This is a genomic window from Amycolatopsis sp. cmx-8-4 (assembly GCF_046548675.1).
Lineage (GTDB): Bacteria > Actinomycetota > Actinomycetes > Mycobacteriales > Pseudonocardiaceae > Amycolatopsis.
In genome coordinates this window covers 1-111075 of record NZ_JAEBDZ010000021.1, presented here as the reverse complement: position 1 = coordinate 111075, position 111075 = coordinate 1, and the positions used below count along the sequence as shown (strand labels likewise).

Annotated in this window: 109 protein-coding genes, 1 tRNA gene, 1 pseudogene and 1 riboswitch (1 of these 112 only partly in view); of the genes and pseudogenes, 34 read left to right on the top strand and 77 right to left on the bottom strand. The window is 71.3% G+C overall.

Translation table 11 applies throughout. The features are described 5' to 3' along the window. A protein-coding gene (gene kdpA, locus ACLJQZ_RS34870) for a potassium-transporting ATPase subunit KdpA (RefSeq protein ID WP_410624255.1) crosses the window boundary here: on the bottom strand, positions 1 to 885 show its 5' portion. 777 nt of this gene lie to the left of the window's left edge; 885 of the gene's 1662 nt are visible here — the first part of the coding sequence; the start codon lies at positions 883 to 885; the stop codon falls past the left edge of the window. Continuing rightward, a complete protein-coding gene (kdpF, locus tag ACLJQZ_RS34865; RefSeq protein WP_247062298.1) occupies positions 885 to 986 on the bottom strand; it encodes a K(+)-transporting ATPase subunit F in 102 nt (33 codons plus the stop codon). Before kdpF ends, kdpA begins: the two co-directional genes overlap by 1 nt. 404 nt (positions 987 to 1390) lie before the next feature. On the opposite strand from kdpF, the gene asnB reads away from it, so the two are divergent. Both asnB and ACLJQZ_RS34855 read left to right on the top strand, forming a co-directional pair. Continuing rightward, on the top strand, positions 1391 to 3232 hold the full coding sequence (asnB, locus tag ACLJQZ_RS34860; RefSeq protein ID WP_410624254.1) for an asparagine synthase (glutamine-hydrolyzing): 1842 nt from the start codon (positions 1391 to 1393) through the stop codon (positions 3230 to 3232). Between the two features lie 42 nt (positions 3233 to 3274). Beyond that, positions 3275 to 3577, top strand: coding sequence for a hypothetical protein (locus ACLJQZ_RS34855; RefSeq protein ID WP_410624252.1), 303 nt, complete (start codon positions 3275 to 3277; stop codon positions 3575 to 3577). Here ACLJQZ_RS34855 and ACLJQZ_RS34850 read toward each other — a convergent pair. Together ACLJQZ_RS34850 and ACLJQZ_RS34845 are read right to left on the bottom strand one after the other, a co-directional pair. Continuing rightward, on the bottom strand, positions 3563 to 4033 hold the full coding sequence (locus ACLJQZ_RS34850; RefSeq protein ID WP_410624250.1) for a GNAT family N-acetyltransferase: 471 nt from the start codon (positions 4031 to 4033) through the stop codon (positions 3563 to 3565). The genes ACLJQZ_RS34855 and ACLJQZ_RS34850 overlap by 15 nt on opposite strands. Then, positions 4030 to 4527: an SRPBCC family protein gene (locus ACLJQZ_RS34845; protein ID WP_410624248.1), complete on the bottom strand. Its 498-nt coding sequence runs from the start codon at positions 4525 to 4527 to the stop codon at positions 4030 to 4032. Before ACLJQZ_RS34845 ends, ACLJQZ_RS34850 begins: the two co-directional genes overlap by 4 nt. Before the next feature lie 62 nt (positions 4528 to 4589). Between ACLJQZ_RS34845 and ACLJQZ_RS34840 the strand changes: the two genes are divergently transcribed. After that, a complete protein-coding gene (locus ACLJQZ_RS34840; protein WP_410624246.1) occupies positions 4590 to 5171 on the top strand; it encodes a TetR/AcrR family transcriptional regulator in 582 nt (193 codons plus the stop codon). Positions 5172 to 5286: 115 nt separating this feature from the next. On the opposite strand, the gene ACLJQZ_RS34835 is transcribed toward ACLJQZ_RS34840, so the two are convergent. From ACLJQZ_RS34835 to ACLJQZ_RS34825, 3 genes are read right to left on the bottom strand one after another with little or no spacing between them, the layout of a single operon-like run. After that, complete coding sequence (locus ACLJQZ_RS34835; RefSeq protein WP_410624244.1) at positions 5287 to 6288, bottom strand: Gfo/Idh/MocA family oxidoreductase; 1002 nt, start codon at positions 6286 to 6288, stop codon at positions 5287 to 5289. Positions 6289 to 6323: 35 nt separating this feature from the next. Next, positions 6324 to 7811, bottom strand: coding sequence for a CoA-acylating methylmalonate-semialdehyde dehydrogenase (locus ACLJQZ_RS34830; protein WP_410624242.1), 1488 nt, complete (start codon positions 7809 to 7811; stop codon positions 6324 to 6326). A gap of 8 nt (positions 7812 to 7819) precedes the next feature. Next, positions 7820 to 8818, bottom strand: coding sequence for a LacI family DNA-binding transcriptional regulator (locus ACLJQZ_RS34825; RefSeq protein ID WP_410624240.1), 999 nt, complete (start codon positions 8816 to 8818; stop codon positions 7820 to 7822). A 124-nt stretch (positions 8819 to 8942) separates the two neighbouring features. Between ACLJQZ_RS34825 and ACLJQZ_RS34820 the strand changes: the two genes are divergently transcribed. The 8 genes from ACLJQZ_RS34820 to iolD are packed head-to-tail and all read left to right on the top strand — an operon-like array spanning position 8943 to position 17217. Further along, positions 8943 to 9821 carry a TIM barrel protein gene (locus ACLJQZ_RS34820; protein WP_410624239.1) on the top strand — a complete coding sequence of 293 codons (879 nt, stop codon included), beginning with the start codon at positions 8943 to 8945 and terminating at the stop codon, positions 9819 to 9821. Positions 9822 to 9841: 20 nt separating this feature from the next. Continuing rightward, a complete protein-coding gene (locus ACLJQZ_RS34815; RefSeq protein ID WP_410624237.1) occupies positions 9842 to 10846 on the top strand; it encodes a sugar ABC transporter substrate-binding protein in 1005 nt (334 codons plus the stop codon). Positions 10847 to 10856: 10 nt separating this feature from the next. Next, positions 10857 to 11900 (top strand): ABC transporter permease, encoded by a 1044-nt coding sequence (locus tag ACLJQZ_RS34810; RefSeq protein ID WP_247062287.1) that lies wholly within the window; start codon positions 10857 to 10859, stop codon positions 11898 to 11900. Beyond that, positions 11897 to 12679 carry an ATP-binding cassette domain-containing protein gene (locus tag ACLJQZ_RS34805; protein ID WP_326947106.1) on the top strand — a complete coding sequence of 261 codons (783 nt, stop codon included), beginning with the start codon at positions 11897 to 11899 and terminating at the stop codon, positions 12677 to 12679. Before ACLJQZ_RS34810 ends, ACLJQZ_RS34805 begins: the two co-directional genes overlap by 4 nt. Continuing rightward, entirely contained in the window at positions 12676 to 13605 is a 930-nt protein-coding gene (gene iolC / locus ACLJQZ_RS34800) for a 5-dehydro-2-deoxygluconokinase (protein WP_410624235.1), read from the top strand. The genes ACLJQZ_RS34805 and iolC overlap by 4 nt, the downstream gene beginning before the upstream one ends. Further along, positions 13602 to 14498 carry an aldolase gene (locus tag ACLJQZ_RS34795; protein ID WP_328646599.1) on the top strand — a complete coding sequence of 299 codons (897 nt, stop codon included), beginning with the start codon at positions 13602 to 13604 and terminating at the stop codon, positions 14496 to 14498. The genes iolC and ACLJQZ_RS34795 overlap by 4 nt, the downstream gene beginning before the upstream one ends. Beyond that, positions 14495 to 15385 carry a 5-deoxy-glucuronate isomerase gene (gene iolB / locus ACLJQZ_RS34790; protein ID WP_410624233.1) on the top strand — a complete coding sequence of 297 codons (891 nt, stop codon included), beginning with the start codon at positions 14495 to 14497 and terminating at the stop codon, positions 15383 to 15385. The genes ACLJQZ_RS34795 and iolB overlap by 4 nt, the downstream gene beginning before the upstream one ends. Continuing rightward, a complete protein-coding gene (gene iolD, locus ACLJQZ_RS34785; RefSeq protein WP_410624231.1) occupies positions 15382 to 17217 on the top strand; it encodes a 3D-(3,5/4)-trihydroxycyclohexane-1,2-dione acylhydrolase (decyclizing) in 1836 nt (611 codons plus the stop codon). Before iolB ends, iolD begins: the two co-directional genes overlap by 4 nt. Here iolD and ACLJQZ_RS34780 read toward each other — a convergent pair. Next, positions 17214 to 18596: a cytochrome P450 gene (locus ACLJQZ_RS34780; RefSeq protein ID WP_410624228.1), complete on the bottom strand. Its 1383-nt coding sequence runs from the start codon at positions 18594 to 18596 to the stop codon at positions 17214 to 17216. The two genes, iolD and ACLJQZ_RS34780, sit on opposite strands and share 4 nt — an antisense overlap. 77 nt (positions 18597 to 18673) lie before the next feature. Between ACLJQZ_RS34780 and ACLJQZ_RS34775 the strand changes: the two genes are divergently transcribed. After that, positions 18674 to 19246: a TetR/AcrR family transcriptional regulator gene (locus tag ACLJQZ_RS34775; protein WP_410624226.1), complete on the top strand. Its 573-nt coding sequence runs from the start codon at positions 18674 to 18676 to the stop codon at positions 19244 to 19246. Here ACLJQZ_RS34775 and ACLJQZ_RS34770 read toward each other — a convergent pair. The 12 genes from ACLJQZ_RS34770 to ACLJQZ_RS34715 form a co-directional block, all read right to left on the bottom strand. Further along, on the bottom strand, positions 19236 to 20177 hold the full coding sequence (locus ACLJQZ_RS34770; protein ID WP_410624224.1) for a TolB family protein: 942 nt from the start codon (positions 20175 to 20177) through the stop codon (positions 19236 to 19238). The two genes, ACLJQZ_RS34775 and ACLJQZ_RS34770, sit on opposite strands and share 11 nt — an antisense overlap. Beyond that, a complete protein-coding gene (locus tag ACLJQZ_RS34765) occupies positions 20174 to 21403 on the bottom strand; it encodes an MFS transporter (protein WP_410624222.1) in 1230 nt (409 codons plus the stop codon). Before ACLJQZ_RS34765 ends, ACLJQZ_RS34770 begins: the two co-directional genes overlap by 4 nt. A 15-nt stretch (positions 21404 to 21418) precedes the next feature. After that, positions 21419 to 23020, bottom strand: coding sequence for a discoidin domain-containing protein (locus tag ACLJQZ_RS34760; RefSeq protein ID WP_410624220.1), 1602 nt, complete (start codon positions 23018 to 23020; stop codon positions 21419 to 21421). Positions 23021 to 23788: 768 nt separating this feature from the next. After that, entirely contained in the window at positions 23789 to 24856 is a 1068-nt protein-coding gene (locus ACLJQZ_RS34755) for an NAD(P)-binding domain-containing protein (RefSeq protein WP_410624218.1), read from the bottom strand. Between the two features lie 107 nt (positions 24857 to 24963). Next, the gene (locus tag ACLJQZ_RS34750; RefSeq protein ID WP_410624216.1) at positions 24964 to 26187 is read right to left on the bottom strand and encodes a diguanylate cyclase; all 1224 of its coding nucleotides are present in this window, start codon (positions 26185 to 26187) and stop codon (positions 24964 to 24966) included. A 517-nt stretch (positions 26188 to 26704) separates the two neighbouring features. Beyond that, entirely contained in the window at positions 26705 to 27682 is a 978-nt protein-coding gene (locus ACLJQZ_RS34745; RefSeq protein ID WP_410624214.1) for an SRPBCC domain-containing protein, read from the bottom strand. Between the two features lie 106 nt (positions 27683 to 27788). Next, positions 27789 to 28643 carry an FAD binding domain-containing protein gene (locus tag ACLJQZ_RS34740; RefSeq protein ID WP_410624212.1) on the bottom strand — a complete coding sequence of 285 codons (855 nt, stop codon included), beginning with the start codon at positions 28641 to 28643 and terminating at the stop codon, positions 27789 to 27791. Continuing rightward, complete coding sequence (locus ACLJQZ_RS34735) at positions 28640 to 31078, bottom strand: xanthine dehydrogenase family protein molybdopterin-binding subunit (RefSeq protein WP_326947092.1); 2439 nt, start codon at positions 31076 to 31078, stop codon at positions 28640 to 28642. Before ACLJQZ_RS34735 ends, ACLJQZ_RS34740 begins: the two co-directional genes overlap by 4 nt. Beyond that, positions 31078 to 31602, bottom strand: coding sequence for a (2Fe-2S)-binding protein (locus ACLJQZ_RS34730; RefSeq protein ID WP_247062268.1), 525 nt, complete (start codon positions 31600 to 31602; stop codon positions 31078 to 31080). Before ACLJQZ_RS34730 ends, ACLJQZ_RS34735 begins: the two co-directional genes overlap by 1 nt. Before the next feature lie 188 nt (positions 31603 to 31790). Further along, positions 31791 to 32903 (bottom strand): XdhC family protein, encoded by a 1113-nt coding sequence (locus ACLJQZ_RS34725; protein WP_410624209.1) that lies wholly within the window; start codon positions 32901 to 32903, stop codon positions 31791 to 31793. Next, on the bottom strand, positions 32896 to 34008 hold the full coding sequence (locus tag ACLJQZ_RS34720) for a vWA domain-containing protein (protein ID WP_410624207.1): 1113 nt from the start codon (positions 34006 to 34008) through the stop codon (positions 32896 to 32898). Before ACLJQZ_RS34720 ends, ACLJQZ_RS34725 begins: the two co-directional genes overlap by 8 nt. Before the next feature lie 21 nt (positions 34009 to 34029). Continuing rightward, positions 34030 to 34103: transfer RNA gene (locus ACLJQZ_RS34715), tRNA-Arg, on the bottom strand. Positions 34104 to 34356: 253 nt separating this feature from the next. Between ACLJQZ_RS34715 and ACLJQZ_RS34710 the strand changes: the two genes are divergently transcribed. Next, positions 34357 to 34716, top strand: coding sequence for a hypothetical protein (locus ACLJQZ_RS34710; protein WP_410624205.1), 360 nt, complete (start codon positions 34357 to 34359; stop codon positions 34714 to 34716). Positions 34717 to 34801: 85 nt separating this feature from the next. On the opposite strand, the gene ACLJQZ_RS34705 is transcribed toward ACLJQZ_RS34710, so the two are convergent. The 14 genes from ACLJQZ_RS34705 to ACLJQZ_RS34640 all read right to left on the bottom strand — a co-directional run bounded on the left by ACLJQZ_RS34705 (position 34802) and on the right by ACLJQZ_RS34640 (position 47232). Next, complete coding sequence (locus ACLJQZ_RS34705; protein WP_410624203.1) at positions 34802 to 36568, bottom strand: hypothetical protein; 1767 nt, start codon at positions 36566 to 36568, stop codon at positions 34802 to 34804. Between the two features lie 44 nt (positions 36569 to 36612). Continuing rightward, the gene (locus ACLJQZ_RS34700) at positions 36613 to 37485 is read right to left on the bottom strand and encodes an AAA family ATPase (protein ID WP_247062263.1); all 873 of its coding nucleotides are present in this window, start codon (positions 37483 to 37485) and stop codon (positions 36613 to 36615) included. 668 nt (positions 37486 to 38153) lie between these two features. Then, positions 38154 to 38744, bottom strand: coding sequence for an NTP transferase domain-containing protein (locus ACLJQZ_RS34695; RefSeq protein WP_410624201.1), 591 nt, complete (start codon positions 38742 to 38744; stop codon positions 38154 to 38156). Next, entirely contained in the window at positions 38737 to 39570 is an 834-nt protein-coding gene (locus ACLJQZ_RS34690) for an IclR family transcriptional regulator C-terminal domain-containing protein (protein ID WP_410624199.1), read from the bottom strand. The genes ACLJQZ_RS34695 and ACLJQZ_RS34690 overlap by 8 nt, the downstream gene beginning before the upstream one ends. A 9-nt stretch (positions 39571 to 39579) precedes the next feature. Continuing rightward, positions 39580 to 39984: a 4-carboxymuconolactone decarboxylase gene (gene pcaC, locus ACLJQZ_RS34685; protein ID WP_328649975.1), complete on the bottom strand. Its 405-nt coding sequence runs from the start codon at positions 39982 to 39984 to the stop codon at positions 39580 to 39582. Between the two features lie 26 nt (positions 39985 to 40010). Further along, a complete protein-coding gene (pcaD, locus tag ACLJQZ_RS34680; RefSeq protein ID WP_410624198.1) occupies positions 40011 to 40787 on the bottom strand; it encodes a 3-oxoadipate enol-lactonase in 777 nt (258 codons plus the stop codon). Positions 40788 to 40801: 14 nt separating this feature from the next. After that, a complete protein-coding gene (gene pcaG / locus ACLJQZ_RS34675; protein ID WP_410624196.1) occupies positions 40802 to 41356 on the bottom strand; it encodes a protocatechuate 3,4-dioxygenase subunit alpha in 555 nt (184 codons plus the stop codon). Further along, on the bottom strand, positions 41356 to 42093 hold the full coding sequence (gene pcaH / locus ACLJQZ_RS34670; protein ID WP_410624194.1) for a protocatechuate 3,4-dioxygenase subunit beta: 738 nt from the start codon (positions 42091 to 42093) through the stop codon (positions 41356 to 41358). Before pcaH ends, pcaG begins: the two co-directional genes overlap by 1 nt. 10 nt (positions 42094 to 42103) lie before the next feature. Continuing rightward, positions 42104 to 43285 (bottom strand): thiolase family protein, encoded by a 1182-nt coding sequence (locus ACLJQZ_RS34665; protein ID WP_410624193.1) that lies wholly within the window; start codon positions 43283 to 43285, stop codon positions 42104 to 42106. A gap of 16 nt (positions 43286 to 43301) precedes the next feature. After that, positions 43302 to 44060 carry a CoA-transferase subunit beta gene (locus tag ACLJQZ_RS34660; protein WP_410624191.1) on the bottom strand — a complete coding sequence of 253 codons (759 nt, stop codon included), beginning with the start codon at positions 44058 to 44060 and terminating at the stop codon, positions 43302 to 43304. Continuing rightward, positions 44057 to 44323 (bottom strand): hypothetical protein, encoded by a 267-nt coding sequence (locus ACLJQZ_RS34655; protein ID WP_410624189.1) that lies wholly within the window; start codon positions 44321 to 44323, stop codon positions 44057 to 44059. Before ACLJQZ_RS34655 ends, ACLJQZ_RS34660 begins: the two co-directional genes overlap by 4 nt. Then, positions 44320 to 45129 carry a CoA transferase subunit A gene (locus tag ACLJQZ_RS34650; RefSeq protein WP_410624187.1) on the bottom strand — a complete coding sequence of 270 codons (810 nt, stop codon included), beginning with the start codon at positions 45127 to 45129 and terminating at the stop codon, positions 44320 to 44322. Before ACLJQZ_RS34650 ends, ACLJQZ_RS34655 begins: the two co-directional genes overlap by 4 nt. Positions 45130 to 45557: 428 nt before the next feature. Next, positions 45558 to 46031, bottom strand: coding sequence for an ABC transporter substrate-binding protein (locus ACLJQZ_RS34645; protein WP_410624185.1), 474 nt, complete (start codon positions 46029 to 46031; stop codon positions 45558 to 45560). Between the two features lie 10 nt (positions 46032 to 46041). Then, on the bottom strand, positions 46042 to 47232 hold the full coding sequence (locus ACLJQZ_RS34640; RefSeq protein ID WP_410624183.1) for an ROK family protein: 1191 nt from the start codon (positions 47230 to 47232) through the stop codon (positions 46042 to 46044). Between the two features lie 76 nt (positions 47233 to 47308). On the opposite strand from ACLJQZ_RS34640, the gene ACLJQZ_RS34635 reads away from it, so the two are divergent. The 4 genes from ACLJQZ_RS34635 to ACLJQZ_RS34620 all read left to right on the top strand — a co-directional run bounded on the left by ACLJQZ_RS34635 (position 47309) and on the right by ACLJQZ_RS34620 (position 52619). Next, entirely contained in the window at positions 47309 to 49396 is a 2088-nt protein-coding gene (locus ACLJQZ_RS34635) for an alpha-galactosidase (RefSeq protein WP_410624181.1), read from the top strand. 108 nt (positions 49397 to 49504) lie between these two features. Next, complete coding sequence (locus tag ACLJQZ_RS34630) at positions 49505 to 50392, top strand: SGNH/GDSL hydrolase family protein (RefSeq protein ID WP_410624179.1); 888 nt, start codon at positions 49505 to 49507, stop codon at positions 50390 to 50392. A gap of 173 nt (positions 50393 to 50565) precedes the next feature. Further along, a complete protein-coding gene (locus ACLJQZ_RS34625) occupies positions 50566 to 51498 on the top strand; it encodes a 2-hydroxyacid dehydrogenase (protein WP_410624177.1) in 933 nt (310 codons plus the stop codon). Then, complete coding sequence (locus ACLJQZ_RS34620) at positions 51495 to 52619, top strand: glycerate kinase (protein WP_410624175.1); 1125 nt, start codon at positions 51495 to 51497, stop codon at positions 52617 to 52619. The genes ACLJQZ_RS34625 and ACLJQZ_RS34620 overlap by 4 nt, the downstream gene beginning before the upstream one ends. A 51-nt stretch (positions 52620 to 52670) precedes the next feature. Here ACLJQZ_RS34620 and ACLJQZ_RS34615 read toward each other — a convergent pair whose 3' ends face one another. Beyond that, positions 52671 to 52964: an iron-sulfur cluster biosynthesis family protein gene (locus ACLJQZ_RS34615; protein WP_410624173.1), complete on the bottom strand. Its 294-nt coding sequence runs from the start codon at positions 52962 to 52964 to the stop codon at positions 52671 to 52673. Between the two features lie 81 nt (positions 52965 to 53045). Next, entirely contained in the window at positions 53046 to 53456 is a 411-nt protein-coding gene (locus ACLJQZ_RS34610; RefSeq protein ID WP_410624171.1) for a hypothetical protein, read from the bottom strand. 163 nt (positions 53457 to 53619) lie between these two features. On the opposite strand from ACLJQZ_RS34610, the gene ACLJQZ_RS34605 reads away from it, so the two are divergent. The 4 genes from ACLJQZ_RS34605 to shbA all read left to right on the top strand — a co-directional run bounded on the left by ACLJQZ_RS34605 (position 53620) and on the right by shbA (position 55823). After that, on the top strand, positions 53620 to 54099 hold the full coding sequence (locus tag ACLJQZ_RS34605) for a GtrA family protein (RefSeq protein ID WP_410624169.1): 480 nt from the start codon (positions 53620 to 53622) through the stop codon (positions 54097 to 54099). Between the two features lie 9 nt (positions 54100 to 54108). Then, positions 54109 to 54465, top strand: a complete 357-nt coding sequence (locus ACLJQZ_RS34600; RefSeq protein ID WP_410624167.1) for a YidH family protein — start codon at positions 54109 to 54111, stop codon at positions 54463 to 54465. Between the two features lie 154 nt (positions 54466 to 54619). After that, positions 54620 to 54916: a hypothetical protein gene (locus tag ACLJQZ_RS34595; RefSeq protein WP_410624165.1), complete on the top strand. Its 297-nt coding sequence runs from the start codon at positions 54620 to 54622 to the stop codon at positions 54914 to 54916. Between the two features lie 253 nt (positions 54917 to 55169). After that, a complete protein-coding gene (gene shbA / locus ACLJQZ_RS34590) occupies positions 55170 to 55823 on the top strand; it encodes an RNA polymerase sigma factor ShbA (RefSeq protein WP_410624164.1) in 654 nt (217 codons plus the stop codon). A gap of 73 nt (positions 55824 to 55896) precedes the next feature. Here the strand turns inward: shbA and ACLJQZ_RS34585 are convergent, their stop codons facing one another. The 3 genes from ACLJQZ_RS34585 to ACLJQZ_RS34575 are packed head-to-tail and all read right to left on the bottom strand — an operon-like array spanning position 55897 to position 58032. Next, entirely contained in the window at positions 55897 to 56724 is an 828-nt protein-coding gene (locus ACLJQZ_RS34585) for an amidohydrolase family protein (protein WP_410624162.1), read from the bottom strand. Next, positions 56721 to 57689: an aldo/keto reductase gene (locus ACLJQZ_RS34580; protein ID WP_410624160.1), complete on the bottom strand. Its 969-nt coding sequence runs from the start codon at positions 57687 to 57689 to the stop codon at positions 56721 to 56723. Before ACLJQZ_RS34580 ends, ACLJQZ_RS34585 begins: the two co-directional genes overlap by 4 nt. 4 nt (positions 57690 to 57693) lie before the next feature. Beyond that, a complete protein-coding gene (locus ACLJQZ_RS34575; protein ID WP_410624158.1) occupies positions 57694 to 58032 on the bottom strand; it encodes an L-rhamnose mutarotase in 339 nt (112 codons plus the stop codon). A gap of 81 nt (positions 58033 to 58113) precedes the next feature. Between ACLJQZ_RS34575 and ACLJQZ_RS34570 the strand changes: the two genes are divergently transcribed. After that, positions 58114 to 58845 (top strand): FadR/GntR family transcriptional regulator, encoded by a 732-nt coding sequence (locus ACLJQZ_RS34570; RefSeq protein ID WP_326947062.1) that lies wholly within the window; start codon positions 58114 to 58116, stop codon positions 58843 to 58845. Positions 58846 to 58965: 120 nt separating this feature from the next. On the opposite strand, the gene ACLJQZ_RS34565 is transcribed toward ACLJQZ_RS34570, so the two are convergent. From ACLJQZ_RS34565 to ACLJQZ_RS34540, 6 genes are read right to left on the bottom strand one after another with little or no spacing between them, the layout of a single operon-like run. Further along, positions 58966 to 59979 carry an ABC transporter permease gene (locus ACLJQZ_RS34565; protein ID WP_410624156.1) on the bottom strand — a complete coding sequence of 338 codons (1014 nt, stop codon included), beginning with the start codon at positions 59977 to 59979 and terminating at the stop codon, positions 58966 to 58968. After that, positions 59976 to 61487, bottom strand: a complete 1512-nt coding sequence (locus tag ACLJQZ_RS34560; protein ID WP_410624154.1) for a sugar ABC transporter ATP-binding protein — start codon at positions 61485 to 61487, stop codon at positions 59976 to 59978. The genes ACLJQZ_RS34565 and ACLJQZ_RS34560 overlap by 4 nt, the downstream gene beginning before the upstream one ends. Continuing rightward, positions 61484 to 62518 carry a sugar ABC transporter substrate-binding protein gene (locus tag ACLJQZ_RS34555; protein ID WP_410624311.1) on the bottom strand — a complete coding sequence of 345 codons (1035 nt, stop codon included), beginning with the start codon at positions 62516 to 62518 and terminating at the stop codon, positions 61484 to 61486. The genes ACLJQZ_RS34560 and ACLJQZ_RS34555 overlap by 4 nt, the downstream gene beginning before the upstream one ends. A 46-nt stretch (positions 62519 to 62564) precedes the next feature. Then, positions 62565 to 63320 (bottom strand): SDR family NAD(P)-dependent oxidoreductase, encoded by a 756-nt coding sequence (locus tag ACLJQZ_RS34550; RefSeq protein ID WP_410624152.1) that lies wholly within the window; start codon positions 63318 to 63320, stop codon positions 62565 to 62567. Beyond that, entirely contained in the window at positions 63313 to 64617 is a 1305-nt protein-coding gene (locus ACLJQZ_RS34545; protein WP_410624150.1) for an enolase C-terminal domain-like protein, read from the bottom strand. Before ACLJQZ_RS34545 ends, ACLJQZ_RS34550 begins: the two co-directional genes overlap by 8 nt. Before the next feature lie 2 nt (positions 64618 to 64619). Next, on the bottom strand, positions 64620 to 65471 hold the full coding sequence (locus tag ACLJQZ_RS34540) for a fumarylacetoacetate hydrolase family protein (protein ID WP_410624148.1): 852 nt from the start codon (positions 65469 to 65471) through the stop codon (positions 64620 to 64622). Between the two features lie 202 nt (positions 65472 to 65673). Between ACLJQZ_RS34540 and ACLJQZ_RS34535 the strand changes: the two genes are divergently transcribed. Further along, the gene (locus ACLJQZ_RS34535; protein ID WP_410624146.1) at positions 65674 to 66909 is read left to right on the top strand and encodes a multidrug effflux MFS transporter; all 1236 of its coding nucleotides are present in this window, start codon (positions 65674 to 65676) and stop codon (positions 66907 to 66909) included. Here ACLJQZ_RS34535 and ACLJQZ_RS34530 read toward each other — a convergent pair. Next, positions 66878 to 68101, bottom strand: coding sequence for an NAD(P)/FAD-dependent oxidoreductase (locus ACLJQZ_RS34530; RefSeq protein WP_410624144.1), 1224 nt, complete (start codon positions 68099 to 68101; stop codon positions 66878 to 66880). The genes ACLJQZ_RS34535 and ACLJQZ_RS34530 overlap by 32 nt on opposite strands. A gap of 202 nt (positions 68102 to 68303) precedes the next feature. On the opposite strand from ACLJQZ_RS34530, the gene ACLJQZ_RS34525 reads away from it, so the two are divergent. From ACLJQZ_RS34525 to ACLJQZ_RS34515, 3 genes are all read left to right on the top strand, one after another. Beyond that, complete coding sequence (locus tag ACLJQZ_RS34525) at positions 68304 to 68507, top strand: hypothetical protein (protein ID WP_392763426.1); 204 nt, start codon at positions 68304 to 68306, stop codon at positions 68505 to 68507. 67 nt (positions 68508 to 68574) lie between these two features. Then, a complete protein-coding gene (locus ACLJQZ_RS34520) occupies positions 68575 to 70554 on the top strand; it encodes an SDR family oxidoreductase (protein ID WP_410624143.1) in 1980 nt (659 codons plus the stop codon). A 325-nt stretch (positions 70555 to 70879) separates the two neighbouring features. Further along, a complete protein-coding gene (locus ACLJQZ_RS34515) occupies positions 70880 to 72676 on the top strand; it encodes a hypothetical protein (protein WP_410624141.1) in 1797 nt (598 codons plus the stop codon). Position 72677: 1 nt separating this feature from the next. On the opposite strand, the gene ACLJQZ_RS34510 is transcribed toward ACLJQZ_RS34515, so the two are convergent. Both ACLJQZ_RS34510 and ACLJQZ_RS34505 read right to left on the bottom strand, forming a co-directional pair. Beyond that, positions 72678 to 73550, bottom strand: a complete 873-nt coding sequence (locus ACLJQZ_RS34510) for a S1 family peptidase (protein WP_410624140.1) — start codon at positions 73548 to 73550, stop codon at positions 72678 to 72680. Positions 73551 to 73590: 40 nt separating this feature from the next. Further along, on the bottom strand, positions 73591 to 74919 hold the full coding sequence (locus ACLJQZ_RS34505; RefSeq protein ID WP_410624138.1) for a PLP-dependent aminotransferase family protein: 1329 nt from the start codon (positions 74917 to 74919) through the stop codon (positions 73591 to 73593). A 67-nt stretch (positions 74920 to 74986) separates the two neighbouring features. Between ACLJQZ_RS34505 and ACLJQZ_RS34500 the strand changes: the two genes are divergently transcribed. Next, the gene (locus tag ACLJQZ_RS34500) at positions 74987 to 75643 is read left to right on the top strand and encodes an O-methyltransferase (protein ID WP_410624136.1); all 657 of its coding nucleotides are present in this window, start codon (positions 74987 to 74989) and stop codon (positions 75641 to 75643) included. 4 nt (positions 75644 to 75647) lie between these two features. On the opposite strand, the gene ACLJQZ_RS34495 is transcribed toward ACLJQZ_RS34500, so the two are convergent. After that, complete coding sequence (locus ACLJQZ_RS34495) at positions 75648 to 77603, bottom strand: transglycosylase domain-containing protein (RefSeq protein ID WP_410624133.1); 1956 nt, start codon at positions 77601 to 77603, stop codon at positions 75648 to 75650. A 158-nt stretch (positions 77604 to 77761) separates the two neighbouring features. Then, positions 77762 to 78490, bottom strand: a complete 729-nt coding sequence (locus ACLJQZ_RS34490; RefSeq protein WP_410624132.1) for a FadR/GntR family transcriptional regulator — start codon at positions 78488 to 78490, stop codon at positions 77762 to 77764. Between the two features lie 201 nt (positions 78491 to 78691). Here ACLJQZ_RS34490 and ACLJQZ_RS34485 point away from each other — a divergent pair, with 201 nt between their 5' ends. Next, positions 78692 to 78907: a hypothetical protein gene (locus ACLJQZ_RS34485; protein WP_410624130.1), complete on the top strand. Its 216-nt coding sequence runs from the start codon at positions 78692 to 78694 to the stop codon at positions 78905 to 78907. Positions 78908 to 78979: 72 nt separating this feature from the next. On the opposite strand, the pseudogene ACLJQZ_RS34480 reads toward ACLJQZ_RS34485, so the two are convergent. Continuing rightward, positions 78980 to 79111: pseudogene (locus tag ACLJQZ_RS34480) on the bottom strand (L-serine ammonia-lyase, iron-sulfur-dependent, subunit alpha); the annotation flags it as partial. A 60-nt stretch (positions 79112 to 79171) separates the two neighbouring features. On the opposite strand from ACLJQZ_RS34480, the gene ACLJQZ_RS34475 reads away from it, so the two are divergent. Together ACLJQZ_RS34475 and ACLJQZ_RS34470 are read left to right on the top strand one after the other, a co-directional pair. Then, positions 79172 to 79840 carry a DUF433 domain-containing protein gene (locus ACLJQZ_RS34475; RefSeq protein ID WP_410624128.1) on the top strand — a complete coding sequence of 223 codons (669 nt, stop codon included), beginning with the start codon at positions 79172 to 79174 and terminating at the stop codon, positions 79838 to 79840. Then, positions 79749 to 80237: a hypothetical protein gene (locus ACLJQZ_RS34470; protein ID WP_410624126.1), complete on the top strand. Its 489-nt coding sequence runs from the start codon at positions 79749 to 79751 to the stop codon at positions 80235 to 80237. The genes ACLJQZ_RS34475 and ACLJQZ_RS34470 overlap by 92 nt, the downstream gene beginning before the upstream one ends. On the opposite strand, the gene ACLJQZ_RS34465 is transcribed toward ACLJQZ_RS34470, so the two are convergent. From ACLJQZ_RS34465 to ACLJQZ_RS34435, 7 genes are all read right to left on the bottom strand, one after another. Further along, positions 80238 to 81605 (bottom strand): L-serine ammonia-lyase, encoded by a 1368-nt coding sequence (locus ACLJQZ_RS34465; RefSeq protein WP_410624124.1) that lies wholly within the window; start codon positions 81603 to 81605, stop codon positions 80238 to 80240. Positions 81606 to 81618: 13 nt separating this feature from the next. Next, positions 81619 to 82620 (bottom strand): lipoyl synthase, encoded by a 1002-nt coding sequence (gene lipA, locus ACLJQZ_RS34460; protein ID WP_410624122.1) that lies wholly within the window; start codon positions 82618 to 82620, stop codon positions 81619 to 81621. Further along, a complete protein-coding gene (gene glyA / locus ACLJQZ_RS34455; RefSeq protein ID WP_328646559.1) occupies positions 82617 to 83891 on the bottom strand; it encodes a serine hydroxymethyltransferase in 1275 nt (424 codons plus the stop codon). The genes lipA and glyA overlap by 4 nt, the downstream gene beginning before the upstream one ends. After that, on the bottom strand, positions 83891 to 84268 hold the full coding sequence (gene gcvH / locus ACLJQZ_RS34450; protein WP_410624120.1) for a glycine cleavage system protein GcvH: 378 nt from the start codon (positions 84266 to 84268) through the stop codon (positions 83891 to 83893). The genes glyA and gcvH overlap by 1 nt, the downstream gene beginning before the upstream one ends. Before the next feature lie 14 nt (positions 84269 to 84282). Continuing rightward, positions 84283 to 85386, bottom strand: a complete 1104-nt coding sequence (gcvT, locus tag ACLJQZ_RS34445; RefSeq protein WP_410624118.1) for a glycine cleavage system aminomethyltransferase GcvT — start codon at positions 85384 to 85386, stop codon at positions 84283 to 84285. A gap of 8 nt (positions 85387 to 85394) precedes the next feature. Next, a complete protein-coding gene (gene gcvP / locus ACLJQZ_RS34440) occupies positions 85395 to 88226 on the bottom strand; it encodes an aminomethyl-transferring glycine dehydrogenase (RefSeq protein WP_410624309.1) in 2832 nt (943 codons plus the stop codon). Between the two features lie 44 nt (positions 88227 to 88270). After that, positions 88271 to 88369, bottom strand: a riboswitch (glycine riboswitch). A gap of 145 nt (positions 88370 to 88514) precedes the next feature. Next, the gene (locus ACLJQZ_RS34435; protein WP_410624116.1) at positions 88515 to 89855 is read right to left on the bottom strand and encodes a helix-turn-helix domain-containing protein; all 1341 of its coding nucleotides are present in this window, start codon (positions 89853 to 89855) and stop codon (positions 88515 to 88517) included. A gap of 72 nt (positions 89856 to 89927) precedes the next feature. Between ACLJQZ_RS34435 and ACLJQZ_RS34430 the strand changes: the two genes are divergently transcribed. Then, positions 89928 to 90125 (top strand): hypothetical protein, encoded by a 198-nt coding sequence (locus tag ACLJQZ_RS34430; RefSeq protein ID WP_410624115.1) that lies wholly within the window; start codon positions 89928 to 89930, stop codon positions 90123 to 90125. Here the strand turns inward: ACLJQZ_RS34430 and ACLJQZ_RS34425 are convergent. From ACLJQZ_RS34425 to ACLJQZ_RS34410, 4 genes are read right to left on the bottom strand one after another with little or no spacing between them, the layout of a single operon-like run. After that, the gene (locus ACLJQZ_RS34425; RefSeq protein WP_410624113.1) at positions 90122 to 90889 is read right to left on the bottom strand and encodes a 3-oxoacyl-ACP reductase; all 768 of its coding nucleotides are present in this window, start codon (positions 90887 to 90889) and stop codon (positions 90122 to 90124) included. The two genes, ACLJQZ_RS34430 and ACLJQZ_RS34425, sit on opposite strands and share 4 nt — an antisense overlap. After that, positions 90889 to 92253 (bottom strand): aldehyde dehydrogenase family protein, encoded by a 1365-nt coding sequence (locus ACLJQZ_RS34420; protein ID WP_410624111.1) that lies wholly within the window; start codon positions 92251 to 92253, stop codon positions 90889 to 90891. The genes ACLJQZ_RS34425 and ACLJQZ_RS34420 overlap by 1 nt, the downstream gene beginning before the upstream one ends. After that, positions 92250 to 92963, bottom strand: a complete 714-nt coding sequence (locus tag ACLJQZ_RS34415) for a gamma-glutamyl-gamma-aminobutyrate hydrolase family protein (protein WP_410624109.1) — start codon at positions 92961 to 92963, stop codon at positions 92250 to 92252. Before ACLJQZ_RS34415 ends, ACLJQZ_RS34420 begins: the two co-directional genes overlap by 4 nt. Continuing rightward, entirely contained in the window at positions 92944 to 94308 is a 1365-nt protein-coding gene (locus tag ACLJQZ_RS34410; RefSeq protein ID WP_410624107.1) for a glutamine synthetase family protein, read from the bottom strand. Before ACLJQZ_RS34410 ends, ACLJQZ_RS34415 begins: the two co-directional genes overlap by 20 nt. A gap of 225 nt (positions 94309 to 94533) precedes the next feature. Here ACLJQZ_RS34410 and ACLJQZ_RS34405 point away from each other — a divergent pair, with 225 nt between their 5' ends. Next, positions 94534 to 95058, top strand: coding sequence for a general stress protein (locus tag ACLJQZ_RS34405; RefSeq protein ID WP_326947039.1), 525 nt, complete (start codon positions 94534 to 94536; stop codon positions 95056 to 95058). A 515-nt stretch (positions 95059 to 95573) separates the two neighbouring features. Here ACLJQZ_RS34405 and ACLJQZ_RS34400 read toward each other — a convergent pair. The 4 genes from ACLJQZ_RS34400 to ACLJQZ_RS34385 all read right to left on the bottom strand — a co-directional run bounded on the left by ACLJQZ_RS34400 (position 95574) and on the right by ACLJQZ_RS34385 (position 98751). Next, positions 95574 to 96479, bottom strand: a complete 906-nt coding sequence (locus tag ACLJQZ_RS34400; protein WP_410624308.1) for an alpha/beta fold hydrolase — start codon at positions 96477 to 96479, stop codon at positions 95574 to 95576. A 184-nt stretch (positions 96480 to 96663) separates the two neighbouring features. Then, positions 96664 to 97920, bottom strand: coding sequence for a DUF1700 domain-containing protein (locus tag ACLJQZ_RS34395; protein ID WP_410624105.1), 1257 nt, complete (start codon positions 97918 to 97920; stop codon positions 96664 to 96666). Next, the gene (locus tag ACLJQZ_RS34390) at positions 97917 to 98240 is read right to left on the bottom strand and encodes a PadR family transcriptional regulator (protein ID WP_323331770.1); all 324 of its coding nucleotides are present in this window, start codon (positions 98238 to 98240) and stop codon (positions 97917 to 97919) included. Before ACLJQZ_RS34390 ends, ACLJQZ_RS34395 begins: the two co-directional genes overlap by 4 nt. Positions 98241 to 98316: 76 nt before the next feature. Further along, a complete protein-coding gene (locus tag ACLJQZ_RS34385) occupies positions 98317 to 98751 on the bottom strand; it encodes an Lrp/AsnC family transcriptional regulator (RefSeq protein ID WP_410624103.1) in 435 nt (144 codons plus the stop codon). Positions 98752 to 98829: 78 nt separating this feature from the next. Here ACLJQZ_RS34385 and ACLJQZ_RS34380 point away from each other — a divergent pair, with 78 nt between their 5' ends. Next, positions 98830 to 99732, top strand: a complete 903-nt coding sequence (locus ACLJQZ_RS34380; protein ID WP_410624101.1) for an SMP-30/gluconolactonase/LRE family protein — start codon at positions 98830 to 98832, stop codon at positions 99730 to 99732. An 850-nt stretch (positions 99733 to 100582) separates the two neighbouring features. Here ACLJQZ_RS34380 and ACLJQZ_RS34375 read toward each other — a convergent pair. From ACLJQZ_RS34375 to rsmD, 11 genes are all read right to left on the bottom strand, one after another. Continuing rightward, complete coding sequence (locus ACLJQZ_RS34375; RefSeq protein WP_410624100.1) at positions 100583 to 101758, bottom strand: MAB_1171c family putative transporter; 1176 nt, start codon at positions 101756 to 101758, stop codon at positions 100583 to 100585. Then, positions 101755 to 102276: a hypothetical protein gene (locus ACLJQZ_RS34370; RefSeq protein ID WP_410624307.1), complete on the bottom strand. Its 522-nt coding sequence runs from the start codon at positions 102274 to 102276 to the stop codon at positions 101755 to 101757. The genes ACLJQZ_RS34375 and ACLJQZ_RS34370 overlap by 4 nt, the downstream gene beginning before the upstream one ends. A gap of 391 nt (positions 102277 to 102667) precedes the next feature. After that, the gene (locus ACLJQZ_RS34365; RefSeq protein WP_410624098.1) at positions 102668 to 103099 is read right to left on the bottom strand and encodes a helix-turn-helix domain-containing protein; all 432 of its coding nucleotides are present in this window, start codon (positions 103097 to 103099) and stop codon (positions 102668 to 102670) included. A gap of 58 nt (positions 103100 to 103157) precedes the next feature. Then, complete coding sequence (gene mutM / locus ACLJQZ_RS34360; RefSeq protein WP_410624096.1) at positions 103158 to 104027, bottom strand: bifunctional DNA-formamidopyrimidine glycosylase/DNA-(apurinic or apyrimidinic site) lyase; 870 nt, start codon at positions 104025 to 104027, stop codon at positions 103158 to 103160. A gap of 146 nt (positions 104028 to 104173) precedes the next feature. Then, positions 104174 to 104926, bottom strand: a complete 753-nt coding sequence (gene rnc, locus ACLJQZ_RS34355) for a ribonuclease III (protein ID WP_410624094.1) — start codon at positions 104924 to 104926, stop codon at positions 104174 to 104176. Positions 104927 to 104939: 13 nt separating this feature from the next. Next, positions 104940 to 105122 carry a 50S ribosomal protein L32 gene (rpmF, locus tag ACLJQZ_RS34350; protein WP_247062158.1) on the bottom strand — a complete coding sequence of 61 codons (183 nt, stop codon included), beginning with the start codon at positions 105120 to 105122 and terminating at the stop codon, positions 104940 to 104942. A gap of 70 nt (positions 105123 to 105192) precedes the next feature. Continuing rightward, positions 105193 to 105801, bottom strand: coding sequence for a YceD family protein (locus ACLJQZ_RS34345; protein WP_410624092.1), 609 nt, complete (start codon positions 105799 to 105801; stop codon positions 105193 to 105195). A 77-nt stretch (positions 105802 to 105878) separates the two neighbouring features. After that, positions 105879 to 106607: a DivIVA domain-containing protein gene (locus ACLJQZ_RS34340; protein ID WP_410624090.1), complete on the bottom strand. Its 729-nt coding sequence runs from the start codon at positions 106605 to 106607 to the stop codon at positions 105879 to 105881. Positions 106608 to 106807: 200 nt separating this feature from the next. Further along, entirely contained in the window at positions 106808 to 107509 is a 702-nt protein-coding gene (locus tag ACLJQZ_RS34335; protein ID WP_410624089.1) for a ribonuclease domain-containing protein, read from the bottom strand. 133 nt (positions 107510 to 107642) lie between these two features. After that, the gene (gene coaD / locus ACLJQZ_RS34330) at positions 107643 to 108128 is read right to left on the bottom strand and encodes a pantetheine-phosphate adenylyltransferase (protein WP_247062151.1); all 486 of its coding nucleotides are present in this window, start codon (positions 108126 to 108128) and stop codon (positions 107643 to 107645) included. Between the two features lie 42 nt (positions 108129 to 108170). Further along, complete coding sequence (gene rsmD, locus ACLJQZ_RS34325) at positions 108171 to 108731, bottom strand: 16S rRNA (guanine(966)-N(2))-methyltransferase RsmD (RefSeq protein WP_326947031.1); 561 nt, start codon at positions 108729 to 108731, stop codon at positions 108171 to 108173. 123 nt (positions 108732 to 108854) lie between these two features. Here rsmD and ACLJQZ_RS34320 point away from each other — a divergent pair, with 123 nt between their 5' ends. Further along, positions 108855 to 110972 carry a HelD family protein gene (locus tag ACLJQZ_RS34320; RefSeq protein ID WP_410624086.1) on the top strand — a complete coding sequence of 706 codons (2118 nt, stop codon included), beginning with the start codon at positions 108855 to 108857 and terminating at the stop codon, positions 110970 to 110972. Positions 110973 to 111075 lie beyond the last annotated feature (103 nt).

The window sequence follows — 111075 nt, the reverse complement described above, 5'->3', positions numbered from 1 at the left end:
CGCCAGCGAAGCGGCCCAGAGCAGGCTCATCACGCCGAGCAGGACGTACCCCTGCTTGGGCTTGCCGACGAGCTTGCCGAACGTGCGGGTCAGGCTGACCGGGATCACCAGGATCAGGAACAGCTCGATCAGGTTCGTCCAGACGCTGGGGTTCTCGAACGGGTGCGCCGAGTTGGCGTTGAGGATGCCGCCGCCGTTGGTGCCGAGCTCCTTGATCGCCTCCTGGCTCGCCGCCGGGGCCAGCGCGATGGTGCTCTGGCTGCCGTCGGGGTTGGTGACGGCGACGCCCGCCTTGAGGCTCTGCACCACGCCGAGGGCGATGAGCACGAGCGCGAACACGAAGGCCATCGGCAGCAGGACGCGGACGGTGCCGCGCGTGAGGTCCACCCAGAAGTTGCCGAGCCGGTCGGTCCGCGAGCGGATGAACCCGCGGGTCAGCGCGATGGCGACGGCCAGCCCGACGCCCGCGGACAGGAAGTTCTGCACGGTGAGCCCGGCCATCTGCACGAAGTGGCCCATCGTCGTCTCGGGGACGTAGGACTGCCAGTTCGTGTTGGTGACGAAGGAGATCGCCGTGTTGAACGCGACGCCGGGGCTCACCGAGCCGCGGCCCAGGCTCCACGGCAGGATCGGCTGCAGCCGTTGCAGCAGGTAGAGCAGGACGACCGAAACGAACGAGAAGCCGAGCACGCCGGCGGCGTAGGTCGGCCACCGCTGCTCGGAGTCCGGGTTGACGCGGAAGAGCCGGTAGAGGCCCTTCTCGAGCTTCAGGTGCTTCTCGGTGGAGAAGACGCGCGCCATGTAGTCGCCGAGTGGTTTGTAAACCACGGCGAGGGCGACGAGGAGGAGACCGAGCTGGATGAGCCCGGCCGCGGTGTCGGACATCAGAATTTCTCCGGCCTGATCAGCGCGACGAACAGGTAGACGAGGAGGCCCAGCGCCAGCAGTCCGCCGACGACGTTGGCCACGGTGCCCGCGCCGCTCACAGCTTCTCCAAGCCACGCAGCGCCAGCGCGATAACCACGAAGATGCCGATCATCAGAACGGCGTAGAGCAAGTCGGCCACTAGGCACCTCTCAGGACAGGTCACCGCTTTCGGTGACCAGGGACGAGGCCAACTGTGCGGCCGTTCCGTCCCTCCGCGGAGGTGGGCTGACGGCGCGTTAACGCCGTCCTGATGCGCATTTACGCCGTCTTTATGGCGGGTGGCGCCGGTCACGCAAGCGTTTGCCTTCACCTCGGCGCGGCCGTGGTTGGTGAGTGACTCACGGCACACTGTGTGATCGAATGAGCGCGGAACGTGCAATTCGGGCAGACAAGATGTTCCCGCCGTGTTACACCTGTGTTACCGATAGTTGTACTAGCTAAGTAAAAGCTTGGAGGGGTCCGTATGTGCGGTATCGCCGGCTGGGTTTCCTACGACGCCGACCTCACGCGCCGGCAGGACGTCGTGGACGCCATGACGGAGACCATGGCCTGCCGTGGTCCGGACGGCGTCGGTACCTGGGTGCGCAAGCACGTCGCGCTCGGCCACCGGCGCCTCGCCATCATCGACCTGCCCGGCGGCCGGCAGCCGATGTCCGTGCACACGCCGAACGGCGACGTCGCGATGGTCTACAGCGGTGAGGCCTACAACTTCACCGAGCTGAAGGACGAGCTGACGAAGCTCGGCCACAAGTGGGAGACCGACAGCGACACCGAAGTGGTGCTGCACGGCTACCTGCAGTGGGGCGACGAGGTCGTCGACCACCTCAACGGCATGTACGCCTTCGCGATCTGGGACGAGCGCGACGACCGGCTCGTGATGATCCGCGACCGGATGGGCATCAAGCCGTTCTACTACTACCCGACGGCCGACGGCGTGCTGTTCGGCTCCGAGCCGAAGGCGATCCTCGCGAACCCGCTCGCCCGCAAGGTGGTCGACACCGACGGCCTGCGCGAGCTGATGGCGTTCACCAAGCGCCCCGGCTGGTCGCTGTGGAAGGACATGGAGGAGGTCCAGCCCGGCACGATCGTCACCGTGTCGCGCGAAGGCATCCGCACCCGCACGTACTGGAAGCTCGACGCCAAGCAGCACACGGACGACCAGGAGACCACGGTCGAGCGCGTCCGCGAGCTGATGACCGACATCGTGCACCGCCAGCTCGTCGCCGACGTCCCGCGTTGCGTGCTGCTGTCCGGCGGCCTGGACTCCAGCGCCGTCACCGGCCTCGCCGCGCCCCACCTCGCCGAGCAGGGCGAGCAGCTGCGGACGTTCTCCGTCGACTTCTTCGGCCAGGAAGAGAACTTCAAGCCGGACGAGATGCGCGACACCGCGGACTCGCCCTACATCCGCGACGTCGCGGACCTGGTCGGGTCCGCGCACCAGAACGTCATGCTGAACCCGGCGGAGCTGAGCGACCCCGCGGTGCGGCGCGCGGTGCTGAAGGCCCGCGACATCCCGGCCGGCCTCGGTGACATGGACACGTCGCTGTACCTGCTGTTCAAGGCGATCCGCGGCGAGTCGACGGTGGCCCTGTCGGGCGAGTCGGCCGACGAGGTGTTCGGCGGCTACCGCTGGTTCCACGACGAGAAGGCCGTCAACGCCGACACGTTCCCGTGGCTGGCGTTCCGGAACTCGATGATGGAGGACCGGGCGTCGCTCTACACGCCCGAGCTGGTCCGCAAGCTCAACCTCGAGACCTACATCGCGGACCAGTACGCGACGGCGGTCTCTTCGGTGGACCACCTCGACGGCGAGTCCGCGAAGGAAGCGCGGATGCGGACGATCTGCAACCTGCACCTGACGCGGTTCGTGCGGATGCTGCTCGACCGCAAGGACCGCGCGTCGATGGCGGTGGGCCTGGAGGTCCGCGTGCCGTTCTGCGACCACCGGCTGGTCGAGTACGTCTACAACACGCCGTGGTCGCTCAAGACGTTCGACGGCCGCGAGAAGAGCCTCCTGCGGCACGCGACCAAGCACGTCCTCCCGGAGTCGGTGGCCCAGCGGGTGAAGAGCCCGTACCCCTCGACGCAGGACCCGGGCTACGCGGCGGCGCTGCAGCAGCAGGTCAAGGAGGTCCTCGCGGAGCCGAACCACGCGGTGTTCGGCCTGGTCGACAAGGCCTGGGCGCACCGGGTGTCCGAAGTGGACTCGGCCACCATGGACCCGGGTGCCCGCATCGGCCTGGACCGGCTGCTCGACCTGTACCACTGGATCGAGATGTACTCCCCGGAGCTGCAGCTCGACTGAGGTCTTGACCTCAAGCGCCCTTGAGGTTGGACGCTGGGCGGCATGAACGTGCTGCTGTTCGGCCGCAACCCGGCCACGGTCTCGAGGGTGACGGCGGCGCTGTCCGCGGCGGGTTTCGCCGCGGACGGCGTCGCTTCGGAGGAAGCGGCGCTGTCCCGCCTGGGCGTCGTGGACGCGCTGGTGCTGGGCGCCGGAGTGGTGGGCCCGCTGCGGGAGCGGCTCACGGCCGCGGCGGTCCGGCACGGGGTGCGGTGGGTGCAGGGGCCGCACATCGAGCCTTCGCGAGATGCGCTCGAGTACGTCCGCACGGAGATCCTGCCCCGGCTGAAGTCAGACCAGCGGTAGTTCCGCCGTCACGTCGTCGCCTTCCGTGGCCAGGTTCGCGCCGATCGCGCTCAGCAGGGTCCGGGCTCCGCCGTTGTGCGCGGTGGTCGAGGCGACGAACCTCGTCGCGTCGCTGTCCTTCGCGAGGTCCAGCAGCGACGCCGTCACCTGCTTGCCGATCCCCCGGCCGCGGACGTCGCGGCTCAGCCAGATGCCCGCCTCCACCGCGTCGCCGTGACGTTCCAGGCGGGCCGCGCCGATCGCCGTCCCCGCGACGTCGACCACCCAGGTGCGCTCCACCGCCGTCTCCGGGCGCAGCGACCTGGCCCGGTGGAACTCCAGGAACGCCGCGCGGCGTCCGGGCGTCCAGCCGGGTGGGCCGTCGACCGGGGGCATCACCTCCAGGGGATCCGCGCCGGCGACGGCGGCCTCCAGCAGCCGCTCCAGTGCGGGCTCGTCCAGTGGTGTCAGGATCACGCCCGGAGTGTGGCGGACGGCCGTGGCGACCGCGACCGGTTTCGGGCCAGTGCGCGCAGGAAACGGACGTAGCGCGACCACTTCACCGGCCGGGACACCCGGCCGGTCACCGCCAGTTCGGCGCGGTCCAGCAGCTGTTCCAACAGCGCGTCGTGCAGCGGGCGGAATACCAACGGCCAGCTCAGGCGGGCCCAGCCGTGCAGGGTTCCTTCCAGGACGTGCGTCAGTGCGTCACCCGCAATCGTGAACTCGTGGTAGCCGTGCAGGCCCGTCGGCGCCGTGAAGCGGAACCGCAGGCGGTCGGACGAGACCTCTTCGAGGACGTACCGGACCGGGCCGTGACCGGCGGTCGTGCCCGGGACGAGCGGGCCGTCGAGGCGGGTGGGCGGCCAGTCGGCGACCGGCCAGAGGCGGTCGTCCTCGGTGCCGAGCGTGGCCAGCAGCTCCGGCGGCACCGGCCGCGGGAACCTCCGGGTGTGGACGTTGCGGATCATGGCACAACCCTCCGTTCTGGAGACTGTCCTCCAGAACGTATCAGAGGATAGTCTCCAGAACCATGGGCCGGCCCGCGACGCACACCACAGCGCAGTTCCTCGACGCCGCGACGACGTTGTTCGCCGAAGGCGGCGCCCGCGCGGTCACGATGGCCGCGACGGCCAAGGCCGCGGGCGCGCCGAACGGCTCGATCTACCACCGGTTCCCGGACCGCCCGGCCTTGCTGGCCGCGCTCTGGCTCCGCACCCTGCGGGACTTCCAGGACCTGTTCGTCGAGACCCTCGGCGACGCGGCCTCGGTGGACGCGGCGGTCGAGGCCGCGACGAGCGTCGTCCGCTGGTGCCGCAAGCACCCCGACGGTGCCCGGGTCCTCGACGCGGGCAAGCAGGCCTTCGGCCCCGCCGACTGGACCCCCGAAGCCGCCACGGCCCTGACCACCGCGGAGGAGGAACTCCGCACGGCCCTGAAACGGGCGACGCTCTCGCTGCCCCCGCTCACCGGCTGCACCGACGAGGACGTCGTGCTGGCCCTGGTCGAGATCCCGCGCGCGATCGTCCACCGCTACCTCTCGACCGGCCGCACTCCCCCGCCGAAGGCCGCCGACCTGGTGGAACGCACAGTCCGCAAGCTCCTCCGCCCGTGATCAGAGGGTCGACACGCGTGATTGGCGGGTCGACTCGCGTGATCGAAGGGACGACACGACCAGCTCGCGGCGTGTCGTCCCCCCAATCACGCGTGTCGGCTTCGCAATCACAACGTCAGCGGCGGACCTCTGTCAGCTTCACCGGACGGCGCTCGCGGCGCGAGACTTCGCACGCTTCGGCGATGTAGAACGCTTCGAGCGCGTCGGCCGCGACGCACGGCGAAGGGGCGCGGCCGGCTACGACGTCGAGGAACGCGCGCAGTTCCGTCGTGTACGCGGGGCGGAAGCGTTCCATGAAGCCCGGGTACGCCGGACCGGGCAGCGGCGGAACCCCCGGCTCGACCGAGCGCAGCGGCGCCCGGTCGTCCAGGCCGACGACCACGCCGGAGACCGAACCCAGCGCCTCCAGGCGGACGTCGTAGCCCGCGCCGTTGTAGCGGGTCAGGGACACCGTCGCCAAGGAGCCGTCGTCCAGGGTCAGGGTCGCCGCCGCCGTGTCGACGTCGCCCGCGTCGGCGAAGAACCGCTCGCCGCGGTTGGCGCCGATCGCGTAGACCTCCTCGATCTCGCGGCCGCTCACCCAGCGGATGATGTCGAAGTCGTGGACGCCGCAGTCGCGGAACAGCCCGCCCGAATGCGCCACGTACTCCGCCGGCGGGGGCGCCGGGTCGAACGTCGTCGCGCGCAGCGTGTGCAGCCAGCCCAGCTCACCCGACGCGACGGCTGCCCGCGCCGCCGCGTAGCCCGCGTCGAACCGGCGCTGGAAGCCGATCTGGACCGGGACGTCGGACGCACTGATCCGGTCGATCACCGCCAGGGTGCCCGGGATGTCGGCCGCGACCGGCTTCTCGCAGAACACCGGCAGGCCCGCGTCGACGGCCGCGATGATCAGCCCCGGGTGGGCGTCGGTGGCCGCGGTGACGACCAGCCCGTCGAGCCCCGCGGCGAACAGCCCCTCGATGCTCGCCGCGACCTCCACACCCAGCTTCGCCCCCGCGGCCTGAGCGCGCGCGGTGTCGACGTCGGCCACCACGACCGACTCCACCTCGTCGAACCCCTTGAGCGTCTCCGCGTGCGCGGTGCCGATCCGCCCGGTGCCCGCCAGTCCCAGCCTCATCGTCGTAAACCCTCCTGTGTGCGAAAGTCGGAAACTCAGCGGTGCGTCGGAAAGCCCAGGTCGACGCCCTGCGCTTGACGCGGCCAGCGCGACGTCACGGCCTTCGCCCGCGTGTAGAACCGGACGCCCTCGGCGCCGTGGACGTGGGTGTCGCCGAACAGCGAGTCCTTCCATCCGCCGAAGGAGTAGTAGGCCATCGGGACCGGGATCGGGACGTTGATGCCGACCATGCCCACCTGCACCCGGCGCTCGAACTCGCGCGCGGCCAGGCCGTCGGTGGTGAAGATCGCCGTGCCGTTGCCGTACGGGTTGGCGTTCACCAGCGCGAGCGCCTCCTCGAAGGTGCCCGCGCGCACGACCACCAGCACCGGGCCGAAGATCTCGTCGGTGTAGACCGACATGTCGGTGGTGACGTGGTCGAACAGCGTCGGCCCGACCCAGAACCCGGCGCCGGGCCCCTCGAAGGTCCGGCCGTCGACGACCAGGGACGCGCCGGCCTGCTCCCCCGCGTCCACATAGGACACGATCCGGTCGCGCGCGGCGCCGGTGACCACGGGCCCCATCTGCGACGTCTCTTCGGTGCCCGGACCGGTCTTCAGCTCGCGGGTCCGGGACGCGATCGCGGAGACCAGGTCGTCACCGCGGTCGCCGACCGCCACCACGACCGAGATCGCCATGCACCGCTCCCCCGCGCTGCCGTAGCCCGCGGACACCGCGGCGTCGGCCGCGCCGTCGAGATCCGCGTCCGGCAGCACGATCATGTGGTTCTTCGCGCCGCCGAGCGCCTGGACGCGCTTGCCCGCGGCCGTCCCGGTCTCGTAGACGTGCCGCGCGATCGGCGTCGAGCCGACGAACGACACCCCGGCGATGTCGGGGTGCACGAGCAGCGCGTTGACCGCCTCGGCGCCACCCTGGACGACGTTGAGCACGCCCGGCGGCAACCCCGCCTCGGCGAACAGCTCGGCGAGGCGGACCGACGCCGACGGGTCGCGGTCGGACGGCTTGAGCACGAACGTGTTGCCGCAGGCGATGGCGATCGGGAACATCCACATCGGCACCATCACCGGGAAGTTGAACGGCGTGATGCCGGCGACGACGCCGAGCGGCTGGCGCAGCGAGTACGCGTCGATGCCGCGGGAGACCTGGTCGGAGTGCTCGCCCTTGAGCACCTGGGCGATGCCGCAGGCGAACTCGACGACCTCCAGGCCGCGCTGCACCTCGCCCGCGGCGTCCGACAGGACCTTGCCGTGCTCGGCGGTGATCAGCGCGGCCAGTTCGTCGCGGTGCGCGTCGACCAGCTCGCGGAACTTGAACAGGATGCGGGTGCGGGCGGACAGCGAGCTGTCGGCCCAGTCGAGCGACGCCTTGACCGCCGACGCCACCGCGGTGTCCACATCGGCCGGCCCGGCCAGGACGACCTGCCGGGCCACCTCCCCGGTCGCGGGCTGGTAGACGTCGCCGCGGCGGGACGACACCCCGGCCGTGCGGGCGCCGTCGATCCAGTGCTGGACGAGTTCGGACACGGAGTCTCCTATGCGTGTGCGGTGGTCGACCGGACCACCAGGGACGGGTGCAGCAAGTGCCGGACCGGCTCGGTGCGCTCCCCGCGCACGCGTTCGAGCAGGGCCTCGAAGGCCAGCCGCGCCATGTCCTTGCGCGGCTGGTCCACCGTGGTCAGGGAGAGGTGGCGCAACGCGGCGAGCGACGTGTTGTCGTAGCCGACGACCGACACGTCCTCCGGCACGCGCAGCCCGGCTTCCTCGAGGGCCGAAATCGCCCCCACGGCGTTGAAGTCGTTTCCGGCGACCAGCCCCGTCGGCAGGTCCGGGCGCGCGTACGCGGCGAGCAGCTCCCGCACGGCGTTCTCGCCGCCGATGTCGGTGTGTTCGCTGCGCACGACGATCGGCTCGAGACCGTGCCCGCGCATGGCGACCTCGAAACCGCGCCGCCGCTGCGCCGCCCCGGCCGCGCCACCGCCGTCGAGGTGGGCGATGCGCCGGTGCCCGAGGCCGACCAGGTGGTCGACGGCCAGCGCGGAGCCCGCCTCGCCGTCGTCGTTCACCGTGTCCACTGTGGACGCGCGGGCGGTGCGCGAGACCAGCACGACCGGGCACTGCTTGGCCGCGACCTGGATCGCCGAGGCCGGCACGACCGGCGACAGCAGGACGATGCCCGCCGGCCGGAAGGAAAGCAGGTTGTGCAGGGCGTTCCACTCGCGCGTGGGGCTCCGGCCGCCCGTGTTGAGGATGAGGTCGAAGCCCGCCGCCTGCGCGGCGCTGTCCAGCTCTTCGACGATGTCGGCGAAGAACGCGTTGCGCAGGTCGTTGACCATCACGCCGAGCACCGTCGAGGTCCGGCTGGCCAGCGACCGCGCCATGATGTGCGGCTGGTACCCGAGTTCCTCGGCCGCGCGCAGGACGGCGGTGCGCCGCGCGTCGGAGACCTTCGGTGAATTCCTCATCACCAGGGAGACCAGTGCGCGGGAAACCCCCGCTCGCGCGGCCACGTCCTCCATGGTCGGACGCACCATCGCCGCACCTCCCCGCCTGTGGGTTACGGGCCGGAAACAAGCCCTTGACTTTGCTGTGACGGACGCTACAAGATTAGAGCGCTCTAATCAATAGAGCGCTCCAACGGACCAACGGAGGCCCTCTGTGTCAGCGACGATCCGCGTCGCCGCCGCCCCGATCTCCTGGGGCGTCTGCGAAGTCCCGGGCTGGGGCCGCGTGCTGGACGCGCCGACCGTGCTGCGCGAGATGGCGGAACTCGGCGTCCAGGCGACGGAGCTGGGCCCGCCCGGGTACCTCCCCCGCGACCCGGCCGAGCTGCGCGCGCTGCTCGGGGAGTACGACCTGACGCTCGTGGGCGGGTTCCTCGCCGTCGTGCTGCACGCCGACCGGGAAAAGGCGCTCGCCGAGGCCGAGGAGTCGGCCGCGCTGTTCGCCGCGTGCGGGGGCGACGTCCTCGTGCTCGCCGCCGCGACCGGGCTCGACGGCTACGACGAACGCCCGCGGCTCACCGACGCCGAATGGGCGACGCTCGTCGAGACCGCGGGCCGGATCCGTGACATCGCCACTGGTCACGGCCTGCGCACGGTGCTGCACCCGCACGTCGGGACGCACGTGGAGCAGCAGGCCGAGGTCGAGCGCTTCCTCCGCGACTCCGATCTGGGGTTGTGCCTCGACACCGGACACCTGATGATCGGCGGGACCGATCCGGTCGAGCTGGCGAAGCGGTTTCCCGAGCGGGTGGCGCACGTGCATCTGAAGGACGTCAAGGGGGACCTGGCCGCCGAGGTCCGCGCGGGGCGGCTCGGCTACACCGAGGCGGTCGGGCGGGGCCTCTACGTGCCGCTCGGCGAGGGGGACGTGGACGTGGCGTCGATGGTGCGCTCCGTCCAGGCGGCGGGCTACGACGGCTGGTACGTCCTCGAACAGGACACCGCCTTGGGCGAGGCGAGCCCCGACGACGTGCCTCGCCGCGACACCGAGCGCAGCCTCACGGAACTCGCGAAGATCGTGCAAGCCCTCTAACTGGTCCCAAAGGAGTGACTGTGTTTTCGTTCAAGAGAAGCTTCGCCGTGGTGGCGGCCGTCGCCGCCACCGGCCTGGTGCTCGCCGCCTGCAGCGGACCCAGCGCCGACAACTCGACCAGCAGCTCCGGTGCCAATTCGTCCGCCGCGGCGCCGCCGGGTTCGAGCGGCCCGCTCAAGGTCGCCGTGGTCACCCACGGCAGCGCCGGTGACGCGTTCTGGAACGTCGTCAAGAACGGCGCCGAGCAGGCCGGCAAGGACCTCGACGTCGGCGTCGACTACTACTCCGACGGCGACCCCGGCAACCAGGCCAAGCTGATCGACAACGCCGTCGCGCAGAAGGTCGGCGGCCTGGTCGTGTCGATGGCGAACCCGCAGGCACTGCAGACGTCGATCCAGAACGCCGTCAAGGCCGGGATCCCGGTCGTCACGATCAACTCGGGCGAGGACCAGAGCGCCGCGTTCGGCGCGATCGCGCACGTCGGGCAGAGCGAAGGCCTCGCCGGCCAGGGCGCCGGGCAGCGGCTCAAGGCGGCCGGCAAGACCAAGCTGCTCTGCGTGATCCACGAGGCCGGCAACATCGGCCAGAACCAGCGCTGTGACGGCGCCAAGCAGACCTTCGGCACCGTCACCACGCTGCAGGTCGACATCTCCAATCCGACCGACGCGCAGGCGCGGATCCGCGGCGCGCTGCAGGCCGACCCGTCGATCGACGCGGTCCTGGCGCTGAACTCGCAGGTCGCGGCCCGCGCGGTGGACGCGGCGAAGGAAGCGAGCTCGAAGGCGCAGGTGGCGACGTTCGACCTGAACGCCGACGTCGCGGCCGCCATCAAGGCGGGCACCATCCTCTTCGCCGTCGACCAGCAGCAGTACGAGCAGGGCTACCTGCCCATCGTGTTCCTCAAGCTCTACAAGGAGAACGGCAACACCATCGGTGGTGGCCACCCGGTGCAGACCGGTCCGGGCTTCGTCGACAAGACCAACATCGACACCGTGGCCCCGTACGCGCAGCGCGGCACCCGCTAAGGGGAGTGACATGACCGCAGCGATCCAGGCAGAACCCGACGAACGAATAGCCAAGAAGAGCCTGACCGACCGGCTGGTCGTCCGGCCGGAGATCGGGGCGCTGCTGGGCGCCGTCCTGGTGTTCGTCTTCTTCTCGGTCGTCACCGGCCAGTTCCTCAGCCCGCTCGGCGTGGCGACCTGGCTCGACGACTCGTCGACGCTGGGCATCATGGCCGTGGTGGTCGCGCTGCTCATGGTCGGCGGCGAGTTCGACCTGTCGGCGGGTGTGATGACGGCGTCGACGTCGCTGGTCACCGCGATCCTGGCGACGCAGGCGGGCTGGAACGTCTGGCTCGCGCTGCTGGTCTCGCTGGTGTTCGCGCTCGGCGTCGGCGCGTTCAACGGGTGGCTGGTCATGAAGACCGGCCTGCCCAGCTTCATCGTCACGCTGGGGTCGTTCCTGGCCCTGCAGGGGCTGAACCTCGGCGTGACGCGGCTGGTCACCGACACCGTCCAGGTGTCGGGGATGCGCTCGGCCAGTGGCTACGAGTCGGCCGGCGGGTTGTTCGCGTCGACGTTCGACATCGGCGGCACGGAGTTCCAGTCGTCGATCGTGTGGTGGATCGTGGTGACGGCGATCGCCGCGTGGCTGCTGCTGCGGACCCGGTTCGGCAACTGGATCTTCGCGGTCGGCGGGTCGCAGGTGTCGGCCCGCTCGGTCGGCGTGCCGGTGGTGCGCACGAAGATCCTGCTGTTCATGGGCACCGCCGCCGGCGCGTGGCTGGTCGGCTCGATCAACATCCTGCGCTTCGCCAGCGTGCAGGCCAACCAGGGCATCGGGCTGGAGTTCCAGTTCATCATCGCCGCGGTGATCGGCGGCTGCCTGCTCACCGGCGGCTTCGGCTCGGCCGTGGGCGCGGCGATCGGCGCGCTGATCTTCGGCATGGCCCGCCAGGGCATCGTGTTCGCCCAGTGGAACAGCGACTGGTTCATGCTGTTCCTCGGGGTCATGCTGCTGGCCGCGGTCCTGGTCAACAACGCCTTCCGGCGGCGCGCGGAAAGGGTGCGGCGATGAGTCCTCTGCTGGAAGTACGGGACATCGGCAAGACCTACGGCAGCGTCATCGCGCTGCGCGACGTGTCCACTGTGGTCAACGCGGGCGAGGTGACCTGCGTGCTCGGCGACAACGGCGCCGGGAAGTCCACGCTGATCAAGATCCTGGCCGGGGTGCACCAGCACGACCGCGGCGAGTTCCTGGTCGAGGACACACCGGTGAAGTTCGCTTCGCCGCGCGAGGCGCTGGATCACGGCATCGCGACCGTGTACCAGGACCTCGCGGTGGTGCCGCTGATGAGCGTCTGGCGGAACTTCTTCCTCGGCTCGGAGCCGACGGTGGGGTTCGGCCCGTTCAAGGCGCTGGACCGCAAGAAGGGCCGCGAGACGACCAAGCAGGCGCTGTCCGACATGGGCATCGACCTGCGGGACGTCGAGCAGCCGGTCGGCACGCTCTCCGGTGGTGAGCGCCAGTGCGTCGCGATCGCGCGGGCGGTCTACTTCGGCGCGAAGGTGCTGATCCTCGACGAGCCGACGGCGGCCCTGGGCGTCAAGCAGGCCGGCGTGGTGCTCAAGTACGTCGCGCAGGCCCGCGACCGCGGGCTCGGCGTCGTGCTGATCACGCACAACCCGCACCACGCGTTCCCGGTCGCCGACCGTTTCCTGCTGCTCAAGCGAGGTGCGCCGCTCGGCTCGTACGAGAAGAAGGACATCGACATCAACGAGCTGACCCGGCAGATGGCGGGCGGTGCGGAGCTGGAAGCGCTCGAACACGAACTGCGGCAGGTGGAGAAGGCGTGACACTCGAAGCGCTGACGATCGGCCGGGTGGGCGTCGACCTCTACCCCGAGCAGAGCGGCGTCCCCCTGGCCGACGTCAGCACCTTCGCCAAGTCGCTCGGCGGGACCGCGACCAACGTCGCGGTCGCCGCCGCGCGGCTCGGGCGGTCGGCGGCGGTGCTGACCAAGGTCGGCCCGGACGGCTTCGGCGACTACGTCCGGCAGGCCCTGAGCGGCTTCGGCGTCTCACCGTCCTATGTGGGCACTTCGCCGGATCTGCTGACGCCGGTGGTGTTCTGCGAGCTGAACCCGCCCGCGGACCCGCCGTTGCTGTTCTACCGCTCCCCCGTCGCGCCCGACCTCACGCTCACCGAGGCGGACGTGCCGTGGGACGTCGTGGAGTCGGTACCGCTGCTGTGGGTCACCGGCACGGGCGTCTCGATCGAACCGGCCCGGGCGACGCAGCGGAAGATCCTCGAAGTCCGGGGCCGCCGCGAGCACACCGTGCTGGACCTGGACTACCGGCCGATGTTCTGGACGTCGGTGGAGCAGGCACGCGAGGAAATCGGCTCGATGCTGGACCACGTCACGGTCGCGGTCGGCAACCGGACCGAGGTGGAGGTCGCCGTCGGCACCGCGGACCCGGACGAGGCGGCGGACCGGATGCTGGAGCGCGGGCTGCGGCTCGCGGTGATCAAGAAGGGCGCGGACGGCGTGCTGGTGGCCACCCCGGACGGCCGCTGGACCGTGCCGCCGCAGCGCATCGACGTCGTCTGCGGCCTCGGCGCGGGTGACGGCTTCGGCGGCGCCCTGATCCACGGGCTGCTGTCCGGCTGGGACCCGGTGCGGATCGCCGAGTACGCCAACGCGGCGGGCGCGCTGGTCGCGTCCCGGCTGGCGTGCGCCGACGCGATGCCGACCGCCGCCGAGATCGAGGAGCTGCTGTGACGACCTTGCTGACCGACGACCGCTGGCGCGAGCTGCTGCACACCCGGGCCACGAACCCCGGCGCGGTCCGCCAGGCGTACGCGACGCGCAAACGGCGTTCGAAGCTGCTGTCCGACACCGGGACGCTGTTCCTGGTCGCGGCCGACCACCCGGCCCGCGGCGCGCTGGGCGTCGGCGAGGACCCCCTCGCCATGGCCGACCGGCGGACGCTGCTGGACCGGCTGCTCGTCGCGCTGGCGAACCCGGCGGTCGACGGGCTGCTCGGCACCCCGGACGTCGTCGAGGAGCTGCTGCTGCTCGGCGCGCTGCACGACAAGGTCGTGATCGGGTCGATGAACCGCGGCGGGCTGGCCGGCGCCGACTGGGAGATCGACGACCGGTTCACCGGTTACGACGCCGCGAGCCTGATCGACTGCGGGCTCGACGGCGGCAAGATGCTGCTGCGGCTGGTCGACTCCGACCCGGGCACCATCCCGACGCTGCAGGCGTGCGCGACCGCCGTCACCGAGCTGGCCGCGTACGGGCTGATGGCGATGGTCGAGCCGCTGCCCTACACCCGCGAAGGCGGGAAACTGGTGCTGCAGAAGGATCCCGCGTCGCTGGCCCGGGCGGTCACGGTCGCGTCCGGCATCGGCACGACGTCGGCGCACACCTGGCTGAAGCTGCCGTCCACCGACTCGCCCGAGGTCCTCGGCGCGACGACGCTCCCGGTCGTCATCCTCGGCGGCGTGCCGTCCGGTGATCCGGCCGGTGACCTGGCGTCGTGGGGCCGGACGCTGCGCCACGACGTCGTGCGCGGCCTGGTCGTCGGCCGCACCCTGCTCTACCCGCCCGGCGGCGACGTCGGCTCGGCCGTCGATGCCGCCGCGAAGGTCCTGGAGGCCGCGAAGTGAGCACGCTGCACCGTCCACACGGGACCCTGTCCGAGGACTCCGACCCGATCGTGCTGACGCCGGAAGCGGCGGGCTGGGCGTACACCGGGTTGCAGGTGCTCAAGATCGGCCGGCGGCTCCCGCGCACGATCGAGACCGGCGAGTTCGAGGCGTTCGTGCTGCCGCTGTCCGGCTCGCTCACGGTCCGCGTCGACGACGAGGAGTTCGAGCTGGAAGGCCGTGACTCGGTGTTCACCCGCGTCACGGACTTCGCCTACGTCCCCCGCGACGCCGAGGTCGAGCTGACGTCGGCCACCGGCGCGGTGGTGGCCCTGCCGATGGCCCGCTGCACCCGCCGTCTCGAACCGAAGTACGGGCCGGCGGAAGACGTCCCGGTCGAGGTCCGCGGCAGCGGGCAGGCGACGCGGCAGGTGACCAACTTCGGCGTGCCCGGGGTGTGGGACCACGCGGACAAGCTCAACGCGTGTGAGCTGATCACGCCGAGCGGCAACTGGTCGTCGTACCCGCCGCACAAGCACGACGAGGCGTCCGAGTGCGAGGTCGTCAACGAGGAGATCTACTACTTCCGGATCGCGGGGCGGGACGGCGTGACGCCGTCACGCGAGGGCTTCGGCCTGCACCGGACGTACACCGCGGACGGTGAGCTGGACGAGGACGTCGCGGTCCGCGACGGCGACGTCTTCCTGATCCCGCGGGGTTTCCACGGCCCGTGCGTCGCGGCGCCCGGTTACCCGATGTACTACCTGAACGTCCTCGCCGGACCGGCGGACGAGCGGTCGATGGCGTTCTGCGACGACCCGGCGCACAGCTGGATCCGCGACACCTGGAAGCCCGAGGACCTCGACCCGCGCTGCCCGGTGACCGACCACGAAGGGCGGGTCCGGTGAAGCTGACGACGGCTCAGGCGCTGGTCAAGTGGATCCTCGCGCAGCGTTCGGAAACCCTCGACGGCCGTGAGGTGCCGCTGTTCCCGGGGGTGTTCGCGATCTTCGGGCACGGCAACGTCCTCGGGCTCGGCACCGCGCTGGAGGAGCACCGCGGCGAGATCCCGGTCTGGCGCGGGCACACCGAGCAGGGCATGGCCCTGGCCGCGGTCAGCTACGCGAAGGCGACGCACCGGCGGCAGGTCGGCGTCGTGACGTCGTCGATCGGGCCGGGCGCGCTGAACATGGTCACCGCCGCCGGGGTCGCGCACGCGAACCGGCTGCCGGTGCTGCTGCTGCCGGGTGACACGTTCACCAGCCGCGCGCCGGACCCGGTGCTGCAGCAGATCGAGCCCTTCGGCGACGGCACCGCGACGGTCAACGACGCCTTCCGCGCGGTCAGCCGCTACTTCGACCGCATCACCCGGCCCGAGCAGCTGCTCTCGGCGTTGCCGCAGGTCGCGCGGGTGCTGACGGACCCGGCCGACGCCGGCCCGGTCGTCCTGGCGCTGCCGCAGGACGTCCAGGCCGAGACGTACGACTTCCCGGAGGCGCTGTTCGAGCCGGTCACGCACCGGCCGCTGCGCCCGCGCCCGGACCGCCGGGCCGTCACCGAGGCCGCGGGGGTGCTGCGCGCGTCCAAGCGGCCGCTGCTGGTGCTCGGCGGTGGCGTCCGGTACTCCGGCGCCGGGCGGCGCGCGCTGGACTTCGCCGAGCAGCACGGCATTCCCGTCACCGAGACCACCGCGGGCCGCACGCTGGTGCCGCACACGCACGCCCTCAACGCCGGCCCGCTGGGCGTCACCGGCTCGACGTCGGCGAACGTCGTCGCGGCCGAGGCGGACGTCGTCCTGGCCGTCGGCACCCGGCTGCAGGACTTCACGACGGCGTCCTGGACGGTCTTCTCCCCCGACGTCCGGCTGGTCACGCTGAACGCGGCCCGCTTCGACGCGGTCAAGCACGGTGCCCTGTCCGTGGTCGGCGACGCGGACGCGGGCCTGGCCGATCTCGGTGCGCAGCTGGAGAGCTGGCGGGTGGACCCGGCGTGGACGTCGCGAGCGGCGACCGAGCGCGCGAAGTGGGACGCGCACGTCGACTCGCTGCGGTCGGCGGCGTCGGAAATCCCGTCGTACGCCCAGGTCGTCGGCGTGGTGAACGACCTGTCCGCGGCGGACGACTACGTCATGACGGCGTCGGGCGGGATGCCGGGCGAGCTGATCGGCGGCTGGCGTGGGTCCGGCTCGGTGTCGATGGACGTCGAGTACGGCTTCTCGTGCATGGGCTACGAGCTGTCCGGCGCGTGGGGCGCGGCGATCGCCCACGACGGTCTGGTCACGACGTTGCTGGGCGACGGCTCCTACCTGATGCTGAACTCGGAGCTGTTTTCGGCCGCGTTCGCCGGGCACCCGTTCGTCGCAGTGGTGTGCGACAACGACGGCTACGCGGTGATCGCGCGGCTCCAGCAGGGGCAGGGCGGGAAGCCGTTCAACAACTTCTACGCCGACTGCACGACTTCACACGCGTCACCGCCGCGCGTCGACTTCGCTCGCCATGCGGAGTCGTTGGGCTGCTTGGTGTTCACAGCGTCCACAGTGGACGACGTCCGCTCGGCGTACGCCCAGGCCCGCGAGGCCGCGGTGGCCGAGAAGCGCCCGGCAGTCGTGGTCGTCAAGACGCAGCCGTCGGCGTGGACCGAAGCCGGGGCCTGGTGGGAGGTCGGCGTGCCCGAGCACCTCGCCGGGCGCGACGAGTTCGAGCGGTCCAAGGGCACGCAGGTGCGCTACCTGCGGTCCTAAGCCCTCGCAGTCGCCCGCTCCCGCACCCGGGGGCGCAAGGTGAAGCCGCTCGGCTTGAGCGTCAAGGACTCGGCGATCTTGAGTTCGTACGACGGGTCGGCCTCGAAGTCGTAGCGCTGCAGCACCATGCCGAGCGCCAGCACGGCTTCGTGCAGCGCGAACTGGCGGCCGATGCAGGCGCGCTCGCCCGTCCCGAACGGCTTGTACGCCTGCGCCGGCCGCTTCTTCACGGCCGCGGGCTCGAAGCGGTCCGGGTCGAACGCCTCGGGGTCCGGGCCCCAGGCCGCCGGGTCACGGTGGACCAGGGGCAGCGGCACGATCACCCAGTCGCCCTTGCGCAGCCGGTACTTCCCGCCGAGGACGACGTCTTCGCGGGCTTCGCGCGAGTAGCCCGGCGCGGTCGGCCAGAGCCGCATCGCCTCGTCGAGCGCGCGGCGCACGTAACGCAGCTTCGCGACGTCTCCGAAGGCGGGCTCGCGGTCACCCCACACAGCGTCGACTTCGGCACAGGCCTTGTCCAGGAGTTCGGGGTGGCGCGTCAGGTAGTACAACGCGAACGAGAGCGCGCCCGACGTCGTTTCGTGGCCGGCGACGACGAACGTGATCGCCTGGTTGCGGATGTTGATCGGGTCCAGGCGTTCCCCGGTCGCCGGGTGGCCCTCGGTGAGCATCAGGCCGAGCAGGTCGCGGCTCTCCTCGCCGCTGGTGCGGCGTCCCTCGATGACCTCGTCGACGAGGTCGGTCATGACGGCGATGTCGGCCTTGTTCTGCTCGGCCGTCCCGGCGAACGCGCGCCGGACGAACGGCAGCTTGACGTTCTGCAGCTGCGCGAACCGCAGCGAACGCAGCATCGCCGTGACGAACGGATGCGGTTCGGCGCGCTCGAACGAGCCGAAGCGGTAGCCGAACCCGGCGAGGCCGATCGTCTCCAGCGTCAGCCGGGTCATGTCGGCGGCGACGTCGACCGGCCCGGTCGCGGCGTCCCAGCGCGCGACGAGCTCACGGGCGACGTCCAGCATGACGGGGTGGTAGCGGCGCATCGCCTCGGCGGAGAAGGCCGGCTGCAGGATGTCGTGCGCCAGCCGCCAGTTCGGCTCGTGGGTGTGGGCGGTGAACAGGCCGTCGCCGGCGACCGCGCGCAGGTTCTCGATGCCCATGCCGACGTGCTTGCCGAACTTCGTCTCGTCGTTCAGCTCGGTGACCAGGTCGACGCCGCCGACGAAGACGATCTCGAAGCCGAAGACCTTGCGGGTGAAGACCGGCCCGATCTTCCGGCCGATGCGCAGGGTGTCCTGCAGCGGCGTGCGCGGGTTGGCCCCGATCAGGTCGCCGATCACCGGCAGGCGGCCCGGCCGGTGCGGAATGCCGGTGGTGTCCACGACGTCCCCCTATTGAATCCGAATCCAATAACGTCACGATCCCCCGCTACTGAACCCGTGTCAAGTAAGATCGGGGGATGCGGACGAGGCTGAGCACCGAACTGCGGCGCGAGCAGCTCCTGACGATCGGGGCCGGGTTGTTCGCGAAGCGGCCGTACGACGAGGTCTGGATCGAGGAGGTCGCCGAGATCGCGCAGGTCTCCCGCGGCCTGCTGTACCACTACTTCCCGACCAAGAAGGACTTCTTCGCCGAGATCGTCCGCGGCCAGCGCGACCAGCTGCTGGAGATGAGCGAGCCCGACCCGGCGCTGCCGGTGACCGAGCAGCTGCGGGCCGGGCTCGACGTCTACCTCGAATTCGCGCGCACGCACCCGGACGGCTACCGGATCGTGCACCGCGCCACCGGCGGCGCCGACGGCGAGATCCGGGAGATCCGCGAAGCCGGGATGGCCGCGAACGCGTCACGCATCCTCGACGCGCTCAGCCTGCTGACGCCGATCACCGAGACCACCCGCCTGGCCGTCCGCGGCTGGCTGACGTTCGTCGCGACGGTCATCCTCGACTGGCTCGACCAGCCGAAGGTCACCCAGGAGGAACTGCGCGACCTCTGCGTGCGGACGCTGTTCGCGGCGGTGGGCGTCACCCCGTGACGGCGGGCGAAGCGGCGTCCCCGACCAGCTTTTCCGGGTGCCCCGAGCCGTCCGCCGGGACCGCCCAGACGGCGTCGTCCAGCCCGTAGAGGACCCGGTCACCCTGCCAGAGCGCCTGGTCGTCGACGCTGCGCGGCTCCGCGAGTTCGGTCTCCTCCAGCGTCTTGAGGTCGAGCACGGACAACCGCCAGACACCGTCGCCGACCTTCTTCTTGAACGCGACCCGGGTGCCGTCCGGGGACAGCGACGGGCACTCGACGTTCTCGCGCAGGGTTTTGCCGCGGTAGCGCGCGTAGTCGGCTTCGACGAGGTAGGTCTTCCCCTTGCTGCCGAGCGTCGCGTAGAAGCGGTTGCCGTCCGGGGCGAAGGTGATGCCCCAGTAGTTGACGTCGGCGGCGAAGTAGCGCTGCCCGTCGGCGAAGACCGGCAGTTCCTCGATCGTCTTGACCAGCCGCCCGGTGTCGACCTCGTAGACGCCGGCACGGGTCGAAAAGCCGGTGGCCGCGTAGGAGTCGCCGGTGACGAAGACCGTCCAGTCGACGCGCTTGCCGTCCGGCGACACCCGTGCGCGGCTCGGCGTGCCGGCCACGGCTTCGGAGTGCCGGACGGCGAGGTGGCCGTCGAGGACCAGGACGTCGGTCACCGGCGGGAGCGTCCCGGGCCGCACGGCCAGGCACACGGCGGTGGGCCCGGCCACCGCGAACCGGTCACACTTCAGGCTACCGACCTGCGGTTTCGCTCCCGGCTCGGCCAGCGGGACGGCGGCGACGCGGCCGGTCGACACCTGCCGAAACAGCAGCTGACCGGGGCCGAGCGTGAGCTGCGCGGCCGGTCCCGCCTCGGCGGCGCCGGGGCGGGCGTTGACGGTGTAGGCGACGGCCGCGGTGATCAGGAGCGCGGTGCCGATCAGGGCGAGGACGAGTTTCTTCACGGCCGCACCGGCTTCACGAACGCGGCCGCGAGGACGACGGCCACCAGGCAGCCCGCCGCGACGAGCACCGCCGGCCGCAGGTCCCAGAACGTCCAGGCGAGTCCGAAGAGGACGGACGAGAGCATCCGCGCCCCGGCCTGCCCGGTCTGCACGACGGCCAGCCCGGTCGCCCGGAGGTCCCGCGGGATGAGCGGGCCGGCCGCGGCCATCAGGACGCCGTCGGTGGCCGCGTAGAACACACCGTGCAGGCCGAGCGCGACCACGGCGAAGAGCATCGCGGACGGCCCGCAGAGCAGGACCAGCGCCAGACCCAGCGCGACGTGCCCGCCGAGGAACACCGGCCACCGCCCGATGCGGTCGGCCAGCTTGCCGAGCGGAACGGCCAGGAGCAGGTAGACGCCCGCGGTGCCCAGCGGCAGGAGCGGGAAGTACGTCGCCGCGATGTCCCAGCGCCGTTGGAGCACGAGGTAGACGAACGAGTCGCCGATGGTCACCAGGCCCAGCAGCGCGGCCCAGAGCGTGACGCGGCGGAAGTCCGCGTCACGCAGCAGGCCGGCCGCGGCCCGCATCGACACGGCGGCGCGATCCACCGTGCCGGGCCGGTCGCGGACGAACAAAGCCAGCACCAGCACGGCGATCGCAGCGATGCAGAAGCTGGTGAAGAACACCGATGTGTAGCTGCCGAGGCTCAGCGCGAGCACGGCCATCGCCACGAGCGGGCCGAGGAACGCGCCGACGGTGTCGAGCGCGCGGTGCACCCCGAACGACCGGCCGAGCGTGCCGGGTTCGCTGCTCAGCGAGATGAGCGCGTCGCGCGGGGCGGTGCGCACGCCCTTGCCGGTGCGGTCCGCGGCGAGGACGACGCCGATCGCGGGGACCGAGGAACCGGCCGCCACCAGGCCGAGCTTGCACACCGCGGACAAGCCGTACCCGAACCCGGCGACCGCCTTGAGCCGCCGCCACCGGTCCGCGAGGTGCCCGCCGAGGACCCGTACGAGGGCGGTGGCGCCCGCGTAGAGGCCGTCGAGCAGCCCGAACTGCAGCGGGTTCAGGCCGAGGCCGAGCACCAGGTAGAGCGGGAGGACGGCGGTGACCATCTCCGAGGAGACGTCGGTGACCAGGCTGACCACACCCAAAGCCACGACGTTGGCGGACACCCGTTTGAGGGCGGGTTTCCGGTCGGTCCCGGCCGCGAGGTCCGAGGTACGGCTTGCCGCGATGTACATGCCCGGGTTCCCCTTCTAGTGGCAGGTGTAGGTCGGGCTGCTGTCCTGGACCTTGCCGTCGACGCCGATCAGCTGCGTCTGGAACGACGTGTCCGTCATGGACAGCTTCAGGACGCCGAAGGTCTTCAGCAGCTTCGCGGTCGTCGCGTGCGCCGGGCTCAGGTCGTAGAGGTCGGCGCCGCCCGAGCCGCCGACGATCTCGACGGGACCGTTCGCGTCGGCCTTGCCGTCGGCGTTCTGCGGCACGAATCGTTCGTAGTCGTGGTCATGACCGTTGAGGACGAGGTCGACCTTGTTCGCCGTCATGATGTTCCACAGCTCGATGCTGTCCTTGTTGTCACCGTGGTCACCGGAGCTCCACCGCGGGTGGTGGTAGTACGCGGCGACGCAGCCCTTCTTGTTCTTGGCGAGGTCCTGCTTCAGCCAGGTGATCTGCGGCGGCTCGGCGAGGTCGTCGTGGGTGACGAAGTCGTTGGAGTCCAGGGCGATGAAGTGCCAGTTGCCCATTTCCCAGCTGTAGTAGCGCTGGCCCTGGGGCTTCGCGATGGCGCCGAAGTAGTCCTCGTAACCCTTGAACTTCGGCTCGTCGTAGGACTCGTGGTTGCCCGGGATCGGGTGGGTGATGTTCTTGAACTTGCCCCAGGTCTTGTCGTAGTAGGCCTTGAAGTCGGCGAGGTGGGCGTCGTCGTACTGGTTGTCCCCCATCGTGATCACCGCGGCCGGGCCCATCTGCTCGACGAGTTTCGCGGTCTTGACGTGCGCGCAACCGGAGTCGCTCGCGGTACAGCGTTCGGCGATGTCCCCGGCGGCGGCGAGGACGAACCCGTTGGCACTGCCCGCTTTGGTCTTGACGGTGACGGGTGCGCTCGCCGGCGAGACGTTGCCCGCGGCGTCCCGGGCGCGGACGGTGTAGGTGTAGCCGGTGTCGGGCGCGAGCCCGGTGTCGGTGTAGGACGGCGTCGCGCTGGTGGCGACGGCCTGGCCGTCGCGCAGGACGTCGTACCCGGCGACCCCGACGTTGTCGGTCGCGGCGTTCCAGGTCAGTCCCACGCTGGTGGCCGTCGTGGTCGTGGGCGCGAGCCCGGCCGGGGTGCTCGGCGCCTGGGTGTCGCCGGCGGAGTCGGGCGTGCCGTAGGCTTGGAGTTCCCAGAGCGAGTAGCCGTACTTCGTGGCGCGCGTGACGCCGACGAAGCGCAGGAAACGGCCGTGGGCCTGGAGTCCGGTGAGGTCGTCGGTCTTGCCGTCGCCGTTGTCGACGCTCGCGACGGTGGTGAACTGCGTACCGTCGTCGGAGACCTCGATCCGGTACTTCTTGGCGTAGGCGGCTTCCCAGGTGAGCTTGACCTGGTGGACGGTGGCGGGCTGACCGAGATCGACCCGCAGCCACTGCGGATCGGCACTGACGGCGCTGGCCCACCGGGTCTGCGTGCTCCCGTCGACGGCCTTGTCGCCGGTGAGCGACGAGCTTTCCGTCGTGGACGTGGCGACGGGCTTCCCTTGGGAGAGAAGGACATCGGCCTGGGTGGTAGTGGCGGCGGCGATCGCGGAAGGCAGCAGGACGACGATGGCGATCGGCGGCGCCAGCCGTGCGAATGGACGAAGGCGGAAGGGGGACACGTCGCGCTCCTAGGGGCCGGACGGTGGCGGGTCTGGGCTGGGCTGCGGCGTAAGTGACTTTATTCGAACAGTTAGGAAACTTTCCTAACTAAGAAGACTGTAGCGAGCCGCGGTTTCGGCTGACAAGACTTGTCCCGTCCTTGAATCGGTCAAGAGGGTGAGATTGAAGTTGTTCCCGCAGGTCAGATGATGTTTCGCTGAGCGGCACAATGCTCCGGCGCCTGGGACTGCCCGAGTTCCACCGCCCGCCACCCAGCACTCCGCCCGGACTCGCGCACCCCGAGCGCCGTTCCCTCTGCGCCGAATCGTGCGCCGACCGGGCGCGCCGCGACACCAACTCCTCCGGCGACCATCAGCGCGGTGCCACCAATTTCTACTCGACTCGTCCGGCTCACGCACACTGGCGCCGATTCCCTTGCGCTCAGCGAATTCTCCCGGCCACCAACGAACCCCACCGCCGATCCACCACATCCCGCAAGGGACACGACCTCGCGCGCCACGGCTTCCTCGCACACCACCGCCCCAACGGAAACGCTCCCCAGCCGTTCCCGTACCGATTCTGTCGGTCCCCACCGGTAGCCTGGAATTCGGGGGCTTCTCGCGCCTGCTGACGGCGATTTCCCTTACGTGGTAACAGAAATCACGCGCCGACCCCGTGCCCGAGTTTCACCCGATTCAGCGATGATCTTCGCCCGCGTGTTCGGTAACGTGAGGGCCATGACCTCGACCGACGAGTTTCCCGTTACCCCGCACCGAAGACCCATGGCCTCAAGAATCCGCGCGCAGCTGCTTCCGGATCTCCGCCACGGCGGCCCGCCCGGCGCGGTTCGCCCCGACCGTGCTGGCCGAAGGCCCATACCCCACCAGCTGCAACCGCGGCTCGAGCACGACCCGCGTCCCGTCCACCCGGATCCCGCCACCCGCCTCGCGGATGTGCAGCGGCGCGAGGTGGTCGATCGCCGCGCGGAAGCCCGTCGCCCAGAGGATGACGTCCGCGTCGAAGCGCGACCCGTCCGCCCACTCGACTCCCGAAGGCACGATCCGGGCGAACATCGGCCGGCGCTCGAGGATGCCCGCCGCCCGCGCGGCCCGCACCTCCGGCGTCACGGCCAGGTCCGTCACGCTGACCACGCTCTCCGGCGGCAACCCGGCGCGCACGCGTTCGTCGACCTTCGCGACGGCGTTGCGTCCCCAGTCCTCGCTGAAGGGCTCATCCCGCCACACGGGCGGCCGCCGCGTCACCCAGGCCGTCGCGCGGGCGAGCGGGGCGAACTCCATCAGCAGCTGTACCGCCGACGCCCCACCGCCGACGACCACGACCCGCTTGCCCCGGAACGCTTCCGGCCCGGTGTAGTCCGCCGTGTGTACCTGCTGGCCCGCGAAGGTCTCCTGGCCCGGGTAGTGCGGCCAGAACGGCCGGTCCCAGGTGCCGGTGGCGCTGATCACCGCGCGCGCCGCCCACGACTCGGCCGGACTCGACACCACGAGCCGGTCCCCGTCGCGCGTCACGGACTGGACGTCGACCGGGCGCATGACAGGCAGGTCGTACAGGCGCTCGAAGCGCGCGAAGTAGTCGGAGACGACTTCGGAGGCCGGCCGTGTGACGTCCGGGGTGCCGAAGGCCATGCCGGGCAGGTCGTGGATGCCGTGCACCTTCCCGAGCACCAGCGACGGCCACCGGTACTGCCAGGCGCCCCCGGCCCGCTTGCCGTGGTCGAGCACCACGAACCCGGAACCGTTCGCGAACCCGGCGCGGCGCAGGTGGTAGGCCGCCGACAGTCCCGCTTGGCCGGCCCCGACCACCACCACGTCCGTTTCGTGGTCCGCGCTGCTCATGTCGTGTTCAACGGCTGGCCGCGCCGGATATTTCGCGCCTTACATCACACGGAGACCCGATTGTGGCGCGCCTTCTCGGCCCGGTACAACGCCGTCGTAGCCGCCCTTCACACGGCGACGCGGTTGCGCCCCGCGTCCTTGGCCCGGTACAACGCCGCGTCCGCCGAGCGCAGCACGTCATCCAGCGCCGGCCCCGTGTCCGGGAACCGCGCGACCCCGATCGACACCGAAAGGCCACTCACCCGGACCGTCCCGCCCCCCGTCGAGATCACGACGTTCAGCTCCCCCACCGCCACCCGCACCCGCTCGGCGATGCCCAGCACGTCGGCGCGGCCGAGGCCGGGCAGCAGCACGACGAACTCTTCACCACCGAACCGGCCGACCGTGTCGCCCTGACGCACCGAGCCGGAGATCGCCACCGCGACCGCGGCCAGCACGTCGTCGCCGGTGAGGTGGCCGTAGGTGTCGTTGATCCGCTTGAAGTGGTCGAGGTCGATCATCAGCACCGCGAACTCGCCGACGGCCCCGCGCCGCAACGCGCGGACGTGCTCGCGGACGGCCGACTCGTGCCAGCCCGCGGTGTTGAGCAGCCCGGTCTTCTCGTCGGTGACGGCGGTGACCTGCAACTGCTGCTTGAGCAACAGGTAGCGGTGCAGCAACAGCAGCGGCGCGATGACGAACAGGACCAGCACCGGCTGCTCGACCAGGGCCAGCGCGGCGAGCCCGCCGAGGCAGAGCGTCGCCACCTCGAACGCGTTGTCCTCCCAGGTGCCGACGAGGTCCGCGGCCGATCGCTGGCTCGTGTAGAGGTAGATCCCGGCGGCGACCAGCCCGACGTTCACCAGCTCGAACACCACAGCGGCCAGGCAGAGCGCGACCAGCCCCCGCGGCGTCTGCACCGGCGTCCCGTGCAACCCCGACCACGTGAGGACGGACGACGCGGCGAAGCAGGAGAGCATCGCCCACGCGGTGCTCGCGACGAACCGGTGCGCGGGCCGGGTGCGCACATGGCGCCAGACCCGCACCCACAAGTGCGCGTAGAGCACGACGGCCAGCAGCGCCACCCAGGCAGGAGGGAGCAGAACAACACCGGCGAGGTACCAGACGGAGGTCACGTTGATGTGCGTCTGCCCGCTCATCCACCGGCGCAGCCGTTCGATCCGGCGGGACATCTCGGCCTGCGCGACGCCGAGCGCGACCAGCACGGCGAACCAGACCGGCCGCACGGGTCCCCCGAAGCCGGTGGCCAGCGCGGCCCCGGTGGTCGCGACGGCGGCCAGCTCACAGCAGAGGGCGTAGGTGATCCAGCGGCGCTTCGCCCCGGTCCACATGACCCACCGCGAGGGCCACCCCGTCCAGGTGGAAAGAGCTTCCCGTCGCACGGCGGCCTGGGCTCTCAAGCGCCGTGACCACGGAGGTGACGGACCGGCATCGTGACGTACCCCTTGCGCGAGTTCGGCCGACCAGGTAGCCCAGCGTAGTCGTTCCGGCGAGCCGCGTCGCCGGTCCGGGCGAATTACGGCGAAGCCACCGGTCCGCGGGCCCGCTCTGGGTGGGTCTGCCCTGCTCGCGGTCTCCCCTGGTGATCACCGATGCAGGAATCCCCCGACGAAAACAGCAGGCCGGACTCTCGCCCGCGCCTCCCAAAGCCGGAAACGGCCACTGGGATACCACCAGCGCGGGAACCCGCCCCGGCGCTCTCAGCGCGCAGGCTGTTCGGCGCTGACCAGGACGAGCTTCCTCGAGCGGAGACCCATGACTCAGTCTGCTCAGGGCGCAGCCAGCCCGTGATGAGCGACGGGGTTCGAACCCGCGACGTCCACCGGGCGCTCTACCGGCCGGGCAAGCTCACTTACGCCGCGCGCGGATGATCGCCACCAAGCCGACGACCGCCGCGATGCCGAGCACCACCGGGGCCAGCCGCTTCAGCACGGAGGCTCCCGCGTAGTCGAGGAGGTCGATCGCCTCGGTCTCCGGGACGGCCGGGACGCTGCGCAGCGCGGGCCGTTCGGCAGCCGGCTTGGGTTCGGTGTTGATCTCCGCCGTGGTCGGCGCCGGCTTGACCGCCGGCTCCGGCTTCGCGACCGGCGCAGCCTTGACGGCCGGCTCGGCCTTGGCCGCCGATCCGGACTGCGCCGCCGGTCCCGACTGAGCTGCCGATCCGGACTGGGCAGCCGATCCGGACTGGGCAACCGGCGCCGGCTGAGCAGCCGATCCGGACTGGACTGCCGCCCCAGACTGGGCAGCCTCTCCCGGCGCCTTCTCCCCCGCCGGTGCGGGCTTCGCGGCCGCGGCTGCGGCCGGGGCGGACTTCGCCGCCGGCTCCGCCGACTTCCCGGCCACCGGCGCGGCGGCCTTCTCCGCTACCGGCTCAGCCGTCTTCTCCGGGGCCAGCTTGCCCGACAGGCAGCCCGCGAAGGTGTCGAGGATCTTGCCGCCCACCTCGGTGATCAGGCCGCGGCCGAACTGGGCGGGCTTGCCCGTGATGGACAGGTCCGTCGCGACGGTTCCGTGGGTTCCGCCGTCGGCCTCGGTCAAGGTCAGGGTCACCGTCGCGGCGGCCGTGCCCGCTCCACGAGAATCCTTGCCCGAGGCCTTGATGGTGACCTTGTGCGCGGCGTCGTCCTTCTCCAGGAACTCGCCGTTTCCCTTGTACAGCAACGAGATCGGGCCCAGCTTGACCTTCACCGTCCCACTGAACTTGTCGCCTTCGACCTTGGTCAGCGCGGCACCGGGCATGCACGGGGCGACGCGCTCGGGGTCGACGACCGCCTGCCAGACCTCGCCGATCGGAGCCGGGACGGTGAATTCGTGGTCGAGCCGCACGGGCCGACCTCCTCTCTGCCAGACCTGGGTGCCTGGTTCCCCACCCTAGTCGCACCCGGGAGCCGTGACCCGGCGCGAAAACGCCGGGTCACGGACAGCCACGGATTCAGGCGCCGGCCGCTGCCGCGATCGCGCGACCCGTCAGGACCGTCGCCAGGTGACGGCGGTATTCGACGTCGGCGTTGCCGTCGACCGGCGGGTTCGTGCCCTCCGCCGCGTGCGAAGCCGCCTCGCGGATCGCGTCCGCCGAGGCTCGCGCCCCGACCAGGGCCGCTTCGACGCCCGCCGCGCGGACCGGTGTCGAGCCCATGTTCGTCAGCGCGACCCTGGCCTCCTCGATGACGCCGGCCTCGGTGCGGACGGTGACCGCGACGGCGACCATCGACCACGCCTGGGCGACCCGGTTGAACTTCTCGTAGTGCCCCCGCCAGCCCGTGTGCTTGGGCACGCGGACCTCGACCAGCAGTTCGTCCGGGGCCAGCGCGGTGGTGAACAGGTCCTGGAAGAAGTCCGCGGCCGGCACCGTCCGGCGCCCCGAAGGGCCGGCCAGCACCAGCTCGGCCTCCAGCGCCACCACCGGCGCGAGCAGGTCGCCCGCCGGGTCGGCGTGCGCGATCGCGCCGCCCAGTGTGCCGCGGTGGCGGATCTGCGGGTCGGCGACCGTGTCCGTCGCCGCTTTCAGCAACGCCGCGTGCTCGGCGACCAGCGAGTCGCGCTGGACGTCGTAGTGCGTGGTCATGGCGCCGATCGCCAGGACGTCACCGTCCTCGCGCACGCCGCGCAGCTCCGGGACGCGCCCGAGGTCGATCAGCGTGGTCGGGGTGGCCAGGCGCATCCGCAGCACCGGCAGCAGGCTCTGCCCGCCGGCCAGTACCTTGGCGTCCTCACCCGCCGCCGCCAGCGCCTGCACCGCTTCGTCCACTGTGGACGGGCGGACGTAGTCGAACGAGGACGGGATCACTGGGCACCTCCGGTGGCGTCGATCGAGCCGAGCCCGCCGCCGGCTTCGTTGCCGGGGCCGCCGGCGTCGGTGGTGCCGTACCGGATGGCGTGCCACACCCGCATCGGCGTCAACGGCATCTCGATGTCGTTCACCCCGAAGTGGCGCACGGCGTCGATCACCGCGTTGACCACGGCCGGGGTGGACGCGATCGTGCCCGCTTCGCCCACGCCCTTGGCGCCCAGCGGGTTGGTCGTCGACGGCGTCTCCGTGCGGTCCGTGGTGAACGACGGCAGGTCGGCCGCCGACGGCAGCAGGTAGTCGGCGAACGTGCCCGTGGTCAGCGTGCCGCTCTCGTCGTGCACAGTGCCCTCGAACAGGGCCTGCGCGATGCCCTGCGCGAGCCCGCCGTGCACCTGGCCCTCGACGATCAGCGGGTTCACCGCGACGCCGACGTCGTCGACGCAGACGTAGGAGCGCAGCGTGACCCGGCCCGTCTCGGTGTCCACTTCGGCCGCGCAGAGGTGCGTGCCGTGCGGGTACGAGAAGTTCTCCGGGTCGAACGTCGCGTCCGAATCGAGCGAAGGCTCGACGCCGTCGGGCAGGTTGTGCGCCGCGAACACCGCGAGCGCGATGTCGCCGATCGACGTCGACGTGTCGGTGCCCTTCACGGTGAACTTGCCGCCCGCGAACTCCAGGTCGTCCTCGGCGCATTCGAGCAGGTGCGCCGCGATCGGCTTGGCCTTCGCGACCACCTTCTCCGCGGCCTTGACGACGGCGATCCCGCCGACCACCAGCGACCGCGAGCCGTAGGTGTCCATGCCCTTGTGCGACGACTGGGTGTCGCCGTGGATGATCTCGATGTCCTCGAACGCGACGCCCAGCTGGTCCGCGACGATCTGGCTCCACGCCGTCTCGTGGCCCTGTCCGTGCGCGGACGCGCCGGTGATGACCTCGACCTTGCCGGTGGGCAGCATCCGGATCGCCGCGTGCTCCCAGCCGCCGGCGCCGTAGTCCAGCGAACCGAGCACCCGCGACGGCGCGAGCCCGCACATCTCGGTGAACGTCGAGATGCCGATGCCGAGCTGCACCTTGTCCTTCGACGCCCGGCGCTTCTCCTGCTCGGCGCGCAGGCCGTCGTAGTCGAAGAGCTGCTTGGCCTTCTCCGTCGCGGCCTCGTAGTTGCCGGAGTCGTACGTCAGCCCGCACACCGTGGTGAACGGGAACTCCTCGTGCTTGATCCAGTTCTTTTCGCGCAGCTCCAGCGGATCCATGCCGAGCTCGTCGGCGAGCTCGTCCATGATCCGCTCGATCGCGAACGTCGCTTCCGGCCGCCCGGCGCCGCGGTAGGCGTCGGTCAGCGTCGTCGTGGTGTACACGTTGGTGCACGCGAAGTGGTACGCCGGGAACTTGTAGATCGCGTTGAACATGAACGCGCCGAGGATCGGCACGCCGGTGCCGACCAGGCCGTTGTACGCGCCGAGGTTGGCGAGCAGCTCGACCTTGAGCCCGGTGACCGTGCCGTCGGCGTTCGCCGAGATGGTGATGTCCTGGATCTGGTCGCGGCCGTGGTGGGCGGCGAGCATGGTCTCGGACCGGGATTCGTTCCACTTCACCGGTTTGCCGAGTTTCCGCGCCACCAGCAGCGACATCATCTCTTCCGGCAGCACGCCGATCTTGCCGCCGAACCCGCCGCCGACGTCCGGGGCGATCACGCGCAGCTTGTGCTCCGGGATGCCGAGCGTCAGCGCCGACATCACCCGCAGGATGTGCGGGACCTGGGTGGCCGACCACATGGTGATCTGGGCACCGGTCGGGTCGACGACGCAGGCGCGCGGCTCCATGAAGGCCGGGATCAGGCGTTGCTGGCGGAAGCGGCGCTTGACGACGATCTCCGACGACTTGAGCGCGTCCTCGACGTCGCTGCCGGTGCCGGCCTCGGCGGAGTCGAACTTCCAGACCGCGCTCGTGTTGCTGCCCTGGTCCTCGTGGACCAGCGGCGCGCCGTCGGCGATGGCGGCTTCCATGTCGAGGATGACCGGGAGCTCGTCGTACTCGACGTCGATCTCCTCGAGCGCGTCGTGCGCTTCGGCCGACGACCGCGCGACGACGACCGCCACGCCCTCACCGGCGAAGTTGACTTGATCGGCGGCGAGCACCGGCCGCCGCGGCGTCTTCATGTCCGGGGTGATCGGCCACGCGCAGGGCATGCCGATCGAGCTGTCCGGGTCGAGGTCCGTCGCGGTGTAGACGGCGACGACGCCGGAGGCGCTCTTGGCCGCCGACGTGTCGATCGAAACGATCTTGGCGTGCGCGAACGGGCTGCGCAGGATCGCCATGTGCAGCATCCCGGGCAGCGTGATGTTGTCGGTCCAGCGAGTGCGGCCGGTGATCAGCCGCTCGTCTTCCTTGCGGCGCCGTGACTTTCCGACTTCCGGTTCGATCGTCGCGGTCATCAGTCACCACCCACGCCGACGTGCTTGGTCTCGGTGATCCGCTCGGCGTCGGGGCCGGCGCCGGGGCTCATGTGCTGAGCGGCGTCGCGGACCGCGCGGACGATGTTCTGGTAGCCGGTGCAGCGGCAGAGGTTGCCCTCGAGGCCTTCGCGGACGGCCTGTTCGTCCGGGTCCGGGTTGTCGGCCAGCAGGTCGATCGACTGCATGATCATGCCGGGGGTGCAGAACCCGCACTGCAGCGCGTGGTTTTCGTGGAAGGCTTTCTGCACCGGGTGCAGCTGCCCGTCGCGGCTGAGGCCCTCGACGGTGGTGACCTCGCTGCCGTCGGCCTGCACGGCCAGCACGGAACAGGACTTCACGCTGTGCCCGTCCAGGTGAACGGTGCACGCACCGCAGTTGCTGGTGTCGCAGCCGACGACCGTGCCGACCTTGCCGATCCGCTCTCGCAGGTAGTGCACGAGCAGGGTGCGCGGTTCGACCTCGTCGGTGTACTTCGTCCCGTCGACAGTGACGGTAATGCGCATCAGGCCTCCAAAGCCGGTTCGGGAACGGCCAGGCCCGACCGTGATCGGGCTCACAAGACCCGAGCGTGCTACGCCTTCCTGGCGCGGACAAGTCCTGATGTCGCACGTTCGGCCGCCGTTCCCGCAGCTGCGGGAGAATCCACAGTGGAATCACCGCATCCGCGGAAACGCCGCCCGGGTGAACTTTTTCAGCCGTGGATGCGGCCGGTCAGTTCCGCGAGCCGCCGCCCGCCGCCACCCCAGCGCAACGCGATGATCTCCGCGGCGATCGACACCGCCGTCTCCTCCGGGGTGCGGGCGCCGAGGTCGAGACCGATCGGCGAGGACAGCCGTTCCAGCTCGGGCTCGGTGATGCCGGCCTCACGCAGCCGCGAGAACCGGTCGTCGTGCGTCTTGCGGGACCCCATCGCGCCCACGTACCCGACGTCGAGGCGCAGCGCGACCTCCAGCAGCGGGACGTCGAACTTCGGGTCGTGGGTCAGCACCGCGATCGCGGTGCGCCGGTCGATGCGGCCCGCGTCCGCCTCCGCCGTGAGGTACCGGTGCGGCCAGTCGACGACGACCTCGTGCGCGTCCGGGAACCGGCTGCTGGTGGCGAACACCGGCCGCGCGTCGCACACCGTGACCTGGTAACCGAGGTAAGCGCCCATGCGCGCCATCGCGGCGGCGAAGTCGATCGCGCCGAAGACCAGGAGCCGGGGCGGCGGCTCGAAGGAGTTGACGAACACCGCCATCCCCTCGCCGCGGCGCTGCCCGTCCGGGCCGTAGTGCAGGGTGGCGGTGCGGCCGCTGGCCAGCAGGCCGCGGGCGTCGTCGGCCACCGCGTCGTCCATCCGCGAAGAGCCCAGCGACCCTTCGGTGCGGTCCGCCCAGACGATCATGTGCTCGCCGACCAGGCCTTCGCGCTCGTGCTCGATGACCGTCACGACCGCGACCGGCTCGCCGCCGCGGACCGACGCGACGACGTCGCCCAGCTCGGGCATCGACTCGCGGTCGACGTGCTCGACGTAGATGTCGATGATCCCGCCGCAGGTCAGGCCCACCGCGAAGGCGTCGTCGTCGGTGACGCCGTAGCGCTGCAGCACCGGTTTGCGCTCGGTGACGACCTCCTGCGCCAGCTCGTAGACGGCGCCTTCGACGCAGCCGCCGGACACGCTGCCGGCGACGGTGCCGTCCGGGGCCACGACCATCGCCGCGCCGGGGGCGCGGGGGGCCGACGAGAAGGTGGCGACGACGGTGCCCAGCCCGACCGTCTCCCCCGCCGACCAGCGGCGGAACACGTCATCCAGTACGTCACGCATCGGAAATCTCCCCGAGCAGTCGTTCCAAGGTGGCCAGGGTGTGCCCGGCCAGCAGCCGGTCGATGTGGGGCAGTGCGGCCACGATGCCCGACTGGACCGGAGCGTACCCCGCACGGCCGACGTGCGGATTAACCCAGAGTACGGCGTGCGCGAGGCGGTGCAGCCGCGCGAGCTGCTCGCCGAGCATGGTGGTGTCGCCGCGCTCCCAGCCGTCGGAGAAGATCGTGACGACCGCGCGCCGGGCCACGCCGCGCTGTCCCCACCGGTCGAGGAAGGCCCGCAGCGTCTCGCCGAGGCGGGTGCCGCCGGCGAAGTCCGGCACCGCGGAACCCGCCGAGAGCATCGCGCGCTCCGGGTCGCGCTGGCGCAGCTGGCGCGACACCCGGGTCAGCCGCGTGCCGAGCGTGAACACCTCGACGGACTGGGGCGCGGACCGGGTGAGGACGTGCGCGAACCGCAGCAGCGCGTCGGCGTACGGGCTCATCGAGCCGGAGACGTCGATCAGCAGCACGACCCGGCGCGGGCGCGAACCGCGGCGGGTGTGCGCGAGCCGGACGGGTTCGCCGCCGCTGGCGAGCATCGCGCGCAGCGTGCGGGCCGGATCGAGCCGTCCCCGGCGTGCCGGCGTCCGCCGGGCGGCGCAGCGCCGGGGCGGCACGGGACGCAGGGTGGCCAGCAGCTCGCGCAGGTGCTCGCGTTCGGCGGTGGTCAGCTCGGCGAGGTCGCGGTGACGCAGCACCTCCTGGCCGCTCGCGGCGACCTTCAGCTGGTCGGGACCGTCGCCGCCGTCGGCGTCCCCGCCCTCGGTGTCGACGAGCGGCGCGATCCGCGCCTGCTTCGGCGCGGCGGCCTTCGCGCGGCGCGGACCCGGTGGTTCGATCGAAAACCACTGGCTGAAGGCCTCTTCGTAACAGGCGAGGTCGTCGGGGCTCGAGCACAGGGTGAGCCGCCCCGCCCAGTACAGCTGGGTGGGCTCGGCGACGTCGACCTCGCCGACGGCGGCCAGGTAGGCCTGCACGCGGTGCGCGTCGCAGGCCACGCCCGCCTCCCGCAACGCGGCGGCGAACCCGGCGTACCCGGCGACCGGATCGGAGACCGTGGTCATGTCTCCATTGTGCGCTTGTCGTGTCCCGGCGAGGAGTCGAACCTCGGACCTCGGCGTTCGTAGCGCCGCGCTCTGTCCTGCTGAGCTACCGGGACGGGGCGGCCCGCACACGCCCCTCCCCGGACGGGCGCAGACCGCGCTCTTCGCCGCGGCCGGCCCCGGTAGCGGCGGGGCGGGCGCGAAGAGCCTTCAGAAAGAATTCAGCGGACGGCACGGGAGATCGCGCCGCATCGGAACATCCGGGCTTCGGTCACGATCTCCTCCTCTCGGGTTTCTCGGTGCTGGAGGAAGAATGCCGGACTCTTGGTGGCGCGGCAACGCATTTACGCGGCGTGCGACCATGCACCGGTGAGCTACGACCTGGTTGTGTGGGACGGACCGGCACCGGCGGACGACGCCGGGGCCGCGGCGGAGTACGGCCGCCTCTACATGAAGTACATCGAACTGTCGGCCGTGCGGCCACCGTGGCCGACGATCACCGAGTACGTCCAGGCCCTGCTCCGCCGGTGGCCCGATCTCGGCGCGCACGATCTCGGCGAGACTTCTCCGTGGGCGTCGAGCGGTCTGATGTCGAACGCGAGCGGCCCGCTGCTCTACTTCGGCATGGGCCGGGACATGGCCGGCACGGTCGTTTCCGGTGCCGTCGCCGAAGCCCGCCTCCGGAACCTCGTGGTCTACGACCCGCAGGAACGACGCGTCCGGTCCTAGCAGCCGGCCCGCGGTTCCCCCGGAACCACGCCGCGCCCGCCCCGATCGTCCTTTGTGGACTTTCGAAGCGGGCGCGCCGTCCGGGTCAGGAGACCTTGATGCCGGGCTTGACCGGTGCGCAGGCGCGGAGGCCGGCGGTCTTGTTGAGCTCCAGGATCGGCGGGAGCGTCTTCTGCGCGTACGCCTGCAGTTCCGCGAGCTTCGCGGGGTCGACCAGGTCGCGGCGGACGTGGTAGCTGACCCAGTTGCGCGAGTCGACGGTGTCGTCGCCGATCGGGCGGTTCACGAAGATCGTCGCGTAGTCGCGGTCGAAGCGCGGGTCCTTGTCGAACTGCAGCGTCGTGATCCACGAACCGATGAAGGTGATCATCTCTGGCTTCGCGACGTTGAACGTGTAGTCGCGCAGGCCGGCCATGTCCGCCTTGTGCAGGTAGTCGGCGATCGGCTTGTCGCCGAGGCCGGCCAGGTCGAGCACCCGGATGCGGCTGCCCAGCGACGTCCCGCCGAGGTCGATCAGGCCGACCTGGGCCGTGTCGGGCAGCTTCAGGATGTCCGCGAAACCGTTGATGGCCTGGGCGTCGCGCTCGGCGACGATGCAGAACGCCGTCTTCGCGTGGGCGCGGTACGTCGTGCCCTGCGTGTAGAGCCCGCTGACCGAGCTGACCAGCGCGACCACCAGCAGGCAGGCCAGCGCGATCCGGCCGCGCAGCCGGGCCGCGGCCAGCGCCTCGACCACCACGATCGCGCCGCCGAACGCGCCGAGCGTCCACACCGGCGTCGCGAACCGCAGCTGGCCCATCCAGTCGTACTCGAGCACGATGAACGCGACCACGGTCAGCCCGAACGGCGCCAGCAGCGCGACCAGGCCGGTGCGCAGCTTCGAGGGCCGGACCAGCAGCATCACCAGGCACGCGACGGCGACCGCGACGACCAGCCAGCCGATGTAGTCCACGATCTGGGCGGGCCGGTCGAGGTCGTCGAGGGTGGGCGGGTCCTGCCCCTTCGCGACCGCGGTGTTGGGCACCAGCCGGCCGAACTCGAACCAGCGGAAGACCACGTAGGCGCCGTAGGGCACGGCGAACGCGGCCACCGAGACGACGACCGCGCGGATGCTGCGGGCGAGCAGTTCGCGCTTGAGGAACAGCGCGACGACGATCGGGTACGCGCCGGCGTAGATGATCCCGTCCGGCCGGGTCAGCGCGGCGGCCATGGCGATCAGGCCGGTACCGATGGCGACCTGGTGGTTCAGCAGCTTGCCGCTCTGGACGGCGCGCAGGCAGAGCACCGCGATCGCGGCGACGGTCAGCGCGTAGAACGAGTTCTCCAGGCCGGAGAAGCACCAGATCACGAACGACGGGATCGCGGCGAGCGCCGCCCCGGCGACGAAGGTGATCAGGGCGGGCCGGCGGCTGAGCGTCTTCGCGCCGAAGTAGAACAGGACCAGGATGCCGAGGCAGCAGGCCAGGGCGAGGGCCTTCGGGAACAGGATCTGGTCGTTGACGCCGAAGATCGTGCCGTGGTCGAACAGCCCGACGAGCTTGCCCAGCGCGAGCAGGATCATCCAGGTCGGGTTGGAGTACCCCTCGACCGGCAGGGCGCCGGGCTGCAGCACCGGGCCGAACCCGTCGGCGACGTCACGCGAGTAGGCGAACGTGATCGCCGCGTCGTCGATCAGCCAGTTGCCGTAGAGCGAGGCGTGCGCGGCGATCAGCGCGGTGCCCCCGAGGATCGCCGCGACGGCGGCCAGCTTGGGCCGCCACCCCCGGCGGGTGTCCGTCGGACCGGCCGGCTGGGGCCGATCCGGATCCGGCTCGGCCAGTGGTCGCGCCTCGGTCGTCTCCGCCACACTCATGCCTCAGGTCCTCCCACGCCTTCGGTCATCCCCCGGACCGGCCGTCAGGCGAACAGGGCGTCGAGCTTGGCCCTGACCCGGTCGAGGTCTTCGCTGTATTTCAGGACCGCACCGAGCGTTCTCGCCGCTGATGCCGCGTCCAGTTCGTCACGGTGGAGAGTCATCAGGGCTTTCGCCCAATCGAGTGACTCCGCTACTCCAGGTGGTTTCAGCAGGTCCATTTGCCGGAGCCGTTGCACCGCTTCAGCGACCTGCCGAGCCAGAACTTCACCTATTAGCGGGATCCTACGGCGCAGGATCGTGACCTCTCGAACCAGGTCCGGGTGTTCCAGCCAGTGGTAGAGGCACCGCCGTTTGAGCGCGTCGTGCACCTCACGGGTCCGATTGGAGGTCAGCACCACCAGCGGCGGCTGCTCCGCGCGGACCTCGCCGTACTCGGGGATGGTCACGGCGTACTCGTCGAGCAGCTGCAGGAGAAAGGCCTCGAACTCGTCGTCGGCGCGGTCGATCTCGTCGATCAGCAGCACGCACGGGGCGCTGATGAGGGCCTGCAGCAGCGGCCGGGCCAGCAGGAACCGCTCGGTGTAGAGGGAGCGCTCGGCGGTCTCGACGTCGATGCCCCCGCTCGCTTCGAGGGCGCGCAGGTGCAGGAGCTGCCGCGGGAAGTCCCACTCGTAGAGAGCCTGGGCGGCGTCGATGCCCTCGTGGCACTGGAGCCGCACGAGCGGCCGGTCGAGCGCGGTGGCCAGCGCGAGGGCGAGGGCGGTCTTGCCGGTGCCGGGTTCGCCTTCGCAGAAGAGCGGCCGCCCCATCCGCAGGGCGAGGAACCCGGCGGTGGCGAGCCCGTCATCGGCGAGATAACCGGTCCGATCCAGCGCGGCGGCGAGTTCTTCGGGTGAGGCGAGCGAGTCGGTCACGATCTCGATCGTAGGGGCCGGCAAGCTTCGGCGCGGCTTACGGCTGAGGCGGCCCGGCAGGTCGGCGGGGTCGGGAGGGATCGCGGCCGGGGTGGTGAGGGCGCGTGAGGTGGCTGCGGCCGGGTGGGCGGCGGGGTCGGCGGGGTCGGCGGCGGCTGCGACGGCTCGGCAGGTCGGCGCGGTTGTGCAGGGCATTCGCGGGGGCGGCCAAAGCTGCGACAGGTCGGCGCGGTGGTGCCAGCGGCAAAGAGGCCGCGGGGTGGTTGCCGGGTGGTTGCGCCGAGCGAGGCTCGCGGGGACGTGCCGAGCGGGGCTCGCGGGGACGTAAGGCCGAGCCGGTGAGGCGGCGGGGTCGGCCGCAATCTCAGCGAGGAGGGCTCGGCAGGTCAGCAAGGTCGCCGCGGGGTGGTGGAGGCTGACTAGGTACCAGGTTTGTCGCCGGGGCAGGTCGGCCCAGGTCGCGCGGATCGGCCCAGATCGGGCAGGTCGGACCAGATCGCGCGGGTCGGCCCAGATCGGCAGGTCGGCCCAAATCGGGCAGGTCGGCCCACGTCGCGCCGGTCGGCCCAGATCGCGCGGGTCGGCCCAGATCGCGCAGGTCGGCCCACGTCGCGCAGGTCGGCCCACGTCAGGCGGAGTAGCTCCGGGGCGACCCAGGCCGGGCCAGGTCAGCCGGGGCTTGCCGAGTTCGGGAAGTCTGCGCGGTGGTCCACGTCGCGGCCGCTGCCCAGGTCGGCGCACTCGATCAGTCTCAGGTCCGTGCGGGTTGCCAGCCAGTCTCGGGCTCCTCGGTCGCCCTCGGCTGTTTTTGCTATTTGCGGCCACCAGGTGCGGCCCAGTAGGACCGGGTGGCCCGGGATGCCCTCGTAAGCCGCCCGGGCGACGGTGTCCGCGGTTGCTTCGGTTGCTACCCGGGTGAGGATTTCGGGACCCACCCAGGGGAGGTCGACCAGGTGGACCAGTGCCGCTACCGGTCCCTCCAGCCGGTCCAGCTCGGCCAGGCCGGTGCGCAGGGAGGCTCCCATGCCCGTTGCCCAGTCCTCGGCTACTACCACCATGTCGGGGTCCGGTAGCAGGGCCCGAACCTCGTCGGCTGCTGCGCCCACGACTACTCGGATCGGGGTGCAGCCTGCTGCCTCCATGATCCGCAGGGCGCGTCGGACCAGGGGTTCGCCGTCCAGGTCGGCCAGGGCCTTCGGGCCTCCGAATCGGCGGCCGGCGCCCGCGGCCAAGAGGAGGCCGGCTACCCGCTCAGCCATGGGCTCGGCCCGGGGCTCCTACCGACAGGTCCGACTCGATCGCGCGGGCCGTGGCCAGCAGGGGTGGGACCAGGTCGCGCTCCACCGACTCGGCCGTGGTGCGGCTCGCGTGCGTCGAGAGGTTCACCGCCGCGACCACCGTGCCCCGGCGGTCGTGGATCGGGGCCGCGACCGAGCGGAGGCCCTCCTCCAGCTCCTGGTCGACCATGGCCCAGCCCTGCTCGCCGACCCGGGCCAGCTCGGTGCGCAGGCGCTCGGGTGAGGTGACCGTGCGGTCGGTGAGGCGGTCCAGCCTCGCGACCACCAGGTACGCCTCCAGCTCCGCGGCGCTGAGGCCGGTCAGGAGGACGTGCCCCATCGACGTCGCGTGCGCCGGGAAGCGGGTGCCCACGTTGATGCTCACCGTCATGATGCGCGAGACCGCCACCCGCGCCACGTAGACGATGTCGGTCCCCTCCAGCACCGAGACCGAGCTCGACTCGTGCACGTCGGCCGACAGGTGTTCGAGGTGGGGCTGCGCCACCTCGGGCAGCGTCATGCTCGACAGGTACGAGTAGCCCAGCTCCAGGACGCGGGCGGTGAGCGAGAAGTACTTGCCGTCCGTGCGGACGTAACCGAGGTCGGTCAGCGTCAGCAGGAACCGGCGGGCCGCGGCGCGGGTCAGGCCCGTCGCGCGGGCGACGTCGCTCAAGGTCAGTTCGGCCGCGCCCGCGTGGAACGCCTTGATGACGGCCAGCCCGCGCTCCAGCGACTGCACGTGGTGGGCACCACGGTGAGCCGGCTCGCCGTCCAGTTCGACTTCGAAGGGGGGCAGACTCGCGTCCATTCCGAGACCCTATCCGGCGTCGGCGGGCAGGGCGCTCGGCTCGCCCAGCTCGGCCAAGGCGCGCTGGGCGATGGCGAACGCCGCGTTCGCCGCCGGCGCGCCCGCGTAGACGGCCGTGTGGAGCAGGACCTCGCCGATCTCGGCCGCGGTCAGGCCGTTGCGGACCGCGGCCCGGACGTGCATCGGCAGCTCGTTGTGCGCGTGCAACGCCGTCAGGGCCGCCAGCGTGACGCAACTGCGGGTGCGCCGGTCCAGGCCGTCGCGGGACCAGACGGTGCCCCATGCGCCCTCGGTGATGTAGTCCTGGAACGGGCGGCTGAACTCGGTCGTGCCCGCGACCGCGCGGTCGACGTGCTCGTCGCCCAGCACCTCGCGGCGCACCTTCATGCCCTGCTCGTGGCGGTCGTCGGTCACGCGGTCGCCGGTCACGCGGTTGTCTGTCACAGTGCCTCCAGGTGCCCGAGGATCAGCCTGGTGAACTCCTCGGGCTGCTCGTAGTTGCCCAGGTGCGCGGCGTCCGCCACGACCTCCAGCCGCGCGCCGGGGATGCCGTCGGCGATCGGGCGGCAGTGCTCGTCGGGCGAGGTGGCCGGGTCGCCGGCGCCGGCGATGACCAGCGTGGGGGCGGCGATCTTCGGCAGCACGTCGAGCAGGTCCATCCGCTCGATCGCGCCGCAGCAGGACGCGTAGCCCTCGGCCGGGACCTCGGAGATCATCGAGCGCAGGAACGCGGCGCGGTCGGGGTGCCGTTCGCGATAGGCGGGCGTCAGCCACCGGCCGACACCCGCGCCGGCCACGGACGCGGTGCCTTCCGCGCGGACCGTCCGGGCGCGGTCCGCCCACATGTCCGGCGGGCCGAGCTTGGCGGACGTGCAGCACAGCACCAGGCTTGCGATCCGGTCGGGCGCGTGGACACCGAGCCACATGCCGGTCATCCCGCCGAGTGACAGCCCCACCAGGTGCGCCTTCGCGACGCCGAGGTCGTCCAGCAGCGCGAGGAAGTCGGCGCCCAGGTCGTCGAGGTCGTACGGGCCGGGCGGCACCGGCGACGCGCCGTGGCCGCGCGTGTCGTACCGCACCACCCGGAACCCGCGCTCCAGCAACGGAACCACCTGGGGTTCCCACATCCGGAGGTCACTGCCCAATGAACCGGCGAACACCACCACCGGCCCGTCTTCAGGGCCTTCGACGACCCGGTGCACCGGTACGGCGTTCACGTTCCCATCTCCGTTCATAGGGCGAAGAACACCGTCTCACCGTCGCCCTGCAACCGCACGTCGAAGCGGTAGCCGTCCGCGGTCTTCGCGGCGATCAGCGTGTCGCGCCGCTCCTCCGGCACCGTCGCCAGCGTCGGGTCCGCCGAGTTGTCCTGGTCCGCGAAGTAGATCCGCGTGACGACCCGGTTCAGCAGGCCGCGCGCGAACACCGACACGTCGATGTGGCGCGCCTGGGTGGTGCCGCCCCCGCCGGGCAGCGGGCCCGGCAGCAGGGTCAGGATCCCGTACGTGCCATCGGTTTCCGTCGGGCAGCGGCCGAAGGCGCGGAACTCGCCGGACGCCTCGCCGCGGGGGTCGTCGGGGTGGTGGAAGCCGCCTTCGGGGTCGGCCTGCCAGGTCTCGATCATGGCGTCCGGGACCGGGTCGCCGGCGCCGTCGCGCACCGTGCCGCGGATCCAGAGCGCGCCGGGGGTGCCTTCCGGGACGACGTACGGGCCGTCGGGCCAGGGCAGGCCGATCGACAGGTACGGACCGACGGTCTGCGAAGGAGTGGGGAGCAGCCTGGGCATCAGTCCTCGTCCTCTTCTTCCTCTTCGAACACCGATGCCTCGCGCCCGCGCAGCACGATGTCGAACTGATAGCCGAGCGCCCACTCCGGCTGCGTGATCTCGTGGTCGTACCGGGAAACCATGCGCTGCCGGGCCTGCTCGTCCGGGATCGAGTTGAAGATCGGGTCCTGGGAGAACAGCGGGTCGTCCGGGAAGTACATCTGGGTGACCAGCCGCTGGGTGAACGCCGAGCCGAACACCGAGAAGTGGATGTGCGCGGGGCGCCAGGCGTTGTCGTGGTTCTTCCACGGGTACGCGCCGGGCTTGATGGTGGTGAAGGTGTAGCGCCCGTCGCTGTCGGTGAGGGCGCGCCCGACGCCGTCGAAGTTCGGGTCGAGCGGGGACGGCCAGCGGTCGCCGGTGTGCCGGTAGCGCCCGCCCGCGTTCGCCTGCCAGATCTCGATCAGCGAGTCGCGCACCGGACGGCCGTCGCCGTCGAGCAGCCGGCCGGTGACGATGATCCGCTGGCCCTGCGGCTCCTCCGCGTGCCGGCGGGTGAGGTCGTTGTCGTGCTCGCCGAGCCGGCCGGGGCCGAGCAGCGGACCGGTGACCTCGGTCAGCATCTGCGGGAGCAGCACCAGCGGTTGCCGCGGGTACCGCAACGCCGTGGACCGGTAGCCGGTGAAGCCCAGCGGCGGGTGCGTGCCTTCGGGGTCCGGCCCGTAGCGCGGCAGCTTGAGTTCGGTCGGAGCAGCCATGGTGCCTCCCTTACCGGCCTTCGAGGACGACGGCCAGGCCCTGGCCGACGCCGATGCAGATGGCGGCGAGTCCCCAGCCCCCGCCGCGGCGGTGCAGATCGTGCGCCAGGGTGCCGAGGATGCGGCCACCGGACGCACCGAGCGGGTGGCCGATGGCGATCGCGCCGCCGTGGGTGTTGACGATCTCCGGATCGAGCTTCGGCCAGTCGCGCAGGCACGCCAGCGACTGCGCGGCGAAGGCCTCGTTCAGCTCGACCGCGGCCAGGTCGTCCCAGCCGATGCCGGCGCGCTCCAGCGCGATCTCGGCCGCGCGCACCGGGCCGATGCCGAAGACGTCCGGGTCGACCCCCGCCGCGCCGCGGCCGGCGATCCGGGCGAGCGGCGCCCGGCCGAGCCGGTTCGCCGCCGCTTCGTCACCCAGCAGCAGCGCCGAGGCGCCGTCGTTGAGCGGTGACGCGTTGCCCGCCGTGACGGTGCCGTTTTCCTTGCGGAACGCGGGCTTGAGCTTCGCCAGCTTCTCCGGGCTGGAGTCCGGGCGGATGCTCTCGTCGCGGGTCAGGTCCACGCCGTCGACCGGGACGACCAGGTCGTCGTAGAAGCCCTCGTCCCACGCCTTGGCGGCGTTGACGTGGCTGCGCGCCGCGAAGGCGTCCTGCTCGTCACGGCCGATGCCGTACTGCTCGGCGAGCTTCTCGGTGGACTCGCCGAGGGAGATCGTCCAGTGCCCCGGCATCGCCGGGTTGACCATGCGCCAGCCGAGCGCGGTGTTGTAGAGGGTCTGGTTGCCCGCCGGGAACGCCTTCTCCGGCTTGGGCATGACCAGCGGCGAGCGGGTCATCGACTCGACGCCGCCGGCGACCACCAGGGACGCGTCGCCGACCTGGATCGACCGGCTGGCCTGCATCACCGCGTCGAGCCCGGAACCGCACAGCCGGTTGACGGTGTTGCCGGGGATGCTCGTCGGCCAGCCCGCGAGCAGGGTGGCCATGCGGGCGACGTTGCGGTTGTCCTCGCCCGCGCCGTTCGCGTCGCCGAGGGTCACCTCGTCCACTGTGGACGGATCGAGGTCGTTGCGGGACCGGATGGCCCTGAGCGCGGTCGCGGCGAGGTCGTCCGGCCGGACGCCGGCCAGCGCGCCGCCGTAGCGGCCGAACGGGGTGCGGAGCGCGTCGAGGACGTAGACGTCGGTCATGCGGTGGCCTTCCGGGTCACTTGCTTGCCTTTTCGAGGTCTCGCAGCACGGCCAGCTCCTCTTCGGTGGGGGCGGGGGTGAGCTTGAGATCGTCCGCGACCTTCAGTGTCCACCCGGTCGCCGCCACCGCTCGCTCCAGTTCGACGCCCGGGTGGAGCTCGGTGAGGGTCAGCTCCGCGGTCTCCGGGTCGGGGCGCAGCAGGCCCAGGTCGGTGACCACCAGGGTCGGGCCCCGGCCCGGGAGCCCGAGGCGTTCGCGATCGCCCTTGCCGGTGCCGTGGCCGAAGGACGTCACGAAGTCGACCTTCTCGACGAACGCGCGGGGATTCTGCCGGAGCACGACGAACACCTCGCGGCAGGACGCGGCGATCTCCGGGGCGCCGCCGGCGCCGGGCAGGCGGACCTTCGGATCGTGGTAGTCCGAGCCGATCACGGTGGTGTTGATGTTGCCGAACTTGTCCAGCTGGGCGGCGCCGAGGAAGCCGACGTCGATGCGGCCGGGCTGGAGCCAGTAGTTGAAGATCTCCGGGACGCTGACCACGGCGTCGGAGGTCTCGGCCAGCTCGCCGTCGCCGATGGAGAGCGGGAGGCGGGACGGCTTCGCGCCGAGGCAGCCGGACTCGTAGATCAGGGTCAGGTCCGGGGCGTGGGTGCGACGGGCCAGGTTGGCCGCCTTGCTCGGCAGGCCGATGCCGACGAAGCAGGACATGCCGTCGCCGAGGGCGCGGGCGGCCGCGACGCTCATCATCTCGTCGGCGGTGTAGTCGGTGGTCATGCCGTTGCCTCCGCGGTGGAGCCGGTGTCGGGGATTGTCGCGGTGGGGACCGGGGCGGTGGGCGCCGCCTCGGGGAAGGAGGCAGCGACCGCCCGGCCGGACGAGCGGGCCGGGGTCGCGCGAGCCGGATCCACGCCGGCTCGGCCGAAGATCGCCGCGTCGGAGAAGGGGGCCGTGACCTCGCCGCCGAGCGTCCGGGACGACGTGCTGCCGGTGGGCTGCGCCGGGGAGAACCCGTGCCCCACGGCCGGGGTGGGGGTCATGCCGTTACCCCGTTCAGGTCGTTGAGCCACTTCGTGAACGCCTCGCGATCGCGGCCCACTTCGTCCCAGGCCTGGTACGCCGAGTTGTCGCGTTCGTAGTAGCCCGCCGCGTACGACGGCTTGGCGCCGCCGGGGACTTCCGACACCGCCGTGACCACCCAGCCCGGGAGGATGACCGCGCCGGGGCGGGGTTCCAGGTCGTCGACGATCTCCTCCACCGTCACCAGCGAGCGTTTCGCCGCCAGGACCGCTTCCTTCTGGACGCCGGTGATGCCCCACATCTGGACGTTGCCCGCGCGGTCCGCTCGCTGGGCGTGGACGATCGTGACGTCCGGGTTCAGGGCCGGCACCGCTGTCAGCTGCTCGCCGGTGAAGGGGCAGGTGATCGGCTTGATGGTGTCGGTCTGCGCGGGGAGATCCGTGCCCGTGTAGCCGCGCAGGACCGCGAACGGGAGGCCCGACGCGCCCGCGACGTAGCGGTTCGCCATGCCCGCGTGGCTGTGCTCCTCGATCGCCAGGGGAACCGGCCAGTCGTGCTGGACCGCGTCGCGGAACCGGTGCAACGAGCCGACGCCGGGGTTGCCGCCCCACGAGAAGATCAGCTTGCTCGCGCAGCCGGCACCGATGAGCTGGTCGTACACGATGTCCGGGGTCATCCGCACCAGCGTGAGGTCACGCCGCCGCTGGCGGATGATCTCCTGCCCGGCCGCGACCGGGATGAGGTGCGTGAAGCCCTCCAGCGCGACGGTGTCACCGTCGTGCACCAGCCGGGCCACGGCCTCTTCCAGCGACAGCAGCTCCGCCATCCCGCGCTCCCACCTGTTCGCATCACGCACACTCGTTCTGACATCGAACATAACACGATGGCCGGGGCGGCGACCAGACGTCTTCCACCCAATGGATGACGCAGGCACGACGAAGGGGACTTTTCCCGCCGTTCGCGCGAGACGGTCGCGCCGGAAGAGTCCCCTTCGAGGCAACGATCAGCCGGATCCGGACCAGCCGTTGGCGAACGCGCCGGGGTCGGACCAGTCGGTCGGGTAGCCCTGGAGCAGGCCGCCGGTGTCGTGCAGCTGCTTGAGCCCGGCGATCGCGGCGACGGCTCCGGGAGAAGCGAACGCGACCTTCTTGCCGCCGCTGTCGAAGAAGTCCGCGCCGGACGGCCAGAGCAGCAGCGTCGCGGCCTCGCCGACGCCGTCGGTGCCGACGTACAGGCCCTTCTGCTTGCCGGTGTTCAGCTTGCGGGTCGCGTCGAGCAGTCGGCGAACGTCCGGGGCGGCCGGACGCCCGCGGCCTGCAGCGCGCTCTTGCGGTAGTACAGCATCATGACGTCGTCGAGCGGCGCGAGCAGGCCGTTCTTGACGTTCTGGTAGCGGAAGTCGCCCAGCTCGAACAGGTCCGGCGCCTGCGCGGTGAGCATCGCCGAGTTGAGCTTGGTCTCGTAGTCGCCGGCGATCCAGCTGACGTTGAGCGCGATGTCCGGGTTGGCCTTGGTGAACTCCTGCGCGTACCGCTGAACCGCCTGCTGCGTCCCGGATTCGCCGTACGCGTGGTACCACTGCTGCAGCGTGACCTTCGCGCCCGAGGAGGCACCGGCGTTCTTGTTCAGCGGGTCCGTGGTGCAGCCCGCCAGGGCCGCTCCCCCGGCGAACAGGACGGAACCGACCAGGAAGCTTCGACGATTCAGTTTCGATGTCACAGGGCTCACAACGGACTCCTTAGACGCTCTCGGCGACGAAAAGACTCTGGATGGCGACAGCGGCCGCGCCCCGCGCCCACTCCTCGAACGGCAGCGGCCGGATGACCAGGCCGCAGCGGGCGGCGCTGCCGAACGCCTGGACCGCGAAGGTCCGGCGGATCTGCTCCTCGAACAGGTCGTAGGTGGCGACGCCTTCGCCGGAGACGACGACCCGTTCCGGGCCGACCAGGTTGACCAGCGCGGCCAGGCCGAGCCCGATCGCGTGGCCGGCCGCGGCGAACACCTCGCGCAGCGGCTCGTCACCGCCGCGGGCGCGCGTCACGGCGTCGTCCATGGTCAGCGTGGGTTCTCCGGAGACGTCGCGAGCGCGCAGAAGGATCGCTTCGGTGGACGCGATCGCCTCGACGCAGCCGCGGCCGCCGCAGTGGCAGAGCGGGCCGCCGTCGGCCACCGGGACGTGCCCGATCTCGCCGGCGACGCCGTGCGCACCGCGGACCAGCGCGCCGTCGACCACCAGCGCGCTGCCGATCCCGGTGCCCACGGTGACCAGCGCGAACGACGACGCGCCGACGCCCTCGCCGAACCACTGCTCGGCCACGGTCAGCGCCTTGACGTCGTTCTCCAGCGTCGTCGTCAGGCCGGTCGCCTCGTCGAGCAGCTCGGCGAGCGGGACGTCGCGCCAGCCGAGGAACGGCGAGTAGCGGACGATCCCGGACGCGCGGTCGACGTCGCCGGACACCGCGACGCCGAGGCAGTAGGCCCGCTCGCGCAGGTTGCCGGCGCCGTCCGGCGTCGGCCCGGCCAGCAGCTCCCCGACGAGGTCGGCGAGCGCCCGCACGACGTGGTCGACGTCGTGGCTCGTCAGCGCGTGGTGGGCGGTGGCGCGGACGTCGGCGCGCAGGTCGGTGACCACGCCGATCAGGTCGTCGCCGGTGATCTTGACGCCGACGAAGTACTCGCGGTCCGGACGGATGGCGAGGGGGTTCGCGGGCCGGCCGGCGCCCGGCGTCGTCCGGCCTTCGGAGGCGAGTTCTTCGAGGTAGCCGGCGTCGATGAAGGGCCGGGCCGCCTTGGTGACCGCGGCGGAGGAGAGCCCGGTGCGCCGGGCGACGTCGACGCGGGAGACCGGCCCCTCGGTCAGGACCGTGGTGAACACGGTCGCGGCCGCGGGACTGGTGATCGGCGCCCTTGCCGGTGCACTGCGAGGCATGGCCGGAAAGGTAGGCAGTATTAATTAACTTCGTCAAGAATTTATTTTTCGGCTGGTCGTGCCTAGGCTCAGGACCATGTCGCTCGTGGAACACGACCCCGCGCACCGGCTGTGGCTGCTGCGCACCCCGGAAAGCTCCTACGCCTTCCGGCTCGACGCCGACGACCGGCCGCGGCACGTCCACTGGGGGCCGCCGCTCACGCTGGCGCAGGCCACGCAGGTCGCCGAGCGCCGCAACCCGGCCGAGAGCAGCTTCGACGAGCCGGGCGACGAGCGGCTCGAACTGCCGGCCGAGGGCGGCGCGTTCTTCGGCGTCGCGGCGCTGGCCGTGCGGTTCGAGGACGGGACGTCGGCGCTGGAGTGGCGCTATGCGGGGCATTCCAGCACCGAAGATTCCCTGGACGTGCGGCTGGCCGACCGCCACTACCCGCTGGAACTCTCGCTGCACTACCGCGTGCGCGGGGAGATCCTCGAGCGGTGGACGACCTTGCGCACCACCGGGGACGCGGAGATTGCCTTGCTGCGCACGGATTCCGCGTCCTGGACGCTCCCCCGGCGCGACGGCGCGCGGCTGAGCCGGACGTCGGGTGCGTGGAGTGCCGAGTACGGCGTGCTGCGCGAACCGCTGCCCATCGGCGAGACCACGCTGACCAGCCGTCGCGGCGTGTCGAGCCACCAGGTCAATCCCTGGGTGATGCTCGACGCCGGTGACGCGACGGAGACGTCCGGCGAGGTCTGGTCGACCGCGCTGGCGTGGAGCGGCAGCTGGCGGATCACGGTCGACCACACGCACACCGGCCGCGTCACCTGGACCGGCGGGTTCGGGCACGAGAACGTCTCCTGGCGGCTGAAGCCCGGGGAAACCTGGGAAACGCCGGTGTTCGCGGGGCTCTACGCGGCCGACGGCTTCGGCGGCACGAGCCGGCGCTGGCACGCCTACGTCCGCGAGTTCGTCCAGCCGCACTCCGGCGAGCTGCGGCCGATCGTCTACAACTCCTGGGAAGCCACCGGCTGGGACGTCGACGAGCGGACCGAAACGCATCTCGCCGAGGCCGCCGCGAAGCTCGGCGCCGAGCTGTTCGTGATGGACGACGGCTGGTTCGGCGCGCGCACCGGCGACGCCGCCGGCCTCGGCGACTGGACCGCCAACGAACAGCGCTTCCCCGCCGGGCTCGGGCCACTCGTCAACGCGGTGCACGCGCACGGGATGAAGTTCGGGCTGTGGGTCGAGCCGGAGATGGTCAACCCGGACAGCGACCTCTACCGCGCGCACCCCGACTGGGTGCTGCACATGGCGAACCGCACGCGCACGACGTTGCGCAACCAGCTCGTGCTCAACTTCGCCCGCCCGGACGTCGCGGACTGGGCGCACGAGTGGCTCGACCGGCTCGTCGGCGAGCACGGGATCGACTACCTCAAGTGGGACATGAACCGCGCGTTCACCGAGGCCGGGTGGCCCTCGAGCGCGGATCCGGGACGGCTGTGGATCGACCACGTCCGCGCCGTGTACGCGATCTTCGACCGGCTGCGGGCCGATCACCCGGACCTGCGGATCCAGGGGTGCGCGGGCGGCGGCGGCCGCACCGACCTGGGGATCCTCGCGCGCACCGACGAGATCTGGGCGTCGGACAACACGGACGCGGCCGACCGGATCACCATCCAGCACGGCTACGGCCAGCTCTACCCCGCCGGCACGATGTCGGCCTGGGTCACCGACAGCCCGAACCCGACCACCGGCCGGGAGGCGCCGCTGAACTTCCGGTTCCACGTCGCGATGGCGGGCGTGCTCGGCCTGGGCGGGGACCTGCCTCGCTGGAGTGCCGCCGAACTCGACGAGGCAGCATCGCTCGTGGCGCTGTACAAGGAGATCCGGCCCGTGGTGCAGCACGGCGAGCTGTACCGGCTGGCGGATCCGGCGCGCTCGGCGCTGACCGCGGTGCAGTACGTGCGGGGCGGTGACGTCGTGGTGATCTTCTGGCGGCGACCCGCGGAGTTCGCACGGCCGGTCACGCCACCGCGCCTGGCCGGGCTCGATCCGGCGGCGCGGTACCGCGACCAGGACGGCGTCGTGCACCACGGCGCGGTGCTGCTGAGCCACGGGATCGACGTCGCGCTGCCGGGGAGCGGTTACGCGAGCGCGGTGGTGCGGCTGACCAGGGTCTGAATACCCACGCCGACCGGAGTCACCAGGACGGGTGAGCCGGATTGACTTTCACCGGCCGCGCGTCGAATGTGAAAGGTCTTCACTTCGCCGCTCGCCAACGGAGGCAGCATGCGCAGGCGCCTGTTCACCCTTCTCGCCGTGCCCGCGATCGCCGCGCTCGCCTTCGCCGCCCCGGCGTCGGCGAGCACCAGTTACCACGAGTACGTGGCGCTGGGCGATTCGTGGACCGCCGACGTCTTCGTCACTCTCCCGCCCACGACGCAGTTCACCCCGCTCGACTGCGCACAGTCCACATCGGACTACCCGCACGAGGTGGCCGGCGCGCTCGGCGTCGAAACCTTCCGCGACGCGAGCTGCGGCGGCGCCGCGACGCCCGACTTCACGCAGCCCCAGAAGCTGCCGCTCGGCGGGACGAACCCGCCGCAGTTCGACCGGCTCACGCCGACCACCGATCTGGTGACCGTCGGCATCGGCGGCAACGACATCGGGCTCGCCTCCGCCGTGACCAAGTGCCTCAACCTCCTGCCGGTGAGCACGTGCAAGGCGAAGTTCACCGCCGGTGGCGTCGACCAGCTGGAAAACGCCGTCACGGCGACCGAGCCCAAGATCGCCAACGCGCTGCAGGCGATCCACGCGCGCTCGCCGCAGGCGCGGGTCCTGCTGGTGAACTACCTCGCCGGGCTGCCCGCGAGCGGGAAGGGGTGCTGGCCGGTGATCCCGATCGCCGACGGCGACGTCGCCTACCTGCAGGCGAAGTTCCTCCAGATGAACGCCATGCTCGCGCGGGTCGCCGGGGCCAACGGCGCCGAGCTCGTCGACACCTACACCCCGACCGTCGGCCACGACGCGTGCCAGGCGCCCACCGTGCGCTACGCCGAGGGCCTGATCCCGATCTCGGTGAGCAACCCGCTGCTGCTGGCCTTCCCCTTCCACCCCAACGGCGCGGGCGCGGCGGCGCAGGCGGAGATCGTTCTCGGGGCGGTCCAGCGCGGCTAGGCGGTGTCCTGCAAGTCTGCTCGATGGGCTTCGTGATCCAGGTGGTTCCTGACGGTGCGGGCGGGTCACCCTCGTACTGGGCCGTACTCGGGTGATCCCGCCCGTGCCGTCAGGGGCCGCCTGGGCGCGAAGACCGCGAGCTTGACTTGCAGCACACCGCCTAAGCTGTCCGGGTGCCCAAGATCGTGGTGACCCGGTGGATTCCCAACGACGCGGTGGCGGTGCTCGCGGAGGCGGGCGAGGTCGCGGTGTCCCCGGCGGACCGGCCGCTTTCGCCCGCCGAGCTGCACGAGTTCGCGGCCGGCGCGGCGGCGGTGGTCGGCATGCTGCACGACCGGCTCGACGGCGCGCTCGCCGACGCCGCCGGGCCTGGCCTCAAGGTCGTCGCGAACGTCGCGGTCGGCTACGACAACGTCGACGTCCCGGCGCTGGCCGAACGCGGCGTGGTCGTCACCAACACCCCGGGTGTGCTCACCGACGCCACCGCCGACCTCGCCTTCGGCCTGCTGCTCGCCGTCACGCGACGCCTCGGCGAGGGCGAACGGCTGCTGCGCTCGCGCACGCCGTGGTCGTTCCACCTCGGCTTCCTGCTCGGCTCGGGGCTGCAGGGCAAGACGCTCGGGATCGTCGGGTTCGGCCAGATCGGCCGCGCGATGGCGAAGCGGGCCGAAGCGTTCGGCATGACGATCGTCCACACCGGACGGTCGAAGCAGGGTTCCGTTTCCTTCGAAGAACTCCTGGAGCGCTCGGACGTCGTTTCGCTGCACTGCCCGCTGACGCCGGAGACGCGGCACCTGATCGACGCCGCCGCGTTGCGTGCCATGAAACCCGGCGCCTACCTGGTGAACACGACGCGCGGCCCGGTCGTCGACGAGGCGGCCCTGGCGGACGCGCTCGAGGCCGGGGAGATCGCCGGCGCCGCGCTGGACGTCTTCGAGCACGAACCCGACGTCGAGCCGCGGCTGCTCGGCCGCGACGACGTCGTGCTCAGCCCGCACCTCGGGTCGGCCACCGTCGAGACCCGCACCGCGATGGCCGTGCTGGCCGCTCGCAACGTCGTCGAAGTACTCGGCGGGCGTGCCCCGCTGACGGAGGTGAAGCCGTGACCCGCGTCGTGATCGCGCCGGACAAGTTCAAGGGCAGTCTCACCGCGGTCGAGGCCGCGGAAGCCATCGCGCTCGGCGTGCGGGACGCGCTGCCGGACGCCGAGATCGTCACCTGCCCGGTCGCCGACGGCGGCGAAGGCACCCTCGACGTGCTCGAAGCCGCGGGCGCCCGGATCGTCCGGCTGACCGTCCGCGGCCCGCTCGACGAACCGGTCAAGGCGCGGTACGCCGTGCTCGACGGCACCGCGTACGTCGAGTCGGCGCGCGCGTGCGGCATCGAGTTCGTCGAGCCCAGCCCGGAAACGGCGCTGGCCGCGCACACCTGGGGCGTCGGCGAGCTGCTCGGTGACGCGCTCATGCACGGCGCGACGCGGCTGGTCCTGACGGTCGGCGGCACGGCCAGCACCGACGGCGGCGCCGGCATGCTGAGCGCGCTCGGCGCCGGCGTGCTCGACGCGTTCGGCGCCCCGGTCGGCCTCGGCGGCGGCACGCTGTCGCGGGTCGCGTCGACCGAGCTGACGCCGGTGCGGGACCGGCTCGAAGGCGTGCGCGTCGCGGTCGCGACGGACGTGACGAACCCGCTGCTCGGCCCGGACGGCGCGGCGGCGGTGTTCGGGCCGCAGAAGGGCGCGGGCCCCGAGGAAGTGGCCGCGCTCGACGCGGCGCTGGGCCGCTGGGCGCACGCGCTGCAGGTGGGCGGCGCCCCGGACGTGACGCGGGTGCCGGGCGCGGGAGCGGGCGGCGGCGTCGCGGCGGGCGCGATCGCGGGCCTCGGCGCGACGGTGGAGTCCGGGTTCGACCTGATCGCCGGGCTGACCGGGGTGGACGCCGCCCTCGACGGCGCGGACCTCGTCATCACGGGCGAGGGATCACTCGACGAGCAGAGTCTCAACGGCAAGGCCCCGGCGGGAATCGCGGCACGCGCCCGGCCGCTCGGGGTGCCGCTGATGGCGCTGGCGGGCCGGATCCAGCTCGACGAGGCCGGCCTGGCGAGCCTGGGCGTCATCGCGAGCAGTGCGCTCATCGACCACGCGGAATCACTGGACCACGCGCGGGCGAACGCGGCCGAACTGCTGCGCGTGCGGGCCGCGATCCTGGTCAGCGCCTGGCGAAGGCGGTAGAGCGGGCGAACGGGCCTTCCACACCCAATGAGAAAGGCCCGTCCACCGCGGTCAGCTCGTGTGCTGCGGCAGCACGGCGAAGGCCACTCCGCCGGCGTCGTCCTCTTGGACGTCGAGCACCTTGTCGTCCAGCAGCGCCGCTGCCTGGGGTTCGAGGAACACCTTCGGTCCCTCGTCGGCGCCGAGCACGCTGTCACCCTCCGCGGGTTCCGGCGCCACGGACAACGCCAGCTGGGCGCTTTCGCCCTCGGCGTTCTGGACCGCCAGGCGGAGCCCGGCGTCTCCTTCACCTTGGCTGGTCAGTGCGGTGATCGCCTCGGCGGCGGCTTCGGTCACGGTCAGCATCTTCGGCCTTCCCTTCGTCGCGGTCCGGTGCACTGGGGTCCCACGCTAAATGCGCCCGAACGGACGCGCAGCGTGAGCGGATCAGCCCTGTCTCGCCTCGCGGATGGCGTCCGCCACGGAGCCGCCCGCGTAGTCCGCCCGCTCGCCCGGATTCGGGTTCGCGCGGCGGTGGGGCAGCTCGTCGTCGGGGACGACCTGCTCGTAGTCCACCGGCGCGTCCTCGACGGTCTCGTCGAGCTCGGCCGCCGGGGTGGCCGCGAGCGGGCGGTCCGGGATCGGGTCCGGCTCGGTGTCCGGCTCCTCTTCCGCGAGCCGCAGGTCGATCGGCTCGCCTTCGCGGACCTCTTCGGGCGTGGTGCCGTACCGGTCGGCGGCGCTCCAGTGCTCGGGCGGTTCGATCCCCTCTTCGAGCGGGTCGACGCGCAGCTCGTCCTCGTCCAGCGCCTCGCTGGGGCTCAGGCTGTCCGAGTCGGCCGAGTCGCGGTCACTCACTGGTTTCTCCCGGCGCGCGTAGGAAGTAGTCATCGGAAATAGTCATCGCCGGGGACCTACCCGGGGTGCCGGGGCCCGAAACGCCCGCGATGTCACCGGGATCACATTTCTTCAACGGGTTTAACATATTCACAAGTTTGTGAAGGCGGAGTAGCTTCGGATCATGGCCACCACCAGGTGCGCACCGGAACACCGGCTCATCGCCACCGATCCGGACCGCCACCACGAACTCGGCACGCACGCGGCGTGGTACGTCGTGGCCGGCGTCGTGACGACCGGCGTCCAGGCCGCCCTGTTCCTCCTGCTGCGCGACCGGCTCGGCTCCCAGGTCGCGAACCTGGTCGCGATCGCGCTGACGACGGTCGGGAACACCGAGTTCCACCGCCGCGTCACCTTCGCCGGACGGCAGAGCAACGCCGGGAAGCGGCACCTGCAGGACCTCCTCACCTTCGCCTTCTACGCCGGGTACGGCTCGGCGGTGCTGGCGATCCTCGACGCGGTCGTCGACCGGCCGACGTCGTGGGAGGAGACGGGCACGCTGCTGCTGTCCAGCGTGGTCGGCGGGTTCGTGCGGTTCGCGGTGCTGCGCTGGTGGGTCTTCGCGCACCGCAGCGAAGAGGCCGAGGCCGCGCACACCGGCTAGCGTGCCGACGTGGCCCCGCGCGAAGACATCAAGCCCCACGAGGGCGGCACCGAACCGGACTACCGCTTCACGCTGGCCAACGAGCGCACGTTCCTCGCCTGGCTGCGCACCGCGCTCGGCCTGCTCGCCGGCGGGGTCGCCGTGCACCAGCTCGTGCCCGCCCCGGCCGGGGCCAGCGCCGTGCTCGCCGGATTGTGCGTGGCTCTGGCGGCCGTGCTCGCCGCGACGGCGTACCCGCGCTGGCGGCGCGTGCAGATCGCGATGCGGGCCGGCGAGCCGCTGCCGCGCAGCCTGATGATCGTGGTGCTGACGGCGGGCCTGTTCCTCCTCGTCCTCGCGGCGGCGATCCTGCTGGCGCTGTCGTGACGGTCGCCACACCGTTCGGTCACCGTCCGTGGTGCCCCGAAACCGGGGTTCCGGGCCGGGCCGGCGCCCCCGGACCCGTCCCGGCCGCCGGCTTATTGGCAGTCGGATTATCGACTGTTCGCGACTACTCCGGCCTCACCGCGCCGGCGGCGCCGTGACCGCCCCCGCCGGTGCACAGGCCGAGCGGACCGGGCTGGCCTGGCGGCGAACCGCCCTGGCCTCCGCCGCCTGCACCCTTCTGCTGCTCCACTCGGCCGCACTGCGCCACTGGGGCCTCGCGCTCCTGCCCGTTCTGCTCTCCGCTGCGACGTCCGCCCTGCTCGCGGGGGTCGGCGCGACCCGCGAACGGGCGTTGCGTGCCGCCGAACCGGTGGCCATGCCCCGGCTACTGCCCGCCGTGACGTCGCTCGCCGTCACCTTGACTGCCACGTCCGTGATCGTCCTCCACTGACGGGTGAAGTCGGCACATCCTGAAAGCGATTAATCGCAATGTGAGGCGTCTGGTCGCGGTTGCATCACGGTCGCTCCTGCGAACGGGGTATTGGTGGTTGAAATCTGGACTGATGGGCCGAGAGGTGCTTACGATTACCCAGCGTCGCACGGAGCGCAGGTGAGACCGGATCTCCCGGAGTACCTGCGATCACACCGTTACGGAGAGTTGAACCCCCGGCAGCGACGGTCGAGGGTCGGCCGGGGAGACGACCATGACTGCACCGTCCAGGACCACCGGGGAATCCGCCACGGAGGATCGCGATTATCGCACTCCGGAATCATTGCCCCGACCTGGTGGGCGACTGACCAAGGAGGACCTCGACCCGCTCGTCAAAGACGCGGGCGAGGGCAATCCCGCCGCCATCCACACCCTGCTCAAGATGATCGAGCCGGTGGTCGTGCGGTACTGCCGCGCCCGGATGGGCGGCCGTGACCTCTCGTACCTCTCGGCGGACGACGTCGCCCAGGAAGTGTGCCTCGCGGTGCTGAAGGCGCTGCCGGACTACCAGGACCGCGGCGGCTCCTTCCTCTACCTCGTGCACGCCATCGCGGCGAACAAGGTCGCCGACGCCTACCGCGCTGTGGCCCGCGACCGCTCCGAGCCCGTTCCCGAGCTCCCGGAGCGCCCGTTGATCGGCAACGAGCCGGAGACCCGCGCCCTGTCGCTCGACCTCGGCGCCCGGCTCGGCCGGCTGCTCGCCACGCTGCCCCGGGTGCAGCAGGAGATCCTCGCGCTGCGCATCGCCGTCGGCCTCTCGGCGCAGGAGACCGCCGAAGCGCTCGGCATCTCGGCGGGCAACGTGCGCGTGACGCAGCACCGCGCGCTCGCCCGGCTGCGCGGCATGATCAGCGACGACGAGTTCTAGGACCAGACCTTCACGCCGCGGGCGTGGGACCTCCTGTACCCCCTGGGGGAGGTCCCGCGCCCGCATCCATGTTTCAGAGGCCGTAGACGTCCCGCGCGTTGTGCTCGAAGACGCCCAGGCGCTCCGCGTCCGACAGGGACCCGGTCAGCGAGACCGCCGCGTCCAGGACGACTTCGTAGGACGCCGCCAGCTCGCAGACCGGCCAGTCCGAGCCGAACAGCAGCCGCTCCGGACCGAACGCGTCGAGCACGTGGTCGACGTAGCGGCGCAGGTGCGCCACCTCCCAGCCCGACCAGTCCGCCGCCGTGACCAGGCCGGAGAGCTTGCACACGGCGTTCTCGCGCTCGGCGAGCGCGGCGATCGCGCCGGCCCACGGCTCCCACTCCCCCGCCGCGATCGGCGGCTTCGCCGCGTGGTCCAGGACCAGCCGCAGCCCCGGCAGCCGCAGCGCCACCTCGCTCGCCGCCGCGAGCTGCGCGGGCCGCACCAGCAAGTCGTAGACCAGACCGGCGTCCGCGACCGCGCTCAGCCCCGCGACGATCTCCGGGCGCAGCAGCCAGTCGTCGTCCGGCTCGTCCTCCACCTGGTGCCGGATCCCCACCAGCGGCCCCAGCGACCGCAGCGCGGCCAGCCGGTCCGTGACGTCCGGGGCGCGCAGGTCGACCCAGCCGACGACGCCCGCGACCACCGGTTCCGCCGCGGCCGTCGCGAGGAACTCCTCGGTCTCCTCTTCCGCCGGCACCGTCTGGACCAGCACGGTCGCGTGCACCCCGGCCGCCTTGGTCACCGCGCGCAGGTCGCCCGCCGTGTAGGGCCGGCGGATCGGGTCCATCACGCTCCCCGCCAGCCACGGGTACGCCCGCCGCGACGGGTCCCAGAGGTGGTGGTGCGCGTCGATCATGAGACTCCTTCGGCGATGACGGCGTCGGCGCGCAGCAGTCCCGCGTCGACCAGTTCGGCCCACAGCTCCGGCGGCACGACGGCCCGGGCGCGCCGCGCGTTCACGCTCACCTGCTCCGGATCATGCGCACCGACGACGACCGACGCCACCGCGGGATGGGCGATCGCCAGGGCCAGCGCGGCCTCCGGCAGCTCGACGCCGTACCGCCCGCAGATCTTCGCGATCAGCTGCGCCCGCTCGACGAGCTCGGCGGGCGCCTCGGCGTAGTCGTAGACGCGGCCGGGTTCCGCGGTGGCCAGGATGCCGGCGTTGAACACCCCGCCGGCCACGACCGTGACGCCGCGCTCGGCGCACAACGGCAGCAGCTCGTCCAGCGCGGCCTGGTCGAGCAGCGTGTAGCGCCCGGCGACCAGCACGACGTCCAGGTCGGTCCGGCGGACGAACTCCCCGAGCATCGGCGCCTGGTTCATCCCGGCGCCGAACGCGCCGATCACGCCCTGGTCCCGCAGCTCGCGCAACGCCGGGAAGGCGCCGCGCAGGGCCTCCTCGAAGTGGTCGTCCGGGTCGTGGACGTAGACGACGTCGACGCGGTCGAGGCCCAGCCTGGAGAGACTGTCCTCGAACGACCGCAGGACGCCGTCGCGGCTGAAGTCCCAGCGGCGCTTGTAGGCGGCCGGGACGGCGAAGCCCTCGTCGTCCTTCTCCCCCGCCCCGCCCGGGTTCGGCTCCAGCACGCGGCCGACCTTCGTGGACAGCACGTACTCGTCGCGCGGGAACTCGCGCAGCGCCGCGCCGAGACGGGCTTCGGACAGCCCGAGGCCGTAGTGGGGCGCGGTGTCGAAGTAGCGGACGCCCTCGTCCCACGCGCGCCGCACGGTCGCGGCCGCCGTCTCGTCGGTGATCGCGTGGTACAGGTTGCCCAGCTGCGCGCAGCCGAGCCCGAGCGGGGACAGGGAGAGGTTCACGCGGTCACTCCTTCACCGGCAGTTCCCAGACCAGCCCGATGCCGGTGTCGTCGCCGGAGTAGTCGTCCTCCACGGCCAGCAGCTCGGCCATCCTGGCCTGCCACGGGACGTTCGCGGGGTGCTCCCGCAACGCCGCGCGCATCGCCGCGTAGTCGTCGACTTCGAGGACGTGGAAAAGGTCGAGGCCGTTACGCCAGATCCGCCAGGTGCGGACGCCGGCATCGCGCAGCGCGACGTCCAGCTCGGGTGGGATCACGGCGTGGACGGACTCGTACTCGGCTTCCTTGCCGGGTTTCAGCTTCGTGTGGAGAGCCACTCTCTGGGGTACGGGTTCGTGGGTCATGACCACTCCTTCGCCGGGACATGGCACGCTGGGGAGTAACACCCAAACATCCGAGGTCTGTTGCAGGGAAGGGCGGACACGATGCCCGTCACCGATGTCGCGATCGACAAGATCAAGGACATGATCATCTCCGGCGAGCTGGCGCCCGGCGACCGGCTGCCGAAGGAGGCCGAGCTGGCCCAGCGGCTCGGGCTTTCGCGCAGCTCCCTGCGGGAGGCCGTGAAGGCGTTGTGCCTGATCCGGGTGCTCGACGTGCGCCAGGGCGACGGCACGTACGTCACCAGCCTCGAGCCGAACCTGCTGCTCGACGCGATGACGTTCGTGGTCGACTTCCACCGCGACGACACCGTGCTCGACTTCCTCGCCGTGCGGCGGATCCTCGAGCCGGCCGCGACCGCGCTGGCCGCGCTGCACATGAGTGACGACGACATCGCGGAGCTGGGCACGCTGCTCGGGGAGCTGGCCGACTCGCCGACCGTCGAGGCCCTCGTCGCCAACGACCTCCAGTTCCACCGCAAGATCGCCGACGGCTCCGGCAACCCGGTGCTCTGCTCGCTGCTCGACAGCCTCTCCGGACCGACCGCGCGGGCCCGGATCTGGCGCGGCCTCACCCAGGAGGGCGCGGTCGCGAAGACCCGGGAACAGCACTCGGCGATCTACGAGGCCATCGCGGCCCGCGAGCCGGAACTGGCGCGCTCGTGGGCGACCGTGCACGTCGCGGGCGTGGAGCAGTGGCTGCGCAACGCACTGGGCACGGCCGACGACCCGACGTCGGACGCCGCCGCCGACCTGCCCGCCGCAGAAGCTTCCTAGCCGCACTCGCAGCACCTCCTCGTCCCCACCCTCGTGAGTGTTTAGGGCGGTTCTAACCGCCCTAAACACTCACGAGAGCCGCGGCAGACCCTGGAACGTCGGATGATCACGCTTTTGGACTCAGGTTTGCGGCTTTCCACCCGCATACCGGGCGATGATCAGCGCGACCAGGATGATGGCGCCGTAGATGGCCCCCTGCCACTCCGCCGTCACGTGCGCGTAGTTGAGCAGGCTGGACACCGACGACAGCAGCAGGACACCGGTTAGCGCGCCGACGAGCGTGCCCTTGCCGCCGTCGAGCGAGACGCCGCCGATCACCGCGGCCGCGAAGACCTGCAGGATCAGCCCGGAGCCCTGGTTCGCGCCCAGCGCGCCGACGTACCCCGTGTACGCGAGCCCGCCGATCGCCGCGAGGATGCCGGCGACGACGAACACCGCCCACGCGATCCGGTCGACGCGCACGCCGGCCGCCCGCGCGGCTTCGCGGTTGCCGCCGATCGCGTACAGCGCACGGCCGACGCGGTGGTAGCGCAGCACCCAGCCGGCGACCGCGAACAGCACCGCCGCCAGCCAGACCGACATCGGCAGCCCGGCGAACGTCGTGGTCGCCAGGTTCGTGAACGAGTCCGGCAGGTTGAACAGCGTCTTGCCCTTGGTCGAGCCGACCTGCACGCCGCGCAGCACGGTGAGCATGGCGAGCGTGACGATGAAGGCGTTCAGCTTCAGCTTCACGATCAGGAAGCCGTTGACGAACCCGACGAGCGCCCCGCACAGCGGGATCACCAGCAGGCCGATCACGGTGGGCAGTTCGACGCCGAAGCCGGCCGACGCCGCCGGGATCACCACCATCGCGCCGAGCGCGGGCGCCAGGCCCATGGTGGATTCCAGCGACAGGTCGAACTTCCCGGTGATCAGCACCAGCGACTCGCCCAGCACGACCAGCGACAGCGCGGCCGACGCGGTCAGGATGCTGACGATGTTGCTCCAGCCGACGAACGTGTCGTCGACCAGGCCGCCGATGACGAACACCACGACGAGCGCGGGCAGCAGTGCGAGTTCCCGCAGCCAGAGGGCCTTGCGACGCCGGGGTGGGGCGGGCAGCTCCGTCTGGGGATCGGTCATCACGTCGGTCACGACAGCTCGACTCCTTCGATGTCGGCCACGAGGTCGCCGTCGGACCACCCGGCCTGGTGCTCGGCGACCACGGTCCCGGCGCGCAGCACCAGGACCCGGTCGCTCAGGCGCAGGTCGTCGAGCTCGTCGCTGACGATCAGCACACCCTTGCCCTCGGCGCGCACCCGGTCGACGACCGCGAGCAGCGCCTCCTTCGACTTCACGTCCACCCCGGCCGTCGGGTTGATCAGCACGACGACCCGCGGATCACTGGCCAGTGCCCGGGCGAGGACGACTTTCTGCTGGTTGCCGCCGGACAGGTCCGACACCGGCTGCTCGGCGCTCGCGGCGACGATGCCGTAGTCCGCCAGCGCCTGGGACGCCTTCGTGAACCGCGTCTTCGGCGACGCGAGCCCGCCGCGGCCCATCTTGTCCAAAATGGACAGTGTGGCGTTGTCCATGATCGGGTGCTCCAGCACCAGGCCTTCGTGGTGCCGGTCGCGCGGCACGCAGCCGATCCCGGCCTTCAGCGCCGCCGGGATGTCACCCGGCCGCAACGGCTCGCCGTCGACGCGGACCGTGCCCGCGGCCGGGCGCCGCAGGCCGTAGACCGTCTCGGCGACCTGGTGCTTCCCGCTGGCGTTGCTGCCCGCGAGCCCGACGACCTCGCCCTGGTGGAGCCGGAACGAGACGTCCTGGAAGCCGTCGCCGGACAGGCCGTCGACCGCGAGGATCTCCGGCGCGTCCGCCGCCAGCGCGTCCCGCGTGGCGGCATCGCGGACGGACAGGCCGCCCGGTTCGCCGGTCATCGCGTCGACCAGCTCGGCCCGGCCGACCTCGGCGACCGGCGCGGTCAGCACGTGCTTCGCGTCGCGCAGCACCGTGACCGCCTGGCAGACCTCGTAGACCTCGTGCAGGTGGTGCGAGATGAACAGGAACGTCACGCCGTTCGCCTGCATCTGGCGCATCCGCTCGAAGAGCCGCTCGATGGCCTGCTTGTCCAGCTGCGCGGTCGGTTCGTCGAGCACGATGAACCGGGCGCCGTAGGACAGCGCGCGGGCGATCTCGACGAACTGCCGGTCCTCGACCGACAGCTCGCCGGCCGGGGTGTCGACGTCGACGTGCACGTCCCACGACCCGAGCAGCTCGGTGGCCTGCCGCCGCAGCTTCTTCCAGCCGATCGAGAACCCGCCCCCGGCCTGCCGGTTCAAGAACAGGTTCTCGGCCACCGTGAGCTGCGGGACGACCATCGCGTGCTGGTAGACGCACGCCACGCGCGCCTTCCAGTCGTCCTGCTTGGTCAGGGGCGGGGCCGGCTCGCCGCCGAACTCGACGTGCCCGGTGTCCGTGGCGGACAGGCCGGTGAGGATGGAAACGAGCGTCGACTTGCCGGCCCCGTTGCGTCCGACGAGCGCGTGCGACTCGCCCGGGTGCACGTCGAGGCTGACGTCGTGCAGCGCCACGGTCGGGCCGTAGCGCTTCCCGACGCCGCGGGCGCTGACCACCGCGGTGGCGGGCGGCGCGATCACAGGTTGTTCCCCCACAGGGCCTTGTCGTCCACGTTGGCCTTGGTGACGACGGGCGCGGGCAGCTGGTCCTCGAGGATGCCGGGGCTGATCTCGACGATGGTGCTGTCGTGGTCGGTCGGGCCCGGCTTGAACGTCTCGCCGGCCATGGCCTTCTTCAGCCAGTACAGGCCGTACTTCGCGTACGCGTCGGCGGGCTGGGACACGGTGGCGTCCAGCTCGCCGGCCCGGATCGCGGCCAGCTCCTGCGGGATGCCGTCGTTGGACACGAGCACGATGTGCTTCGGGTCGCCGACCGGGAAGAACAGGTTCTTGCGCTTGAGCGCCTGCTCGGTCGGGGCGAGGTAGACGCCGCCGGCCTGCATGTAGACGCCCTTGATGTCCGGGTTCGCCGTCAGCATGCTGTCGAGGCCGGAGGACGCCTTGTCGGCCTTCCACTCGGCCGGGATGTCCAGCACCTGGATGCCCGGGTACTTCTGCGCCATGCAGGCCTTGAAGGCCTCCGACCGGTCGCGGCCGTTGACCGAGGCGAGGTCACCCTGGATCTGCACGACCTTGCCGGACTTGACCTTCTCGCCGATCGCGTCGCACGCCTTGGTGCCGTAGGCCTTGTTGTCGGCCCGCACCACCATCGCGACATTGCCGCTCTCGGGGGCGACGTCGACCGCGACCACCGGCACGCCCTTGTTCTCCGCCTGCTTGAGCCCGGCGACGATCGCCGCGGAGTCCAGCGGCGTCACGACCAGGCCCTTGACGCCCTGGTTGAGGAACGTGCCGATGTCGGTGATCAGCTTCGCCGGGTCGCTGTCGGCGTTGACCGTCGGGAGGACGTCGACGCCCTCGGTCTTCGCCATCTGCGGCACGTAGTTGTTGTAGGCCTGCCAGAACGGCGACGTCAGCAGCGGCAGGGTCGCGCCGACCTTGCCGCCGGTGTCGCCCCCGCCCGCACTCGGCGCGGCCGCATTGTCCTTAGTGGACCCGCAGGCGGCCAGCACCAGGCCGCAGACGGCGGCCGTGGCGGCCACCTGGATCACCCTGTTGTGCACCGCATCCTCCTTGATGACAGCGAAAAAAGTCTGATCAGTCGTGGTGCACGGGCCCACGGGGGCGCAGGCCGTACATGCCGCCGTCTACCGCGAGCGCGGTGCCGGTGGTCGACGCGGACAGCGGGCTGGCGAGGTAGACGATCGCGTTCGCGACCTCGTCGGCGGTGACCAGCCGGCCCATCGGCTGGCGCGCGGCCAGCGCCGCGCGTTCGGCCGCCGGGTCGGTGGCGGAGTCGAGCAACCGGCCCACCCAGGGGGTGTCCGCCGTGCCCGGGCACACGCAGTTGACGCGGATCCGGTCGGGCAGGTGGTCGGTCGCCATGGCCAGGGTCAGCGAGAGCACCGCGCCCTTGGTGGCCGAGTAGAGCGCGCGGCTGGGCAGACCGGCCCAGGCCGCGATGGAGCAGGTGTTGACGATCGCCGCGGACGGCGAGTTCTTCAGGTGCGGCAGGGCGGCCCGGGCGAGCCGGACCATGCCGACGACGTTGACGTCGAACACGCGGTGCCACTCGTCGTCGCCGTTGGCGGTGACGTCGCCCTGCGCGCCGATGCCGGCGTTGTTGACGAGGATGTCGAGCCGCCCGAAGCGTTCCACGACGGCGTCGACGGCCGAGCGCACTTCGTCGTCCGAGGAGACGTCACAGCGGAAGCCCTCGAACGGGGTGCCGCCCGGTTTCAGATCCAGGACCGCCACCTGCGCGCCACGTTCGGCCAGCAGGGTGGCTGTCGCGAGGCCGATCCCCGAGGCGCCTCCGGTGACAGCGGCCACCAGGCCCTCGAATTCACTCACTTGCGGTCTCCGTCCACTCGGGACCGTCCGGGAAGCGGAACCGGCGCAGCGTGGCGTCGTGCATGCGCGCGGAGAACCCGGGGGCGGTCGGGGCGAGGTACCGGCCGCGCTGCACGACGGCCGGGTCGGTGAAGTGCTCGTGCAGGTGGTCGACCCACTCGATGGTGCGGTCGGTGTCGGACGCCGACACCGCGACGAAGTCGAACAGCGACAGGTGCCGCACGAGCTCGCAGAGCCCGACGCCGCCGGCGTGCGGGCACACCGGCACGCCGAACTTCGCGGCCAGCAGCAGGATCGCCAGGTTCTCGTTGAACCCGCCGACGCGGGCGGCGTCCAGCTGCAGCACCGAAATCGCGTTCGCCTGCAGCAGCTGCTTGAACATCACCCGGTTCTGGACGTGCTCACCCGTGGCGACGCGGATCGGCGCAAGCGCTTTCGCGATGGCCGCGTGGCCGAGGATGTCGTCCGGGGACGTCGGTTCTTCGATCCAGTACGGGTCGTACGGCGCCAGCGCGGTCATCCAGGTGATCGCGGCGGAGACGTCCCAGCGCTGGTTGGCGTCGACGGCGACGCGGATGTCGTCGCCGACCGTCTCGCGGGCGAGTTTCATCCGCCGGACGTCGTCGTCGAGGTTGCCGCCGACCTTGAGCTTGATCATGTCGAAGCCGTCCGCGACGGCCTGTTCGGCCAGCCGCACCAGCTTCGCGTCGGCGTACCCGAGCCAGCCCGGGGACGTGCTGTAAGCGCGGTAGCCGTGCGCTTCCAGCTGTGCGGTGCGCTCGGCCCGGCCGGGTTCGGCGGCACGCAGGATGTCGAGGGCTTCGGCCTCGGTGAGCGCGTCGGACAGGTACCGGAAGTCGACCAGGCTGACGAGTTCCTCAGGCGTCATCCGGGCTGCGAACTTCCAGACCGGGAGGCCGGCGCGGCGCGCGGCGAGGTCCCACGCGGCGTTGACGACCGCGCCGACCGCCATGTGCGCGACGCCCTTTTCCGGGCCCAGCCAGCGGAACTGCGAGTCGCCGACGAGCGTGCGCGACAGCGCGCCGAGGGCGGCCGCGTCCGCCGGGACGTCCCGGCCGACGACGTGCGGCGCGAGCGCGCGGATCGCGGCGGCCTGGACGTCGTTGCCGCGGCCGATGGTGAACGCGAGGCCGTAGCCGTCCGGGCCGCTGTCGGTGTGCAGCACGACGTAGGCCGCGGAGTAGTCCGGGTCGGGGTTCATCGCGTCCGAGCCGTCGAGCTCCCGCGACGTCGGGAACCGGACGTCGAGGACCTCCATGCCGATGATCTTCGCCATGGTCAGGCCTGCCTCGCGGTCTGGCGCTGCCGGCCGAGGCCGTCGATCTCCAGCTCGATCACGTCGCCGTCGCGCAGGTACGGCTTCGGGTCGGGCTGCCCGAGCGCGACGCCTTCGGGTGTGCCGGTGTTGATCAGGTCGCCGGGGCGCAGCACCATCACCTGGCTCAGGTGGTGGATGATTTCGGCCACGGAGAAGATCATGTCCTTGGTCGACGAGTCCTGTTTCTTCTCGCCGTTGACCCACAGCCGCAGGCCGAGGTCCTGCGGGTCGGGCACCTGCGCCGCGGGCACGAGCGCCGGGCCGAGCGGGTTGAAGTTCTCGCAGGACTTGCCCTTGTCCCACTGGCCGGCGCTGAACTGGAACGCGCGCTCGGAGACGTCGTTCGAGACGACGTACCCGGCGACGTGGTCCAGGGCCTCCTCGACGCTGTCGAGGTAGCGGGCGGTCGTGCCGATGACGACGCCGAGCTCGACCTCCCAGTCGGTGCTGACCGACTTGCGCGGGATGAGGACGTCGTCGCCGGGGCCGACCACGACGTCCGGCGCCTTCATGAACACGACGGGCTCGGCAGGCGGCGTCGCGCCGGTCTCCTCGGCGTGGCGGCGGTAGTTCATCCCGATGCAGACGACCTTGCCCGGCTGGGCGATCGGCGAGCCGACGCGCAGGCCCGTGACGTCTTCCGCCGGCAGCTCCCCGGCGGCGAGCGCGGCGGCCACCCGGGCGAGGCCGCCGGCGGCGAGGAACCCGCCGTCGACGTCGGCGGTCAGCCCGCTCAGCCCGTAGGTCGTACCGTCATCGGCGCGGACGTACGGACGCTCGCTTCCCGGCTCTCCGAGGCGTACCAGCTGCACGGATGTTTCCCTTCACCAGCCCGACCAGACATCCGATGTATATCGCAGACGAGGCCTCCGATCCAGAGCCGTCGCACAATCGGCGGGAAAATGATCGGATCAGTGTCGGTGGGAGCCCGGTCGAGCACGGGGTGTCACCAGTCACAGGCGGAATAGGCCCGGTGACCACGTCGCTGCTCCACGGTGTAACTCGAGGAGGCGCATGACCGACACGGCGGAACCTACCGCGCCCACCCGGCGCGCGCAGCTGAAGTTCGTCCTCATCCTGGGCGGGCTCTCGGCGTTCGGGCCCCTGTCCATCGACATGTACCTGCCGGCGCTGCCGCAGATGGCGGGCGACCTGCACGCCGCGGACACGACGGTGCAGCTGACGCTCAGCGCGTTCATCGTCGGCCTCGCGGTGGGCCAGCTGGTGCTCGGGCCGCTGTCGGACGCGCTCGGCCGCCGCGGGCCGCTCCTCGTGGGGCTGGTCCTGTACGTCGTGGGCTCGGTGCTGTGCGCGGTCAGCCCGGACGCGTGGCTGCTGGTCGCCGCCCGGGGTGTGCAGTCCCTCGGCGCCGCCGCGGGCATCGTGATCGCCCGCGCCGCCGTGCGCGACCTGTACTCCGGCACCGCGATGACGAAGTTCTTCTCGACGCTGATGCTGGTCAGCGGCCTGGCCCCGATCCTCGCCCCGCTGATCGGCGGCCAGCTGCTGAACTGGACGTCGTGGCGCGGGGTGTTCGTCGTGCTGACGGTGTTCGGGGCTGCGTTGCTGGCCGTGGTGGCTTTCGCGCTCCCGGAGCCGCTGCCGGTTTCCCGGCGCTCGCCCGCGCGCCTCGGCCGGGTGATGAAGACGTACGGACGGCTGGCGGTGGACCGGACGTTCGCGGGCTACGCGCTGGCGTCCGGCCTGCTGTTCGCGTCGATGTTCGCCTACATCTCGGGGTCGTCGTTCGTGCTGCAGGGTGTGTACGGGTTGAGCCCGCAGGCCTACAGCGTGGTGTTCGGCGTCAACGGCGTCGGCATCGTGCTGGCGGGTCAGCTCAACGGCCGGCTGGTGGGCCGGGTTCCCGAGCGCACGCTGCTGCTCGCCGGTCTCCTTCTCGGCGCGCTCGGCGGCGTCCTGGTGCTGGTGTCGGCGTTGGCGCACCTGCCGCTGGCCGCGTTGCTGGTCTCGCTGTTCCTGCTGGTGTCGAGCATCGGCCTGGTGACGCCGAACGCGAGTTCCCTGGCCCTGGCCGAACACGCCCGCTCGGCGGGCGCGGCGTCGGCGCTGCTGGGCGTGCTGCAGTTCGTGGTCGGCGGGGTGGCCACACCGCTGGTGGGCTTGGGCGGACCGGGAACGGCCGTCCCGATGGCGGCGACCATCGCGGGGTTCGCTTTGCTGGCGCTGGTGGCTTTCCTGACCCTGACCCGGCCGGCGGTCAGGCCAGTGACGCCAGATCCGCTGTCTTGAGCTGCTCCGCCGTCACCTTCGCGCGGCCGTCGACCAATGCCGAGAGGGCGTCGCCGTCGTCCCACATGTTCACGTTCATCGCCGCCGCCACTTCGCCGTCGCGGAGCCAGAACGCCGTGAACTCCCTCGCCGCGAGGTCTCCCCGCACCACCAGCTCGTCCGCCGCCGGGTCGGCCAAGCCGCGGTACTCGCAGCCCAGGTCGTACTGGTCGGTGAAGAAGTACGGCGACGCCAGGTAAGGCTCGTTCTCCCCCAACAGGTTCTGTGCCACGTGCGTGCCCTGGTCCTTCGCGTTCTGCCAGTGCTCCACGCGGATCCGGCGGCCGTAGCGCGGGTGGAAGTGGGCCGCGATGTCGCCGACCGCGTAGACGTCCGGGGCCGCTGTGCGCAGGCCCGCGTCCACCGCGACGCCGCCGTCGTCGGACAGCTCCAGGCCCGCCGCGTGGGCCAGCTCGACCCGCGGGGCCGCGCCGACCGCCACCAGGACCACGTCCGCCGGCAGCTCGTCGCCGTTGCCCAGCTTGACGCCGCGGACGCCGTCCGGGCCGCCCGTGATCTCCGCGACCTGCTCGCCCAGGCGCCAGTGGACGCCGTTTTCCGTGTGCAGGTCCCGGAACACCCCGCCGATCGTCTCGCCGATGACCGTCGAGAGCGGGACCGCGACCGGGTCCACCACCGTGACGTCCGCGTCGTGCGACCGCGCGGCCGCGGCGGCTTCCGAGCCGATCCAGCCGGCGCCGATCACGACCACGCGCTCCGCCTCGGCGAACGCGGACCGCAGCTTGAGCGCGTCGTCGAGGCTGCGCAGCGTGTAGAGACCCGGCAGGTCGCCGCCGGGGACGGGGAGGGCCTTCGGGCGCGAGCCGGTGGCCAGCACGAGGCGGTCGTAACGGTGCTCGCCGCCCGCGTCGTCCAGGACCAGCCGCGCGCCCAGCTCGACGCGGGTCGCGGTGACGCCCGGGGTGAACCGGATGTCCTTCTCCGCGTAGTACTTCTCTTCGTGCACCCAATCAGGTTCGTCGGTGGTGCCGAGCAGCACGCCCTTCGACAACGGCGGCAGCTCGTACGGCCGGTGCGGATCGGACCCCATGAGCAGGACTTCGCCGGTGTAACCGCGTTCGCGCAACGCGGCCGCGGCGGACGCACCGCCCAGGCCCGCTCCGACGACGACGATCTTCCGCGGCTCCGACATCCTGACCTCCACCGGCGACAGCAAATCCTGGCGCGAACCTACTCCGGAACCCGCCGCGCCACATCCCGGTACGCCGGAACCCCTCGTTCCGCAAGGGAAAACTCGCGAGTAGGCAAATCGGGTGAACCGGCGTCATGGCCCCGCGGCGAGGTCCTCCCACCCCCGCACGAAGCACACCACTAGGGAATCGGAGGCGGCGACCATGAGTCGGGGCGAATGGTCGGTCACCTGCCGGGATCTGGCCGGCAGGCGCAGGGACGTGACGGTGTTCGTCAGCAACGACAAGGTGGTGCTCGTCGCGCCACCGGGCGAGGCGGCGGTGCTCGGGCCGCTGGACGTCGGACGGCTGCGGGCCGCCCTGCGTGACGCCATCGTGGCTACGGCGGACGATCGGGTGGAAACCTGACAACTACCGTTCCTACTTTCCAGTAGGTTAGAGTCGGCCCGACGACGTCGAGTGCGAGGGGCCGGCCATGACCACCTACTTCGTGACGGGCGCGACGGGTTTCCTCGGGAAACGCCTGGTCGCCCGCCTGCTGCGGCGACCGGAGACCTCCGCGGTGTACGCGCTGGTGCGCGCGACCTCCCGGGAGCGGCTGTCCGCACTCGCTCAGGGCTGGGCGAACGCGGGCAAGCTGCACCCGGTGGCCAGCGACCTGACCGAGCCGCGGCTGGGCGTCGACGCCGACGGGCTGCCGCACCTGGACCACGTCGTCCACCTCGCGGCGGTCTACGACTTCACCGCGGACGAGGAGACCAACCGGCGCGCCAACGTCGAGGGCACCCGCCACCTGCTCGCCTTCGCCGCGACGGCCGGGGCGGGGCTCGTGCACCACGTCTCCTCGATCGCCGTCGCGGGCGACCACGCCGGGCGCTTCACCGAGGCCGATTTCGACCTCGGCCAGCACTTCGGCTCGCCGTACCACGCGACGAAGTTCCAGGCCGAGAAGCTCGTTCGCGAGCAGCCGCTGCCCTACCGCGTCTACCGGCCCTCGGCCGTCGTCGGCGACTCGCGCACCGGCGAGATGGACAAGATCGACGGCCCGTACTACTTCCTGCCCGCGATCTCGCGGCTGGCGGCGCTGCCCCGGCGTCTCCCGCTCGCCGCGCCCGACCTCGGCGCGACCAACCTGGTGCCGGTCGACTACGTCGTCGAGGCGATGGAGCACCTGATGCACCGGGACGCGCCGTCCGGGGCGACCTACCACCTCGCCGCCGCGCGCCCGCAGTCGCTGAACTCCGTCTACAACGCCTTCGCGCGCGTCGCGGGCGGGCCGGCGATCCGGGCCGTGCTGCCCGCGAAGCCGTCGAACGTGCTGCGGCGAGCGGGCACCCGGCTCGCGCACGCGGCCGCCGCCGGGGTCGACCGCGTGCCCGGCGGGCGCGCGACGCGGGCCGCCGTCCTCGACGAGCTGGGCGTCCCCCTCGAAGTCCTGCCGCACCTGAGCACCGAGGTCGTCTTCGACACCGCGCGCACGACGACGGCGCTGTTCGGCAGCGGCATCCAGCTCCCCGAGCTGCGCGACTACGCCGCCCCGCTCTACCGGTTCTGGCGGGCGCACCTCGACCCCGACCGCGCCCGCCGCACCCACGGCCTGGCCGGGCGGACCGTGCTGATCACCGGCTCGTCGTCCGGCATCGGCCGCGCGTCGGCGCTCGCCGTGGCCCGCAAGGGCGCGAAGGTGCTGCTCGTGGCCCGGCGCGCCGACGAGCTCGAGGAGGTCCGCGGCGAGATCGCGGCCGCCGGCGGCGTCGCGGCGGCCTACTCGTGCGACCTCACCGACGGCGACGCGGTCGACGCGCTGGTCAAGGACGTGCTGAGCGACCACGGCGCCGTCGACATGCTGGTCAACAACGCCGGCCGGTCGATCCGGCGCTCGGTTTCGCTGTCCACGGAACGGTTCCACGACTACGAGCGCACGATGGCGATCAACTACTTCGGCCCGGTCCGGCTCATCCTCGGGCTGCTGCCGTCGATGGCGCGGCGGCGCTTCGGCCACGTCGTCAACGTCACCACCATGGGCCTGCAGACCGACACCCCGCGCTTCTCCGCCTACCTGGCCTCGAAAGCGGCCCTGGAGCAGTTCGGCCTGACCGCCGGGCGCGAGACGCTCTCGGACGGCGTCACCTTCACCTCCGTCCGGATGCCGCTGGTGCGGACGCCGATGATCGCGCCGACCGGCTACCGCGGGATCCCGTCGAGCAGCCCGGAACGCGCGGCCGCGCTCGTGGTCAAGGCCCTCGAAGAGCGGCCCGCGATCCTCAGCCTTCCCGAAGGGCGGGCCGCCGAGCTGGCGACGCTCGTCGCGCCGCGGCTCTCCCGCTTCGCCGCGCACCTCGCCCACCGGGCGACGCGGGAGTCGGCGCCGGAGGCCCGCGGGCTGCCGAGCCGGCCCGCGCCGGCGGCCGTCGCGGCGGCGATCACCCGCACGATCTGGCGCCGTCGTGCTTGATCGGTGCGAATTCCGGCAAAACCCTGGCACTACGGCGACGGTACTTCTACCCTCGCGCGTGCTCCGTTCATCCGAACGGACGTGAACTGGGGAGTTCGAAATGCCGGAACGCAGTACTGGGGAACGCACCGCCTTCGCGGATCAGACCGCCGCGATCGGCACCGCCCGCACCACGACCGGGTGACGTCTTGTGAGTGTTTAGGGCGGTTCTAACCGCCCTAAACACTCACAAGCAGGTGGGGGCGGGTGGTCCGGCCGGTATCCGCGGACGGCCCGGCCGCTACCATCGCTTCCCGGGTGTGATCGGGAGCGGAAGGCGGGCGGCGTGGACGTGGCGAGTCCGGTGCGCGCCACTGCCTCCCCGGAGCCCGCTCCCGCGGCGCGCTCCCGGCCGCTGCTGCGCTGGAGCGTGCACGCCGCCTGGGTCGTGCTGCTCGCGCTGGCCACCGAACTGCGTGTCGGCCGCTTCGGCTTCCACCCGTCCGACCAGGGCTTCATCCTCGCCCAGGCGTGGCGGGTGCTGCACGGCGAAGTGCCGCACGCCGAGATCATCTCCGCACGCCCGCTCGGTTCGGCGGTGCTGCACGTCGCCGACTTCGCGCTGCCGATGCCGCTGTTCTTCGGCTCGAGCTTCCTGTCCATGATCGAGATCATCGTGGCGACCATCGGGTTCGCCGCGCTGGTCACCCGCCGCCGGGTGCTGGACTGGGGGCCGGGCATGACGGCGATGGTCGCGGCGGCGTCGCTCATCAACCTCAACGCGTTCCCGCTGATGGCCTGGCACACGGTCGACGGCATCGCGCTCACCGCGTGCGGCGCCTGGGCCCTGGACGCGGGCCTGCGCGGCGACCACTCCTTCGCCCGGCGCGGCGGCCTGGCCCTGCTCGGCTGCGCGGTGTTCGTCAAGCAGAGCTTCGCGCTGGCCGCGGTGATCGGCGTCTGCTGGCTGCTGCTGCACCCGGCGACGCGGGCCGGCGCGCTGCGGACGGCGCGCTGGTGGCGCCGGCTGGTCCTCGACCTGCTGTCCCTCGGCGCGCCCGGGCTGGCGTACGTCGCCTGGGTGAGCCTGGGCGGCGGGTTCGCGGAGATGGTCGAGCAGCTCACCGGCGGCGTGCCCGCGTACGGCCAGCGGCTGCTCGGGCTGTGGCTGGAGGACCCGGAGGTGCTGACCCGGGCGCCGGTGCGGGAGCTGAGCTTCTTCGTCGCGATCGCCGTGGTGCTGCTCGCGGTCCGGCTGCCGGGCGACCGGCTCGGCGCGGCCGGCCGGGTGGCGTCCTGGGTGCTGGTGCTGGCCGGCGCGACGGCCGTGGTCCTGACCGTGGTCGACGGCCGGTTCACCGGCTCGTCGCGCTGGGCGGACGTGCTGTGGTGGATCGTCGCGGTGAGCGTGCTGGTCAACGCGGCTGTGACGCGGAAGGTGCCGTGGGCCGGGCTGCTGGTGCTCGCGACCGGGTTCATGACCAGCCTGTCCTGGGGCAACGACACACCGACGCTGCTCACCGGGACGCTCGCGCTGACGGCGTTGCTGCTGCTGAGCGCCGTGGTCCCGCCGCGGCCGCGGCTGGCGCGGCGCTGGGTGACGGCGACGGCGGGCCTGACGGCGGTGGCGGTGTGCGGCTGGGTCGTCGTCGCGCGCCACGACCAGGCGGCCTACCTCGACCTGAGCCACGACAAGCTGACCGAGGACCTCGGCGCGGTGACCCCGGCGATGAGCGGGATCCGCACCAACCCCTCGACGTTCACCTACGTCCGGCAGATCCGCGACTGCCTGGCGGAGTTCCCGGCGGGCCGCACGGCGATCCTGCCGGACAGCTCGTTCGCCTACCCGGCGTTCGGCCTGCGCAACCCGTTCCCGCTGGAGTGGCCGCTGCCGCTGGAGATCGTCGGCGACGCGCCGCAGCGCATGCTGGCGGAGGCCGACGACCTCAACCGCGAGGGCGGCTACCTGGTGCTGTTCCAGACGGACTCGATCCGGCAGCTCGCGACCGGCGGCCCGGTGCCCGCGCAGATCCCGCTCGACACCCCGGTGTTCGACTACCTGGGGCTGGAGAAGGCGATCCAGGCGAGGCTCACCGGGCAAGCGGTGACCTGCGGCAGCTTCGTCGGGAAGTACGCGCGCTGAGTCACCCGCCGGCGATCTGCTCCTGGATCCAGCCGGCGACGACGTCGACCCGCGCGATGACCTCGAGCCCGGGCTGGGGGCACGCCGGGCCGTCGTTGACGATGGCCACGAGGGTGCCGGTGCGGTCGTCGTCGGAGGTGAAGAACGGGCCGCCCGAGTCGTCCTTGCACGGGCTGTTCTCGACGGTCCGCGTCACGACCGGCGCGGCTTCCAGGGTGGTCTGCCGGATCTTCGCGACGGTGAACTGACCGCGCTTGAGGTGGTCCGACGGCGCGACGACGGTGGCCGACACCGAGCCCCAGCCGATGAACCGCAACGGCTGCCCCTTCGCCGGCGGCTCGGTCGCCAGCTTCAGCGGGGTGATGCCGGTGATGGGCGCGCTGAGCTTCACCACGGCGAGGTCGTTGACCGCGGACTGCCGGACGTCGACGACCTGCGCCGACTCGCCGCCGGTGTCGCTGTCCTTGAGCTTCCCGAGCGTCACGGTCATGTCATAGCGCGGCTTGCCCCCGACCCGGACGTCGTTGACGTCGTGGAAGCAGTGCCCGGCGGTCACGACCCACCGCGCGTCGATGAGCGAGCCGCTGCAGGCACCGCTGCGGACCCCGCCGCCGGGGACCGGAATGTCCGTGGAAGTCAGCTTCGCGTTGAACGGCAGGATGGGATCCGGTACCGGACGACTGAGCACCGGCGTCGTCGGGCTGCTCCCGGTCGTACTGCTTTCGGTGACCGCGGCGTGACGTGGAGCATCGGCGCTCGCGATGAGCGACGCGCCGAAAGTGGTGTAAGCGCAGGCCAGCCCGGCTCCCACGACAGCCGCGACAGCGGCGGCCCCCAGCCTCGGCCCGCGGCGGCCGCGCGATTTCTTCCTCACTCCTATGAGTACGTACGCCAGGCCGAGATGGTTGCGTGATCTAGTCCACGAGCAAGTCGTCGGGCGTGCCGGACGCCAGCTCGGCGAGGACTTTCAGGGCCGCGTCGAGCGTTTCGAGGGGCGGCGCCGACACCGCGATCCGCACCGCGTTCGGCGCGTGACCGGGCAGCACCGCGAACGCCGACGCCGGGGACAACGCGATCCCGCGACGCGCCGCCGCCGCGACGAACGTCTCCGCGCGCCACTGCTCCGGCAGCACCCACCAGCGGTGGTACGACGCCGGGTCGCCGTGGACCTCGAACCCGGCCAGCCGCTCCGCCAGCACCGCGGCCCGCGAAGCGGCGTCACCACGCTTCGCCGTCTCCACCGCCGCCAAGGTGCCCGTCGTGATCCACTGCGTCGCCGCCTCGACCGCGAACCGCGGTGCCGCCCAGCCGCCCGAGCGGACCGCCGACGCCAGCCGGGCCGTCCACGCCGGCGGCGGCACCAGGAACCCCGCCGTCAGCCCCGGGGCGACGCGCTTGGACAGGCTGTCCACGAACACCGTGCGCTCCGGCGCGAACGCCGCGAACGGGCGGACGTCGGCGCGCAGGAACGTGTAGATGCCGTCCTCGATCACCGGCAGGTCCAGCCGCGTCACGACCTCGGCGAGGGCCGCGCGCCGGGCCGCGGGCATCGTCGTGCCGAGCGGGTTGTGCAGCGTCGGCTGGACGTACAGCGCCCGCACCGGGCCGGCCGCCAGCAGCGCCGAAGGCACCAGGCCGTCGTCGTCCGTCTCGATCGGCACCAGCTCCACGCCGAGCCGCGCGGCGACGCCCTTCACCACCGGATACGTCAGCGACTCGACCGCGAGCCGCTCCCCCACCGGCACGAACGCGGCGATCGCCGCCGCGATGGCCTGGCGGCCGTTGCCGGTGAACAGCAGCGTCTCCGGGTCCGGGCGCCAGTCGCCGCGGGTGAGCAGCGCGGCCGCCGCGTCGCGCGCGACCGGGGTGCCCGCGGCGCCGATCGGGTGCAGGGCCGCGGTCAGGACGTCCTGGCGCAGCAACGGTTCCAGCGCGCGGGCCAGGCTCGCGGACTGACCCGGCAGCACGGCGAAGTTGAGCTCGAGGTCGACGCGGGCGTCGCCGGGCTCGGCGAGCGCGGGTTCCGGCGGCGGCTTCGCGGCCCGGATGAACGTACCGCGGCCGACCTCGCCGACGGCCAGGCCGCGCCGGACCAGCTCGCCGTAGACGCGGGCGGCCGTGGAGTTCGCGATGCCGCGCTCCCGCGCGAAGCGGCGCTGCGGCGGGAGCCGGTCGCCGGGGCGCAGGCGGCCGGCTTCGACGTCGGCGGCGAGGGTGTCCGCGACGACGCGGTAGTCGTCCATGTCCACCCTCCTCCCCGGCCGTCCCGGCCATGATCCCACCGGCGTGGATCCCGCTAGGTTGGGTCCCATGACCGACAACACCTGGGCCGCGGTCGACGACTACTTCGCCGCCGCCGTGCTGAGCCCCGATCCGGTGCTCGACGCCGCGCTGGCCGACTCCGCGGCCGCCGGCCTGCCGTCGATCGCCGTCGCCCCGAACCAGGGCAAGCTGCTGAACCTGCTGGCCCGCCTCGCCGGCGCGCGGTCGATCCTGGAGATCGGCACGCTCGGCGGGTACAGCACGATCTGGCTGGCCCGCGCGCTCCCGGCCGGCGGCAAGCTGGTGACCTGCGAGTACGAGCCCAAGCACGCCGACGTCGCGCGGGCGAACCTGGCGCGCGCGGGCTTCGGCGAAGAGGTCGTGGACATCCGGGTCGGCGCCGCGCTCGACACCCTGCCGACGCTCACCGGGCCGTTCGACTTCGTGTTCATCGACGCCGACAAGGCGAACCTCGACAACTACGTCCGCGAGGCCCTGGCGCTGTCCCGGCCCGGCACGACGATCGTCGTCGACAACGTCGTGCGCGGCGGCGCGGTGGTCGACGCCGGGAGCACCGACCCGAACGTCCAGGGCGTGCGGCGGATGGCCGAGCTGATCGCCGCCGAACCCCGGCTGGACGCGACCGCCGTCCAGACCGTCGGTGGCAAGAGCTACGACGGGTTCCTGCTGGCCCTGGTCCGCTGAGCCGTCACCGCCGGGGGCGGATCTCCGGCGGCGGCGCGAGCGCCACACCCCGCTTCGCGTCGCCGAGCGGCCGGATCGGCTGCCCTTCGTGTGCCGCGGCCATGAACGCGCGCCAGATGTCGGCCGGGACGACGTCGCCGGTGAGCTTGGCGCCGGTCGCGTCCTTGAGCAGCCGGTCGTCGTCGGAGCCGATCCAGACCGCGGTCGCCAGCTGCGGCGTGTAGCCGACGGCCCAGGCGTCCTGGTTGTCCGGCGAGTTGCCGTGCTCGGCCGCGCCGAGCCGCAGTGCCGCCGGGCGGCCGTCCGGCAGTGACGTGCCCAGCGTCGCGGTGACGTCCTGGGCGAAGCGGCGGCTCGCGTCGCCGTCGTCGTCGAACGCGGGCCGCGCGGTGCCGGTGTGCTCCCAGACGACCGCGCCGCTCTCGTCGCGCACCTTCGCCACGAAGTGCGGGGTCGCGCGCTGCCCGTCGGCGGCGAAAGTCGCGTACGCGCCCGCCATGTCCAGCGGCCGCAACGGGTACCGGCCGATCGCGATGCCCGCGCCGATCAGGAAGCCGTCCTTCTCCCGCATGGTCGGCACGCCGTCGACGGCCTCCGGGATGCCCGCCTGCCGCGCGGCCTCGCTCAGCGCGTCCGGGCCGAGTTTCCTGGCCATGGCGATGAACGGGCCGTCGGCCTGGGACTGCATCGCGATGCCCGGCGTGCACTTCGGGCCGCAGACGACCGGGTACTGGAAGTTTTCGCCGAGGAACTCCTGTTTCTCCGGCGCCGGGAGCGGCTGGTCCAGGCCGTACCCGCGGCGCAGAGCCGCGGCGAGCGTGAACGGGTAGAACGCCGAGCCGGCCGCGTGCGGGGTGCTCGCGTAGTCGCGGACGCCCTGGTCACCACCCTGGTAGGCGCGCACGGCGCCGGTCTTCGGGTCGACGGCGACGACGGCGCCGCGGAACTCCTTCGGCTCGCCCTTCAGCTTGTCCTGCAACGCTTTCGTCGCGGCGTCCTGCGCGGTCCGGTCCAGCGTCGTCTCGACCGTCATGGTGCCCTGCTGGAGCCGGCCGAGCGGGAAGCCGTCCTGTTCGAGCTCGGCCAGCACCTGCTGCTTGACGTGGAATCCGTCGTAGGTGACGCGGCCGGCGCGGGTTTCCGACGGTGGCTGGATCTCCGTGCCGGGATAGGCCATGCTTTCGTCGCTCTTCACGTAACCGCGCTCGACGAGCTTGTCGTGCACGTACTGCCAGCGCCGCGCGGCGTGCGCGTCGCCGGATGCCGCCGGGTCGTGCACCGACGGCGACTGGATCATCCCGGCCAGGAACGCGGCTTCGCTCCAGGTCATGGAGTCGTCGAGCTTCTTGCCGAAGTAGGCGTTCATCGCCGCGGCGGGCCCGAACGTGCCGCGGCCGAAGGAGATGATGTTGACGTAGCTCTCGAAGATCTGTTCCTTGCTCTGCTGCTGGGTGATCTTCGTGGCCAGCACGAGCTCGGCGAACTTGCGCCCGACCGTGGCGTCGTCGTCGCCGGTGGACTTCTTGATGTACTGCTGGGTGATCCCGGACCCGCCGCCGACGCCGGTCAGGAACGCGCGGCCGATGCCGGTCGGGTCGAAACCCTGGTTGTCCCAGAAGGTCGGGTCCTCGGTGGCGATGATCGCGTCGCGCAGCTTCGACGGGACCTGCGCGTAGGGCACGAACATCCGGTCGCCGTCGGCCGGAATCACCTTGAGCAGCGGCGATCCGTCGGAGTAGTTGAGCACGACGGTCTTGTCGAGCCCGGCGAGCACCTCCTGCGGGCTGCGGACGTCGAGCACGAGGTAGGCGATCCAGAACGCGATCAACGGCACGCCGACGAGGAGCCCGAAGCTCCAGTAACCGATCCGCCGGATCCGCCGGCGGCGCCGGCGTCGCGGGGTGTCGGGCTTCGCTTCGGCGTCATCGGCACCGTCGGGTTCCGTCGTCGTCGAGGTCACGAATGGATGACGTCCGGTCGAGTGAAAAGGTTCTGTGGAGAATTAACGGAGTTGTTCGAATCCTGTCAAGACGCCTCGGCCCCCATGCGCCCCAATGTGGCGTTCGGTGCGTCTGACGCAACCAACGCCACATTGGGGCGCATGAGAAGCCGCGCTCGTCAGGACAGGAAGGCGCGCAGCAGCGAGGCCGTTCCCTCGATGTGCTCCGCCATCGCGTGGCGGGCCGCGACCGCGTCGCCGGCCAGGATCGCGTCCACGATCGCCTCGTGCTGGGCGTTCGAGTGCTCCAGGTTCGGCTGCAGCAGCGGGATCCGGTCGAGCAGCTGGTTCACCCGGGTGCGCGCGTCGGCCATCGCCGTGGTCAGCGAGCCGGACGCCGTGACCTCGGCGATCGCCAGGTGCAGGCGGGAGTCCTTGCGGCGGTAGTCGTCGAGCTCGGCGCCGGCCGCCTCGGCCAGGGTGCCCGTGAGGTGCTGACGGTCGGCCGGGCTCAGCGAGCGGGCCGCGGCCATCTCCGCCGCGCCCGTCTCCAGGACGTAGCGCAGGCTCAGCGCGTCCTCCAGCACCACGGAGTCGACGGCGACCACGTCGGGTGCGTGTTCCGGCGGGCCGGGGAGAGTCTCGTTCACGAACGTGCCGCCGTAGCGACCTCGTCGTGACTCGACGTAACCGGCGTCGGAGAGTGCGCGGATGGCCTCGCGCAGCGTGACGCGGCTGACCCCGAGCCGTTCGGCGAGCTCGCGCTCCGACGGGAGCCGCTCCCCCGCGCCGACCACGCCCAGCCGGATCGCCTGCAGCAGCCGCTCGACGGTCTCCTCGAAAGCGTTGCCCGCGCGGACCGGCCGGAACAGCGCTTCGCCGGCATTCACCACCGAGGTCGACTCCATCCCGCGAGTTTAGGCCGCGGGCCGCGGTGGCCGGGTGGTTCACCCGCCTCGCGCGACCCGGGCACGCTGGGTGTCCGTCACGGTACGCCTCGCACCTTCGAAGTGGACCGAGGCTCGCGCGGCGATCACACTGTGTTCGCGGTGTGAAAAACCTGTGGAACCGAACGGGCACAGTCGGCGACGATGGGTCGCACGACACCGATGAGCGACGCAGGGGGCGAGCCGGTGCACTTTCTGATGGCCGAGGATCTGGTTCACGAGCGCGAGAACGAGTTGCGCCACGGCATGCGCAACCGTCCGCAGGGCCGGGCGACACCGCGGCGCCACACCGGAACCCGGCGCCAGCAGTTCGGCTGGACCCTCGTGGAGGTCGGCCTGCGGCTGGCCACCGAGCCGGAGGCCGACCAGCACCACTGAGACGCATCTTTCCCTAGGAAAGATCGCCCCTAGCACTGCTAGGTCGCATCTTTCCCTATGAAAGTGACGTCCTCAGCACTCGATGACGTTCACCGCCAGGCCGCCGCGGGCGGTTTCCTTGTACTTCACGCTCATGTCCGCGCCCGTCTCGCGCATCGTCTTGATCGCCTTGTCCAGGGTCACCACGTGACTGCCGTCGCCGCGCGTGTCTCTTGATCACACTGAGCAATCGAGCAGTATGGTTGCAACTTGAGAGGAGGACGCGTGGACGATGACGTGAGGTTTGCTCGGCCGGTCATGAGCATGGCCGATGCCGCCAGGCACCTCGGGATCCCTCAGCAGACCTTCCACCGTTGGGCGCGTGGTTATCCCAAAGGCGGTCCGCTCCTTCACGTATCCGAACCGGAAAGCATCCGGCGAGCCAGCGTCCCCTTTATCGCTCTAGCCGAGGCATGGGTTCTCCAGGGTCTCCGACAGGCCGGTGTGCGGCCGCACAAGATCCGGCCTGCCCTCGAACAATTACAGAAGCAGTTCGGGCGAGAGTACGTCCTGGCATCCCACGAGCTGGTCACCGACGGGATTTCCGTACTTTGGGATTTCTCCAAGACCGAAGCAGGGGCCGGACTGATCGAGGGAGGCTCAGGTCAGACCGTGATCCGAGAGATCGTCCAGGACTACCTGACGTACGTGGGCTTCGCGTCGGACGATTACCCCAGTCACCTGACCCTCAAGACCTTCGAGCCGTCGAATGTCGTCATTGATCCTTATCGCTCATCAGGCCAGCCTGTTTTCACAGACTCAGGTGCCAGAGTCTCCAACGTCGCGGCCATGCTGAAGGCGGGTGAAGATCCTGCCGTCGTCGCCGAAGAACACGGAATCGCCATCGAAGCCGTCCGGGCCGCCGCTCGCGTCCTCCTGGGCCGCGCCGCCTGAGTTCTACCTCGACGAGAACGCCGTCACGCGGACCGTGCGACGGTTTCTGATCTCGCTCGGTTATGTCTGCCACACTCCGCCGGAGGTGTTCGGCACCCGGGCCGAATCGCTCGGCGCAGCGGACACCGAATGGCTGGCACGGATTGCCGGAACCGGCTGGGTCGTGGTGAACCGAGATGCCAAGATCATGGAACGCCCGGACGAGTTGGCCGCGTACCGCGCCGCGAAGGTCCACATGTTCTACCTGCCTGGCGAAGCGACCCGCGACCAACTCCTGCACCTCGTCGAAACGAACCTCGCGGACATCATCACGCTGTCGGCTGATCGGACTCCCGACGTCTGGAAGATCACCCACCACGGGATCGAGCGCTTCGTGGTGCGCAAACGCCGACGCTGATCAGCACTCGATGACGTTCACCGCCAGGCCGCCGCGGGCGGTTTCCTTGTACTTCACGCTCATGTCCGCGCCCGTCTCGCGCATCGTCTTGATCGCCTTGTCCAGCGTCACCACGTGACTGCCGTCGCCGCGCATCGCCATCCGGGCCGCGTGGATGGCCTTCGACGCGCCGACCGCGTTGCGCTCGATGCACGGGATCTGCACCAGGCCGCCGACCGGGTCGCACGTCAGGCCCAGGTGGTGCTCGACGCCGATCTCCGCCGCGTTCTCGACCTGCGCCGGGGAGCCACCGAGGACCTCGGTCAGCCCGGCCGCCGCCATCGCGGACGCCGAGCCGACCTCGCCCTGGCAGCCGACCTCGGCGCCGGAGATCGAGCCGGTCTGCTTGAGGATCGAGCCGATCGCCGCCGCGGTGAGCATGAACGTGACGATGCCGTCGTCCGACGAGTGCCGGATGAACCGCTGGTAGTAGTGCAGGACCGCGGGGATGATGCCGGCGGCGCCGTTGGTCGGCGCGGTGACGACGCGCCCGCCCGCGGCGTTCTCCTCGTTGACCGCCAGCGCGTACAAGCTGACCCAGTCCATCGCGTACAGCGGGTCGTCCAGGCCGTCCTCGGCCAGCAGCTTTTCGTGCAGCGCGCGAGCCCGGCGCGGCACCTTCAGCCCGCCCGGCAGCACGCCTTCGTGGACGCAGCCGTTGCGGACGCACTCGGCCATGACCGCCCAGATTCGCAGCAGGCCGTCCCGGACCTCTTCGCGCGAACGCCACGACAGCTCGTTCGCCATCATGATCTCGCTGATCGGCAGGCCGGTCGACGCGCAGTGCCCGAGCAGGTCCGCGCCGGTGCGGAACGGGTACGGCACCGGTGTCGCGTCCTCGACGAACACCGCGTCGGTCTCGTACGACTCGTCGCGGACGAACCCGCCGCCCACCGAGTAGTACGTCCGCTCGCGCAGCACTTCACCGGACGCGTCGAAGGCACGGAAGATCATGCCGTTCGGGTGCGCCGGCAGGGATTTGCGGCGATGCATGGTGAGATCGGTGTCCTCGTCGAACGCGATCTCGTGCGTGCCGCCCACCTTCAGCCGGCCGGACTCGCGGATCTCCGCGACGCGCACCGGCACGGTGTCGGTGTCGATGGCCTCGGGACGCTCACCCGAAAGCCCGAGCAGGACGGCTTTGTCACTGCCGTGGCCGAAGCCGGTCGCGCCGAGCGAGCCGAACAGCTCGGCCTGCACGCGCGCGGTCTTGCCGAGATCGTCGCCGAGACCGTCCACAAAGGTCAGTGCCGCACGCATCGGGCCGACGGTGTGGGAGCTCGACGGCCCGATGCCGATGGAAAACAGGTCGAAGACGCTGATCGCCATTGATCCGCCTCTCCTATCTCGCCAGCAGGGAGCTGGCCTCTTGCGCGGCCGGTCCCTGGTCGGCGAGGTGCTGCAGGTTTTCCGGCAGCTCTTCGCCACGGTAGCCCTTGGTCTGGGCGTAGAGCCGTCCCGCGCGGTACGACGACCGCACCAGCGGGCCGGCCATGACGCCCGCGAAGCCCATCGCCTCGGCGGCGTTCGAGTGCTCCACGAACTCCTCCGGCTTGACCCAGCGGTCCACCGGGTGGTGCCGCGGCGACGGCCGCAGGTACTGCGTGATGGTGAGGATCTCGCACCCGGCGTCGACCAGGTCCTGCATCGCCGGGGCGACCTCGTCCGGGGTCTCCCCCATGCCGAGGATCAGGTTGGACTTCGTGACCAGGCCGAACTCACGCGCCTTGGTGATGACCTCGAGCGACCGCGCGTAGCGGAAGCCGGGACGGATCCGCTTGAAGATCCGCGGCACCGTCTCGACGTTGTGCGCCAGCACCTCCGACCGCGAGCCGAACACCTCAGCCAGCTGCGCGGGGTCCGCGTTGAAGTCCGGGATCAGCAGCTCGACGCCGGTGCCCGGATTGAGCGAGTGGATCTGACGCACCGTCTCGGCGTACAGCCACGCCCCACCATCGGCGAGGTCGTCACGAGCCACGCCGGTGACCGTCGAGTACCGCAGCCCCATGGCCTGGACGGACTCCGCGACCTTCCGCGGCTCCGTCCGGTCCAGCTCAGCGGGCTTGCCCGTGTCGATCTGACAGAAATCACACCGGCGCGTGCACTGGTCACCACCGATGAGGAACGTGGCCTCCCGGTCTTCCCAGCACTCGTAGATGTTGGGACAGCCCGCTTCTTCGCAGACGGTGTGCAGACCTTCGCGGCGCACCAAGCCCTTCAGCTCGGTGAACTCCGGCCCCATCCGCACCCGCGTCTTGATCCACGGCGGCTTCTTCTCGATCGGCGTCTCGCTGTTGCGGACTTCCAGGCGCAGCAGCTTCCGGCCCTCGGGCGGAGCGCTCACCGGGACAGGTCCGCGTACAGCGGGTGCTTCTTGGCCAGGGTCTCGACGCGGTCGCGCAGCTTCGCGCGGAGGGCGTCGTCGAAGTCGGGCTTGAGGGCCTCGGCGATGACGTCGGCGACCTCGGTGAAGTCCTCGGCCTGGAAGCCGCGGGTGGCCAGCGCCGGGGTGCCGATCCGCAGGCCGGAGGTGATCATCGGCGGGCGCGGGTCGAACGGGACGGCGTTGCGGTTGACCGTGATGCCGACCTCGTGCAGCCGATCCTCGGCCTGCTGACCGTCCAGAGTGGACTGGACGAGGTCGACGAGCACCAGGTGGACGTCGGTGCCGCCGGTCAGCACGCGCACGCCGGCCGAAGCACAGTCCTCCTGCGACAGCCGCGACGCCAGGATGCGCGAGCCGTCCAGGGTGCGCTGCTGGCGCTCCTTGAACTCCTCGCTCGCGGCGATCTTCAGTGCGACGGCCTTGGCCGCGATGACGTGTTCGAGGGGCCCGCCCTGCTGGCCGGGGAACACCGCCGAGTTGATCTTCTTCGCCAGCTCCTGGCGGCACAGGATCAGCCCGCCACGGGGGCCGCCGAGGGTCTTGTGCGTGGTCGTGGTGACGATGTCGGCGTGCGGCACCGGCGACGGGTGCAGACCGGTCGCGACCAGCCCGGCGAAGTGCGCCATGTCGACCATCAGCTTGGCTTCCACCAGGTCCGCGATGCGGCGGAACTCGGCGAAGTCGAGCTGACGCGGGTACGCCGACCAGCCGGCGATGATCAGCTTCGGCTTGTGCTCGACGGCCAGGCGCTCGATCTCGGCCAGGTCGACGATGCCGGTCTCTTTGTCGACGTGGTAGGCGACGACGTTGTAGAGCTTGCCCGAGAAGTTGATCTTCATCCCGTGCGTCAGGTGGCCGCCGTGCGCCAGGTCGAGGCCGAGGATGGTGTCGCCGGGCTTGAGCACGGCGAACATCGCGGCGGCGTTGGCCTGCGCGCCCGAGTGCGGCTGCACGTTGGCGTGCTCGGCGCCGAACAGCGCCTTCGCGCGGTCGATGGCGAGCTGTTCGACGACGTCGACGTGCTCGCAGCCACCGTAGTAGCGGCGGCCGGGGTAGCCCTCGGCGTACTTGTTGGTCAGCACCGAACCCTGCGCCTCGAGCACGCCCACCGGGGCGAAGTTCTCGGAGGCGATCATCTCCAGGGTCGACTGCTGGCGGGTGAGCTCGTCGGCGACGGCCGCCGCGACCTCGGGGTCGACGTCGGCGAGGTGGGCGTCGAAGGTCGTCATCAGCTCTCCTGGGTGAGTGCGGCGTAGGCGGCGGCGTCGAGCAGCTCGGGCACGTCACCGGAGAGACGCACCTTGAGCAGCCAGCCTTCGGCGTACGGGTCCGAGTTGATCACCTCGGGGGTGTCCGACGTGGTGCCGTTGACCTCGACGACCTCGCCGGAGACCGGCGCGTACAGCTCGCTGACGGACTTGGTCGACTCGACCTCGCCGAACACCTCGCCCGAGGTGATGGTGGCGCCGACGTCGGGCAGCTGGACGAACACGATGTCGCCGAGCGACTCGGCGGCGAACGCGGTGATGCCCACGGTGGCGACGTCACCGTCGACGTTCAGCCACTCGTGTTCCTTGGTGTACTTCAGGTTCTCGGGGATGCTCACGGTGCAAGAGTCCTTTACGCGCGGGAGTAGAAGGGCAGGGCGACGACCTCGACGGGCTCGATCCTGCCCCGGATGTCGACGGAAAGTTCGGTGCCGGGCTCGGTGTACGCCCGATCGACGTACGCCATGGCGATCGGGTGACCCAGCGTGGGCGACAGCGCCCCACTGGTGACCTCGCCGATCTCGACCCCGTCGGCCAGCAGCTTGTAGCCGTGCCGCGGAGCTCGACGGCCCTGGCCCTTGAGCCCGACCCGTACACGCGGGACGTCCGCCTTGGACCGCTCTTCGAGGGCGGCGCGGCCGACGAAGTCACCCGGCTTCTCGAACTTGACGACCCGGCCGAGCCCGGCTTCGAACGGGCTCTGGCCGAGGGTGAGCTCGTTGCCGTACAACGGCATCCCGGCTTCGAGCCGCAGGGTGTCGCGGCAGGCCAGCCCGGCCGGGACCAGCCCGTGGGCCTCGCCCGCCTCGGACAGGATGCGCCAGACGGCCGGGGCCTCGTCGGCCGGGACGAACAGCTCGAAGCCGTCTTCGCCGGTGTAGCCGGTGCGGGCGAGCAGGACCTCGTGACCCTTCACGACCGCCGGCACGCTGGCGTAGTACTTCAGCGCGCCCAGGTCGGCGTCGGTGACGGCGCCGAGGATCTCCACGGCCTTCGGGCCCTGGACGGCGATCAGCGCGGTCGTCTCGGACCGGTCGTCGACGACGGCGTCGAAGCCCGCGACCCGCTCGGCCAGCGCGTCCGCGACGACCTTCGCGTTGCCGGCGTTGGCGACGACCAGGTAGTGCTCGTCGGCCAGGCGGTAGACGACCAGGTCGTCCAGCACGCCGCCGTCGGCGTCGCAGATCATCGTGTAGCGCGCCCGGCCCGGCTTGACCCCGGTGAGGTTGCCGACCAGCGCGAAGTCCAGGACGTCGGCGGCCTGCGGGCCGGTGACGTGGATTTCGGCCATGTGCGAGAGGTCGAACAGCCCGGCCGCCTCGCGGACGGCCTTGTGCTCGGCCAGCTCGCTGGCGTAGCGGACCGGCATGGACCAGCCGGCGAAGTCGGTGAACAGCGCACCCAGTCCTTTGTGGACTTCGTGCAGGCTGGTCTCTTTCGACGCTGTGGAGTTCAAGGGGGAGCTCAGCCTTCGTAAGCGTTGAGGGGCGGGCAGGAGCAGACCAGGTTGCGGTCACCGCGGGCGCCGTCGATGCGGCGGACCGGCGGCCAGTACTTGTTCTTGCGCGACACGCCCGCCGGGAACACGGCCAGCTCGCGGTCGTAGGCCTTGTCCCACTCGCCGACCAGCGTCTCGGCGGTGTGCGGGGCACCACGCAGGGGCGAGGACTCCGCGGTCCAGGTGCCCTTGGCGACCTCGTCGATCTCGCCGCGGATGGCGATCATCGCGGCGATGAACCGGTCGATCTCGCCCAGGTCCTCGGACTCGGTCGGCTCGACCATCAGCGTGCCGGCGACCGGGAACGACATGGTCGGCGCGTGGAAGCCGTAGTCGATGAGCCGCTTCGCGACGTCGTCGACCGTCACACCGGTCTCCTTGGTGATCTGGCGCAGGTCGAGGATGCACTCGTGCGCGACCAGGCCGTCCTGGCCCGTGTAGAGCACCGGGTAGTGCGGCGCCAGCCGCGAAGCGACGTAGTTCGCGGCCAGCACGGCGACCTTCGTCGCGGCGGTCAGGCCGGGCGCGCCCATCATCCGGACGTAGGCCCAGGAGATCGGCAGGATCGACGCCGAGCCGTACGGCGCGCCGCTGATCGGGCCGACGCCGGTCGCCGGGCCGGCCTGGTCCAGCAGCGGGTGGTTCGGCAGGAACGGCGCGAGGTGCGCGCGCACCGCGACCGGGCCGACGCCGGGGCCGCCACCGCCGTGCGGGATGCAGAAGGTCTTGTGCAGGTTCAGGTGGGAGACGTCGCCGCCGAACTCGCCCGGCTTGGCCAGGCCCAGCAGGGCGTTGAGGTTCGCGCCGTCGACGTACACCTGGCCGCCGCCGTCGTGCACGATCTTGGCCAGCTCGTCGATCGAGTGCTCGTACACGCCGTGCGTGGACGGGTAGGTGACCATGATCGCGGCGAGCGTGTCCCGGTGTGCGTCCACTTTGGACCGCAGGTCGGCCAGGTCGACGTTGCCCTCGTCGGTGCACTTGACGACGACCACGCGCATCCCGGCGAGCACCGCGGACGCGGCGTTGGTGCCGTGCGCCGACGACGGGATCAGGCAGACGTCGCGGGCGTCGTCGCCGTTGGAGCGGTGGTAGGCGCGGATCGCGAGGAGCCCGGCCAGCTCGCCCTGGCTGCCCGCGTTCGGCTGCAGCGACACCTGGTCGTAGCCGGTGACCTCGGCCAGCCACTCGGCCAGCTGCGCGACGAGGACGTGGTAGCCCTCGGCGTCCTCGGCCGGCGCGAACGGGTGGATGCCGGCGAACTCGCGCCAGCTGATCGGCTCCATCTCGGTGGTGGCGTTGAGCTTCATCGTGCAGGAGCCGAGCGGGATCATGCCGCGGTCGAGCGCGTAGTCCTGGTCGGACAGCCGGCGCAGGTAGCGCAGCATCGCCGTCTCGGAGCGGTGGCTGCCGAAGACCTCGTGACCCATGAAGCCGCTCTCGCGGGCCAGGCCGTTCGGCAGCGCGACGCCGTCCCGCGCGTCCTCTTCGACGCCGAAGGCCTTGAGGACCCTCGCGGTGATCGCGGGGGTGCTGACCTCGTCGAAGGCGACGCGGACGTGGTCGGCGTCGACGTGGCCGAGGTTGACGCCGGCCGCGCGGGCGGCGGCGTGGACGTCGGCGGCCTGACCCGGGACGTGCGCGACGACGGTGTCGAAGAAGGACTCGTGCACGACCTCGACGCCGGTCTTGCGCAGCGCGTCGGCGAAGCCCGCGGCCAGGCCGTGGACGCGCTGGGCGATCCGCTTGAGGCCGTCCGGGCCGTGGTAGACCGCGTACATCGCGGCGAGCACGGCCGGCAGGACCTGCGCGGTGCAGATGTTGGACGTCGCCTTCTCGCGGCGGATGTGCTGCTCACGGGTCTGCAGCGCGAGGCGGTAGGCCGGGTTGCCGTCGGCGTCGACCGAGACGCCGACCAGGCGCCCGGGCAGCGAGCGCTCGAGGCCGGCGCGGACCGCCATGAACCCGGCGTGCGGGCCGCCGTAGCCGAGCGGGACGCCGAAGCGCTGCGTCGACCCGGCGGCGACGTCGGCGCCGAACTCGCCGGGCGAGGTGATGAGCGTCAGCGAGAGGAGGTCGGCGGCGACGGTGAACAGCGCGCCCGCGGCCTTCGCCGACTCGGAGATCGCGTGGTAGAAACCGCGGCCGCGCAGCACACCGGACGCGCCGGGGTACTGGACGACGACCCCGAAGAAGTCCTCGGGCAGCCCGGTCAGCAGGTCGCGGACCTCGACCTCGATGCCCAGCGCCTCGACGCGGGTCCGCACGACGGCGATGGTCTGCGGCAGGCACTCGGCGTCGAGGACGACCTTGTTGGACTTCGACTTGGACGCGCGGCGCATCAGCGTGACGGCCTCGGCGACGGCGGTCGACTCGTCCAGCAGGGACGCGTTCGCGGTGGCCAGGCCGGTCAGGTCGGCGACCATCGTCTGGAAGTTGAGCAGCGCTTCGAGGCGGCCCTGGGAGATTTCCGGCTGGTACGGCGTGTAGGCCGTGTACCAGGCGGGGTTCTCGAGGACGTTGCGCCGGATCACGCCGGGGGTGACGGTGTCGGAGTAGCCGAGCCCGATCATCTGCGTCATCGGCCGGTTACGCGCGGCGAGCGCGCGCAGCTCCGCGGTGGCGTCCTCTTCGGACGCGGCGGGCGGCAGAACCAGGTCGCGAGTGACGCGGATCGCACTCGGCACGGCCGCTTCGAGCAGCGCGTCGAGGGATCCGTAGCCGCACTCGGCGAGCATCTTGGCGCGTTCGGCCTCGGAGGGGCCGATGTGGCGGGCGTCGAACTGCGTAGAGGTGATCGGGAGCTCCTCGGGCCGGGCACCGGGCACAACGGTGCGCTGGGAACTCCCCCTCTGTCATGGCACCTGAGAGTTTCACCGTGTCAGACACGGCTTTCACCTTGGGTGAGGCGCGGGTGCGCCTGCTTTCCAGAGTGGCCTCGCACGAAGCGGTAGCAGGTACCTGAGAGATTCCGGGGAGTTTGCTCCTTCGGTGCCCCACTGACTTCGTGAGGGCTCTCCCGCCTCGGCTCGACGGCCCGATCTGCAGTTATGGCGGCTACCGTACCTGCCGGGTTCGACCCCCGTCTACTTCACCCGGCCAACACCACACCGGTTCTCGAGCCCGCCTCGACCGGCGGCCCGCTTCGTGACCGCGCTGGCCAGCGCCGGCGGGCGGCGGACCCGGCCCGACGGCAGCACCAGCCGCTTCAACGGGCCGCCCAGCGGGACCGGCGGCAGGCCCGCGCCCAGCAGGACGTGCTCCACCACCTGCTCCGCGAGCCACGCCACCGAGTCGTTCAGCCGGTCCAGGGACGGCCGGTCGCCGTCGAAGACGTCCGTGTCGTCGAGGACCACCTCGAAGTACTCGCCCGGCAGCCGGGCGACCACCGCGTCGACGGCCGTCTCGATCGCCCGGGCACCTTCCGCCGGGTCGGCGAACCCCGCCTCGAGCAGCGGCTCGCGGTAGATCCGGGCGGCGCGGGCGCGCATCCGCGGGCCGTAGCGGACCACGACCGGGAGCCGTCCGGTCAGGTCCGGCACCTCGAGGCCGTGCAGCAGCATGATCGGCGGCACCGCGTGCACCAGCCGCGGCGCCGGCTCGGCCAGCTCGCGCGCGGTGATCCGCAGCCGGTCGGCCATCGCGTCCGGGAGGCCGAAGTAGCGGAAGTCGACGTTGCCGAACCCGAGGCCGTCCGCGACCAGCGACGCGAGCAGCTCGCCGTAGCCCCAGATCGGCGACAGCACCACGACCGGTGGCGCCGTCACGAACGGCGGCGACGGCGAAGGCGGCCGGGACGCCTCCTGCTCGGGCACCTGGATCACCAGCCGTGGCGGGTCGTCCCAGTCGTGCGGCTCGGCGACCCGCCAGTACAGCCCGAGCGGCTGCCAGAGCCCGCCGAGGATCTCGTGCTCGATGATCCGCCGCGCCTCGGCGGCGGAGTGCGGGAAGTCCCGGGGCGGCACGATCCCGACGTAGTGGTGGTAGGTGACGCGGATCTCGTCGCCGCGGGTCGCCGAGCGGATCCGCATCTCCCAGTCGATCGGCGACGCGGCGATCGCGTTCGCCACCTGCGTGCCAGGCGAGGAGTAGACGAGCGCGGTGGCCTGCCGCAGGAAGTCCCCGGCCCGCTCGATGCCTTCCCGCAGCGACTTCGCGGCCTGCGCGACGTGCACCGGCGTGGCCAGCGACTCGGGCAGGACGCCCGCGACGCGCAGCAGCTCGGCCTCGCCGAGCCCGGTGACCTCGGCGAGCTGCGCCCAGTGGTCGAAGACGGTCACCTTCGGCGCGTGCCGGTGCTCGACCCAGCTGCGCAGGGTGGACGTCGGGACGCCGATCCGCCGCGCGGCCTCGTCGAAGGAGAGCCCCCGGGCCCGGATCCCGGCCCGGACCGCTTCCGCCCACTCGTCGGCGCGCCAGTGCGTCACCTCACAAAGCTAACGAAACCCGCTAGCTTTGCGCGGGGACAAACCGCCTGCACCACGTCGACGCTGGTGAGCATGACCACCACGATCGTCACACTGACCCTGATCGTCGGCGTGCTCACCTTCGCCGCCGGCGCCTTCCTCGCCGCCGAGGTCGCCACCCGGATCCTGCGGCGGCGCGAACGGGAGATCTCCGAGGAGCGCAAGAAGCTCAACGCCGCGTGGAAGTACCTGCGGGAAGTCTACGGCGTCAAGAAACCGACGCGCCGTTAGATCGGGGTGACGTACGCGCCGGAGATGCCGCCGTCCACCAGGAACTGGGACGCTGTGATGAAGCTGGCGTCGTCGCTGGCCAGGAACGCGACGGCCGCCGCGATCTCGTCGGGCTCGGCGAACCGGCCGACCGGGACGTGGACCAGGCGCCGCGCCGCGCGTTCCGGGTCTTTCGCGAACAGCTCCTTGAGCAGCGGCGTGTTCACCGGCCCCGGGCACAGCGCGTTGACGCGGATGTTCTCCCGCGCGAACTGCACGCCGAGCTCGCGGCTCATCGCGAGCACGCCGCCCTTCGACGCGGTGTAGGAGATCTGCGACGTCGCCGCGCCCATCACCGCCACGAACGACGCGGTGTTGACGATCGAGCCCTTGCCCTGGCGCTGCATGTAGGGCAGGACTTCCTTGCAGCACAGGTAGACCGACGTCAGGTTGACGCGCTGGACCCGCTCCCAGGCCTCGATCCCGGTGGTCAGGATCGAGTCGTCCTCGGGCGGCGAGATGCCGGCGTTGTTGAACGCGACGTCGATCGAGCCGAACTGCTCGGCCGTGGTCCGGTAGAGGGCGGCCACCTGCTCGGCGTCGGTGACGTCGGCCTGCACGAACACGCCGTCGACCTCGTCGGCGGCGGCTTTGCCGGATTCCGGCGTCAGGTCGGCGATGACGACCTTCGCGCCTTCGCTCGCCAGACGGCGGGCCGAGGCGAGGCCGATGCCGCTCGCCCCGCCCGTGATCACCGCGACGCGGCCTTCGAAACGCTGGACCATTACTCCTCCGTGCTGATGAAAACGTTCTTGGTCTCGGTGAACGCCGTCGGGGCGTCGGGGCCCAGCTCGCGGCCGAGGCCGGATTGCTTGAAGCCGCCGAAGGGCGTCCAGTAGCGCACCGACGAGTGCGAGTTGACCGACAGGTTGCCGGCCTCGACGGCGCGCGCCACGCGGAACGCGCGGCCGGTGTCGCGGGTCCAGATCGACCCGGACAGGCCGTACTCGGTGGTGTTGGCCTGCCGCACCGCGTCCGCTTCGTCGGTGAACGGCACGACGGCCACGACCGGGCCGAAGACCTCGTCGGCCGCGGCCGGGTACCGCAGGTCCGGCGGGGTCAGGACGGTCGGCGGGAACCAGAAGCCGGGCCCTGCGGGCGCGGTACCGCGGAACGCGACGGGCGCGTCGTCCGGCACGTACGAGGCGACCTTCTCCCGGTGCGCCGCGGAGATCAGCGGCCCCATCTCGGTCTTCTCCTCGGCGGGATCGCCGACGACGACGCCGCGGACGGCGGGTTCCAGCAGCTCCATGAACCGGTCGTAGACGCTCGCCTGCACCAGGATCAGGGACCGGGCGCAGCAGTCCTGGCCGGCGTTGTCGAAGACGCCGTAGGGCGCGGTCGCCGCGGCTTTCTCCAGGTCGGCGTCGGCGAAGACGACGTTCGCGTTCTTGCCGCCCAGCTCCAGCGTCACGCGCTTCACCCGCGCCGCGCAGCCGGCCATGATCTGCTTGCCGACTTCGGTGGAGCCGGTGAAGACGACCTTGCGTACCGCAGGGTGGTCGACGAACCGTTGTCCGACAACGGATCCCTTGCCGGGCAGCACCTGGAAGACGTCTTCCGGGATGCCGGCCTCGCGCGCCAGCTCGCCGAGCCGGATCGCGGTGAGCGGGGTCAGTTCGGCGGGCTTGAGCACGACGGTGTTGCCGGCGGCGAGCGCGGGCGCGAACCCCCAGCCGGCGATCGGCATCGGGAAGTTCCACGGCACGATCACGCCGACCACGCCGAGCGGCTCGTGGAAGGTGACGTTGACCCCGCCCGGCACCGGGATCTGCTGCCCGATCAGGCGTTCCGGCGCGGCGGAGTAGTAGTTGAGCACGTCGCGGACGTTGCCCGCCTCCCAGCGCGCGTTGCCGATGGTGTGCCCGGAGTTCTCGACCTCCAGCCGCGCGAGGTGCTCGATGTCGGCCTCGACGGCGTCGGCGAAGCGGCGCAGCAGCCGCGCGCGGTCGCCGGGGGCGACGTCGCGCCAGGCCGGGAACGCCGCCTGGGCACCGGCGATCGCCGCGTCGGTCTCGTCGGCGCTGGTCAGCGCGACCGACCGCACCACCTGTTCGGTGGCGGGGTTGATCACCTCGAAGCTGGTCATGCCCTCTCCTTGCTTGCCTCGACCAGGGCCTGGAACAGCCGGACGTCGTCGGTGTGCTGCTCGGGGTGCCATTGGACGCCGAGCAAGAAGTCCTCACCCGGCGCCTCGGCGGCTTCGATGGTGCCGTCGGCGGACCAGCCGACCGGGTCGAGGCCGTCGCCGAGCCGGTCGATCGCCTGGTGGTGGTAGCACAGGGTCTTGGTCTCCGGCCCCAGGATCTTCGCGGCGCGGCTGCCGTCGGCCAGCGTGACGACGCCCTGGCCGAACGTCGCCGGCGCGGGCTGGTGCTCGGTGGATTCCCGCGCCTCGGGCAGGTGCTGGACCAGGGTGCCGCCGAGGGCGACGCTGATCACCTGCAGGCCACGGCACACGCCGAGCACCGGCTTCCCCGCCTTTCGGGCGGCTTCGAACAGGCCGAACTCGAACGCGTCGCGCTGCGGGCGGACGTAGGTCGTGGGGTGCCGCTCCTGGCCGTAGCGCTGCGGCTCGACGTCGGCGCCGCCGGTCAGCACCAGGCCGTCCACTGTGGACATCAGCCGATCGTACGCGTCACTCATCGGGGGCAGCAGCACCGGGATGCCGCCCGCGGCGACGACGCACTCGACGTAGACGCGGTGCAGCAGCGCGACTTCCGTCTCCCACACGAGGAACTTCGCGGGCTCGAGGTAGGTGGTCAGCCCGATGACGGGTTTAGAGGCGCTCGAAGCCACGAACCCGCTCCCAGTCGGTGACGGCGGCGTTGTACGCGTCCACCTCGATCTTCGCCGCGTTCAGGTAGTGCTCGACGACGTCCTCGCCGAAGGCCGCGCGGGCCAGCTCGCTGCCCGCGAGCGCGGCGGCGGCTTCGGGCAGGGTGGTCGGCACCGTGTCGCGGCCGGAGTTGTAGGCGTTGCCGGTGAAGGGTTCTTCCAGCTCCAGCTCGTTCTCGATGCCGTGCAGACCGGCCGCGACCAGCGCGGCGACGGCGAGGTACGGGTTGACGTCCCCGCCCGGCACGCGGTTCTCGACGCGCAGCGACTCGCCGTGTCCGACGACGCGCAGCGCGCAGGTGCGGTTGTCGGTGCCCCAGGCGATGGCCGTCGGCGCGAAGCTGCCGGGCACGAACCGCTTGTAGGAGTTGATGTTCGGCGCCAGGAAGTAGGTCAGCTCGTGCAGCGCGGCCAGCTGGCCGGCCAGGAAGTGCTCCATCAGCTTCGAGAAGCCGTGCTCGCGGTCCCCGGCCAGCACCGCGCCGCCTTCGGTGGCGCGCAGGCTGATGTGGATGTGGCAGGAGTTGCCTTCGCGCTCGTTGTACTTCGCCATGAAGGTGAGGCTCTTGCCCTCCTGCGCGGCGATCTCCTTGGCGCCGTTCTTGTAGACGCTGTGGTTGTCGCAGGTGGCGAGCGCGTCGGTGAAACGGAAGGCGATCTCCTGCTGGCCGGGGTTGCACTCGCCCTTGGCGGACTCGGGGTAGAGCCCGGCGCCGGCCATGTCGTTGCGGATGCGGCGCAGCAGCGGCTCGAGGCGCGCGGTGCCGAGCATCGAGTAGTCGACGTTGTACTGGTTGGCCGGCTTGAGACCGTGGTAGCGCTTGTCCCAGGCGGCCTCGTAGGTGTCGTCGAAGACGATGAACTCGAGTTCGGTCCCGACGAAGGCGCCGAGCCCGCGCTCGGCGAGCCGCTCGAGCTGGCGGCGCAGGATCTGGCGCGGCGAGACCGACACCGGCCCGCCCTGCACGCGCTCGACGTCGGCCAGCACCAGCGCGGTGCCCTCCTGCCACGGCACCAGCCGCAGGGTTTCGAAGTCGGGCCGCAGCACGAAGTCGCCGTAGCCGCTGTCCCACGACGAGAGCGCGTAGCCGTCGACGGTGTTCATGTCGACGTCCACGGCGAGCAGGTAGTTGCAGGCCTCGGTGGCGTGCCCGACGACCTCGTCGAGGAAGTATTCGGCCGCGCAGCGCTTGCCCTGGAGCCTGCCCTGCATGTCCGTGATCGCGACGAGCACGGTGTCGATCGTGCCCGCCTCGACGAGCTCCCGGAGTTCGTCGAGGGTGAGCATGCCTCGCCTGCGTGCCATCAGCTACCCCAAAGGTTTGATGCGAATCCTTTGCCGGTCCTTCTTACCCTGGTGGCGCGCGACGGGTCAACCCTCGAAAAGGTATTTTCTTGACCCATTGCAGTGACGTTCGCGCGCCGTGGTGGAATGTCCGGGATGCCCGGCTGAGAAGAGTCTGTGAATCCCGTCCGACCGGGAGGAATCCGGGGTACTCCCACGTTGTACGGGGCAAGAGAGGTGAGATCGATGACCACAGCATTCACGCAGAGCACGATCGGGCAACAGCAACAGGCCCGGCCTCAGCTGCCGACCCTGCCCACGGGCTGGCCGATCGGTTCGTACGAGTCCTACGAGCAGGCACAGCGCGCGGTCGACCACCTCGCGGGCACGGACTTCCCGGTCACCGACGTCACGATCGTGGGTGTCGAACCGCTGCTCGTCGAGCGGATCGCGGGCAAGATGTCGTGGAGCAAGGTCCTGGGCAGCGCGGCGATGTCCGGCGCGATGTTCGGCCTGTTCCTCGGCCTGGTGCTGAGCCTGCTCAACCCGGGCGCCGGCCTGGTCCCGATCGCGATCGGCCTGATCGCCGGCCTGGGGTTCAACCTGCTGTTCGGCGCTCTGGGCTACGCGACGAACCGCAACAAGCGCGGGTTCATCTCCCAGAGCCAGCTGGTCGCCCGCAGGTACGACGTCCTGTCCCAGCCTCGCAACGCGGAGAAGGGACGTGCGCTGCTGGCCGACCTGGCCGCGCGAAGCGCGTTCGGCCACTGACGGGTTTCCTTCGAAGGCCACTTCCCCGCTCGGGAGGTGGCCTTCGGCGTCCCCTCGGCAGGTGACCTTCGGCGCGTCCCCGGGGTCGCTCCCGCCCGGAACTGTCGGTGTCCGCCGGTAACGTGGGAATTCAGGGGGTGCTCGATCAGCTCACCCGTCCCCCACCTGCGCGCCGGCGCCGACCGGTGCCGCGTTCGACCGTTCGCACCCCGTTGAACGGCTGCCGAGCACGGCGGCGGGCTCGCGCCGACGGTGGATTCCGGCCCCCAGCGGCGGGGCGGTCATCGGCTCCGCGGGTCGTGCGCGCTCGCCCAGCGACTTCCGGCCCCAAACGGCGGCACGCCCATCAGCTCCGCGGTCCGCAGGTTATCCGCGCTCGCCCAGCGACTCCAGCCCCAGGCCGCGAGCACGCGCCAACGGCGACTTCCGGACGCAAACGGCACCGAACCGCCGGGACCCGACCGCGGCCACCCGGGACTGTCGGTGCCCGCCGGTAGCGTGGAAACGGGGGCTGCTCAGGTGCCCGACGAGACCGTCGGGGTGCCGGGGACGTCCTCCGGGTCCGGCAGGTCCGCCGGGCGGCCCGAGCGCAGCAGGTCACCCCAGCGGGAACGGTCGTGGTGCGCCGCCGGGGTCGTCGTCAGGAACTCGCGCAGGATCTCCAGGAACCGCTTCGGGTCGGAGCGGTGCGGGAAGTGCCCGGCGCCCTCGAACAGCACCAGCTTGCTGCCCGGCATCGCCTGGTGGGCGCGCAGCGCGTGGCCGCTCGGCACGACGACGTCGTCCGTGCCCCACACCAGCAGCGTCGGGATGCCCTCGGTCAGGTAGCACCGGTCGAGCATGTTGACGACCTGGCCGCGCCAGTCGACGACCGAGCGGAGTGTCCGCAGGAACGCCGTGCGGCTGCTCGGCTGGAGCAGGCGGACGTAGCGCGTCAGCACGTAGTCGAGGTCCGGGCCGAGCCCGAGACCCTCGGAAATCCGCAGCAGCTCGGCGAACCCGCGCATCGCGGCCAGCGCCGGCTTGGTCCCCAGCAACGGCATCACCAGGCCCGCGCCGGGCGCCGCCGCCAGGCGCAGCAGCGGGTGGACGCTCGCGCCGACCCCGCCCGAGCCCACCAGCACCAGCCGCTCGCAGCGCTCCGGGAACTGGTACGCGAACTGCATCGCGACGCCGCCGCCGAGCGAGTGCCCGACCACCGTCACGCGGTCGATGTCCAAAGTCGTCAGCAGGTCCCGCATGCCGCACGCGTAGGCGGCGACCGAGTAGTCCGCGCGCGGCTTGGCCGACGCGCCGTGGCCGAGCAGGTCCGGCGCGATCACCGTGTAGTCGCCGGACAGCGAGGCCAGCAGGTCCAGCCAGGTCGACGAGTCGTCGCCGATGCCGTGCAGGAACAGCAGGGCCGGCCCGCGCCCGGCCATCCGGTAGGCACGCTCGTACCCGTGGACCACCCGTATCCGTGGGGCGAAGGTGTCCGCCCCGATCCCCGTGAGTGCCGGCACCCACCCAGATCACCACACCCGCGTTCGCGGCACGTTTCGGGCAGGTTCGGATCGGGTGAACGCCAGGAGCGGCCCCGACCTCCGCTCCTGGCGTCCGCTCCCCCTACCTCGTCGGCGTCGTCGTGGGTGGCGCCGTGGGCGCCGACGTCGACGAAGGAGCACTGGGTGAAGGTGGCGTCGTAGGCGACGCCGTGGATGGCGTCGTCACCTTCGGGATCGCCGCGCTGAACGGCACGTTCGGGTCTTCGCGGCAGGCGGAGCGGTAACCGTTGTAGCCGTCGAAGTTGCCTTGGTCGTCGGTGACGCCCAGCTGGATCCGCGGCCGCGGGAACCGGTTGTCCGACCCGATCTTCTCCTTGGTGCCGGACGAGCGCTCGCAGCCGTAGCGGGTCACCGTGATCGGCCGGCCCTCCTCGTCGTAGAGGTAGACCTCCGTCAGCGGTTTGCCCTCGGCGTCGAAGGCGTAGACGTTGCCGACCGACTGTCCGCCGTAGGTCAGCTGGTCGTTGCCGTACTGGTCGGACGACGACTGGTAGTACGGCGACGCGCTCTGGTAGGCGTTGCGGTTCGAAATGAGGTCGACCGCGGCACCGAACCCGCCCAGCGCCCCGCCGATGACGAACGCCGAAACCGGCACGGCCACCCACAGGAGCCGCCGGTCGGTGCGCAACCGCGGCCCGGCCCACACCGCCGCGACGCCCGCGACGAGCAGGAACGGCAGCAGCAGCACGGCTTGCCGGTGCCGGAGCATGAGCAGCACCCCGAACGTGAGCAGCGCGAGGGCGCACAGCACCCACCACGCGGGCCTCAGCGAACCGAGGTAGCGCAGCGCCTTACCGCCTTCCTCCTGCTCGCGGAGCCGGCCCAGCGACGTGCGCAGCCGTGCCATTTCCGGCAGCGCCAGCACCGGCTCGACGCCTCCGCGCAGCAGGAGCGCCAGGCTGATCAGGAACACCGGCGCGGGCAGCACGATGGCGATCAGCGCGTCGGGCTCGACGTTGATGGCGGCGGCGAAGGCGATCAGCGTGAGCGCCGCCGCGCTGATCATCAAGCCCCACAACGCGATCCGCGGCTTCAGCAGGCTCGGCGACGCCGGCGCCGCGGCCGGCACCGTGGCCGCCCCCTCCGACGGCGGCGGGTACCCACCGGACGCCCGCAGCTCGGCGGCGTAACTCTCGGGCGTGCCGAGGCGTTCGATGAGGGCCTCGACGCGCGCGCCCTCCCCCAGGTCGGCCTCCAGCTCCGCCAGGTGCGGGCGGACGTCTTCGAGGATTTCTTCGATCTCGCTCGCGGGCAGGTCGGCGAGCGCGGTCCGGACCCGCGCCAGATACACCCGCACGGCGGTCGGCTTGTCGCTCATGCTGCCTCTCCCAAAAGCACGTTCATCGTCGAAGCGAAGCTGTGCCAGGTCTTGCCCGACTCCGCCAGGCGGAGTCGGCCCGGCTCGTTCAGGCTGTAGTACTTGCGGTGCGGCCCCTCTTCACTGGGCACCACGTACGAGGTGAGCAGGCCGGCCTTGTAGAGCCTGCGCAACGTCCCGTACACCGACGCGTCCCCCACCTCTTCGAGGCCCGACGCCCTGAGTCTTCGCAGGACGTCGTACCCGTAACCGTCTTCCTCGCGGAGCACCGCGAGGACGGCGAGGTCAAGCACACCCTTGAGCAGCTGACTGATCTCCACTGCACCCTCCAGTCGTACGCTTAGGAAGGTACCACGCATTGCGCAGTAGTGTGCACGGCGGAGGGGCGTCGCGAGGTCAACCGGGGTCGACCGGCCGCTCGAAGAAGGACTCCAGCACGACGATCGTCTGCGTCCCGGTGACGCCGTCGATCGTGAACAGCCGCCGCAGCGCCGCCTGCAGTTCCTCGGTCGACGCCGTCCGCACCTTCACCAGCAGCGACGCCGGACCCGCGACGACGTGCGCCTCGATGACCTCAGGCAGCGCTTCGAGGGCGGCCTTCACCGAGCTGTCCCCCATCCAGGCGTTGGCTTCGACGAGGACGAACGCCGCGACCCCGCGGCCGACCGTGGCCGGTTCGACCTCCACGGTGGTCCGCCGGATCACGCCTTGTTCGCGCAGCTTGCGCACGCGCTCGTGGGCCGCGCCGGCCGAGAGCCCGACCGCGCGGCCGAGCGCGGTGTACACCTGAGCCGCGTCCCGCTGGAGTTCCGCCAGCAATTTCCGATCCACGTCATCCACCTCTTGACCATACCAGGTTCGGTGTACCATGATCGAGGCAGGATGAGATTCGGACACGGGAGGTGAGAGATGGATCTGGTCAAGGCGGACTTCCAGGTGCTCGACGAGCGGTTCGCCCGCGTCAACGGCGACGAGTGGATGCAGCGCCTGCACACCGGCTGCCGCTGGACCGAGGGACCGGCGTACTTCCCGGCCGGGCGCTACCTGGTGTTCAGCGACATCCCGAACGACCGCACACTGCGCTGGGACGAGACGACCGGCCAGGTCGGCGTCTTCCGGCAGCCTTCGGGCTACGCGAACGGGCACACGGTCGACCGGCAAGGCAGGCTGATCAGCTGCGAGCAAGGTCCCCGGCGGGTGACACGCACCGAGCACGACGGGTCGGTCACCGTGCTCGCGTCACACTTTCAGGGGAAGAAGCTGAACAGCCCCAACGACGTCGTCGAGCACTCCGACGGCTCGATCTGGTTCACCGACCCGAGTTACGGCATCGACAGCGACTACGAGGGCTACCGCGCGGAGAGCGAGATCGGCGCGTGCCACGTGTACCGCGTCGACCCGGCGGACGGCGAGGTGCGCATCGTCGCCGACGACTTCTCCCGGCCGAACGGGCTCGCCTTCTCGGCCGACGAGTCGCTGCTGCACATCGCCGACACGCGCCAGGAACCCAGCCACATCAGGGTGTTCGACGTCCGCGCCGACGGCACGTTGACGGGCGGCGGGATCTTCGGAACCTGCGACAGCGGCGGCTTCGACGGCGTACGGGTCGACAGCGAGGGCAACGTCTGGGCGGCGGCGCACGACGGCCTGCACTGCTTCGCCCCGGACGGCACCCGCATCGGCAAGCTCCGGATGCCGGAGGTCTGCTCGAACTTCACGTTCGGCGGCGAGAGGAGGAACGAACTGTTCATCACCGCGTCGAGCTCGCTGTACACGCTGCGGGTGACGGTGAACGGCGCCCGCTACCCCTGAGCCACGGCGGGCCGGGCGCGGCGCCGAACCCGGTTCCCGGGACCGGTTCGGCTTGGGCCGGCAGGCGGCAAGCCCGCTGGGCGCGGCTGTCCCGGCTCGGCGGCGGGCGGCGTGGCTGGGGCCGGGCAGGCGAACGCTCCGGTTCGGAGTCGGGTCGGCAGCACCCCATGACCAGGACCGAAGCCGACACCCGCGGCCGAGTGCACGGCCTGGACCTCGTTCGGCGGCACCCGTCGCTGGGGCCGAGTCGACACCGCGCGTGGCGGGTCAGTTGAGCGCGGCTGACCGAACCTGGTTCAGCGGAGACTGGCGTGGCTGGAGCCGACAGGAGGCGGGTCGGCTGAGCGGCGCGGTCCGGACCGGATTCGGTCGGAACCGGCGACCGGAGCCGCCTGGCGACAGGCAGCGGAACAGCTCAGCACCGCGACCCGAACCTTGTTCGATGTGAACCGGCGACCGGAGCCAGCGAGCGACACGTGGCGGGGTCGGCCGGGCACCGCAGCCCGAACCGGGTTCGGTCGGAACCAGCGACGGGAGCCAGCGGGCGACAGGCGATAGGTCAGCCGAGCACCTCGGTCCGAACCTGGTCCGGACAGAACCCGCGACCGGAGCCAGCGAGCGACACGAGGCGGAGTCAACTGAGCACCGCGACCCGAACTTGGTCCGGTCGGAACCCACGACCGGAGCCAGCGGACGACAAGCGGCAGGACAGCTGAGTGCCGCTGTCCGAACGTGGTTCGGCTGGAACCGGCAAGTCGAGCCAGCTGGCGACACGTGGCGGGTCAGCTGAGCACCGCGACCCGAAGCGGGTTCGGTCGGAACCCGCGACTGGAACCAGCGAGCGGCGGGGTCAGCTGAGTGCTCTCCGGACCTCGTTCAGCAGGGCGTTGCGGCGCCAAGCTCGGCTTACCCGGACCAGCCAGGCCGCCTCGGCTTGGACGTCCGCGTCCGCGTCGGCGATGTGCTTCGGCTCCTCGTCGGCCGGGGCGAACTTGCGGCCGGTGCGCTCCGCCTCGATCGCCGCCGCCAGGGTGACCGCTTCCACCGTTGCCGCGACGTCGGCTTCGGGGACTCCCGCGCGGCGGGCTTCCTCCTCCGCGCGGGCCGGGAGCTGCGGGTCGAAGTGGGCGCGCAGGGCCAGGTGACCGTCGCGGATTTCGATCACCCTGCGGTACAGCGCGAACTCGGGGCCGCTCGTCAGCTCGTGGCCGGGGTTGAGCGCGATGCCCGGGACGGCCGCGTGCAAGGCCGTCCACAGGGGCTCGATGCGGCGGTACGCCCGGTACGCGCGCACCCGGCCGAGCACCGACGACACCGCCGGCGACCACGCGCTCAGCGTCGCCCCGGCGGTGAGGAAGCTGACCGTCGTCGCCGCGAGGACCGAGGACAGCACGTCCTCGCGGGCGCCGATCCGTGCGGTCCGGAGCAGCTGGCGGACGTCGTCGACGTCCCAGAACGTCCAGGCGAACGCGGCGCCCACCCCGACCACCAGCAGCCAGAGCCCGGCACGCAGCGGGCCCGGCTCCGCGTGCCACGCGCTGCGGACGAACACCGTGATCAGCAGGCCGAGGCTGATCAGGCCGTAGGCCAGGAACACGCCCTGGTTGGCGAGCGCGAACGGCAGACCGGCTTTGGAAACGACCATGTCGTCGCCGTCGCGTTCCGGCCCGGACAGCGCGTAACACACCGCGAGCAGCACCATCGCCGCGCCGGTGAACAGCGCGTGCGGGGCGAGCCGGGCGCCTTCGCCGCGCCACACCGACTGGCTGAAGGCGACCGCGAAGCCGATCGCGGCGAACTTCAGCTCGTCACCCGCCAGTGGCGCGACCCAGTCGAACACCGGGCCCTGGCCGACGAGGGCCTCCATCGCCGGGGTCAGCACGACGATCCCGGCGGCGATGCAGATGCCGAACCCGGCGAGGAACCACATGGTGCGCACCGGCTGGCTGCGGCGCGCCTCGACGAGCTTGTACCCGAACCCGGCGAATCCCACCAGGCACAGGTGATAGGCCAGGGTCTCGATCACGGCGTACGGCGGGGGCCGAACAGCGAATCGAAGCGTCGCACGCCGTCCGGGACGTCGGCCGCCGGTTCGCGCGGCTCTTCGGGCCGCACGACGCGCTGGGCGAGCAACGTCGCGACCAGTTCCGCCTCGCGCTCCTCGACCTCGGTGTAGGTGGTGCGGCCCAGGACCCGCCGGACCAGCTCGGGCGAGAGGTTCGGCATCAGCTGCCGGCCCGCGGCGGCGTCGATGGCCGCGCCGTCGGCGCCGGCGCCGGAACCCGTGTGCCCGCACAGCAGGTGCCCGACCTCGTGCAGCAGGATGTGCCGCCGGTGCAGGGCGGTCGTGGTGGTTGGGTAGAGGATGTAGTCGGCGCGTTCGGTGCTCATCAGCAGCCCGCACGGCGCGCCTTCGGGGGCGCTGACCGGCATCAGCTCGATCGGGCGTCCGCGCACGGCGGCCAAGCCGGCGACGAAGGCCTCGGCATCGAACGGCTCGGGAAGGTTGACGGCGTCGGCGACCTCACGGGCCCGCCGCCACAACGCGCGGCCCGGTCTCCGCGCGGAGCGCCGAGATGGTCGTTCCGCCACGTCAGCTCTCCTCGCATCACGCCGCCACGGCCGGATTCGTCCCGTCGGGCGATGGCGAGCCCGCTCCAGAATCCGGTTTTCGTCCGCACCGCCATGCCGACCCCGCGAACCTACCGCGACAACGGGTGCCTCGGGGCCACCACGTCAGTTCTCACCTCACCGCGAGACCCGAAGTGTGCCCGGGCGGGGGTGATGCCGCGTCGACTTTCTTCCATCTCGACGCGCGAGTGGCCTCGCTGCACGGGTGGCGACGCGTCACGACCGCCTCACGGCACCCGAAGTGCGCCCGGCGGCTCGTTCCCAAGGCGACGCCGAAGTGTGGTCTCGCGGCCTCGCGGGCGGGTCAGCTGTCTTTCTTCGGGCCGCGGCTTGCTTCCCGGCGGGCGATCGCGTCGATCATGTCGCTGATCGTGTCCAGGCCGTCGGCGGACAGTGTCACCGCTCGCAGGGCCAGGTCACGGACACCGGCGTCGCGCAGGGCGCCCAGCAAAGCCAGCTCGTCGGCGATCTTGCGGCTCTGCTCGTCGTCGAAGAAGTATGCCGGGGGGACGCCGAAGAACTGGGCCAGTGCTTCCAGGTGGCGCTTGGTCGGGTTGGTGCGCCGGCCGGTGCGCAGCTGCCACAGGTAGGTCGTCGAGAAGCTCTCGCCCGTGGCCTCGCGGCAAGCCGTCGCGACCTCCTCGTTGCTGTACGGCTCCCGATCGGGCCTGCGGACCACGTGGAACAGCTGGTCGACCTTGTCGGCCAGCGTCGACTTGCCGGGCTCCTTGACCACGTTGCACTCCCTCAGCTACCAGGCGTATTCATCCTAGCTGAAAGGCGAACACCTTTTATCAACGCGAGTTCGCCCTCGGCCGGGGCTGGCACCGCGGGCACGAGAACGACGACCGGTTCATGAACGGCTCCCGCCGGATCGGCGAGCCGCAGCGGTGGCACGGCAGGCCCTCCTGGCCGTACGCGTCGAGCGAACGGTCGAAGTAACCCGACTGCCCGTTGACGTTGACGTACAGCGCGTCGAACGAGGTGCCGCCCTGGCCCAGCGCCGCGTTCATCACGTCCGACGCCGCGGACAGCAGTTCTCGGCACTTCGCGACGGTGAGCTTCTCCGTCTGCCGCGCCCAGTGCAGCTTCGCGCGCCACAGCGCTTCGTCGGCGTAGATGTTGCCGATGCCCGAAACCAGGGTCTGGTCGAGCAGGGCGCGCTTGATCTCGGTGCGGCGGGAGCGCAGGGCCTTGACGGCCGTGTCGAGGTCGAACGCCGGGTCCATCGGGTCGCGCGCGATGTGCGCGATCGTGCCGGGCAGCAGCACGCGCTCGCCGATGTCGGTCAGGTCGTCGAGCACCAGGCCGCCGAAGGTGCGCTGGTCGACGAAACGCAGCTCCGGCCCGTCGTCGTCGAAGCGCAGCCGGACGCGCAGGTGCTTCTCGTCCGGCGCGTCTTCGGGCTGGACGAGCATCTGCCCGCTCATCCCGAGGTGGGCGACGACGGCTTCCTTGTCGGACAGCTCCAGCCACAGGTACTTGCCCCGCCGCCGCGCGGCTTCGACGCGGACGCCTTTGAGCCGCCGGGTGAAGTCGTCCGCACCCGGCACGTGCCGGCGGATCGCCCGCGGGTGCAGGACCTCGGCCTCGCGCACGGTCCGGCCGGCGACGTGCGCTTGCAGGCCCACGCGGACGACTTCGACCTCGGGGAGTTCGGGCATGACGTCATTGTGCCCGGGGGGTACGACAGTTTTCGCGGGGGCGGTGCGGAGACAAAGAAAATCCGCCTGTCTCCCGGAGGATTCGTGGCGGACGCCACGAACGCCTCTGGGCTACAGGCGGATCGTTCCGGTCGGGGACGCGAACTTCAGGCGTCCTCGCCAGTGTCCTTCTTCTCGGCCTCGAGTTCGGCGGACAGCGAGCGCCAAGCCGTCTCGGCGGCCTTCTGCTCGGCTTCCTTCTTCGTCGAACCCGAACCCGTGCCGAGGGGACGGCCGCCGACGAGGACGGTGGCCGTGAACTCCTTGCGGTGGTCCGGGCCCGTGTCCTCGACGCGGTACTCGGGCACACCGAGACCGGCCGACGCCGTCAGCTCCTGCAGGCTGGTCTTCCAGTCGAGACCGGCACCGCGCAGCGGAGCTTCGGCGAGCAGCCCGTCGAAGAGGTGGTGCACGAGCTTGCGGGCGATCTCGATGCCGTGCGCGAGGTAGACGGCACCGATCACCGCCTCCAGGCCATCGGCGAGAATGCTCGCCTTGTCCCGGCCGCCGGTGAGCTCTTCGCCCTTGCCCAGCAACAGGTGCGCCCCGAGCCCGCCCTCGCCCAGCCCGCGCGCGACCCGGGCCAGCGCGTGCATGTTGACGACGCTGGCACGGAGCTTCGCGAGCTGACCTTCGGGCAGGTCGGGGTGTGTGTTGTACAGGTGATCGGTGACGACCAGGCCGAGCACGGCGTCACCGAGGAACTCCAGCCGCTCGTTCGGCGGCAGGCCCCCGTTTTCGTACGCGTACGAACGGTGGGTCAGCGACAGAACGAGTAACTCGGGGCCGAGTGTGACCCCGAGCGCTTCGAGCAACGCCGCCGAATCGGCTGGTGGTCCCCCGGGCGTCTTGCCCCCCATGTCGGCTACCCGATCAGGCGGGCTCGACGACCTGGCGGCCGTTGTGCTGGCCGCACGACGGGCACGCGATGTGCTGGAGCTTCGGCTGCTTGCAGGCGCGGTTGGAGCAGGGCACCAGCTGAACCGGAGCCGCCTTCCACTGGCTGCGGCGGGCGCGCGTGTTGGATCGCGACATCTTCCGCTTCGGGACGGCCACGAGTAGATCTCCTTAAGACGGTCTGCTCGCGGTGCGAGCGAACTTTCCTCACCGACGAGCTGGACGCTCGTCAGGCTTGCTCTTGCTCAGCGGGGTCCTGCGCAGGCTTTTCGCCCGCATTCTCGTCGAAGCGCTCGACCAGTGCGGCCCACCGAGGGTCTATCTTCTCATGCCCGTGTCCGGGCTCGAGATCGGCCCACTTGACGCCGCAGCCGATGCAGAGCCCGGCGCAGTCTTCGGTGCACAGCGGCGCCAAGGGCAGCGCCAGGACGACGGCGTCGCGGACGGTCGGCTCGAGGTCGATGCGGTCGTCGACCAGCCGCGGGATCTCGTCCTCGTCGGTGGTCTCCTCGGTGACCGATCCCGGGTAGGCGAACAGCTCCTGGACCTCGACCTCGACCTCCTCGGTCACCGGGTCGAGGCAGCGCGCGCAGTTGCCCTTCGCGGTCGCCGTCGCGGTGCCGCTGACGAGCACACCTTCGACGACGGACTCGAGCAGCAGGTCGAGCCGGAGCTCGGAGCCGGCGTCGATGGTGATGACATCGGGGACGCCCAGGGGCGTCTCCACCGGCACGCTGCGCTGGAGAGCGCGGCTGAGACCGGCGTGACGGCCGAGCTCACGGGTGTCGATCACCCATGGGCTGCGGCCATCGAGCTGGGGGGTCTTGTTCTCGGACATCCCGTCCAGAGTACGCACGGGGTGCCGGCCCGTTCGAGCTGGCACCCACGCACGTCACCAAGCGGCCGAGAGGCTCGTCACACCTGATAGTCGTAGAGCGTCGGGCGGCCGCCGCTGTTGGGCAGGTTCGCCGGGGAACGCAGGTGGTTGCGGCCCGAGTCGACGGTGCGCAGCGTCGTCGCCAGCAGCTCCGAGAACTCCGCCAGCTTGCCGTCGACGTACGCGTCGCAGTCGCCGCGCTGGCGGTCCGCTTCCGCGTGCGCCTCGTCGACGATGCGGGCCGATTCGGCGTGGGCCGCCTGGACGACCTCCGTCTGCGCGACCAGCCGGGACTGCTCGAGGCGGCCGTCTTCGATGGCGCGGTCGTAGGCGTCGCGGCCGGCCTGGATCATCCGCTCCGACTCGCCGCGAGAGCGGTCGGTGAGGTTCTGGTACTCGGCCTGGCCCGCCGCGACCATGCGGTCGGCCTGGTCGTGCGCGTCGGCGAGCATCTGCTCCGCGCGGGCCCGGGCGTCGGCCAGGATGCGCTCGGCCTCGTCGGTGGCCTCGGCGATCGCGCGCTCGGCTTCGGAGTTCGCCCCCGCGACCGTCTCGCCTGCCTCCTTGCGGGCGGCGTGGATCAGGTCGTCGCGCTTGTCCAGCACGTCCTGGGCGTCGTCGACCTCCGCCGGCAGTGCGTCGCGGACGTCGTCCAGGAGCTCGAGGACGTCGCCGCGGGGCACCACGCAGCTGGACGTCATCGGGACGCCGCGCGCCTCCTCGACGATGGTGACGAGCTCGTCGAGCGCCTCGAAAACCCGGTACACGGCAACTCCAATCCCCTGTCGCTGGGACCAGTCTGCCCTCATCCGGCGCCGAAGCGGTGAAGGCGCACGGCGCCGGGCGTGTCCGCGTTCCACGACCGGGTGAACGCCGGATCGGTGATCACCTGCACGAGCTGGTCGCGGGTCACGCCGGGTCTCCCTCGTCCGTGTCCCGGATGACCACGGACGAGGGGTCACGGCGTTCAGGAGTTCAGGTCGACGGCCTTGAAGGTGACGTAGTGGTCGGGCGTGTAGGCCAGCTCGCCGGCCTTGCCGGAGATCACGCGGTCGTTCGTGCCGACGGTGAACAGCTTGTAGTAGCCCGCCGCGCAGGCCGGGAGCACGCCTTCGCGGTTCTCGTAGGTCGTGCCGGTGGACGCGCCGCCGCGGACGTTGTCCACCACGGTCTTCGCGGCCGCCGAGAGCTGCGAGTAGCCGATCTTCGCCAGGCCGGAGAGGTTGCCGCACTGCGACGGCGTGCCGCCACCGCCGACGTCGACGACCTGGAAGGTGGCGTAGTGGTCACCGGTGTAGAAGTACTCGCCGCCGCCACCGGTCACGATGCGGCGCGTGCCGCGGTTGCTCGCGCCCGGGGTCGGCACCGTGTACTCGTGGTAATAGCTCGTCGCGCAGGACGGCAGGATGCCCTCCCGGTTGTCGAACACGACGCCGTCGTTCTGCGGGTAGGGGAACGGCCCGCCCTTCTTGATGAGGTTGTAGGTCGTCGTGGCCTCGGCGGGCAGCGACGAGAGCGCCTTGTGCGTGAACCCGGCGAGGTCGCCGCACTGGTTCTGCGCCGCGACGGCGGGTGCGCTGGTGACCGCCTCGGCGGCGGTGACCCCCATGGACAGCGTGGCCAGGAGCGCGAAGACAACCGCGACCAGGCGAGATCGGGAGTTGGTCATTTTCGGACCGTAACCCGATCGAGTGATCGTCAGAAGACGGGAATGTGAACTCCGCCGCTGCCGGCCCGAAGTCCCGACGTTCGTAGGGGGCCGATCGACGGGAACCGGATGCGCGGGGGTCTCTTGTGGAGCGTCAGCGGCCGAGCGCGGGGAACTTCGCCGACAGCCGCTCGTAGACGATCTCGGGCACCAGGTGCTCGATGTCGCCGCCGAGGGCCGCGACCTCCTTGACCAGCGAGCTCGACACGAACCCGTACGCCGGGTTGTTCGCCATCAGCAGCGTCTCGACGCCGGTGAGCTCGCGGTTCATCTGCGCCATCTGCAGCTCGTAGTCGAAGTCGCTGACCGAGCGCAGGCCCTTGGCGATCGCCGCGATGTCGTTGTCGCGGCAGTAGTCGACCAGCAGGCCCTCCCACGAGTCGATCCGCACGTTCGGCAGCTTCGAGGTGATCTCGCGCAGCATCTCCAGGCGCTCTCCGAGTTCGAAGAGGCCCTTCTTGCTCTTGTTCACCCCCACCGCGACGACGACCTCGTCGAACAGCCTGCTCGCCCGCTCGATGATGTCGAGGTGCCCGTTGGTGGCCGGATCGTAGGAACCGGGACAGACCGCACGCCGCATGGCGCGGACGCTACCGTGCCCGCGCGCTCCACGCGGGGTGGTTCACACCACAGCCGCGAATTCCGCCCAGTAGACCGCCGTGTCGCCGTACTTCTTCGCGCGCGAGGGCTCGAAACCGGCCGGCCAGTCCGGCTCGCCGTCGCGCGCGGCGCGTTCGACGACGACCAGTGCGCTCTCGCCGAGCCAGCCGCCCTCGGCCAGCGCCGCGAGGACCTTGCCGAGGGCCGCGGCGTCCACGGCGTAGGGCGGGTCGGCGAGCACCAGGTCGTAGGCCCGCGGCGCCGGCGCGGCGACCACCGCCTCGACCTGGCCCGCGCGGACCGTGCCGCCCAGGCCCACCGTCGCGACGTTGCCGCGCAGGACGTCGACGGCGCGCCGGTCGGACTCGACGAACAGCGCGCCGGCGGCGCCGCGGGACAGGGCCTCCAGGCCGAGCGCGCCGGAGCCCGCGTAGAGGTCGAGCACGTGCGCGCCGTCCAGCTCGCCGGCCGTTCCGAGGGCGTTGAACAGGGCCTCCCGCACGCGTTCCGACGTCGGCCGGGTGCCCTTCGGGGGCACCTTCAGCCGCCGTCCGCCCGCCGTTCCGGCCACGATCCTGGTCACCCCCTGATTGTGCGGGGATGACACGGAGCACGGATGGCCGGGACATTGGTGAACCCGCCGGACGCAACGCGTAGAGTCGTTCTTCGCCCTCGGAGGCGATCCAGAGCTGTCAAGGAGCCATGCGTGTCGGAACCTCGGGTCAGACGGGCCGAGATCGCCATCGAACAAGCCCACGTCGATCACGTCTACACCCGTCTGGACGAACTGCGGACCCAGGCCGAGGCGATGCGCACCAAGGGCTACGAGCTCGGCCAGGGCGCGCAGCGCGAGGCGATCTTCGAGCAGGCGTCGATGCTGTTCGAGCGCGACATGATGGTGTACCACGCCAACCAGACGCTCCAGTCGCTCGACGCCGAGTACGAGGGCCTGGTCTTCGGCCGGCTCGACCTGCGCGAGGACAACGAACGCGTCTACGTCGGCCGGCTCGGCATCCGCGACGCCGAGTTCGACAACCTCGTCACGGACTGGCGCGCCCCGGCCGCGGCGGCGTTCTACCAGGCCACCGCCGAAGAGCCGATGGACGTCGTGCGCCGGCGGGTGATCCGCTGCTCCGGGCAGAACGTGCTGGACGTCGACGACGACGTGCTGATGGCCGACGCCGTGCCCGAGGACATGCAGATCGTCGGTGAGGGCGCGCTGATGGCCGCGCTGGGGCGCTCGCGCGGCGAGAAGATGCGCGACATCGTCGCGACCATCCAGAAGGAGCAGGACGAGGTCATCCGGGCGCCGTGGCGCGGCGTCACGGAGATCACCGGCGGGCCGGGCACCGGCAAGACCGCCGTCGCCCTGCACCGCGCCGCCTACCTGCTCTACCGCCACCGCCGTCAGCTCGGCGGGGCCGGCGTCCTCGTGATCGGGCCGTCCGGGGTGTTCACCAGCTACATCTCGCGCGTCCTCCCCTCGATGGGTGAGACGAACGTCGAGCTGCGGGCGCTCGGCGAGGTCCTCGACGGCCTGGAGGCGACGCGGCAGGACGCGGCGCCGCTGGCCGCGATCAAGGGCTCGCTGCGGATGCGGAAGGTGCTGCTGCGCGCGCTGCGCGACACGCCGCCGGACGCGCCGGAGGAGATGCGGATCGTCTACCGCGGCGAGGTCCTCAAGCTGGACGCGCGCGAGCTGGAGAAGGTGCGCCGCAAGGCCCACACGCAGGGCGCGCCGCCGAACCGGTCGCGGATCCGGGCGGCGGAGATGCTGCTGGACGCGCTGGCGACGAAGGCCGAGGGGTACGCGAAGGCCGACGGCAAGCCGTTCGAGCGGGCCGACCTGGTCTCCGACCTCGGCGAGCGAATCGAGTTCCACCGCTTCCTGGTCGTGTGGTGGCCGGTGCTGTACCCGGCGCAGATCCTGAAGTGGCTGGGCGAGGAGAAGCGGCTGGCGGCGGCGTCGAAGGGCGTGCTGAACCGGCCGGAGATCTCGCTGCTGGCCGCGGACCTCGCGGACCGCTCGCGGGGCTGGTCGATCGCGGACGTCGCGCTGCTCGACGAGCTGCGGGTGCTGCTCGGGCCGCCGCCGAAGCGCAAGCGCCGTCAGGTGGTCGAGGGCGAGGTCGAACGCGGCGGAGGCGGCACCACCCGGCCCGAGCACTACGACGAGTACTCGCACGTGGTCGTCGACGAGTCGCAGGACCTGTCGCCGATGCAGTGGCGGATGGTCGGGCGGCGCGGGAAGTACGCGAGCTGGACGGTCGTCGGCGACCCGGTGCAGAGCTCCTGGCCGGACCCGGCGGAGGCGGCGCAGGCCCGCGACCAGGCGTTCGGGATCAAGACGACCCGGCGGCGGTTCACGCTGCGCACGAACTACCGGAACTCGGCCGAGATCTTCGACCTGGCGGCCAAGGTGGTGACCGGCCACGCGGAGGCGGGCGAGCTGCCGGTGGCGGTCCGCAAGACGGGCGTCGAGCCGGACGTCCGCCCGGTCGAGCCGGCCGGCCTCGCCTCGGCGACCCAGGCGGCGGTGAAGGAGCTGCTGGGCGCGGTCGAGGGCACGGTCGGCGTGATCACGGCGATGGACCGCGTCCCGGAGGTCGCGGGCTGGCTGTCGGACCAGGTGGACGAGCGGCTGAAGGTCGTGGGCAGCCTGGATTCGAAGGGCCTGGAGTACGACGCGGTGGTCCTGGTCGAGCCGATCGACCTGGTCACGGAGTCGACGACCGGACGCCGGGTGCTGTACGTGGCGCTGACCCGCGCGACGCAGCAGCTGACGGTGCTGGCCTCGAACCCCGACTGGATCCCGGCGGGCTGAGCCCGAGCGCCCCAATGTGGCGTTGGGTGCGCTGGACGCACCCAACGCCACATTGGGTGCGCTGGACGCACCCCACGCCACATTGGGGCGGTTAAGGGGTCGC

Bases quoted from the DNA above. Each gene is read 5' to 3' on its own strand.
- asnB (WP_410624254.1), top strand. From the start codon at position 1,391: ATGTGCGGTATCGCCGGCTGGGTTTCCTACGACGCCGACCTCACGCGC.
- ACLJQZ_RS34855 (WP_410624252.1), top strand. From the start codon at position 3,275: ATGAACGTGCTGCTGTTCGGCCGCAACCCGGCCACGGTCTCGAGGGTG.
- ACLJQZ_RS34845 (WP_410624248.1), bottom strand. From the start codon at position 4,527: ATGATCCGCAACGTCCACACCCGGAGGTTCCCGCGGCCGGTGCCGCCG.
- ACLJQZ_RS34840 (WP_410624246.1), top strand. From the start codon at position 4,590: ATGGGCCGGCCCGCGACGCACACCACAGCGCAGTTCCTCGACGCCGCG.
- ACLJQZ_RS34835 (WP_410624244.1), bottom strand. From the start codon at position 6,288: ATGAGGCTGGGACTGGCGGGCACCGGGCGGATCGGCACCGCGCACGCG.
- ACLJQZ_RS34825 (WP_410624240.1), bottom strand. From the start codon at position 8,818: ATGGTGCGTCCGACCATGGAGGACGTGGCCGCGCGAGCGGGGGTTTCC.
- ACLJQZ_RS34810 (WP_247062287.1), top strand. From the start codon at position 10,857: ATGACCGCAGCGATCCAGGCAGAACCCGACGAACGAATAGCCAAGAAG.
- ACLJQZ_RS34805 (WP_326947106.1), top strand. From the start codon at position 11,897: ATGAGTCCTCTGCTGGAAGTACGGGACATCGGCAAGACCTACGGCAGC.
- ACLJQZ_RS34775 (WP_410624226.1), top strand. From the start codon at position 18,674: ATGCGGACGAGGCTGAGCACCGAACTGCGGCGCGAGCAGCTCCTGACG.
- ACLJQZ_RS34765 (WP_410624222.1), bottom strand. From the start codon at position 21,403: ATGTACATCGCGGCAAGCCGTACCTCGGACCTCGCGGCCGGGACCGAC.
- ACLJQZ_RS34755 (WP_410624218.1), bottom strand. From the start codon at position 24,856: ATGAGCAGCGCGGACCACGAAACGGACGTGGTGGTGGTCGGGGCCGGC.
- ACLJQZ_RS34750 (WP_410624216.1), bottom strand. From the start codon at position 26,187: ATGTGGACCGGGGCGAAGCGCCGCTGGATCACCTACGCCCTCTGCTGT.
- ACLJQZ_RS34735 (WP_326947092.1), bottom strand. From the start codon at position 31,078: ATGACCGCGACGATCGAACCGGAAGTCGGAAAGTCACGGCGCCGCAAG.
- ACLJQZ_RS34730 (WP_247062268.1), bottom strand. From the start codon at position 31,602: ATGCGCATTACCGTCACTGTCGACGGGACGAAGTACACCGACGAGGTC.
- ACLJQZ_RS34725 (WP_410624209.1), bottom strand. From the start codon at position 32,903: ATGCGTGACGTACTGGATGACGTGTTCCGCCGCTGGTCGGCGGGGGAG.
- ACLJQZ_RS34720 (WP_410624207.1), bottom strand. From the start codon at position 34,008: ATGACCACGGTCTCCGATCCGGTCGCCGGGTACGCCGGGTTCGCCGCC.
- ACLJQZ_RS34705 (WP_410624203.1), bottom strand. From the start codon at position 36,568: ATGAGTGTGGCGGAGACGACCGAGGCGCGACCACTGGCCGAGCCGGAT.
- ACLJQZ_RS34695 (WP_410624201.1), bottom strand. From the start codon at position 38,744: ATGGCTGAGCGGGTAGCCGGCCTCCTCTTGGCCGCGGGCGCCGGCCGC.
- ACLJQZ_RS34690 (WP_410624199.1), bottom strand. From the start codon at position 39,570: ATGGACGCGAGTCTGCCCCCCTTCGAAGTCGAACTGGACGGCGAGCCG.
- pcaG (WP_410624196.1), bottom strand. From the start codon at position 41,356: ATGCCCAGGCTGCTCCCCACTCCTTCGCAGACCGTCGGTCCGTACCTG.
- pcaH (WP_410624194.1), bottom strand. From the start codon at position 42,093: ATGGCTGCTCCGACCGAACTCAAGCTGCCGCGCTACGGGCCGGACCCC.
- ACLJQZ_RS34665 (WP_410624193.1), bottom strand. From the start codon at position 43,285: ATGACCGACGTCTACGTCCTCGACGCGCTCCGCACCCCGTTCGGCCGC.
- ACLJQZ_RS34660 (WP_410624191.1), bottom strand. From the start codon at position 44,060: ATGACCACCGACTACACCGCCGACGAGATGATGAGCGTCGCGGCCGCC.
- ACLJQZ_RS34655 (WP_410624189.1), bottom strand. From the start codon at position 44,323: ATGACCCCCACCCCGGCCGTGGGGCACGGGTTCTCCCCGGCGCAGCCC.
- ACLJQZ_RS34650 (WP_410624187.1), bottom strand. From the start codon at position 45,129: ATGGCGGAGCTGCTGTCGCTGGAAGAGGCCGTGGCCCGGCTGGTGCAC.
- ACLJQZ_RS34640 (WP_410624183.1), bottom strand. From the start codon at position 47,232: ATGCCTCGCAGTGCACCGGCAAGGGCGCCGATCACCAGTCCCGCGGCC.
- ACLJQZ_RS34635 (WP_410624181.1), top strand. From the start codon at position 47,309: ATGTCGCTCGTGGAACACGACCCCGCGCACCGGCTGTGGCTGCTGCGC.
- ACLJQZ_RS34630 (WP_410624179.1), top strand. From the start codon at position 49,505: ATGCGCAGGCGCCTGTTCACCCTTCTCGCCGTGCCCGCGATCGCCGCG.
- ACLJQZ_RS34615 (WP_410624173.1), bottom strand. From the start codon at position 52,964: ATGCTGACCGTGACCGAAGCCGCCGCCGAGGCGATCACCGCACTGACC.
- ACLJQZ_RS34605 (WP_410624169.1), top strand. From the start codon at position 53,620: ATGGCCACCACCAGGTGCGCACCGGAACACCGGCTCATCGCCACCGAT.
- shbA (WP_410624164.1), top strand. From the start codon at position 55,170: ATGACTGCACCGTCCAGGACCACCGGGGAATCCGCCACGGAGGATCGC.
- ACLJQZ_RS34585 (WP_410624162.1), bottom strand. From the start codon at position 56,724: ATGATCGACGCGCACCACCACCTCTGGGACCCGTCGCGGCGGGCGTAC.
- ACLJQZ_RS34575 (WP_410624158.1), bottom strand. From the start codon at position 58,032: ATGACCCACGAACCCGTACCCCAGAGAGTGGCTCTCCACACGAAGCTG.
- ACLJQZ_RS34570 (WP_326947062.1), top strand. From the start codon at position 58,114: ATGCCCGTCACCGATGTCGCGATCGACAAGATCAAGGACATGATCATC.
- ACLJQZ_RS34545 (WP_410624150.1), bottom strand. From the start codon at position 64,617: ATGGCGAAGATCATCGGCATGGAGGTCCTCGACGTCCGGTTCCCGACG.
- ACLJQZ_RS34535 (WP_410624146.1), top strand. From the start codon at position 65,674: ATGACCGACACGGCGGAACCTACCGCGCCCACCCGGCGCGCGCAGCTG.
- ACLJQZ_RS34530 (WP_410624144.1), bottom strand. From the start codon at position 68,101: ATGTCGGAGCCGCGGAAGATCGTCGTCGTCGGAGCGGGCCTGGGCGGT.
- ACLJQZ_RS34525 (WP_392763426.1), top strand. From the start codon at position 68,304: ATGAGTCGGGGCGAATGGTCGGTCACCTGCCGGGATCTGGCCGGCAGG.
- ACLJQZ_RS34520 (WP_410624143.1), top strand. From the start codon at position 68,575: ATGACCACCTACTTCGTGACGGGCGCGACGGGTTTCCTCGGGAAACGC.
- ACLJQZ_RS34505 (WP_410624138.1), bottom strand. From the start codon at position 74,919: ATGGACGACTACCGCGTCGTCGCGGACACCCTCGCCGCCGACGTCGAA.
- ACLJQZ_RS34500 (WP_410624136.1), top strand. From the start codon at position 74,987: ATGACCGACAACACCTGGGCCGCGGTCGACGACTACTTCGCCGCCGCC.
- ACLJQZ_RS34490 (WP_410624132.1), bottom strand. From the start codon at position 78,490: ATGGAGTCGACCTCGGTGGTGAATGCCGGCGAAGCGCTGTTCCGGCCG.
- ACLJQZ_RS34485 (WP_410624130.1), top strand. From the start codon at position 78,692: ATGAGCGACGCAGGGGGCGAGCCGGTGCACTTTCTGATGGCCGAGGAT.
- ACLJQZ_RS34465 (WP_410624124.1), bottom strand. From the start codon at position 81,605: ATGGCGATCAGCGTCTTCGACCTGTTTTCCATCGGCATCGGGCCGTCG.
- glyA (WP_328646559.1), bottom strand. From the start codon at position 83,891: ATGACGACCTTCGACGCCCACCTCGCCGACGTCGACCCCGAGGTCGCG.
- ACLJQZ_RS34430 (WP_410624115.1), top strand. From the start codon at position 89,928: ATGACCACCACGATCGTCACACTGACCCTGATCGTCGGCGTGCTCACC.
- ACLJQZ_RS34425 (WP_410624113.1), bottom strand. From the start codon at position 90,889: ATGGTCCAGCGTTTCGAAGGCCGCGTCGCGGTGATCACGGGCGGGGCG.
- ACLJQZ_RS34420 (WP_410624111.1), bottom strand. From the start codon at position 92,253: ATGACCAGCTTCGAGGTGATCAACCCCGCCACCGAACAGGTGGTGCGG.
- ACLJQZ_RS34410 (WP_410624107.1), bottom strand. From the start codon at position 94,308: ATGGCACGCAGGCGAGGCATGCTCACCCTCGACGAACTCCGGGAGCTC.
- ACLJQZ_RS34405 (WP_326947039.1), top strand. From the start codon at position 94,534: ATGACCACAGCATTCACGCAGAGCACGATCGGGCAACAGCAACAGGCC.
- ACLJQZ_RS34400 (WP_410624308.1), bottom strand. From the start codon at position 96,479: ATGGCCGGGCGCGGGCCGGCCCTGCTGTTCCTGCACGGCATCGGCGAC.
- ACLJQZ_RS34395 (WP_410624105.1), bottom strand. From the start codon at position 97,920: ATGAGCGACAAGCCGACCGCCGTGCGGGTGTATCTGGCGCGGGTCCGG.
- ACLJQZ_RS34380 (WP_410624101.1), top strand. From the start codon at position 98,830: ATGGATCTGGTCAAGGCGGACTTCCAGGTGCTCGACGAGCGGTTCGCC.
- mutM (WP_410624096.1), bottom strand. From the start codon at position 104,027: ATGCCCGAACTCCCCGAGGTCGAAGTCGTCCGCGTGGGCCTGCAAGCG.
- rnc (WP_410624094.1), bottom strand. From the start codon at position 104,926: ATGGGGGGCAAGACGCCCGGGGGACCACCAGCCGATTCGGCGGCGTTG.
- ACLJQZ_RS34345 (WP_410624092.1), bottom strand. From the start codon at position 105,801: ATGTCCGAGAACAAGACCCCCCAGCTCGATGGCCGCAGCCCATGGGTG.
- ACLJQZ_RS34335 (WP_410624089.1), bottom strand. From the start codon at position 107,509: ATGACCAACTCCCGATCTCGCCTGGTCGCGGTTGTCTTCGCGCTCCTG.
- coaD (WP_247062151.1), bottom strand. From the start codon at position 108,128: ATGCGGCGTGCGGTCTGTCCCGGTTCCTACGATCCGGCCACCAACGGG.